This is a genomic window from Acidovorax sp. GW823-FHT05D11, from assembly GCF_058795695.1.
Genome location: NZ_CM179502.1, coordinates 4,557,790 through 4,668,982, shown reverse-complemented (window position 1 = coordinate 4,668,982; position 111,193 = coordinate 4,557,790). Strand labels below are relative to the sequence as shown.

Sequence of the window (111,193 nt, the reverse complement as noted above, 5' to 3'; positions counted from 1 at the left end):
CTGGCGCCTGGCCGACAAATACCGTGTGCCGCGCATCGCGTTCATCAACAAGCTCGACCGCGTGGGCGCCGACTTCCACCGCGTGGTGGCCATGATGGAAGAACGCCTGGGCGTGCGCGTGGTGCCGCTGCAGATCCCCATCGGTGCGGAAGGCGACTTCCGCGGCGTGGTGGACTTGCTGAGCCTGCGCGCCCGCATCTGGGACAAGGACGACGCGAGTGCGCCCTACCGCGAAGCCGACGTGCCCGCCGAGCTGCTCGAGCAAGCCGTGCGCGCACGCGCCCGCCTGGTAGAGGCCGCCGTGGAGCAGGACGAAGCCGCGCTGCAGGCCTACGTGAACGGCGAAGAGGTCGCTGTGGACGTGCTGCATGCCGCCCTCCGCAAGGGCGTGCTGGCAGGCACCTTCGTGCCCGCGCTGGCCGGCTCGGCCTTCAAGAACCGCGGCGTGGAGCCTTTGCTCGACGCCGTGGTGGACTACTTGCCCTCTCCGGACGACATCGTGCGCGAAGGCGGCGAGACCGCTGCGGACCCGTTCAAGGCCCTGGCGTTCAAGGTCGTCACCGACGACCACGGCGCCAAGGTGTTCGTGCGCGTGTACAGCGGCCGTCTGGGCCGGGGCGACGTGGTGCTCAACACCAGCACGGGCAAGACCGAGCGCGTGTCGCGCCTGTACGAAGTGCATGCCGACAAGCACATCGAGCGCGACGAGCTGGTGGCGGGCGACATCGCCGCCGTCGTGGGCCTCAAGGACACGCTGACGGGGCACACGCTGAGCGACCCGGCCCACCCCGTGGTGCTGGAGCAGATCAGCGTGCCCGAGCCGGTGATCCACGTGGCCATCGAGCCCAAGGCGAGCGCGGACCAGCAAGGCCTGTCCAAGGCCCTGCAGTCCCTGTTGCGCGAAGACCCGAGCCTGCGCCTGCAGCACGATGCCGAATCCGGCCAGACCATTCTGTCCGGCATGGGCGAGCTGCAGCTCGAGGTCTCGATCGAGAAGCTGCGCGCACGCCACGGCGTCAACGTGTCGGTCGGCCGTCCCCAGGTGGCCTACCGCGAAACCATTTCGAAGAGTGTGGAGGTACACCATGTGCACAAGAAGCAATCGGGCGGCCCCGGCCAGTTCGCCGAGGTGAGGTTGCTGCTCGAACCCCTGCCAAGGGGCGAAGGCATCCGCTTTGAAAGCCGCATCGTCGGCGGCGCCGTGCCGCGCGAGTTCATCCCTGGGGTGGAGGCCGGCATCCGCCGCGCCGCCCTCACGGGCGTGGTGGCGGGCTTCCCCGCCGTGGACTTCGCGGCCACGCTGGTGGACGGCAGCTTCCACGAGCGTGACTCGTCCACGCTGGCCTTCGAGCTGGCGGCCATGGCTGCCTTCCGCGAAGCCTTTGTCAAGGCCGGGCCCCAGGTGCTCGAACCCGTGATGGCCGTGGAGGTCATCACCCCGGCCGAGTACCTGGGCGACAGCATCGGCGATTTGAACCGTCGCCGTGGCGTGGTGCGCGGCCAGGGCCAGCGCGGCAACGCCGCCACGGTCGAGGCCGAGGTACCGCTGAAAGAGATGTTCGGCTACATCGGCAGCCTGCGCGCCTTGTCTTCGGGCCGCGCGCAGTACTCGATGCAGCTGGACCACTATGGGGTGGTGCCTGCGGGGGAGATGGCTGCGTTGGTGCCGTGAATTGAATCAGCGCGATAGGCCGGAATCGATGGCCTGGCAGCGCAAGACGGGAGGGGCGTGGACGGATGTCTGCGCCCCTTTTTTTGTCTGCGATGGGAGCCTGGATGGCGGCATCGGTTCAGGAGCGAGCTGGCGGACGGCCCCAGACTGTCGGCGGTCACGGCGACCCGCTGCCATCAGCGCGATCGCCGCCGAACAACTCGAACACCATGCCACGCAGCCACTGGTTCACTGGTTCGCGATGCACCTTGGCATGCCAGAACACACTGATCGGCGCCTCGGGCAACTTGACCGGGTGCGTGCGCAATGTCAGCCCGAAGGGCTCGACCAGCTTGAGTGCCAGGAGCTCGGGCACCGTCGCCACCAGCGCCGTGCCTTGCAGGATGTGGCCCACACTGACAAAGTGCGGCACGCTCAGCCGCACAAGGCGGTCGATGCCGGCCTTCTGGATCAACTCGTCGACTTTGCCATGCCCCGTGCCCGCGGCGACGATCACCAGGTGCTCCGCCGCCTTGTAGTCGGCGAGCAGCAGCTTCGGCCGGTCCAGCGTGTGGCCCTTGCGGAACAGGCACACGTAGCGCTGGCGAAACAGCCGCCGCTGGAAGAAGCCCGCCTTGAGCTGGGGCAGCAGGCCGATGGCCAGGTCCACCTTGCCAGACTCCATATCGTCGCGCAGATTGGTCGCGTTGTTGCGCACGGTATTCAGCGTCACACCGGGCGCTTCCCGCCCCAGGCGCTCCAGCAGCGCTGGAAGGAAGACGATCTCTCCAATGTCCGTCATGCCGATGGTGATGGTGCGCTTGAGCGTGGCCGGCGTGAACTGCATGCGCTGGTTCAGTCCACTGTGGATCATGCCCAGCGCGTATCCGACCGGTTCGCCGAGTTGTTCGGCAAAGGGCGTGGGCACCATGCCGCCCGACGTGCGCAGGAACAACTCGTCGCCGAAGATTCGGCGCAGCTTGGCCAGCGCATTGCTGACGGCAGGCTGGGTGAGGCCCATGTTGTCGGCCACCTTGGACACGCGCCGCTCGACCATGAGTTGCTGAAACAAGACCAGCAGGTTCAGATCGATGTCAGATAACTCCATCGCCACTCCATCAGTGCGGGTGATATGAAGCGGCAATGGTATTGCAGCCGATGATTCTTATGCACAATCGCATGAATGATCTCGCAGCCCGCCCGCCATGGACATTCTTGTTCAGCCGCTTAACCGCGTGATCCGTGCCGCACCGGGCGTGAATCTGCTCGACGCCCTGCGCGCGGCGCAGGTTCCGATGTCCTACTCCTGCCTCTCCGGCCGCTGCGGTATCTGCCGCTGCCGGGTGCTCGATGGCGAGGTGTTCGATGGGGGGCGTGAGCAGCAGCGCCCGCTGGACGGCATGGACGGTGCCGTGCTGGCCTGCCAGACCTATGTGACCGAGGCCTGCACGATCGAAGTGCCGGCGCCCGAGGAGGCCGTGGTGCACCGGGCGCGTGTGGCCAAGGCCACTGTCGCGGCCATCGAGCCGTTGGCGGTCGACATCCGGCGCCTGCTGCTCAAGGTCACCAAGCCGATCGCATTCTCACCGGGCCAGTACGCGCAGATCGCTTTCACGCCGGCCCACGTGCGTCCTTATTCCATGGCGAGCTTGCCGGGCGAAGAGCTGCTGGAGTTCCACGTGCAGCTGATGCCCAGGGGCCGGGTCAGCGGCTACATCGTGGATCAACTGAAGGCAGGGGATGCCGTCAAGGTCAGCGGGCCGTTGGGTGCAGCCTATCTGCGCCAGCAGCACACCGGGCCGATACTGTGCGTGGCGGGGGGCACGGGGCTGGCACCGGTGCTTTCGGTGGTGCGTGGCGCCGTGGCCGCCGACATGCGCAACCCCATTCACCTGTACTTCGGGGTGCGCTCGCCACGCGAGCTGTACGGCCTCACCTGGCTGGACCAGCTGCGCCACGCACACCCTGCGCTGCAGGTGCATGTGGTGGTGGCCTCGGGCGCGGACCCTGCGGCGCAGCGGCGCGGGCTGGTGACCCAGGCCATCGAACAGGACCACGCCAGCCTGCGCGGCTGGCATGCGTATCTGTGCGGCTCACCACCGATGGTGGAGACGACCACGCTGGTGGCGCTGGGCAAGGGCATGGAGCCGGCCCACATCCATGCCGAGGCCTTTTACATGCAGGGCGACTGAGGTTCAGCCCGCATCGGGCTGCGCACTGGGCGCGGCTTGCCGGAATGCGTCCAGTTGCCCGCAGGCCAGGTCCACCGCCTGCACCCGCGGCCAGCGCGCCAGGTCGACCTTGAAGCGGCGCGCGCTCTCCACTTGCGGCACCAGGTAGACATCGGCCAGCGTAGGGTGCTTGCCAAAGCAGAAGTCGCCACGCCGCCGGTCGCTCGCGAGCAGTGTTTCGATGGTGTCGAAGCCCGCGCCGATCCAGGTGCCGCACCAGTCGTTCACGGCTGCCTCGTCCGCGCCAAAACGGTGGCGCAAGGCTTCCAGGATGCGCCGGTTGTTGACCGGGTGGATATCGCAGCCCACGATGGCCGCGAGTGCGCGCACCTGGGCACGCTCTGCGGCATCGGTGGGGAGCAGCGGCGGACTCGGATGGCGCTCTTCGAGCCATTCGATGATGGCCGGCGACTGGATCATCAAGCGGTCTTCCGTGTCCAGCACGGGCACGAACTGCTGCGGATTGATCGCCTTGAAGGCCTGCGCCAGATGCTCCTCGCGCCGCAGATCGACCGCGACCTGCTCGTACGAAAGGCCTTTCAGGTTCAGGGCGATGCGCAGGCGGTGGGACGTTCCACTGCGGAAGAAGGTGTAGAGCTTCATGGTCAGTCCAGAGCGATCTTGGCGCGCTTGACGACATCACCGAACGTGCGCGAATCGCGTTCGATGGCGCGGAGCAGCTCGCTCGGCGGGCCAATGTAGGGCTCGAATCCGAACGTCGCCAGGCGTTCCCTGACCTCTGCGGTCGCGAGCACCTTGCCCACATCGGCATGGATCTTCTCGATCGACGCCTTCGGTGTGCCGACAGGAGCGAACAAACCCACCCAGGTCTTCACCTCGAACCCCGCCGGCCCGCCCGCCTCGCCGACGGTCGGGATATCGGTGAAGCCCGCCAGACGCTTGGGTGCGGCGAGCGCCAGGAACTTCACCTTCTTGGCCTGGTACATCGGTCCGGCCGTCGCCGCCGTGCCGAACGCCCACTTGATGTCACCGGTGGCGACGGAGGTGTAGACGTTCCCCATGTCCTTGTAGGGCACGTGCATCATCTTCGTATCGGTCGCGGCTTCGAGCATTGCCGCGCCGACATGGGCCACGCTGCCGATGCCCCATGATCCATAGGTGATCTCGCCGGGTGCCGCCTTGGCCGCCCGGATCAGGTCGCCCACGTCTTTCCAGGGCGAATTGGCCGCCACCACCACGAAGAAGTTGGTGAAGTACACCGGTGCCACCGGCTCGAAGTCCTTCAGCGGGTCGTACGGCAGCTGCTTGAACACATGCGGCTGCAGGGCCATGTGGGTGTTGTCCACCTGCAGCACGGTGTAGCCGTCAGGCGCTGCGCGTTTGGCGTCACCGATGGCGATGAAGCCGTTGGCGCCCGGCTTGTTGTCGATGACCAGTTGCTGGCCCCAGTGGCGCGACAGCCTTTCACTGAGGATGCGCATCACCGCGTCCGGGCCGCTGCCCGGGGAATACGGCGCGACGGACCGCACGGGCTTGGCGGGGTATGTCTGCGCCGCTGCGCCGGGCAAGCCCGCAGCGGTCAGCAGGGCCCAGGCGCAAAGCGCAGCGGCCGTGCGGGAAATGGAAGTACGGATGGCTGTGATCATGGCTATGTCTCCTTGTCATTGGGGCCGGAATCGGCCTGTTGTTTCGTGGCTGATCGGTGGGGTGGGCAAGCGCGGCATGCAGGCCGGAGGCCTCCGGCTCAACCGGTGGTCTGGGCGCGGTGGGCGTGCAGCGCCTCGAAAATCGGCGCGTCGCTGAAACGGAAAAGGTCGAGCGCACCCGAGGCGGATGCCTGGGCCGAGAACGGCTGCCACGACGGCACCACGAACAAGTCGCCACGCGCCACGTGCCAGGTGCGCTCTCCCACGGTCACGGAGCCACTGCCGTCGAACACCTGGAACACGGACGAGCCCACCTCGCGATGGACGCGCGTCGCGCCGCCCGCGCGCACGCGGTGCATCTCGGTGCGCATCGTCGGCAGCACATCGCCGCCGGTGGCAGGGTTGGTAAAGCGCACCGCCGCATGCCCCGGGCTCAGCGTGCCGGCCTGGCCTTCGGCCTCCAGGGCGAGCTGATCGGCCAGCGCGCCGTCGGTGTCCACCCAGCGGTAGGCCAGGAGCGGGGTGGCGGGCTGCGCTCCCGCCATCGAGACGGGGCGCAAGCCGGGGTGGCCCCAGAGCCTTTCGGAGTACGAACGCTCCGCCGTGGTGCGCTCGGCGGGCGAAATCCGCTCGCGCCCGACCTCGAAGAACTGGCTCTCGGTGTAGTACGAGAACGGAATGTCCAGGCCATCGATCCAGGCCATGGGCTCGGTGGCGGCGTTGTGGTGGGCGTGCCAGTTCCACCCTGCCTGCGGCAGGAAGTCGCCGCGCGACATGCGCACCGCATCGCCATTGACCACCGTCCAGACGCCCTCGCCCTCCACCACGAAGCGGAAGGCGTGCTGCGTGTGCCGGTGCTCGGGAGCATCTTCACCCGGCATCAGGTACTGGATGGCGGCCCACAGCGTGGGCGTGGCGAACGGACGGCCGCCCAGCGCCGGGTTGGCCAGCGCGATCGCGCGGCGCTCGCCACCGCGGCCCACGGGCACGATCTCGCCGGCCTGCGCGGCCAGTGCCTTCAGCCGGTCCCAGCGCCACAGGTGTGGCACGGCCTTGGATTGGGGTTGCCGGGGCATCAGGTCGCCGATCTCGGTCCAGAGCGGCACCAGCAGTTCCTGCTCGAAGCCTCGGTAGAGCTCCTCCAGCGCGGGCGTGGGGTCGGGCTGGCCCCGCCCCGCCACGGCATGCAGCCGCACGGGGGAAGGCGTCAGGTCGGTGGTCATGGTGGGTTTGTCTCCTTGATTCATCGTTGTGTCACTCCGCAGGGCCGACGTGGAGCACGATGCTGCCCACGCCGTCGATCTGGCCGTCGATGCGGTCACCTGGCTGCACCGGGCCCACGCCTTCGGGCGTGCCGGTGAAGATCAGGTCGCCGGGCAGCAGGTGGTAGAACCTGGACAGGTCGGCGATCAGCTCGGGGATGTTCCAGATCAGCTTGGACAGGTCGGACTTCTGGCGTACCTTCCCGTTGACCGACATCGCCAGCTCGCCCTGGCTCAGGACGGCCTGCTGCATCGGCACGATCTCCGAGACCACGGAGGACTGCTCCACGTCCTTGCCCAGGTCCCAGGGCCGGCCTTTCTCGCGCGCCACCAGCTGCAGGTCGCGGCGCGTCATGTCCAGGCCGCAGGCATAGCCGTAGATGAGGCGCGGAGCCTCGGCCTCGGGCACGCGAAAGCCGGGCGCGCCGATGGCCACCACCAGTTCCATTTCGTGGTGGTAGTCCTGGGTGCCCGGCGGGTAGGCCACGGTGGCACCGGACTCGACCAGTGTGGACGGTGCCTTGGTGAAGTAGAAAGGCACCTCGACCGACTTGTCGACCGGGCGCCCCATCTCGACCGCATGCGCGTGGTAGTTGCGGCCGACAAAAAACAGCCGCTGGATGGGCAGGCGCTCGCTTCGGCCACGCACCGGCAGCGCATAGACCGGCGGTGGATTCCAGAGATAGGTGGTGGAGGTCATCGGGGTTTCCCTTTTTTGAAAGTGGTGGTGGGGTGGGTTCAGGCCTTGGGCAGTAAGCAACGGGCGCCTGGTTCACAGCTTGGACATCGGCGTGCCCAGGTCCGCCAGGCGCTCAACATTGACCGGCCTGCGCTGCTCGATCAGCCGGCGCGCGAAGCGCAGGTCGCGCGCCGCATTGGGGCCGATGGCGGCCTGGACCACGTCGCCGGCCAGGTAGAACAGCACGAAGCCGCCGCTGGCCTGGTCGCCGCGCTGCACCACACGGTGCGCGGGCGTCGGTACGCCGTAGATCTGCAGATTCATGCCGTACTGGTCGGACCAGAACCAGGGCAGCGGCTGGTAGTCCACCGCGTGGCCCAGGGCCGAGCGCGCGGCAGCGATGCCCTGGTCCTGCGCGTTCTGCCACGACTCGAGTCGCAGCCTGCGCCCGGCCCAGGGGTTGAGAGCCACGGCCACGTCGCCAGCGGCCAGGATGTCGGGGTCGGACGTGCGGCACCGGGCATCGACCAGCACGCCGCCTTCGCAGGCCAGGCCCGCCTCGCGCGCCAGTTCGTCGTTGGGCACCAGGCCGATGCCCAGCACGATGGTGTCGGCCGCGAGCACGCTGCCATCAGCGAGCCGCACTTCCGAGCGGCCATCCGCCGCGCGCGCAAAGCCTAGGACTCCAGCGCCCAGCACAACGCGGGTTCCCTGAGAGTGATGCAGCGCCAGCAGGTACTCCGATATCGCGGCCGGTACGGTGCGTTCGCACAGGCGGCCCTGCGTCTCGACGACCACGACGTCAGCGCCCCGCTGGCGTGCCGTGGCCGCCACCTCCAGGCCGATCCAGCCGCCGCCCACCACCACCACGCGGCGGCCGGGCATAAGCGCGGGCGCCAGCGCCATCGCATCTTCGATGGTGCGCAGCGTGTGCAGCGGCACCTGGTCGGCCCCGGGCACAGCGAGTCGGCGGGCCCGCCCTCCGGTGCACAGGATGAGCTTGTCGTAGGGCACCGCTTCGCCATCGGACAGCAGCACCTGCCTGGCGGCGCGGTCAATGCGGCGCGCCTGCACCCCGGGCCGCCATTGCGCACCCAGGGCGTCGAAGGCCTCGGGCTTCATCAGGCGCGTCGTCTCGGGCTGTGCGGCGCAAGACAACACCGCCTTGGACAGCGGTGGCCGCTCGTGCGGCGGGTGGACCTCGTCACCGATCAGCACGATGCGGCCTGTGAAGCCTTCGCGGCGCAGCGTCTGCGCGGCCCAGCCACCGGCCTGGCCGGTGCCGACGATCACGATGGTGTGGATCGGGCGGGCGGCCGCGCCTTCATCCGGCAATGCGGCGGCCGCAACCTCTGGTCGCTTGGCAGTCATGGGCTTTCCTTGTGAGGGCGGTGGCGCTCAGTCGAAGGCCAGCCAGACGCGGCCGCCCTCGATCTTGACGGGGTAGCTGCGCAGGGGCTCGGTCACCGGCGCGCAGGTGGGCTGGCCGGAGCGCACGTCGAACTTGCCCTGGTGCAGCGGGCATTCGATCTCGTGCCCTTCCAGAAAGCCGTCGCACAGCCGTGCATGGCCGTGGGTGCAGACGTTGTCGGTGGCGAAGACCTCGCCGTCCACGCCATACAGCGCGATGTCCCGTCCTGCAACGGCCAGGCCCATCACGTCATCCTGCGGCACATCGTCCCGCGCGGCGGCGTCAATCCAGTTCGTGGTCATGGCAGTTCCTCAGATGGGGTAGATCAGCGAATTGGGGATCATCTCGCTGTCGTAGATGACCAGGCGCGAAGCGAACTTCAGGCCCTCGGGCGTGCGCACCACCTCATCGAGCGTGCGGCCCACGTTGAAAACGGTGGACTCTTTGGACAGGCGCGTGCGCAGTACCGCGTAGTTGGCCTCGCTGTGGATGCGGCCATCGGCACCGACCTGGTGGACGAGCGGCGCACCCACCACGTGGCGCTGGTAGTAGGGGTCGTGGAACAGCGTCTCGCGGATGCCATAGACGCGGTCCTTCAGCATGCCCTTGCTGTCGAAAGCCAGCGTGGCGAGTGGAAAACCGCGTTCGTGGTTCTCGCGCGGCTGCAGCTTGTAGCTGCAGTCGTCGATGAAGAACTCCGGCCAGGCATCCCAATCGGCGGCGTCGAGTGCACTTGCGTAGCGGGCATAGAGTTGCGTCAGTTCGTAGTAGGTCTGGAACTCCATGGTCACGCCTCCATCACCTTGCGCCAGTATTCGTACATGCCGCGGATCAGCGTCTCCGTGACCATGTGGTCCGTGTCGCCGACCTCCCGGCCACCGAGTTCGGCCAACGTGCGGTGCGCGGGCTTGGTCTCGAAGCCTTCCTGCGACCACTCGATGACTTCGCCATCGTCGGCCGACACAAAGCCCGCCGGGCCGAAGAGGTTGGCCTGGCGCAGGCGGCGCTGCGTCATCTCTTCGCTGTCGTCTTCGAAGCCGAAATGCGTCCAGACGAAATCGAAGGCGCCCTTGCCGTCCGGCTGGATGTGGCGTGTGGACACGCTGTTGACCTGCTGCTGGAAGATGACGCTCGGAAACACGGTCATCATGACGGCCGTCGGTGCACCCCACCAGTCTTCGTGCACGATGTCGAGAAAGCGCGGGTCGTTCAGTTCCATGCCCGCCTTGAAGCTGGACACCTGGGTCACGTCGGCCGCCTTGCCGGCCGCGCCGCGGGTGGACACCATGGCCGCATGGCGATGCTGCGCGTCCATCAGCAGCTGGGACTTGTTGTCGGCGCGCCAGAGACCGAAGGTGACGAACCAGGTGTGCAGCAGGCCTGGGTGGTAGGGGTCCTTGATGTTCTCCTGCATCAGCTTCCAGTTGCCCGGAATCCGCTGGCGGTTGTAGCCCAGGATCGTGAGCTTGCGGCCGTCGAACAGACGGTCGAAGTAGCCCAGGATCGCGGGCCCCAGGAAGTCCTCCAGCGGCTCCACGCCATGGTCGAATGACGCGAACACGACGCCACCGCGCGTGGCGACCTTGAGCTTGGTCAGGCCATGCTCGGCAGGATTGAAGTCCGCCAGCATGCCGCCATTGACCTTGCCATCCTGCTTGACGCCGCGCCGGAACGGCACGCCCTGCAGGTCGCCCGACAAGGTGTAGTTCCACTGGTGGTAGGGGCAGGTCAGGCTGTCGCGGTTGCCGTGCCGCTCGCGGCAGAACGCCATGCCGCGGTGCGCGCAGACGTTTTCCACCACATGGATCGAAGCATCCTTGTCACGCACCAGCAGCACGGAGCGTTCGCCGATGACGGTGCGCTTGAAATCGCCCGCGTTGGGGATCTCGGCTTCCAGGCCCACGTAGCACCAGTGGCCGTTGTAGAACAGCCGGTCGAGTTCTTTGCGGTACAGGTCTTCGTCGGTGTAGGCCTGGAACGGGATGCGGCTGGTACCGTCCGTCTCCCAGCGGATCTGCCGGGGAAAGACGGTGACGGGGCATTCATGCATGGGCTTCTCCTTTGTGGTGCTGGTCGGTGGTTCCGATGCGGGCTGCATTCCAGCGCCTGGGGACGGATCATTCGCCGCCAAGCTATATCAGTCAATGGAACATGGGTGATGTTTAACATCACTGATATGAATATTGCTTTCGGGCACGGCCTGGGGGCCTTGTTGTGGGTGGGAGGTGAGCAAGGGCGGCGCAGCATGACGGTGTCCGGGCCAGGCGCGGGTCGCATGGAGCTGCTCCCACCGCGTGTGTCGGCGCGCTGCTGCGCCGCGGCGGTCAATAATCACCCACACAACCCAGAAAGAGTGCAATGAACCACCAGTCGCCGCGTCTTGCCGTCACGGCTTTGTTTTTCAGTGCGCTCTTTGCAGCAACCGCATCGGCGCAAGTCGCACCGGTCATCGCCAAGAGCTTCAACCCGTCAGTGGTCGCGCCCAACGGCAATTCCATCGCGACGATCACGGTGACGAATCCAAACGTTGCCGTGGCGCTCAACAACGTTCAATTCAGTGACACCATGCCGGCGGGGATCGATCTCATCACCCAAACGGGCGGCACATGCAGCACGCTCGCGACGGGGGGAGGCATGTTCTCCATCAACCCCGGCGCGGAGACCTTTTCCAGCAGATCGAACGTGCTTGCCGGAGGCCAGTCCTGCACGATTACCGTGAGTGTTCGGGGGACAGTCATCGGCGCGCACGTCAACACGACGTCGCCAGTCACGTCCAGCAATGCCCCGCCTGGCGCCGCCGCATCGGGAACGCTCACCGTGATGGCGGCCAGTGTTCCCGCCCCTGTGCCAACCTTGTCCGAATGGATGGTGATGTTCCTTGCTGCCGCACTGGCCATGGCGGGCGCCCTCAGGCTGCGGGCGTACGCAGCCTGAGGTTCGGAGGCTGGGCCGCAGCCCCGATTCCAGAATCTTGCGTGCGGCGTGCGCCAGCGCACTGTCACCGGCCAAGGCGGGGCTGGCTTCGTGGACGGCGAGCCCTGGCCCCTTGCGCCACTCAGGCGCCCTTGCCCTCGCTGAGTGCGCCCGCTTCGCTGTCGGCCGTCAGGGGAGCTGCACCGTCACGGGTGCGGACAGTGGCCCCTCGTTGCCCGCGGCATCCAGCACGCTGACCTGGTAGTAGTGGCTGCCGAGCGGCGGCGCGACGTCGGTGTAGCCCGAGCCGGTCACCGTGGCAATCGCCACGCCGTCGCGGTAGACGCGGTAGCGCGTGGCGCTGTCCGCGATGAAGGCCTGCTTGACGGCCTGCATCTGCGGATTGCTGTTCGACTGCGGCAGGTAGCCATAGTTGATGGTCCACACCAGTGTTCCGCCCAGGCCCTGCTCGCGCACCCATTTGCCCTTCTCGGCGATGGAGCGCTCGTCTTCGAAGCTCAGGTAGGTGACCGGCGTGTTCGTGCCGCGGTTCCAGGGTGGCGAGTAGGTCATGTAGCCTTGCTTGGCCACGTCGTCCCAGTGGTACGTGGCGCCCGCGCGGTTGAAGGCGTTGTCGTTCACCAGGCGCTGGTAGTTGTTCTCCCAGTCGCCGTTGTTCATCCAGCCTTGCATGCCGTCCATGCTCTGGCGCGGACCGGTGACGGGATGGTTGTAGTACGCACCGTACAGGCCGATGCCGATGCCCAGCTTGGAGCGCGCGATGCCCATGTCCAGATAGGCCTGCACCGTCGATTCAATCGAGGTCGGGTACAGATCGCCCGCACCGGACAGCGGCGAGTGGTGCCACGACTGCCAGCCCCAGTCGCCGGCCATGCTGTAGGTCATCAGGTTGAAACGATCGACTGCGGCGGCCACCTCCGCGTGCCAGGGCGTGATGTCGGGGTCGTTCTTGTTGACCCAGAAGCCGGGCCAGCTCAGCTCCAGCGGCGCGTTCGGCGCCTGGTAGCGGGCACGCAGCGTCGAGGCGGCGCGCAGCTCGCGCAGCAGCGCCAGGGCCTGGGCGCGGGTAGCCGCCGTGTCGAGGTTCTCTTCCCAGTCGATGTCCACGCCGTCGTAGTTTTTCTGCACCGCCTTGTCGAGGATGTTCTTGATGAAGCGTGCGCGCACCGTGGGGTTCGCCGTGGCGGCGATGAACCCCGCGCCATCGCTGTCCCCGCCCACCATCATCACCGCCTTGACGCCCGCCGCATGGGCCTTGGCGATCAGCGCATCCTCCACATGGGCCAGGTGACCCGTTCCGGCGCCCTCCAGCAGATCGCCCGCCTGTCCGCCGGGCAGCGAGCCCAGCGCGGGGGCATAGCGGCCGAAGACGAAGTGCGTCATGGTGCCCATGTCCACGGCTTCGGGCGGGTAGGTTTCCCAGAACCAGCCCGCGTAGTAGCCGTTGACCCATTTGCCGCTCTGGGCGGCGGGGTTCCATCCCACGTTCACCCCGCGGCTGGTCCTGGCGGCCGTCACGCCGCCCACGGGTGGCAGCGGATTGGTGGCCTCCACCGCCACCTGGGTGGTGGCGGCCACGCTTTGGCCCGCGGTGTTGGTGCAGGTCAGCGTGTACGCAGCGTTCGCTGCGGGGCGCACCAGTTCGTTGCCCTCGGCCGCGCGCGGCCCGCTCCAGCCGCCCGAAGCCGTGCAGGTGGTCGCGTTGTGGGCCTGCCAGGCCAGCTGGGTGCTCTGGCCCGCCATGATGCGTGCGGGCGTGGCAGTGAAACTGCCGATGGTGGGGGGCTGCTGTGCCTTGCGCACGGTCACCGTGGCCGATGCGGCCGTGGTGGCGCCAGCCGCGTTGCGGCAGCTCAGTCCGTAGGTGGTGGTGACGGTGGGCCGCACGCTGGTGCCGCCGGTGCCTGCCTGTTCTCCGCTCCAGCCCCCCGTGGCGGTACAGGCCGTGGCGTTCTCCGTGCTCCACGAGAGGATGCTGCTGTTGCCCGCCTCGATCACGTCGGGCTGGGCCGTGAAAGCCTGGATGCGTGGAGGCTGGGGCGGTGGCGTGTTCGGCGCCGTGCCGTCGATGAAGAGCTGCGCGAGTCCTTCGCCGCCCGCCTCGAAGTACTCCATGCGCACGGTGTGGCGCCCCTCGGACAGGCGCACGGACGCCGTGTCCATCGTGATGCCGTGCACGGTCCAGTTGTTGATGATGCGCTTGCCATCCACGAACACGCGCACGCCGTCGTCGGTGTATGTCGTGAACCTGGCGGCGCCCGCGGCGAACGGCAGGCTTGCGGTCCAGCGCGCGGAGAAGCTGTCCACCGGCAGCCTGGGGGCCGGGCTGTCGGTCATCCAGTAGTAGTCGATGGGGCCGCTCTCGCAGCGCTCCAGCACGGCAGCGCCCGCCAGCTTGGTGTTGGGAAAGTACTCCGCCAGCCATTGGCCGGGGGCGCATTCCAGCGCGAAGGCCTGGGTGCCGGCCAGCAGCAGCGAGGCGGCCAGGGCGCGTGGGATCCAGGGGTGGGAGGTAAGGTTTTTCATGGTGTTCCTGGCCGCCAGCGCTTTTCTGGAAAGCGCTGGCAGCTCTCTTTTTGATAGTTAAACAACAACAAATCGGCGTGCGCGCAGGCCGGCCAGCAGCATCAGCGCGGCGAGCAGCAGCACGCCCCATTCGCTCAAGGTGGGAATGGCCTGCGCGCCGCCCGGATCGACCACCGGCCCGGGCGCGGGCGCCACGCCGCCCGTGGGCGGGGCCGATGCGCTGCCGCCCGTGTTGTTGGCCGTGACGGTGAAGGTGTAGGTGACGCCGTTGGTGAGGCCCGTCACGGTGCAGGTGGTGGCGGGGTGCTGCACGGTGCAACTGGCGCCGCCGGGCTGGGCGGTGACGGTGTACGACGTGGGCGCGGTGCCGCCCACGGGCGCCTGCCAGCGCACGGTGACCTGCGCGTTGCCGGGCGTGGCGGTGACGTCGGTGGGGGCGTTGGGCGCGCCTGCCGGCATCACTTCGATGGGCACCGAATCGGACGCCAGACCGTTGACGAACACCGTGGCGCGGTACAGGCCGGGCGCCATGCTCGCTGGCAGAAGGCCGGTGACGACGACGGTTTCGCTGCCGCCATTGGGGCGGATGCGTGCGATGGGCAGCCACACCACGGCGCCGCCGTCTTCGCCTTGCAGGCGCACCAGCGGCACTTGCGTGGCCGATTGGCCGGTGCCGCCGCTGCTGGCTTCGACGGCGCCTACCATGCGCAGACCCGACAACTCTGGCGTGTCACTGCGGGACATCCGGCCCGGGTAGGACGTGATGCGGGGGCGACGGGCATCCGCCACGGCGCTGGGGTTGCCGTAAAGCAAGGCGGTGGCGATGGGGCCGCCGGCGTTGATGCCACCGGTGATGAGCACTTCGCCGTTGGCCAGCAAGGTGGCGGTGTGGTCGGTGCGCGCCTGCGGCATGGCGTCCACGGCCTGCCAAGTGCCGGTGGCAGGGTCGTACAGCTCGGCGCTGGCGACGGGGCCGAAGGGGGCCGTGGTGCTCGAGCCGCCGGTGACGAGCACGCGGCCATTGGGCAGTGCAGCGGCGCGGTGATAGACACGGCCCGTCAGCAGGTTGCCCGTGGCCTGCCAGGTGTTGGTGGCGGGATCGAAGATTTCAGCGCTGGTGCCCGAGGCCGCGGTACTGCCACTGCCGCCAGCCACCAGCACACGCCCATCCGGCAGCAGCGTGGCGGCGTGCCCGGCGCGCATGTGAGTCATCGCGGAGGCGGGCGCCCAGGTGCCGGTGGCGGGCGTGTACAACTCGGCGCTGCTATGGATGCTACCTGCGTTGCGCCCCCCGGTCACCAGGACGCGGCCATCAGGCAGCCGCGTAGCGGTGTGATGCCGGTCGCGGGGCTGGATCATGTCTCCCGTGGCCTGCCATTGGAGAGTGGCAGCGCGATAGACCTCTGCGCTGCTGGCGGCGCCGTAGCCCGTGCCGCCCGCGATGAGCACGTCGCCACTGGGTAGTACGGTGGCGGCGTGGGCGGCGCGGGGGCGCAGCAGGGGCGAGGTGCGCGTCCAGCTCGCCGTGTTCGCGTCGTAAATTTCGGCGCTGTCCAGGGCGACGGAGCCGTTGTAGCCGCCCGCCACGAGCACAAAGCGGTCGTTGGGCAGCAGGGTTTGCGTGTGTTCGACACGGGCATCGTGCATGGCCGTGGTACTGCTCCACTGCGCGGTGCTGGGGCTGTAGCGCAGCGCGGTATTGCTGACCGTGCTGCTGTTGCCCACGGTGCCGCCTGCGATCAGCACCTCGCCATTGCTCGACACCCGTGAGGCGGTGTGGAGCTGGCGCGCCGCGGCCAGGCTTGCGGTGTGGCGCGCGGCCAGGGTGTTGAGCTGCAATAGTTCGACGTTCGCCAACGCGCCGCCCCCCGCGCCCTCGCCGCCCGCCACCAGAACCTCGCCCGTGTGCAGCAGCAGCGCGCTGTGCTGGCCGCGTGCCTGCGCCATGGGGGCATAGACGCTGCCCAGGCCCGCAGCGGGGCTGAAGATTTCCACCGCCGCCATGGGCGTGCCACCGGCGTCGTCCGCGCCGCCCGCCAGCAGCACGCGCCCGTCGGGCAGCAGCGCGGCGCTGTGCTGGGTGCGCGCAACCTGCAGGGCGCCGCTGGCCGTCCAGGTGTTGGCGGAGGGGTCGTACAGCAGGGTGTCGCCCAGCGCGCCGCCGCCGTCGTTGCCGCCGGCCACGAACACGCGCCCATCGGGCAGCAGGGTGGCCGTGTGGTTCACGCGGCGCGCCGGCAGCGGCGCGGCGGCGGTCCAGGTGCCGGTGGCGGGGCTCCAGAGTGCGGCGGTGTTGGTGACGCTGTTGCCGTTGTCGATGCCGCCCGCCACGAGCACGCGGCCGTCGGGGAGCAGCGTGGCCGTGTGCTGGCGCGCGCCCATGCCGGGCATGGAGCCGGTGCTGTCCCAGGTGCGGGTGGCGGGGTCGTAGATTTCGGCGGACTGCAGGCCGTCTTGCCCGGCGGTGCCCCGGCCACCGGCCACGAGCACGCGGCCGTCGGGCAGCAGCGTGGCGGTGTGCTGGCGACGGCGCAGCGCCATGGTGCCGGCGGTGGCGCTGACGGCGCCGGCCTGCGGGTCGAAGGTGGCGGCTTCGCGCACCGATGCGCCGGTGCCGCCCTCTCCGCCCGCGATCAGCACCGTGCCGTCCAGGAGCGGCGTGGCCGTGTGGCCTGCGCGCGGGCCGGGCAGGGCGGGGCCGCTGGTCCAGCGGCCCGTGGCGGTGTCGTAAAGCTGCGTGCTGGCCAGCACGCCGCCGCCGCGCCCCCCGGCGAGGAGCACGCGGCCATCGGCCAATTGTGTGGCGGTGTGCTGGTAGCGCGCGCCGGTGAAGCTGCCGGCAGCCTGCCAGCCCGCGGCATGCGCGGTGCTGGCAACGCCCAGGCACAGCGCGGTGGCGTGCAGAACGCGACGGGCCGTGTCGGCCCATGCGGGGGTGGTCATTGGGGGGTCTCCTGAGAGCAAGCAGAAGCCCGCGATTCTTGGAACGCCCGTGCTTTCTGCCTATCGGTCACCTGACCGATGCGCGTGCATTTGTTGGCAAATCGTCGCGCAAGTGGCGTGGGGTATCCCGAGGGGGAATGGCGCGCGCCGCGGCGGCCCCGCACAATCGGCGCCGCCGGGATAGGCGTGGCCCCACGCTTTCCCGCCGCGCGTGGGGCGCAGCCCCCAGTGAGCGGCTTTTGAGCCTGGGGCGGCCCGGCGATGAGAAAAAAGGAAACACGCTTGCATCACGCATTGACCGAACTGCTGGGCACCGTGGCCGACGAGGCGCGCTGGGGCGAGGCGCTGCACGGCTATGCCACCAGCCTGGGCGCGGACCAGATAGGCTGGTTCGTGCTGGCCGGCGGGCCGGAGCAACTGGCGCAATGGGGTCCGCGCTTTGCTGAACACCCGGACCCGGGCTACTGGCTGCACACCCCCTCGGCCGAGGGCGCGCCCGCGCTGGTGGGCCGGGGCGTGACGGCCGAGGCCACGCTGCGCTACGCCGCGCTGTACCGCGAGCAGGACCCGCTGTGGGATGCCGCCATGGCGGGCTACGCCCAGGCCGGTCCGGGCGGCATCTCGGTGGTGACGGATGCGCCCGCCCCTGCGGCACGGCGCTTTCGGCAGACGGCGTTCTACAACGACTTCCTGCGCCCGCACGACATCGGCACGCGCATGTTCGGCGGCGGGTGGAATGCGCGGCACCCGGGGGGCCACCTGTTCGCGTCGGTCTATCGCCTGCGCGACGACGAGGGCTTCACGGCCGAGCAGGCACGGCGCTTCCATGCGGAGTTCGGCGCCTTGCAACACGCCGCCTTCCTGCACCGCGAGATGTTGTCCCTGCGCACGCGCACGCAGGGGCTGGAGGCACTGATGGAGCGCCTGCCCATGGGCATGCTGTTCTTCGGCACGGGCGGGCGCCTGCTGCACGCCAACGCCCGCGCGCGGCACCTTGCCGCGAGCCCCGGGCACGGCAGCCTGCGCAAGCTGCTCACGGGCATTGCCAATGTGCGGCAGGCGGACGCTGCGCTGGGCGCGCTGTTCACGCAGTCACTGCATGGTGAAAGCGGCTGCGCCGAGTTGCCGGGCGGGCTGCTGCTGGTCTCGCTGGCCGTGGGCGATCTGGCGGCGCTGGGCCTGAACCACGCGGCCCCCGGCGTGGCCTGGGTGCTGATGGAGCGCACGCTGGACGCGGCGGCCGCCGCTGCCCTGGTGTGCCAGGCCTACCGGCTGAGCCCGGCCGAGGGCGCCCTGCTGCTGGCGCTGATGCGCGGCCAGACCCCGCAAGACTTTGCCGACGCGCGCGGCGTGCGCATCCGCACCGTGCGCACGCAGATGAGCACCCTTCTGCTCAAGACCCGCACCCAGCGCCAGCAGGACCTGGTGGCGCTGGGGGCGCGGCTCATGCTGCTGGCGCCGGGGCAGGCCGCCGATGGGGCGGTGGCAGCGGGGGCGCGGACCACAGCGCCCTGAATGGCGAAGCGGGACATGTGCCGCCCCGGGGGGCGTGGAGTCAGGTGCGCAGGGTGTGGCCCAGGTCGTCCCAGCCGCTGGTGCCGGTGGCTGCAAAAATGGTGCGCAAGTGCTTCTTCAGCGCGGCGCTGCCCACGCCCGTGCGCTCGGTGCAGTCCGTGCGTGCATGGCCCAGGCCGGCCAGCAGGGCAATTTCCCGCTGCAGCGGGCTCAGCGGCAGTTCGAACACGCGGCGCACCACGCCGATGCCGCGCGGGCGCAGCAGCTGCAGGGTGACCAAGAGTTGTTGTGCCCCGCCCGCCACGGGGTGCAGGGTATGGGCGTCGGCCGCCAGCCAGCCACCCGGCATGGGAATGCGCTCGGCGCCCTGCGGGGGCTTGCCCAGGCGCCGGGGGAGATCGTGCAGTACCGCCGTTGCCGCCGTGCCGTGCACGCCCAGCCCGAGAAGATTGGCTTGCCGCAGCAACTGGATGGCGGTGGTGTCGGCGAGCTGCGGCTGCTGGTTGGCCGCGTCGAACAGCACATGGCCCACCGGGCTGTTCAGGCCGGTGTCCCAGGGGCGGGCAGGGGGCGTGTGCGGGAAGGCCCGCGCGAGGCTGGCCGATGCGCGCTCCAGCAGCGCGGCCTCTGCGTCGCCGAAGCCCTTGCCTGGGGCGCGGAACAGCGCGGCAATGGCACGGGTGCGGCCTTGCGCTTCCACCCGCAGGTCCAGCGTGTGGTGGTGGCCGCTGGCGCGCACGAGGAGGTTGTAGGAGTTGGAGCGGAAATAGCGGGCATCCGGCGCCATCAGCCTGCCGACGCGCGGACCATCGGGCCGGGCGAGGGCGAGCACATTGGTTTCGTGGGGGCCCACGAACAGTTGCTGGAACTCGTTGAGGAACAGGTCTTGCGCCGATGCAGGGGAATCCTCGTGGTGGAAGCCTTCCGGCAGGCCCTGCCCGTCCATCCAGAACAGGGCCGCCGCATCGGCACCCACCAGCATGCGCAGCACGGCGCACACCTCGGGGGCCACGGGCGCGAGGCCGAGGCCCAGGCCGCAGAGCATGTCCAGCTCCTGCCACAACCGCTGCCGGGATGCGGCCGTGAGGGCTGGGGAGGATGGCCGCGAATTCATGGGGTGAGGGGGAATGCAAGTCGGGAAGGGGGCATTATGGGATCCCGCACTTTTTTTCTGCACATGGTCGATTTGCGACCGTCAGCTTCGTCGTCAGTGCATCACCACCCTCAAAGCACCTCCGTATGAAATACCTCGGCCTCGCCTACTTCACCCCCGAAAAATTCGCCGCGATGGCGCCGGACGACGTCCAGGCGCTGGTGCGCCAGTGCCCCCCGCTGGACGAGAAGATGCGCGCTACCGGCAAGGTCCTGGTGTCCGCGTCGCTTGGCGACCTGGACAACTGGGCAACGCTTCGCCCGCTCGGCGGCAAGACGCACGTCAGTGACGGGCCGTACACGGAGTCGAAGGAAGTGGTCGGCGGCCTCTTCATCATCGAGGCGGACAGCCGTGAGGAGGCGCTGCGCATCGCCTCCATGCACCCGGCGGCCACGCTGGGCGAAGAGGGCGGATGGGCCATCGAGCTCATCCCCATGGATTTCTACCTGGCCCGGTGAGGGCCCGGGCGCCTGTCGCCAGGGTGCTTCGGGGGCTCTCCCCACTAAGACCCGGCATGCGGTGCCTTCTGCCGCGCCTCATGCCCTGCGGCGGCGCAGCACTCCCAGGCCCGCCAGCAACGCGGACAGCAGCACCCACCCCGTGCTGCCCAGCGCGGGCACCGGCGTGGCGCTGGGCGCCAGAAGGGCCGGCGTACAGGGGCTGTTGAAGGGCTGTGGCGGGCTCCAGCGTGAAAGCTGCTGCGTCTGCACGCCCCCCGAAGCGTCGTGCACGCTGCGGTTCTGGGCGGCATCGGAGAACACGTTGTTGATGCCGTTGGCGAACCAGTGCGCCGGCACGGTGTGCGTGATGCCCGTGCTGCTGAACGATGCGCCCGCCGGGTCGCCATTGATCTCGGTGAACATGCCGGTCAGCACGCCGGCGCCATCGGTGGTGGCGCTGCCCAAGGCCAGCGTGGGCGCGGAGATGGCAAGGTCCTGCACGAAGCCCACGTTGCGCGCGTCGTTCATGCGCCAGAAGGTGCACCTCAGGTGCGCCCCGGTCCATGCCTGGTTGGAGGCGGAGTTGCCCCCGTTGTCGAACACGAAGGTGACGCTGTAGCTCTGGCCGCTGATGATCTCGGGGAAGTCGGTGGTCGAGATGGTCCCGGTGTAGGTCGTGGCGAAGGGCGCGGCCTGGGCGGCGCCCGGGAGGCCGATGGCGCAGGCCAGGAAGGCGGTGGCGAGCCTGCTGCGGTGGTTGCGGAGATGGCGCATGGAGGTTCCTCGGGCTGGATGGCGGGCGGGTGTGATGGCCCGCGGCGCCAGCGGTGATGCTTCAATTTTTATAGCTGCTTGCGCTTGTGTGGAAAGCGCTGGAGGCCAAAAAGCCTCAAACCTGCCTGCGCCGCAATGCCCGCAGGCCCAGCGTGGCGGCGGCCAGCGACAGCAGCGCCAGCGCCCATTGGCCCAGCGTGGGCACGGGGGTGGCCGGCCCCGGGGGCGCGCCGTTGCACTGCGCGTGCCAGGGTGTCTCTCCGGTGGCGGCGTCCCAGTCGGTGCTGGCCGACGGGGGGAGTGGATTGGGGCACAGGATGGACTGGCCCGTGAGCAGCGAGTTGGGCGCCGTGGGCAGGGGGCCGGTGAGCTGGTTCTGGTCCACCACCAGGACCTGCAGGCCGGGAGGCAGTGCGGGGATGGGCCCGGTGAGCTGGTTCTTCTGCACGGACAGGATTTGCAGCGCAGGCATGCCGGCGAGCGGCGGGATGGCGCCGGTGAGCTGGTTGTCGCGCACGAGGAACCATTCCAGGGCGGGCAGGCCGGTGAGCGGTGGCAGCGGGCCGGTGAAGGCATTCATCACGGTGATGTAGCGCGTGAGGTGCTGCAGGCCCGAGGGGTCGGGCAGCGGGCCCGTGAACTGGTTGTTTCCCACGTTGAAGAACGCCAGCTGGGTCAGCCCCGCGATGGGCGGCACGGGGCCGGTCAGGCCGCCGCCGGTGAGGCTGATGGACGTGAGGTCCGGCAGCGCCGCCCAGTCAGGCAGCGGCGTGCCGGGTGGGGTGCTGGACATGGCGTTGGAGACGAATGTCATGCCGGTGACCGTGGTCTCGCCCGCGTCGCAGGCGATGCCCGCCCAGTTGCACTCGGTGCCCGGCACACCGCCCCAGCCACTGTTGTTGAGCCAATTGGGGCCATTGGTGGCGAAGTAGAAGTCCATCAGGTACTGGCGCTGCGATGGAGGAATGGCGGCCTGCGCGCTGGTGGCGGCGAGCAGGGCGAGGGTGGCGAGGAGCCGGGCAGGTATGAAAGCGGTCATGCCGGCGATTCTTGGGAATGCGCCGCGCCGCGTCGTTGCCGGCAACGACAATCGCCTTGTTCAAAACGACATGTGCGCGCCCGTGGCGCACGCCGTGTCAGGCCGTTGCGCGCACGTCGGTGGGCGTCATGCCGAAGCGCCGCCGGAAGGCCCGGCTGAAGGCGGAGAAGTCGTCGAAGCCGTTGTCCAGCACGATCTGCAGCACGCGGCGGTGGCGCTGGCCGGGGTCGGCCAGCGCGGCGCGCACGCGCTCCAGCCGGGCGCCGCGCACGAAGTCCGAAAAGCAGGTGCCCTCGCGCGCGAACAGGCGCTGCACCTGGCGTGGCGTGAGGTGGTGCAGGCGGGCGATCTGCGCCAGGCTCAGTTCGGGCTGGGCGATGCGCGCCAGGATGTCGCGCTGGATGAGCGCCAGGCGCGGCACGTCCACCGCGTCGCTCCCGGGAGGCTGCGTGCCTTGCCCTGCAGGCGTGAGCATGCTGGCCATCAGCTCCTGCAAGTGCGAGCGGGCCGATTGCAGCAGCGGTTCGGAGAGCGCGGGGCTGCCGGCCAGCAGTTGCGCATAGCCCATGACCAGGGCTGGCTCGGGCATGTCGGAACGCAGCAGCCGCAGCGGTGCTTCTTCGAGCCGCGCCACCTGCTGCGCCAGGGCGGCCCGGGGCAGCTGGAGGCTGGCGGTCTGCCCGCCCCAGAGATGGATGAACTCGTGCGCGCGGGCCTTCGAGTGCAGGACGAAGCCACCCGCCGGTATCTCCAGGTCGCCGCCTGTGGTGCGGATGGCGCAGCCGTCCTGGGTGGTGGTGAGCAAGAGGTCGTCCGCCCCGGCCCCCAGGTGCGCGGGCTTGTGTTCGAAGTGCGCAGGCGTGTGCGCGCTGTGCGCATAGGCGGCCCCTGCCCCGAGGGGCATCAGGGTGACGGTGAAGTCCAGCGGGGCGGCACCTTCGCAGGGCCACAGGTCCACGCGCATCAGCGCGCGGCCAAACAGCTCGCGCAGCGCCTCGGCCTTGTCGCGCCCCGTGTAGTCGCGAGAGGAAATTCGCAGGCGCTGGGGAAGGTCGGGCGTTTGCTGCATGGGATTGACGGCAACGGATGGCGGCTGTGCGAGGCAGGCAGTTTAAGCCGGCGGTGGTGGCTTGCAAGGCCGCCGCCCCAGCGCTGGATCTCCAGGGTCTCCCCCATGCCGGGAAAAACGCGTGGCCTTCGTCATCTCGCGCTTTCTCCTGGTGCCAACAAAAAGGGCTCCCAAAGGGAGCCCGATCTGCCTGCCCGCCCCTGCGGTTCAGTTAACACTCCCCATGGCAGCAGCACCCGCAAATGCAAAGTGCCACCACCATGGGAAGTCCCGCAACTGCTTCAATCCAACTCAAGCAGTTGGTCTGCCCATTACATGGCGCTGAATTCGCCCGAAGGGATCTGGCCGGTGCGCACGGCTTCAGCGGCCTGGGCACGCACGGCGGCGCGGTCGGCGGTGGACTTGTAGGTCACCACACGCGAACCAGCGGGTTCGATGGAGCGGGTCTGTGCCACGGTGGCGGCTTCGGCTTGCACTTCGGCGCGCGTGCGGTTCGTCTCGAACTTGGTGGCGAACTGCGAAGCATCGGCTTCATCGGCCTGGGCACCGAAAGAAGCGAAAGCAGCCACAGCGGCGATGGAGAGGAAACGTGCGGTCGTGTTCATGATGAAAATCCTTGAAGTTAAAAAAGCGTCTCAAAAAAGCCGGGACAAAAACCATTTCTGAACCGGGTTCGGTGAGTCGCCTTGCGGGTTCGGCTCATCGATGGGTTGAACTGTACGCCTGGGGTATCCAAAGAAAAACCACCTGGTCGCGAACTAACTGTTCCAGTATTGAGAACAATCATTCCGCCTCCGGTAGAGCCCCTGCGCGCCGCGAACCCGGATGTCACAATGCCCCGACAGGAGGAGACAGAACGTGCATACAGAATTCCAGCAGACGCGCCGCGCGGCGCTCATTGCGGTCGCGGCCACGTTGGCGGCATGCGGTGGAGGCTCGGGCGACGGCGAGGCGCCGCCAGAGGTGGGGCAGGTGATCAACTCGACCATGAAGTCGGCCTTCAATGGCAGCACGTACCCCATCCAGGTCTTTTTGCCGCAGGCCTATGCCACGGGCACAACCACGCTGCCCGTCATCTATGCGACCGAGGGCGATGCGCAGTACGGAGGGCCCAATATCTCGCGCTTTGACACGTTCAAGGCGGTGATGCAGCGGCTGGGTACGCAGGCCATCCTGGTGGGCATTGGGGGCACTGCATGGCGGGGCATCGACTTCCTCATGCCCGGTGCGGCCAGGTACCTCGACTTCATCGTGAAGGAACTGGTGCCCGCCGTGGAGCGCCAGTACCGCGCCGACCCCAGGCGCAGGGCCCTCTCAGGCTTGTCCCATGGGGGCTACTTTGTGGTGGCGGCACTCATACTGGAGGCCCGCGCAGGCGTGGCGCCCAGCTTTTCACACTACCTTTCGACCGAATGCAGCGTGGGCGAGCACACCAGCCCCGCCGGCGTGCTGGCGTTTGAAAAGCAGATCGACGGCAAGCCCCTGCCCACAACGCTGTTCCTGGCGGGTGCGAGCGGCGGCAATCACCCGCTGGTCAGCATCCCCCTCTTCAATCAGATGGCCTCGCAGAGCCTGCCGGGCCTGGTGATGCACAAGGCCGAGTACAACACCACGCATGTGGGGGCGGACGTGCCCGCGTTTGAAGAGGCGCTCAAGCGGTTCGTGTCCTAGGCCCGCCCGCAGGCCGCGGCGAAAGCCCCATCCCTGCGCGGTGCTCGCAACCCTTGGCCCGCAGGACCCGGGGTGCCAAAAAAACTTGCGGCCAGGTGGAGATTTGACGATATTGAGGTGCCGTTCCCGCCGGCAAGCCACTGGCAAGCACCGTTGCGCGTAGCGGCGGGCGGCGTCTTTTTGGAGGATGTTGCATTGAAGTGTCCCCCCATTCTCGAGTCGGAAGCAGCCCGCCTTCAGGCGCTTTCCGACTACGGACTTGATGGTGATCGCCCTTTGCCAAGCCTTGACTCGGTCGTCCAGATCGCGGCCAGGATCTTCGGCATGCCCGTTGCGGCCGTGAACCTCATTGGCGACGACCATGTGTTCTTCGCGGCCAGCACAGGGTTCGAAGGCCAGCGCGTGGACATGCGGCGGGACGTATCGTTCTGTGCGCACGCCATCGCCAGGAATGAGGTCATGGTGGTGCCGGACGCGAGCCGGGATGCGCGTTTCTATGACAACCCGCTGGTCACCGGATTCGCCGGCGTGCGGTTCTATGCGGGAGTGCCGCTGTACTCCCCTGGCGGGCTGGCGCTGGGCGCGCTGTGCGTGATCGACAGTGTTCCCCATTTCGACTTCTCGGACGACGACCGTGCGCGGCTCGCGGATCTCGCGCAGATGGCCTGCGACCGTCTGGAATTGCGCAGGCTGGAACACTCCACCGAACGCGCCCGGCGGCCCTTCGAGGACGATGCGCGAACCTCGCCCACGGCGGTGGTCTGGTTCGATGAGAGCTTGCGTGTCATGGCATGGAACAAGGCCGCCGCGTCCATCTTCGGCCATGTTCCGGCGGACGGTCCGGGCCGCCTGGTCGTGGATTTCCTGGCGGAGCGCCACCGCGCCGCGGTGAGAGGCCTCATTGCGCAGGCCGCCGCCGCCGGCACGGCGGACGGGCTGGTGGTTCCCGACGGCCTGGCCGGGGTGCGCAAGGACGGCTCGGAATTCCCGCTGGGCGTGGCGCTTTTTTGCTGGCGCGACAAAGGCAAGCTGACCTTCCACGCCCATCTGCAGGACCTGTCGAGCCACCCAGGGCAGTCCGCGGAGCTCCGGCGGCTGTCCACGACCGACCTCCTCACGGGATTGGCCAATCGCGCGAGCTTGTACCGGCGCATGGAAGAAGCACTGGCGGGATCCGCCGGGGCATGCCTGCTGCTTGTCGACATCGACGGCTTCAAGGACGTGAACGACACCCTGGGACATGGCGTGGGCGACGGTGTCTTGCGCGAAGCGGCCCAGCGCCTGGTCGAGTGCGTGCCTTCGCTGGCCACCGTGGCGCGCACCGGCGGCGATGAATTCGCGGTTCTCATCCCCGGCTGCACCAGCCATCGGGAATCGATGGCGGCGGCCCGGAGCATCGTCGACAGCCTTGCCGAGCCCATCAGCGTGAACGTGCACGAAATCCGCATCACCGCGAGCTGCGGACTGGCCGCGGCGCCGGGCGATGCGCAGGAAGCACTGGAGCTTTTCAGCAACGCGGACCTCGCCCTGTTCAAGGCCAAGAGCTATGGGCGAGGGCAGGTCTTCGCGTATGCCGCGACTCTGCGCATGGAGGCGACGGCCCGGAGGCTGTACAGCATCGAGCTGCACCGCGCCGTCAGCGAGGGCGAGTTCGTGCTGTTCTATCAGCCCCAGATCAGGCTCAGCGATGGCTCCCTGCGCGGTGCGGAGGCCCTGATTCGCTGGCAGCACCCACAACGCGGGTTGCTCTCGCCCGCTGCATTCCTGCCCGCGCTGGAAAACGGGCCCCTGGCATCGGTGGTGGGCTTCTGGGTGCTCGACGAAGCCTGTGCGCAGGCAGCGCATTGGCGCCGCTGCGGCGCCACCGATTTCCGCATCGGCGTGAACCTGTTTGGCGCCCAGTTCCGGGTGAACGACATGGCGGCGGAGGTGGCCGCCACCTTGCAGAGGCATGGCTTGCCCCCGCATGCCCTGGAGCTGGAAGTGACCGAGAACATCGTTCTCGATGACGACGATCTGGTGCTGGGCGTGCTGGAGAAAATCAAGGGCATGGGCGTCGGTATCGCCTTTGACGACTTTGGCACCGGTTATGCGTCGCTCAGCCTCCTCAAGAAGTACCCGGTGACGCGTTTGAAAATCGACCGTTCCTTCGTCCAGAGCACGCCCGAGTCAGAGCGGGATACCGCGGTGGTCCGCGCCATTCTGGACATGGCCCGGAGCTTCGATCTTGAAACCGTGGCGGAAGGCGTGGAGACCGAAATGCAGCGCGACTACCTGAAGGATTGCGGCTGCCAGGAAGGGCAGGGCTACCTGTTCAGCCGCCCTGTGTCCTCCTACGAGTTTTCCGAGTCCTTCCGCCTGCGCACGGAAAACCGGATGGGCAAGCTTGCATGATGGCCGCCGCGCCAGGGCCGGTATGCCGCAAGCCGCAATGAACCGGAGTCCGACGCTACGCTTTCACCTGCGGCGCGCCGCGGCCGTCCCACCCGCCAGGACACAGGCGGCGGCAAGAACCTGGAGCAAGAGCACCATGGCAAAAAAAGGCCCGGTGTTGGCCCCCAGCAGCGGGGCACCTGCTGCCCCTTGGCTGAGCACCGCCGCAAAAACCATGGGGGCGAACGCGTAGAGGGCCTGGGCCACCGCCACGCAGCGCGCAACGACCCGTGGTACCTCCGGGGGGGCGAATTCTGATTGCGCGATGAGCGGTGGCATTGAGGTCGCATTCCCGATGCCCAGGCCGAACAGAATGATGCCCAGAACCAGGATGCCTGCATGGTGCGCGCCCGCAAGCAGCATCAGCGCAGTCCCCACGGCCTGCACGCCGTAGCTGCATGCCGCGGCAAGCCTGCGGTTGGCCCGTGTCCCCACCACGCGGGCCATCACCAGGCGCCCGCCCATTCCGCACCCTGTGGCCAACGCCATGATGGCGCCGGCCTGCTGCCTTCCCAACCCCGGCACCATGAGCGAGAAGAGCTGGGCAATCAGTCCGATCTGGGCAAACAATCCCAGCGACATGGCCGCCGCCAGGGTCAGGAAGCCCCGGTCCGACCATCGAAGAGTGCTGTCCCGTGCTGGAGGGCGCGCGCCTGCTTCCGTATCGCTGCCGTCGGCTCCATCCGCCAACGGCGATTGTGTGGAGGGTGACTTCGGCAGCACCGTGTGCGCGATGAGTGCGACCATCCCCACCAGCACGGTGCCCACGCAAAGCGCTGCCACGGGGAATCCGTAGCGTTCGATCATGGCCGCCCACAGGGGGGAGAACACCATGCCCCCCACGCTCGCGCCGTTGTATGCCTTGCCCAGCGCGAGAGGCCGCCGCGCCACGAACCAGGGCGAGATGATCGCGTTGATGCCTGCTGCCCCCAGGGGAACCCAGCCACCGCCGGTCAATGCCGCCGCGACAAAAAGCTGCCAGGGCTGTGCCGCGGCGGCCCATCCAGCGACTCCGAGCGCGAGCACGACGGCGCCCCCCTGTGTCGCCGCGGGAATGCCGAAACGGCGATGCCATCCTGGCAGGCAGATCACGACTCCTGCACCCACCAGGAAGTGAAAGGTGACCGCAGCAGACACCAGGGACAGGGACCAGCCGGTGCGCGCCATGACCGCGTGCAGGAAGACTGGCGGGCCGTAGAAGCCCGCGCCCCATCCCAGCAGTGCAATGACGAAGGCTGCGCGGACTACGGTGTCGCCATAGAAGACCGGGCGGCGGGTGGAAGACATGCGGACAAGAGTGGCGGGCGCGGTGAAGACCGCAGGACCACCGATGCTGCCCGCTGGCGCGAGAGCACGGTTCGCTCTGGAGCGAACTGTGGGTGTTCATCCACCGTGCATCGTCGGGGGCGGGGCGCGCCCCTTGCGTTCCCGCCGTCTCTGGTGACCGGCCACAGCATTCTTGCCTGGTGGAGACCCGCCTCTGGGCGGGCGTGTCAGGGGCTCTGGCGTCGAGGCGACGCGCCGGGTGCGTGCGGCCGCAGTGGGGCGCCCGCCCTGACGCGGCGCACGGGAAGGTCGGGCGCGAGCCGCTCCACGGCAGAGGTGCGGGACGCGGGTCGAAAGCCGTGTGGCACCACCAGCACGTCCACGCGGGCCTCCCGGAGCAGGCGTTGTGCAACGCTCTCGAACAGGAGGTCGGACACCATCGACGCCGGGTGTTTGCCGACGACGACAAGGTCCGCCGCGCTGTGTTGCTGCTGCACCAGAATCTGGCGAACGGGGTCTCCCCGCCCGATGGAGGACGACAGCCGATTGCGCCGTGCATCATGCGAATCCGTCAATGTGACCATCCTGTCCTGCGCGGAGCGCCGGCACTGTTCGCGGTAGAGTTGGATGGCGCGCTCCGACACTTCGGCATACCGCAGCTTTCCTTCGTCGGCGGTGCTGATGGCGTGAAAGAGCTCGACCCGTGCCGAGGGATGGAGCGCAAGGCCCAGGTCGACCAGGCCGTGAGACATCCGCGAGAAGTCCACGGCCACCATCAGACCCTGGTACGGCTGGTGGGCCGGATTGCGCACGACGATGACGGGGCGTGGGCAAGCGCGCAGCATCCTGAGGGCCGGATGGGTGGTGAACCAGGCGCGCAGGCCTCGCACGGGTGCCGTGCCCCACACGACCAGATCGGCGCCAGCCGCCCAGCGTGCGACCTGTTCGGCATCGCCTGCGGCCTGTGTTGCCGCCTGCACCGCGATGTCGTGGCGCTGCCCCAACTGCACGGCGTGATGTGCCAGCCGCACGTCCGTGTCCGAAGGCGGCTCCTCGCCGGGGTCGGCAAGGTAGGAGATTTTCAGCGTCGCACCGTGCTCGGCGCAGCACAGCGCAGCCCGGGCCAGTGCGTGGCCTCCCTGCTGGGAGAAATCGGTGACGGCAAGGATGGAGCGAGGGTTCATGGGGAAAACTGCTTTCTGAAAGAGCGGCGCCGGCTGGCGGCGCCAATGCGCGGCGAGACCGGGGCGGGCATGGAGATCGGCGAGGGACGTGCATCTGGCGCACCGCGGGCCGCGGTGGCTGCTTGCCGCGGGGCTACCTGGCGTAGTCGCCCCAGGCCTCGGGCGGGTGGCGGACGCTCGCGGCCGTGGCTGCGCGCGTTTCGCCATGTGTGGCGGCCACCTCGGCATGCAGGGCGCGGGAGCGGACGATCTCTGCGGTGTGGGGCAGGTCCGCAAGGAATGCGGGAAGCTGCGGGACTCTCAGCCGCGACCGGCGAGGGAAGTCAGGTTCGGTGAGCGTGCGCCCGCCGTGATCCGCTGTATGCATGAAAAGCACTCCATCGAGTCCGGCCGTTGCCCTGTGGGCAAAAGGCGGCCGCTACCGCGCAAGGCGGGTGCCCGGCGGTGGATGTCTGCGCTGAAAGGGGGAAAAAGTGCCGCCGGGCTCAGGAATGTGCTGGCGCTGGCTGACGGTGCGCCTTCCTTGCCGCCGCGCGAAGCGGTGCGGTCAGGGCGGCGGCGGTTCGAGGGAAGGTGGCGGGCATGGGCCCAGTGTACGCAAGGTGCACCCCTTTGGCGGCCAAAGGCCCCATGCTTCTTGCCAGATAGCGCGGATGTCCCGGGCTACCCGGGCCAGGTGCCGCCTGTGGCCCTGAACCTGGCCATCGTGCGCGCGGGCCTGGCGGCGGCCGCTAGAGCGCCACGGTTTCCGGCTCGTGCTCAGTCCGCACGCCCAGCGGCAGCACACACAGCCTGACGCCGTCCAGCGTGAGCACCAGGCCAAGCTGCCCGCCCATCTGCACCACGCCGCAGGAGGTCGCGGCCGGCGCGGAGACGGCTTCGGCGGCGGCCACGCATGCCCGCGCAGACGCACTGACTGGCGGCTGGCCGAGCATCGCCCACAGTATTTGCGGATCACGCAGCCGGAGCGATTGCAGGAACATGCGGAAAACCACCTCTTCGCTCGATTCGCGTTCGGGCGATGGCCGAAGCTCCAACCCGCTGCCCGCGCGCCGCAGCCGCAACAGTGCCCGCCGCAGCTGTTGCCGGCTGGCGGTTTCGGACCGGCCACTGGCCTGGGCGATCTCGGCATGGCCGAGCTCGAACACTTCGTGCAGCAGCACCACGGCCCCGTCCGCTGGCGCCAGGTGGGCGGCGAGCAGGCGCAGCGCGCGGGCGGCATCCTCCGCCAGCGCCGCATCCATCTCGGCCGAAGGCGACGCATGCACGGGGTGGCTGGCGACAGCTTGCGCCAGCCATTGCTGCATCCAGTGGCGCCGGCGCAGGCGGTCGACGGCCAGATTGCGCACCACGGTGAGCAGCCAGGCCTGGGCCGCGTTGAGTTCCAGCGCCTCGGCCTCCAGCGCGCGGACATAGGCGTCCTGCACGGCGTCCTCGGCATCCGAGGGGCCCAGCAGGCGGGAGGCCGCGCGCACCAGGCGGCGGCGGTCAGCGTCGATCAGGGCCGGCTGGCGTTCGTCATGCATCTGCAAATCTTGCCACAGCCGTGCCGGGGCCCGCGTGTCACGAAATCCGCGCTTCGTTCGTCAAGGCAGTTCCACCACCCCGAGGAATCCCGCCCATGAACACCCCAGACACCGCCACGACGCCCAGCGCCACCGAGCCGCGCACTTCCTATCTGGAGGAAAAGGCGTTCAAGTCGCGCACCCTGCTGATCTTCGGCACCGTCACCGACCTGGTGGCCGCCGACGTGGCGCGCCGGCTTATCGCATTGGACGCCGACAGCGCCGAACCCATCGACGTGCTGGTGAGCTCGCCCGGCGGACACCTGGAATCGGGCGACGCCATCCACGACATGGTGCGCTTCATCGCAGCACCGGTGAACATGATCGGCACTGGCTGGGTCGGCAGCGCGGCCACCCATCTGTACCTGGCGGCCCCACGCGAGCGGCGCTACTGCCTGCCCAACACACGCTTTCTGATCCACCAGCCCAGCGGCGGCTCCGGCGGGCCGGCCAGCGACATCGCCATCCAGGCCCGCGAGATCGTCAAGGCCCGGGAGCGCATCGCGCGCACGATCGCGCGGGAAACCGGCAAGCCGCTGGACGTGGTGCTGGCGGACATCGAGCGGGACCGGTGGCTGTCGGCCGAGGAAGCGGTCGAGTACGGACTGGTGTCGCGGATCATCGAGCGCAAGAGCGAGCTGCGGGCCGCTTGACCTGGTGGCGCACGCGGCGAAGGAGGGCCGTCGAAGGACGCCGAGGCTGGGTAGCCTTCACCGGTGCGGCCGGAAACCCGGCCTTGGATTTGGTTCCCGGAGATTGTTTCCGATACTGGAATGGTTAGTTCGCGACCAGATGGTTTTTCTGTGCACGCCACCGGCGTACAGTTCAACCCATCGATGAGCCGAACCCGCAAGGCGACTCACCGAACCCGGTTTGAAGCAGTCGTGAGCATGGCTCTTCGCGCTTTGTTCCGGCTTTTTTTGAGACGCTTTTCTTTAAGGATTTCTATCATGAACACCACCGCCCGTTTCCTCTCCATCGCCGCTGTTGCCGCTTTCGCCTCTTTTGGCGCCCACGCCGACGAAGCCGACTCCTCGCAGTTCGCCCTGCAGTTCGATACGAACCGCACCCGTGCCGAAGTGAAGGCGGAAGCCGTTGTCGAAGCTCGCACCCACAACATGGAGCCAGCAGGCTCCCGCGTGGTGACCTACCAATCCACGGCCGACCGCAGCGCCGTGCGCGCCCAGGCAGCCGAAGCCGTGCGCACCGGCCAGATCCCTCACGGCGAATTCAGCGCCATGTAATTGAATTGACGCAGTTGCGGGCCTTTCCATGGTGGCGGCACTTCGCGGGTGCCGCCACCATGGGAAGTGTTTTCACCGCAGCGCAAGGCAGTACAACGGGCCCCATCGGGGCCTTTTTTTGTGGGTGGTCTCCACGTGGCGGCAAGCACCGATAAACTGCTGCCGAGGCCGCATTGGCGCCATTGAGGGCGCGCGGGGGCCTCTTGCCTGCCACCCTCCCACACGGCCTTGTCCCAGAGCGGGGTTCTCCCAATGATCTGCGCCACTTTCCTGTGCATAGCCGCCATGTCGTCTCCGGCGCAGGCCGAGGACGTCTGGTTCACGTTGCATGGCGATCGCCAGGAGGGTGAAAAGAACCTGATCGAGGTGCGCCCCGAGCCCGTGGGCCTGGACCACCGCGTGGTACTCGATCTGCGCGTTTCAAGAGACAGGACCCGGACTTCCTTCAAGGGGCAGAAGTACCGCTCGTACTATGCCAGGGTGGTGGTCCATTGCCCTTCCCGAACGGCGTGGTATGTGTGGCTCACCTACTATGGGCTGCCGGCCTGGAAGGGCGACGCCGTGGGCCGCGAGGAGTACGCCGAAGGCAAGGCCCCCGTGCTGTTCAAGGATGTGCCGGGAGAGCCTTACAAGGGAATGATCTCTGCGGCATGCAAGGTGCGTGGGTAGCTCCCGCCGGTGCGGTTGCCTCACGCATTCTTCCCGGATTTCTGCAGGATGCTGATGTGCCCGTCTGCTTCAAGAAACGCAAATTGCATGTCTTTCGGGTCGCAGTCCGCTTCACGCAGCGCACGCTGCGCGTCGCACAGCGGTACATGGTGCTTGCGCAGCACATCCGTGAAGATTTCCCCGTTGCTGCCGATCAGGACCGGACGGCCTTCCACCCACTGCTGAACCCGTTCGCTGCGGGAGGTGATGACCGCGACGGCGACATTCAGCGCAATCAGCGTCGTTGCGGAAAGCAGTCCTGCCGTGACGGACTTCTCGTCACCGTTCAGACCTGCGGACACCGACTCGCTTAGCAGCATCACCACCAGAAGATCGAAGGGGGTGAACTGGCCCACCGTCCGCTTGCCTGAAATCCGTACCAGCAGGAGAAGCACAGCATAGATGATGGCGGCCCGCAATGGCATCTCCCACCACGCACCGCCCAGCTGAAAAACGTCCATAGGCTTACCCGTCTCGATCTGCACCCGTGAAACCGACCGGCATCGACATCCTTCCGGTGCGCGGTTGATCGCTAGACTATCCGAGCGGCCCGCGAAGCGGGCGTCAGAGGAATGCCGGCTTGCCGGCTGGGCGCGTCCTACAGGTGGTGTTCTGGTGGCCCTCGTGGCCGATCAGGGCGAGCACGGCCGCGAAGAACGTCATGCCTTGCGGATGGAGCATTTGAGAACCCGCGACATCTGGTGCAGCGCGGCCTGCTTGTGCGGTTCGTGCTCGGCCGCCGTGCAATTGGCGGGCACCCATACCTTGAACCCCCGCATGTAGGCATCCATCGCCGTCAGGTGCACGCACATGTCCGCCGCCAGGCCGACAACGATCAATTGCTGCGTTTGCATCTGCCTGAGCAGATGGTCCAGCGGCGTCGAGTGAAAAGCGGAATGCAGGGGTTTCAGGACCGTCAGGTCGCCATTGCCCGGCGCCAGAAGGGTGGCGATCTCGCCCCGCGCACCAGGCAAGGCCTGGCATGCCTTCACCAGATCCTTGAAGTCAGACCTCCAGATCCCATAGTTGTCGTTGGCATAGATGGCCACCGCCCCCTGGGCCGAGAGCCGGCGCTTGAGCCGCGCCGTGGCATGCGCCGCCTCCAGGGCGCCGCGCAGCAAGGCGTTCGCGCCGGGAAACCGCATCGGATTGATGAAATCGACAAGCACCAGCGCGGTGGCGCTCGGCTTCAACGCGGCCGCCTGGATTTCGGCCTTGCCGAGTGCAGGGGTGGCCGCCATCACGGTCCGCCTACAACCGGCGGGTTTCCCAGGGGGGCCAACCCGGTGGGAAGTGCCTTTGATGCCGGTCGGCGGCATTGCGGCGATCGGGGCCGTGGTGGTAGCAATGGGGTCACGCACTGTGCACGCATCCTGGTTGCGCAAGCGGGAGGAGCTGAAGAGTGTTCCTGCCGCCGCCGGAGTGAAAACACCCCCATCATCGAATCCTGCGGCAGCGGCCGGTGTAGGAGCCCGCCAAAGGACCGGGTCAGAGACCGGAAAGCGCCCGGCGGATTTCGGCATGCCGGGCCAGACGGCCTTGTGCATGCGGCGCTGATGCGCCCGGGCCACGCCGGCAGAATTCGGCGGGGCTGCCAGCCGCCAGCCAATGGGGAGGCGAGCAAATTGGCACGGCCGGGCGGAGAGTGGCGCGGCAGAAAACTCCAGGGTTTCAGGGGCTCTGCAGCGCGATGGCGCAGGCGGCCTTGATCAGTCGGTCCCTGGGGTTGGGCTCCATCTCCGCGAAGGCCAGGTTGCGGCCGTCGCTCTCGGCATACTCCACCAGGCGCATCTTTCCGTGCCACAGCGGCTTGCTGAACAGGGCGATGGAGCGGTGCCACGCCTTCAGCCCGGTACAGTCCACCACGGCCGTGGAGTAGTAGGAGTGGTAGGGCTGGTCATCAAAGCCCGTGCGTGGCCTGGCGCGGTTCACCCGGAGCTTGACGAGGCGCATGGATTCAAATGCGATGGCGCTGGTGGCATCCACCTCCAGCGTGTCCACGAAGGCATTGGCGGGGTCTCCCACCACGGTGAGCCATGAGGGCGCCTCGGCCGCGGCCGCCGAGGATGCCAACACAGCCACGATCAGGAGGGGGGTCATTTGCGGTCTCGTGCAAAGCGTCATTAAACCCGATTGTTCCGGGAAGGTGGGCTCCGTTCGTTCTTCTAGAACACACCCAGCGCCAGCCCCGCAGCCATCGCTTCGCCCAGGGTGCGGCAGCGCAGCAGATCTTCATCTCCGATGTGCTTGACGGCGAGGATGGCCTCGGGGGTCTGGGCATGGGTGCAAACGATGAGGGGATCCCCGATGGACCGCAGGCGCCAGCCGGTGGCGATGCGCTCTATTTGCCTTGCCGCGCTGTGTCCGTCGCTGCCCGCGCAGACCAGGCTGGCATAGGGCCGGCCGTTGACGTGGTCGAGCACGGCGTAATAGCTGCGGTCGAAGAAATCCTTGAGCTGACCGCTGATGGCTGCCAGGTTCTCGGGCGTGGCGAAAATCAGCCCGTCCGCGGCCAGCACGTCCGCGGGCCCCGCCTGCGCGGCGTGCAGCAGCCGCACCGCGACCGCCGCATCGGAGGCTGCGCCCTCGCGCGCCGCCTCGGCCATCTGGCGCGTGCCATCCGTCATGGAGTGATAGACGATCACCAAGGTCTTGCGCTTGTCCATGTCTCCAGCATAGCCCGACAACCGCCCGGTCCGTCGCTGGCGCCCGCGGGCGGATCCTCTTGACCCTTGTCCCATAAGCGCGTTCAATCCGCCGTACCGCAGTCCGGTTGCAAATTGTCGCCATTGCTGCAGTTGCTTTCAGTCATTTCAGTGCGCCGGTCAGGCCGGGGCCATTCAAAGAGATAAGACCATGAGCATCGCCAGACGCCTTCATGCCATTTCCTTCCTCCTGATCGCGGGGCTCGCGGGGATCGTGCTCCTGGCCTGGCTCTACCTGGGGGAGGTCACGCGCCAGACAGAACTCGTGGCCGGGAAAGAGGTGCCGCGCCAGCTCCAGGCCAGCGCGATGGAGCTGAACGTCACGCGGTCTTCGCTCCAGATGCGCCATGCGATGCTGGTGCGCACGCCGCAAGAGCTGGCGGCCACGCTGGCGGACATCGCCGACAAGAAGCGCTTGATCGACACGGACCTCGCCAGCTTCGTGCAGGCCGCGGACACCGCCGCCGAGAGGGCCCTGAACGCCGAGCTGTCCAAAGGGCTGCAGGCGTTCTGGAACGTGGCCGAGCAGAACCTTCAGTTGATCAAGGAGGGAAAGAAGGAGCCGGCGTTTGACTATCTGGTGGCCTCCACGATCCCCACGCGCAATGCGGTGCTTGCCGTCCTCGCCAAGGAAAAGGAGCACCAGGCCGGGCTGCTGAAAGCCAGCCTCGCCGAGATCGAACGGGACGTGAAGCTGACCCTTCGCGCGCTGGTCAGTGCCGTGGCGGCGGTGGCGATCGGGCTGCTGCTGTTCTCCTGGCACATCGGCGCCACCTTGCGGCGCAGGGTGGCCGCGTCGCAGGCCGTGGCCAATCGCGTGAGGGACGGCGACCTGACCACCCCGGTCACGGACGGCTCGCGTGATGAATTCAGTCCCCTGCTCGCGGCGCTGGCCGTGATGCAGGACTCGCTGACCCGGATCGTCAGCCAGGTCCGCAGCGGCTCGGAGACCGTGGCGGCGGCCAGTGCGCAGATATCCACGGGCAATGGCGACCTGTCCACCAGGACGGAGCACCAGGCGAGCGCCCTGGAGGAGACGGCGGCGGCCATGGAGGAACTCAATTCCACCGTGCAGACGAATGCGCAGAATGCGCTGCAGGCGAACGTGCTCGCGCAAAGCGCCTCCACGGTCGCGAAGCAGGGGGGCGACGTCGTGTCCAGGGTGGTGGACACCATGAGCGGCATCAACGAAAGCTCCAAGAAGATCTCCGAAATCATCGGCGTCATCGACGGCATCGCCTTCCAGACCAATATCCTCGCCCTCAATGCCGCCGTGGAGGCCGCCCGGGCTGGCGAGCAGGGGCGTGGATTCGCGGTCGTGGCCTCGGAAGTGCGCAGCCTGGCAGCACGCTCCGCGGCGGCGGCCAAGGAGATCAAGGCCCTCATCGCCACCAGCGTGGAGCGCGTGGAGGCCGGGACCGTGCTGGTGGGCGCCGCGGGGCAGACGATGAAGGAAGTGGTTTCGTCCATCGAGCGGGTGACCGAGACGGTGGCGCAGATCAGCGCGGCCGGAACCGAGCAGAGCCAGGGCGTGAGCCAGGTCAACGTGGCCGTCAATCAGATGGACCAGGCCACCCAGCAAAATGCGGCGCTCGTGGAGGAAATGTCCGCGGCCGCCTCCAGCCTGAGCATCCAGTCCCGAAGGCTGGTCGAAACGGTCGCGACGTTCAAGCTGTCCAGTTCCGCGCTGCAGCTGGAAGCCTCGGGCCAGCACGGCCCGGCCTTGATGCTGGCCTGAGCCCGGCCGCCGTGCCCGATTGATCCTGTGCGCGCCCCGTGCCGGCGCCGGGAGCGCGGGCAAACGTCAGCCGGGCCGGAATCCGAGCGCTTTCATCGCGGGTGTCAAACTCACCGCGGCCTCTTCGTAGGCCTGCCAGGGGCCATTGCCCACGCCAAGCCTCGCGTCGATGTTCCGGACGTTCCAGTGGGCGGCGCTGGTCAGCGCATCCAGTTCTTCCCAACCGACGGGCACGGAAACGCCCATTCCCGGCCGTGCGCGTGCCGACCATGCGCTCACGGTCGTCGCACCGCGGCCGTTGCGCAGGTAGTCCACAAAGATCCTGCCCACCCGGTTGCGCGGACCGCTCTTGGCCACGAAGCGCTGCGGGATCGTCTCGGCCAGGTGCAGCACGATGGCCCTGGAAAAATCCTTGACCGTGTCCCAGTCGCGCAGGCGCTTGAGCGGAACCACCACGTGAAGGCCCTTGCCCCCACTGGTTTTCAAAAAGGCGGGAAGCCCCAGTCCCTGCAGCAGCACGCGCAGCAGTCGCGTGCCTTCACGCACATCCGCCCATGCCACGCCTTCGCCCGGGTCCAGGTCGAAGGTCAGCCGGTCGGGGCGCTCCATCCTGTCTTTCAGCGCGTTCCAGGTGTGGTATTCAATGACGTTCATCTGCGACCCGCTGCGCAAGCCCTGTGGGGAGACCACTTCCAGCAAGGGCGCATGCCCCTCGTCCAGCGCCGGGTCCAGGCTCCGCATGCCGGGCAGCGCCTCGGCCTCCTGGTGCTTCTGAAAGAAGAGTTCTCCCGGCACGCCCCCGGGAGCCCTCACCAGGGCCACGGGCCGTGCTTTCAGGTGCTGCAGCATCAAGGGGCCGACCTTGGCGTAGTACCGCACCATGTCCATCTTGGTGAACCCCGTGGACGGATCGATCACGCGCTCACCGTGGGAGATGCGCGGTCCGGGCTGTGGCGATCTGGCGCGTTTCCTGGCGCGGGGCGATCGCGTCGCCGGGGCCTGTGGTGCGTGTGCCGCGTCCGCGCGCTTCATCAGGCCGCCTTCTTGCGCTGCGCGGAAGGCGCCTTGGCCGCGGCACGCTTGCGCGCGGTTTTGCGCGGCGCCGTGCCGCCCTCCTTGGCCGCCGGCCTGGCGGCAGGGCGGCGGTTTCCGGGCTTGAGGCTGCGCTGCAGCAGCTCCGTGAGGTCGATGATTTCCGCGCTGCCCGTGGCGGCCTGTGCGGGCTGCGTGACCGTGCGGGTATCGCCCTGCTGGACCTTGGCGGCCACCAGGTCCATGACCTGCTGGCGGAATTCGTCCTTGAAATCTTCCGGCTTCCAGTGGCCGGTCATTTCGGCGATGAGCTGCGTCGCCATCTTCATCTCGCTGGGCTTGATGGCGGTGGCGCCCAGGGCGGGGAGATCCAGTCCCTCGAAACCCTTGACCTCGTCGCCCCATCTGAGCAGGTTGAGGACGAGCGCGGGTCCCGAGGGCGCCAGCAGCGCCAGGTGCTGCTTGGTCTGGATCACGACCTTTGCCAGCGCGATCTTCCCGGTCCTGGCGAGGGCTTCGCGCAGCAGGGCATACACCTTGTGCCCCTTGTTGATGGGGCTCACGTAGTACGGGCGCTCCAGGTAGACGAACGGGATTTCCTGGGCGTTCACAAAGCGCTCGATCTCGATGGTCTGGGTGGTGCGCGGGAAGGCGCCTTCGATTTCCTCCGGGGAAAGAACAACGTACTGCCCGTTCTCGTACTCGACGCCCTTGACGATGTGGGCCTTGTCGATTTCCTTGCCGGTGCGCTTGTTGATCCGCTTGTAGCCCACGGGGTCCATCGACCGCTTGTCCAGCCAATCGAAATCAATGCCTTGCTCCGTGGTGGCGGTGTGCAGGCCCACGGGAATATGGACAAGGCCGAAGGAGATGGCGCCCTTCCAGAGCACCCGGTTGCTGGTAGCCATGTACGCACTTTCTAACGGGGCATCGCGCAGCGCGGGATGCGTCGCGGGGCCGTTGGATTCGATCGTTTCGCGGCGGCCCTGCGATGTCTGTAGGAAAGCGGCGCGCCGCGGCCTCCGAAGAAGGCGCAAGGGGCCATTGGCCTACACCGTTGGCGGACTCCGCTGCCGACAATCAAAGGTCCAACGTGGCGAACGGATGAGGAGGTTTCCATGCCCGGTGAACTCGAGGAAGAGAACGTTTTTGGCACGGCGGATGCAAGCTCCTACTCCGCGGTGCTCTGCAGGACGCCGCAGGGGCGCTACACGGTGCAGAGCCTTCTGATAGACGGACACAATGTGCCGGTCCGCGATGCCTCCTGGGCCACGCGCGAAGAGGCCATCGATGCGCTCAAGGAATACGCCAAGGGAGACCGGCAACCGTAAGGCCCGCGATCCCCGAGCGGATGTCGGCAGCGCCAGCGCCGTGGCGCGGCAGGGGCCTGGTCACCCGGGCGGGTGGGCGAGCCTCTCCCTGCGCGTTGCCAGCTTGCGGTAGAGCGTCTGGCGGCTGATGCCCAGGGTGCGTGCCGCGTGGCTCACGTTGCCGCGGCAGCTCTCCAGGGCCTGCTGAATGGCGGATTGAGACAGTTCGTCCAGGTTCTGCGGCGGGGGCGGGGCTTCCTTTGGCGCGCAGAACCGGTCGGCCCGCCGGAGTTCGTCCTGGAAGTCGTCCGGCAGGTGGTGCCATTCGAGCACCTCCTCGTGCGGCTCCAGCATCGCGCAGGTGGTCCGCAGCACGCTGGCGCATTGCCGCAGATTGCCGGGCCAGGGGTACTGTTCCAGCATCGCCATCAGCGACGGCGCCAGCCGCAGGGCGCGGGAGGGCTCGATGTCCTCCAGCATCCTCGCGCTCAGCGCTTCGAAATCGGTGCGTTCACGCAAGGGTGGAAGCTCGACCGCGAGGCCATTGATCCGGTAGTACAGGTCGGCGCGAAAGCGCCCCTGCTCCGCCTCCTCGCGCAGCTTGCGGTTGGAGGCGCAGATGAGGGCGAAGTCCACGGCCACCGGGTGGCCGCTGCCCAGGGGGACCACCTGCCGCTCCTGCAGCACCCGGAGCAACCGCGTCTGCAGGGCCGCCGGCATGTCGCCGATCTCGTCGAGGAACAGCGTGCCGCCCTGGGCCTCGCGCAGCAGGCCCAGGCGTCCTTCGCGGCGCCCGCCGGTGAACGTGCCGGGTGCGTAGCCGAACAGCTCCGACTCGATCAGCGCCTCCGGCATGGCCGCGCAGTTGATGGCGATGAAGGGGCCGTCGCGGCGCGGTCCGCTCTGGTGCGCGCCCCGCGCGAACCATTCCTTGCCCACGCCCGATTCGCCCTGCAGCAGCAGGGGAATGGGCTTGTCGAGGATGCGCCGTGTCTTGGCTGCCGCCATGCGCCAGCGCGCATCGCCGGTGTCCAGGCGCGCCAGGGCATCCGGGGGAGCGCTGGAGGGCGCGGCGGGGGCGAGGGGGCGCACGGTGCGCTTGTCGGGCACCAGTTGCCCGAAGAGCTGGGAGCCATCGTGCCTGCGCAGAGAAAGCGGCGCGTCGGGGCGGCGCTGGTGGCGGGACAACAGATCCTCTAGGCCTGGATGGAGGATCTGGTCCAGCGAGACGCAGCCCAGCTGCGCGATGGAAAGGCGCAGCAGCGCCAGCGCGCTGCGGTTGCCGCCGACCACCCAGCCGTCTTCCGACACCAGCGCGATGCCTTCGGCCACGGTGCCAATGCCCTCCGGGTGGGGGTGCAGGTGCAGGCGGATGTGGCGCTGGCTTGCGGACACGAGCAGCCGGTTTTCGATCATGTGGGCGGCGGTGCTCACCAGCCCCAGCGTGTGCGGGTTGCCCCGGCTGTGCTCGCTGGAGATGTCCAGAATGCCCAGCAGCTGCCCCGTGGCAGACAGGATGGGGGCCGCCGCGCAGGTCAGGAAACCGTTGCGCTCCAGGAAATGCTCCGCGCCATGCACTTCCACGGGCGCCATTTCGGCCAGCGCGGTGCCGATGGCGTTGGTGCCGCGCTGCTTTTCGTGCCACGAGGCGCCGCTCGTGAGCGCCACCCGTTCGGCCTTGCCCAGGAAGTAGGCGTCGCCACAGGTGTCCACCAGCGTTCCGCAGGGGCTCGCCAGCACCACCACGCTTTGGCTGTCGCGCACCTGCTCGAACAGGTACTCCATCACGGGGCGCGAATGCGCCAGCAACTCCTGGTGGTGGCCGCGCAACTGCCGCAAGGCCTGGTGTTCCAGGTTGTCGGGGTTGCCCAGCCGCCCGGTGGGTAGCAGGCCGCTGTCCATGCTGCGCTGCCACGACCGCGCCAGGCGCTCGTCCACAAGCCCGCTGGGGCATTGGCCTGATTCCAGCAGGTGCTGGCGGGCCTGCCGCAGTGCCACCGAGGTGGACGTGGATGTGGATCGCATGGTGTGTGTCTCCTGCCCGGGCGTCATCAACGCGCCCTGTGTACGAGCCAGTATGGCGGCCGCCGGGGGCCAGGGCAATAGCGATGGCCGGTGGGCGGCTTCAACTGTTCCATTTCGTGACAGGTGTCGCGTTCTGGAGCGGACACCTTGACGCCCGATGGGCCGCACCTTATTGCGGACGCGCAAACAAAGCCATAAAAATCAAGCACTTGGCAGATGGAGCAGGTTGGCACGGGTTTTGAGTCATGTCCTCTATCTGGCGGCGCGAGGTGCCGAGCAGATGTCCACAAATCCACCGGAGACAAGACAACATGACCGTTTACGCAGCCCCCGGCGCCGCTGGCGCCAAGATCGCCTACAAGCCCCAGTACAACAACTTCATCGGCGGCCGGTTCGTGGCCCCGGCCAAGGGCCAGTATTTCGACGTCATCTCGCCCGTGAACGGCAAGGTCTACACCCAGGCCGCCCGCTCCACCGCCGAAGACATCGAACTGGCGCTGGACGCCGCCCACGCCGCCGCCGACGCCTGGGGCAAGACCGACGCCGCCACGCGCGGCAACATCCTGCTCAAGATTGCCGACCGCATCGAGCAGAACCTGGAGCTGCTGGCCTATGCCGAAACCGTGGACAACGGCAAGGCCATCCGCGAAACGCTGAACGCCGACATCCCGCTCACCGTGGACCATTTCCGCTACTTCGCGGGCTGCGTGCGGGCGCAGGAAGGCGCGCTGTCCAACATCGACGAGAACACCGTGGCGTACCACATCCAGGAGCCGCTCGGTGTGGTGGGCCAGATCATTCCGTGGAACTTCCCGATCCTGATGGCCGCCTGGAAGCTGGCGCCTGCGATTGGTGCGGGCAACTGCGTGGTGCTCAAGCCCGCCGAGTCCACGCCTATCTCCATCCTGATCCTGGCCGAGTTGATCGCCGACCTGCTGCCGCCCGGCGTGCTCAACATCGTGAACGGCTATGGCCGCGAGGCGGGCATGCCGCTGGCCACGAGCAAGCGCATCGCAAAAATCGCCTTCACCGGCTCCACCAGCACGGGCCGCGTGATCGCGCAGGCCGCCGCCAACAACCTGATCCCCGCCACGCTGGAGCTGGGCGGCAAGAGCCCCAACATCTTCTTCGCGGACGTGATGGACAAGGACGATGCCTTCCTGGACAAGGCCATCGAGGGCCTGGTGCTGTTCGCGTTCAACCAGGGCGAGGTCTGCACCTGCCCGTCGCGTGCGCTGATCCAGGAATCCATCTACGACAAGTTCATGGAACGTGTCTTGAAGCGCGTAGCCGCCATCAAGCACCAGAACCCGCTCGACACCGACAGCATGATGGGCGCGCAGGCCAGCAAGGAGCAGCTCACCAAGATCCTGTCGTACCTGGACCTGGGCAAGCAGGAAGGCGCCGAAGTGCTGGCTGGTGGCGGCCAGGCGCACCTGGGCGGCGACCTGGAAGGCGGCTACTACGTGCAGCCCACGCTGTTCAAGGGCCACAACAAGATGCGCATCTTCCAGGAAGAAATCTTCGGCCCCGTGCTGGCCGTGACCACCTTCAAGGACGAGGCCGAGGCGCTGGCCATCGCCAACGACACGCTGTACGGCCTGGGCGCCGGCGTGTGGAGCCGCAACGGCAACGTGGCCTATCGCATGGGGCGCGCCATCAAGGCCGGCCGCGTATGGACCAACTGCTACCACGCCTATCCCGCGCACGCGGCGTTCGGCGGCTACAAGGAGTCGGGCATCGGGCGCGAGACGCACAAGATGATGCTCGACCACTACCAGCAGACCAAGAACCTGCTGGTGAGCTACTCAGAAAACAAACTCGGCTTCTTCTGATTTGGTGGGTTGTGGCCCACAGGGCGCCGCTGGCGTCGTTGCGCCGTCTTGCCCTGGCGCTGCCGCTGCCTGCGACGACGCGCCTGGCCATCGACGCTCTGTGAACCACCGTGACGCTGCTGCGAAATTACTTTCAGCACAGCAGCGTTTTTTGTCGGCACATCAGGAGATCACCATGGTCGAGAGAGTCATTGCCACCGAGGCAGCCCTGGCGCTGATCGCGCAGCTGCAGGCGCAGCATGGCAGCGTGCTGTTCCACCAGTCGGGTGGCTGCTGCGACAACAGTGCGGCCAACTGCTATCTGCCCACCGATCTCACGATTGGAGCCAGCGATGTGCTGCTGGGCGATGTGGGCGGCGCGCCGTTCTACATCGGCAAATCCCAGTACGAGTACTGGAAACACACGCAGCTCATCCTGGATGTGATCGACGGGCACGGCGGCACGTTTTCGCTGGAAGGCAGCACGGGCAAGGCGTTCCACACCCGCTCGCGCCTGTTCACCGACGGGGAGTGGGCCGAGATCGAACCACGGGTCAGCCAGGATCTGGCGTGATGCCGCACGCCGCTTTCTTCACGCGCCGTCTCCCGCGTTGCCCGTGATGGGCAGCACGGTGCCGGTGATGTAGCTGGAGCAGCAGGGGGCCGCCAGGAACACATAGGCGGGAGAAATCTCCTCGGGCTGTGCAGGGCGGCCCATGTGCGTCTTTTCGCCAAACCTGGCAATGTCCCCGAGCGCCTTGTCCGCGGGGTTGAGGGGCGTCCACACGGGCCCCGGGGCCACCGCGTTCACGCGGATGCCCCGCTCGGCCAGGTTGTGGGCCAGGGCCTTGGTGAAGGCATGGATGGCGCCTTTGGTGGCGGAATAGTCCAGCAGTTCCTTGCTGCCGCGCAGGCCGGTGACCGAGCCGGTGTTGATGATCGAATCGCCCCGGTGCAAGTGGGGCAGGGCTGCCTTGGCCATGTGGAAGTAGCCATAGATGTTGGTCTGGAACGTCTCGTCGAAACGCTCCGCCGTCAGCGCTTCAAGGGAGTCCGCGTGCTCCTGGAACGCGGCGTTGTTGACCAGCACGTTGAGTTTGCCAAACGCCTTGACCACCTGCCGCACGGCGCCGGCGCAGAATGCCGCGTCCTTGACGTCGCCGGGTATCAGGATGCACCGGCCGCCCTCGGCCTCCACCAGCTCGCGCGTCCGCTGGGCATCCTCGTGTTCGGCCAGGTAGGCGATGGCGACATCCGCGCCCTCGCGGGCAAACAGCACCGCCACCGCACGGCCTATCCCGGAGTCGCCCCCGGTAATGAGGGTGGAGAACCCCGTGAGCTTGCCGCTGCCCCGGTAGTGGGGTGCCTCGAACCTCGGCTTGAGCTGCATCTCGGCCTCGCTGCCGGGTTTGGCAAGGTGCTGGGCCGGCAGCGGGGGGGCGGGTTCCGAGCGCCCGGGGCCGGGCGCGGGGGCCTTGCCCCGGGCCGAAGCGGGCGCTGCCTTGGCCGGGCGGGCGCGCTCGTCGCGGCGGTCCTGCGCTGCCTGGATCTTCTTTTGCTTCGCGGCCGTGGCCGTGGCCCGTGCGGCCGGGGTGGACGGGGCTGTCTTGGATGATGGCTTCATGGCAAGGCTTCTTCACATGCGGTGGATGGGAAACGGGCGGCGTCGGGCCGGCGCGTGGTGTGCAATCGCGGTCAGCCCAGCGGCTTCCATAGCGGGGGCTCGGGCTCGGGAAACCGCAGCGGCACCTGGCGGGGCCGGGCCATGGCTTCCCACTGGCGCATGCGCTTGAGTTCGCGGGGCTTGAGGTGGGGATCGGAACCGGAGCGGTGTGTCTTGGACATGGTGTTCTCCAGGGCGGCAGGGAAGAAGCTCCATTAGCCCTCCGCGCGCGCGGCGGCCGTGTCGGACAGTTTTGACTGTGCCCATCGGATGGATACGGCGAAGGCCCGGCGGGTGGCGTGGCGCCTCCGGCGCCCGCCGGCCTACGTCACTTCTTGCCGGAGGGCTGTCCGTTCTTGGCCAGCCCCAGCATTTCCGACATCCAGGTCACCAGCATCGCGGTGTAGGCCTCGCTCCATTCGGGTTTGGACAGGCTGTGGTCTGCCTGCTTGATCACCCGGTAGGTCATGGAGTGGGTGCGCAGGAACGCGGCGCGGTAGTTCTCGATGACCGGGTGCGGGACGATGTGGTCGAGTTCGGATTCGACCAGCAGCACATCCCCTTCGAAGACCGCGCTGGCCGCCAGGGCGCGGTTGCTGTCGGAGGCGAGTTTCATGGCGCGGTAGCGGGATATCTCCTGGCGGTCGAGGTTCTGCTTGGACACCAGCCAGTCCTCGTCCTTGTAGAGCGCGGGAGCGCGCAGCGCCATCCACCGCAGGGGCCGCATCGCGCTGAGCACGGTGGCCAGGTAGCCGCCGTAGCTGCTGCCCACCACCGCCACGGAGTTGGCGTCCACCGCGGGGTGGCCCGTGAGAAGGTCGTAGGCGGCGAGCATGTCGTTGAGGTTGTCTTCCCGGGTGACCGTGTCGCGGTGGGCCTTGTCGCTGGCATGGCCCCGCAGGTCGAAGGTCAGGCAGATGCACCCCAGGGCGGCGATGGCATGGGCGCGCGCAAGGTACTGCTCCTGGCTGCCGTCCCAGCCGTGCACCAGCATGACGCCCGGCACCACGGTGTCGGGCGCGACCAGCGTGCCCGCGATCGTGCGGTCCCCCGAGGGAATCTGGATCGCCCTATGCCGCGTGGCCATCGCGATGCACCAGGGCGTATTTGGTCAGCAGGCCCACTTCGGGATCCTCTCCCCGGAAGTATTCCGTCGCCGCTGCCGGAAGGGGCTCGAAGCGGCCATACGTCTCCACGCAGCTGGCCTGCACCGAGCGCAGGGAGCGGTCGGCGTGAAAGGCTTCGAGCGCGGCCACTTCGGCGCCGGTGGCGCCGCCGATCCTCCAGGATTGCTCCAGCACCCCCGAGCACCACCGGCCGTCGGCCGCGATGCCCTGCGCGACGTCGTAGTTGATGCGCGAGGCGAAAAACCCCGGAAAGCATTCCCGCACCGCGGCGTCGTACGCCAGGGCCTGATCGACCGCCTTGCGGACGGGGCCGGGCGGGAGCGTGGACAGGAGCGCGTGGAAATCGCCCCGCACCACGGTCAGGTCGGAGCCGCCGTAGGCCATCGCGCCGGTGTTGTTCTGCGTGAGGCGCTGCCTGCCGTGGTACGAGGCCAGGATGCCCGCCACGCGCACCTGGCCCACGCTCAGCGTGTCCACCTGGGAGAGGTTGTGCTCCAGCACGATGCCCTGCTCGACCAGGGCCGCCTTGCCCAATGCCGCCAGGCAGGCGGAGAGCGCGCGGGCGTCGGGCACCACCGTCTGGCCACGCCCTCCGGTCTCGCCCACGGGCTTGACCCGCACGGGACCCAGCGCCAGCAGTTGTTCACCGGCCTCCTGCGCATCCCGGCTGGAGAACGCGGTGTAGCCCGGCAGCACGGCGGCACCGACCCGGCGGGAAAACGCCTCGCTCCAGCCTTGCGGGGCCGCGGCCGTGGCCGACACCAGGGGATGGGTGATGGCCTTCGTGGCGACGAAGGCATGGGGCACCACGCCGCCGAACAGGTCGTCTTCTCCCAACAGGCCCAGGCGCTGCGCCGTGGACGCCACGAGGGTGTCGCTGGGCACGAGGTAGGTGCGGCGGGTCCACAAGGGCTGGGGTACCTCTTCCATGAAGGGGCAGCCCTTGAGCGCGGCGACATGGCGGGCGATCTGCTCGCGCGTCACGTGTTCGTGCACGCTCGAGTGCCCCTTGATGCCCTGCGTGAACGGCATGACGATTTCTGTCTGGGCGGATGATCTGGAGGGCGAGGGGCGGAGAGCGTCACCGTATGCGGACAAGGCGGTCATGCGGATTCCTTTGCTCTCGGAAACGGCGAGAGGGGCCGGCGGCGCCATCGCCAGGGGGATGCCGCCATCGTATTTTTGGACCGCCGGGCCTTTTGTAGGACGAATGAGCAACTGCGGCGCGGAGCGCGCCAGCCGGGAACGCCAGGGGAAGCCCGACCCGTTCCACGCGGGCAGGAATAAGCCGCCCACTCCCGCGCGGGGGAGGGGCGGCCAGGGAGGCAGGGGCGCCGCGCCACGGGCCGGGTCACCGGCGAACGTGCGCCCGCCGGCCTTCCTCAAGGAGCGGCGCCGCCGTCAGCCTGCGTCCTTGGATTTGCCGGATGTGGCGCCGGGATTGCTGGTGCTGCTGCTGCCCGTGGCACCGGCCTGGCTCTTGGAGGGGGACTGCTGGTTGCGCGAAGTGCGCCAGGTATTGAAGTCGTCGGAAAACTTCTCGTAGCGCTCCTTGCGCCACGACTGGTAGTCCTCGTCCAGCAGGCGCAGCTGTTCCTGCCGCCATTGCTGGTAGTCGGGGTCGTGGTGACCCTGGCGGCCCTGGGAGGGCCCGCGCAGCTCATCGTCGCTGCCCCAGTGCCCACCCCCTCGGGCATAGCCCGCGCGGTCCTGGTCCTGGTAGTCCCGGTAGTCGCTGTCGAAGCGGCTGTTCGGCGGGTGGTACATCTCCCGGCCATCGTTGCGGTAGCCGCCGCCTCCCTGGAACCGGTCCGGCGAGGAAAAACGGTCACGGCCCTCGCGCGGCGGCAGGCCCAGGCCAGCGTTGCCACGGTAGTCGTTGCGCACCATGCCGTACTGGCCGTACCGGTCATCCAGCTCGGGGGCGTAGCCCGGGCGCTGGTCATCGCGGTCCATGCTGCCGCGGTGGGCGCGTTCGGCATACCGCCCTTCGTCGTGGTCCCGACCCATGCCATGGCGGGAAAAGCCGCTGTCATCACTGTCTCGATAACCCATTTTCAATTCTCCTGGTGTGTTGGTCCGTTCATGGTTGCTGGCTGGTCAGCCAGGGTTGCGAGGAAATGCCTGCCGGTGCCAGAAGGCCGGCTCAGCGCTGGTTCTGGGAAGAGCGGCGGGAAGAGTCGCCTTGCTGCTCGCGGCTTCCCTGGTTGCCGCCGGAGCCCGGGCGCTCGTTCTGCCCCTGCTGGCGGCTGCCGGAAGCGCCGGTGCTCTGCTCCGCCTGGCGGTTGCCCGAACTCTTGCGCTGGGAGTCGCTGTCGTCGGTGTATTGGTTGTGGCCTTGGGGGTTGTTGTTGGGCATGGAATATCTCCTGATGATCAAAAAAATGCACACGAAGGCCGTGTGTGAATTCATTTTGAAAATCTGCGGCAGCGATTTCTGTAGGTTCCGTCCTATAGGCGGGTCGGTTTTTTTCCATGCGGCGGCGTCAGGCCACGCGCATGTGGCAGCGCGCAGGCGAGCGGGTGGCGGGGACGCGGCTGGCGCGGGGCCGAGCGGCCGCTGCACGGCCGCAGGGGGCGAGTGCGGCCAGCGGGCCTAGGGGCGTGCGGAGCGCCGGCAATAGATGAATTGCTATTAAATATATAGCTTATGGCGCTTGTGTATCAAGCGCTGAAGCCTGTTTTCAATGAAAACTCGGCGGCGGCCCTCGCTCCGCAGGGGACCGCGCCAGGCCTGCCGTCAGTAGGTTTCCAGGTGCAGCCGTCCTTCGCGCTGGAGCACTGCGCCCACCTGTTCCCACTCCAGGCCGCTGTCGCGGGCGATGTCGCGCAGCGCCATCACCACGCCTTCTTCCATGCTCTTGAGGCCGCAGACATAGAAGTGGGTGTTCCCGTCGCGCAGCAGCGCGGCCAGGTCGGCGGCGCGCTCGCGCATCAGGTCCTGTACGTAGCGCCGGGGCTGCCCGGCCGTGCGCGAGAACGCGAGGTTGATGTCGATGAAGTCCTTGGGCAGGCTTTGCAGCGGGCCGAAGTAGGGCAGCTCCTGCTGGGTGCGCGCGCCGAAGAACAGCAGCAGCTTGCCGCCCTCGAACTTGCCGCTGCTGCGCAGGCGGCGGCGCCATTCGGTCATCGCGCGCATGGGCGCGCTGCCCGTGCCGGTGCAGATCATCACGATGTGCGAACGGGGGTGGTTGGGCATCAGGAACGAGCTGCCGAACGGCCCCACCACCTGCACCTTGTCGCCCACCTTCAGGTCGCACACGTAGTTGGAGGCCACGCCGCGCACGGCGTTGCCGTCGTGGTCGGTGGTCACGCGCTTCACGGTGAGCGCCAGGTTGTTGTAGCCGGGCCGCTCGCCGTTGCGCGGGCTGGCGATGGAGTATTGGCGCGCATGGTGCGCCTTGCCCAGCACGTCGGTGCCCGGCGGGACGATGCCGATGGACTGCCCCTCCAGCACCGGGAACGGCATGCTGCCGAAGTCGAGCACGACGTGGTGCGTCTCGCTTTCAAAGCCTGCTTCGGTGCAGTTGAAGTTGCCCACCACCGTTGCCGTGGTGGGGCTCTTGGGCGGGAACAGGTTGGTGTAGGGATGCGCGGCCGACCAGGGCGGCACGGCGGCGCCGTACTGGGCGGAACGGAAGGCCTGCGTGCCCGGCTCCACGGGTGCGGCCGGTGCGGACGACGCCAGTGCGGTGTCCATGGCCGAGGGCGCTGCGCCTTCGGCGGCCAGCACATCGGGCGCCAGTTCTGGCGGCAGCGCCTCCCAGGTGAGCTGTTCTTCGATCGTGTACGCGCGCGCCACCGGCATGGTGCGCCAGTTGTCGATGGAACCCGTGGGGCAGGGCGAGATGCAGGCCATGCAGCCGTTGCACACGTCGGCCCGCACGACGTAATTGTTGTCGTCGTGCGTGATGGCGCCCACCGGGCAGGTCGCCTCGCAGGTGTTGCAGCGGATGCAGATCTCGGGGTCGATCAGGTGCTGCTTCAAGATGCCGTTGTCGATCAGCGTGGTGGTGTCCATATTTTTCTTCCAGCAAGTCTCCCGGCAGCGGCTCAGGGACTCAATTGAACCGGACGTACTCGAAATCGATAGGCTGGCGGTTGATGCCCATCACCGGGGGCGCGATCCAGCCGGCGAACTTGCCCGGCTCGACCACGCGGCCCATCAACGATGCCACGAAAGCGAAGTCTTCGGCGCTCGGCAGCCATTCATCGCGCTTTGCGGCCCATTCGACCTCGTTCACCACGCGGCCGTCGGGCGACATCTTGATGCCCGCCAGCGCACCGATCTGGCGGTTGAACGCCTTGTGCGGCACCGACAGGCGCGTGGGAATCCCGGCCTTTTCCAGCACCTTGTTCCAGCGGCCCACGCCCGCCATCGAGTCCTTGATGAAGTCGTCGCGCAGCACCTCGTTCAAGGCGTTGAGCATGGGCACGTCCTTCTCCAGCAGCTGGCCGTCCTTGACCTCCAGCACCTTGTAGGTCTGGCCCTTGAGGATGTGGTCGTCCGTGCGCTTGCCTTCTTCGTAGCGGCCCTTGAGGCCCGAGCTGTAGAAGATGGCCGCGTTGCTCGACTGGTCGGCGCCGAACAGGTCGATGGTCACGCTGTAGTGGAAGTTCAGGTAGCGCTGCACCGTGCCCAGGTCGATGGCACCGGCGGCGCGCACCTTGGCCGGGTCGTCGGTTTTCAGCTCGTTCATCACCTGCGCGGTGCGCGCCAGCACGCGCGAGACGCCGGATTCGCCCACGAACATGTGGTGGGCCTCTTCGGTCAGCATGAACTTGGTGGTGCGTGCCAGCGGGTCGAAGGCGCTTTCGGCCAGGGCCGAGAGCTGGAACTTGCCGTCGCGGTCGGTGAAGTAGGTGAACATGAAGAACGCCAGCCAGTCGGGCGTCTTCTCGTTGAAGGCGCCCAGGATGCGCGGGTTGTCCACGTCGCCCGAGGTGCGCTGCAGCAGTGCCTCGGCCTCCTCGCGGCCGTCGCGGCCGAAGTGCTTGTGCAGCAGGTAGACCATGGCCCAGAGGTGGCGGCCCTCTTCCACATTGATCTGGAACAGGTTGCGCAGGTCGTACATCGAAGGCGCCGTCAGGCCCAGGTGGCGCTGCTGCTCCACGCTCGCTGGCTCGGTGTCGCCCTGCGTGACGATGATGCGGCGCAGGTTGGCGCGGTGCTCGCCGGGCACGTCCTGCCAGGCCTTCTCGCCCTTGTGGTCGCCGAAGTGGATCTCGCGGTTGGCGTCGCCCGGGTTCAGGAAGATGCCCCAGCGGTAGTCGCGCATCTTCACGTGGCCGAACTGGGCCCAGCCCTGCGGGTCCACGCTCACGGCGGTGCGCAGGTAGACCTCGTGGTTGGTCGAGCCTTCGGGGCCCACGTCGTCCCACCAGTTGATGAAGTTGGGCTGCCAGCCTTCGAGCGCGCGCTGCAGCGTGCGGTCTTCGCCGAGGTTGACGTTGTTGGGGATCTTCTCGCTGTAGTTGATCGTGCTCATCGTTGTTCCTTGGGTTGTGCGGAGGGCTGCGGATTCAAACGCGGTTCAAGTCGAAGCCGGCCTTTTCGCCGGTGCCGTAGACCTTCAGCGCGCCCTTTTCGCCGACGGCGTTGGGGCGGTTGAAGATCCAGTTCTGCCAGGCCGTGAGCCGGCCGAAGATGCGCGTGGCCATGTTCTCCTTGCTGGCAAAGCGCAGGTTGGCCTCCAGCCCGGTCAGGGCGTCGGGCGACATGGCGGCGCGCTCCTCGATGGCCATGCGCAGTTCGTCGTCCCAGTCGATGTCGTCGGGCGCGGCGGTGACCAGGCCCAGGGCCAGGGCCTCGTCGGCGTCGAGCGGCTTGCCAGCCGCGGCGCGCGCGGCGTCGAGCGGCGCGGCCTCTTCATAGAAGCGGCGCTGCAGGCGGCTCTGGTCGTTCACCATGGGGAAGAAGCCGAAGTTGAATTCGTTGAGCACGAGCTTCGGCGCGCGCCCGGCGTCGTCGGGCAGGGCCAGCATGTAGGTGCGGTCGGCCGCGAAGGCCAGCTCGGCCAGCGTGCCGGCGAAGCACGAGCCCTCCTGCACCACCGCGAACAGGGTGCGCGAGGACACGTCCAGCCGTGCCAGCGCGCGGCGCAGCGCGCCGATGGTCTCGCGCACCAGCCAGTGGTCCTTGTGGGCCAGCATCACCGCGTCGGAGGCGAGCACGGCCTGCGCGTCGCCCTCGGTCTTGAGCAGCCAGGTGCCGATGTCGAGCTCGTTGGTGCGCAGGTTGAGGATGGCGTCGTCGAGCTCGCGCGCCAGGGCCAGCGGCCACCAGGCGGCCCCAGTGGCCTCGATGGCCGCGATGTCGGCGGGCTGTGCGCCGGTGGGCGCCTTCAGCGTGAGGGTGGCCGTGCGCCTGGCGCGGTCGATCTGCACCTCGACATGCGAATAGCGCAGGCTGTCCGCGCCGTCCTCGCGCTCCAGGCGGGTCAGGGCCACGCCCTGGGCGCCGACCGGGCGGTCGCTGCCGGCGGCCAGCTCGGTGGCGCGCGCCTGCACGGCGGCGGCGAACTGGGCAGGTTTGGCCACCGCATCCACCAGGCGCCAGTCCACCGCGCGCTGGCCGCGCACGCCTTCGACGCTGGTGCAGAAGATGTCTGCCAGGTCGTGGCGCACATGGCGCTTGTCGGTCACGCGGGTCAGGCCCCCGGTGCCGGGCAGGACGCCCAGCAACGGCACTTCGGGCAGCGACACCGAGGAAGAGCGGTCGTCCACCAGCAGGATCTCGTCGCACGCCAGGGCCAGTTCGTAGCCGCCGCCCGCGCAGGCACCGTTGACCGCGGCGAGGAACTTCAGGCCGGAGTGCTTCGACGAATCCTCGATGCCGTTGCGCGTCTCGTTGGTGAACTTGCAGAAGTTCACCTTCCAGGCGTGGCTGGAGACGCCCAGCATGAAGATGTTGGCGCCGGAGCAGAAGATGCGGTCCTTGCCGCTGGTGACGATGACGGTGCGCACGCCCGGGTGCTCGAAGCGCACGCGGTTGAGCGCGTCGTTGAGCTCGATGTCCACGCCCAGGTCGTAGCTGTTGAGCTTGAGCTTGTAGCCGGGGCGGATGCCGCCGTCTTCGGCGATGTCGAGCGACAGGCGGGCCAACGGACCCTCGACCGCCAGTTTCCAGTGGCGGTACTGCGTGGGATCGGTGCGGTAGTCAACGCGGGAGGGTGCGGTGGTCTGGGCGGTCATGGGGCGTCTCCGTCAAAAACTGCGAACAGGAATAATAATGCATAAATCAATCGACTGATGTGCATCATGATGCATGTTTGCGAGCGAGTCAATGCATGCCGCGGTTTTTTGCTGGATTTATGGCGCGCGGGGGCGCCGGGGTGTCAGTGCGGCGGGTGGGTCATCAGCTTGCGCACCCCGGCGCGCAGCTGCCGCAGGCTTTCCTCGAGGTTCTGCCCCGAGGTGTCGATGGTGAGATCGGCCTTGGAATAGAAGGCGGCCCGGCCTTCCAGGATGCGGCGCAGGTCGTCCATGGCTTCCTTGCTCGTGGCCATGGGGCGCATGTCGCCCTGGGCCAGCACGCGGCCCATGTGCTCCTCGGGGGCGGCGCGCAGCCACACGGTGGTGCAGTGCGCGAGCAGTTCGTTGAAGGTGGCGGGGTCCGAGACGATGCCGCCGGGGGTGGCGATCACCACCTCGCTGTGGATCTGCACGATCTCTTCGAGCGCGCGGCGCTCGTAGCGGCGGTAGGCGGTGGTGCCGTACAGGTCGTGGATCTCGCGCACGCTGCAGCCCGCCAGGGTTTCGATCTCGCGGCTCAGCTCGATGAACGGCACGTCCAGGTCGCGTGCCAGCAAAGGCCCCAGCGTGGACTTGCCCGCGCCCCGCAGCCCCACGAGCGCGATGCGCCGGTGGCGCGCCGTGTCGCTCGCGCCGCTGCTCAGCAGCTCATGCAGCGCCAGCCGCGCGCGGCGCAGTTCGGGTTCGCTGCGGTGCTCCAGCAGTTCGCGGATCAGCAGCCATTCGGGCGAACGGGTGGTGAAGTCGCCCACCAGCTCGGCCAGCGAGCAATGCAGCGCGCCCGCCACCTGCTGCAGCACCAGGATGGACGCGTTGCCCGTGCCGTACTCCAGGTTGGCAAGGTGCCGCTCCGACACATCGGCCGCCATGGCCACCGCCTTGCGCGTGAGCCCGCGCTGCGCCCGCAGGTTGCGAACGCGTTCGCCGAGGGCGGCGAGCAGGGGGTTGCGGGCCTCTTCGGTGGGCGCAGCCGTGCCGCCGCCAGCGAAAGGTGGCAGGGTGACTGTGTCTTCTTGTTCGTTCATGTCCATCCTCGTTCACGTCGGCTGCGGCGTGGCATTTTGCGGTGCGTGCCCCGGGCTTCAAACGCTTTTGAAGGCGTTCGGCCGCCGCTAGGGGAAAACACCATGCATGCACTATAGTGCTTGACACTGCATCAAGCATTAACTATTGTTCGTGTGCAGGCAAGATACTGCACATTGCTCCATCCCACAAGAACACATATCAAGCCTTGTGCACGCTGCACTCCATTGTCCCAGCCACCCACGAGTCGCCATGTCCGATAAAGCAGCATTTCATGAAGCCCTGTCCGCATTGACGGGCCAGATCGCGGGCCGTGCCCTGGACGGCGACCTGCAGGCCTGGCTCAACCAGACCCACGGGCCCGCCAGCGCGGCCTACCAGCAGCTCAAGGCGGGGTGCCTGGCCGGCGTGGCGCAGGGCTGGCTCTGCGAGCGCGAGGGCGGCGGCATCCGCTACGGCCGCGTCTTCAAGGCAGACGACGCGCTGCACCGCTTCTCGGTGGATGTGGTGGACATGCAGGACATCGCCGGCCCGCACCATACCCATCCGCTGGGCGAGATCGACCTGATCATGCCGCTGGAGGGCGACGCCACCTTCGACGGGCATCCCGCCGGCTGGTGCGTGTACCCGCCCGGCAGTGCCCACCGCCCCACCGTGGCGCAGGGCCGCTCGCTGGTGCTCTACCTGCTGCCCGAAGGGCAAATCCAGTTCAGCAAGTGAAACACCCCCCTGAGTCGCTTCGCGCCTTCCCCCTCTCTCATATTGCTCCGCAATCTGGGAGGGGGACGCCCCCGGTGCACGCAAGCGGAATGCAGCCTGCGCGGCATGGCGGCCCTCGCACGGCGACGCTGGCCGGGACCATGCCCATTTCGTGCGCCGCGCGCTGATGACCGATAACCCGCTTTTTTTCTGCCTATCTCTCTATCTGTATGACCGAACTGCTCCCCAACTACGCCGCCGGACGCTGGCAGACCGGCCACGGCCCGGGCGCCGTGCTCAAGGACCCGGTGCTGGGCCATGACCTGGTGCGCGTGGATGCCACCGGGCTCGACCTGCCCGAGGCCTTCCGGTTCGCCCGCGAGCAGGGCGGCTCGGCCTTGCGTGCGTTGACCTACCGGCAGCGCGCCGCGCTGCTGGGCGCCGTGGTCAAGGTACTGCAAACCCACCGCGACGCCTACTACGAGATCGCCACGGCCAACGCCGGCACGGTGAAGAACGACTCCGCCGTGGACATCGACGGCGGCATCTTCACGCTGGGCCAGTACGCCAAATGGGGCGACGCGCTGGGCGATGTGCGCGTGCTGCGCGATGGCGATGCCGCCAGGCTCGGCAAGGAGCCCGTGTTCCTGTCGCAGCACCTGCAGGTGCCCACGCGCGGCGTGGCGTTGTTCATCAATGCCTTCAACTTCCCGGCCTGGGGGCTGTGGGAAAAGGCGGCGCCCGCGCTGCTCTCCGGCGTGCCGGTGATCGTCAAGCCCGCCACGTCCACGGCCTGGCTCACGCAGCGCATGGTGCGCGATGTGGTCGATGCGGGCGTGCTGCCGGCGGGCGCGCTGTCGGTCATCGCAGGCAGCTCGGCCGGGCTCATGGACCAGCTCGGGCCGTTCGATGTGGTCTCGTTCACCGGCTCGGCGGACACGGCCGGCATCATCCGCGCGCACCCTGCGGTGGCCCAGCGCTCGGTGCGCGCCAACATCGAGGCCGACAGCCTCAACAGCGCCTTGCTGCTGCCCGATGCGGCGCCCGGCAGCGACGCCTTCAACCTGCTGGTGCGCGAAGTGGTGCGCGAGATGACGGTCAAGTCGGGCCAGAAATGCACCGCCATCCGCCGCATCCTGGTGCCGGCAGACGTGTACGGCGCTGCGGCCGAGGCCATCGGCGCCAAGCTCGCGGGCGTGACGGTGGGCAACCCCCGCAACGACGGCGTGCGCATGGGCTCGCTCGTCAGCACCGCCCAGCTGCACGCCGTGCGCGAAGGGCTTGCGCAGCTGTGCGCCCACGCCGACATCCTGCACGACGGCCGCCACCAGCCGCTGGTGGATGCCGACCCCGCCGTGGCCGCCTGCATCGGCCCGGTGCTGCTGGGTGTGCACGACGCCGATGCGGCGGCCGTGGTGCACGAGGTCGAGGTGTTCGGCCCCGTGGCCACGCTGGTGCCCTACCGCGATGTGGACCACGCTGTAGCGCTCGCACAGCGCGGCCAGGGGTCGCTGGTGGCATCGCTGTACGGGGCCGACGAGGCCGCGCTGGGGCATGCCGCCGTGCAGCTCGCAGCCAGCCATGGCCGCGTGCACGTGGTGACGCCCGACGTCGCCCAGGCCCACACCGGCCACGGCAACGTGATGCCCATGTCGCTGCACGGCGGCCCGGGGCGTGCGGGCGGCGGGGCGGAGCTGGGAGGCCTGCGGGCGCTGGGCTTCTACCACCAGCGCAGCGCCGTGCAGGCCAGCCCCGGTGTGCTGGCCGCGCTCGGCCTCTGACCGCCCAGGCGCAGACCACGGCAGCCGCCAGCCAGCACGCACCACCAGAAAAACGCCAGCGAACCACGGAGACATCGCCATGACCACCCTGCCAGAGCGTTTCAACTTTGCACAGCACCTGTTCGACCTGAACCGCGACCACGCGCAGCGCACGGCCTACATCGACGACCGCGGCACGCTGAGCTACGGCGACCTGCAGGACCGCGCCCGGCGCCTGGCCGGTGTGCTGGTGGATGCCAGCCTGCGGCGCGAAGAGCGGGTGCTGATGCTCATGCACGACACCAGTGACTGGCCCGTGTGCTTTCTGGGCTGCCTGTACGCCGGCGTGGTGCCCGTGGCGGTGAACACGCTGCTCACGGCGGACGACTACGCCTACATGCTGGGCCACAGCCGCGCGCAGGCCGTGCTGGTCTCGGGCGCGCTGTTGCCCGTCCTGCAAGACGCGATGGCGCGCGGTGGCCATGAGGTGTCGGCGCTGTGGGTGTCGCAGCCCACGCAGGCACTCCCAGCCGGCGCCGTGGGCCTGGACGAGGCCATTGCCAGCGCCCAGCGCCTGCCAGCGCCCGCAGCCACCGGGCCCGACGACCCGGGCTTCTGGCTGTACTCGTCGGGCTCCACCGGCAAGCCCAAGGGCACGGTGCATACCCATGGCAATCTCTGGTGGACGGCCGAGCTGTACGGCAAGCCCGTGCTGGGCCTCACGCGCGACGATGTGTGTTTCTCGGCCGCCAAGCTCTACTTCGCCTACGGGCTGGGCAATGCGCTGACCTTCCCGCTGTCGGTGGGCGCCACCGTGGTGCTGATGGCCGAGCGGCCCACGCCCGATGCCACCTTTCAGCGCTGGGTGGACCACCGGCCCACCGTGTTCTTCGGTGCGCCCACCGGCTTTGCGGGCATGCTCGCATCGCCCCGGCTGCCGGCGCGCGCCCAGGTGGCGCTGCGCATGTGCTCGTCCGCCGGCGAGGCGCTGCCCGCCGAGATCGCCCAGCGCTTCAAGGCGCATTTCGGCTGCGACATCATTGACGGCATCGGCTCCACCGAGATGCTGCACATCTTCTTGTCCAACCGCCCGGGCGACATCCGCTACGGCACCACGGGCAAGCCCGTGCCGGGCTACGAGGTCGAGCTGCGCGGCGAGGACGGCAGCCCCGTGGCGGACGGCGAGGTGGGCGACCTCTACATCCAGGGCCCCAGCGCCGCGCTGATGTACTGGAACAACCGCGACAAGACGCGCGACACCTTCCAGGGCGGCTGGACCAAGAGCGGCGACAAGTACGTGCGCGATGCGGACGGCTACTACACCTACGCCGGGCGCAGCGACGACATGCTCAAGGTCAGCGGCATCTACGTGTCGCCCTTCGAGGTCGAGGCCACGCTGATGCAGCACGCCGCCGTGCTGGAGGTGGCCGTGATCGGCAAGCAGGATGGCGACGGCCTGACCAAGACCAAGGCCTTCGTCGTGCTCAAGGACGGCCAGGGCGCGACGGAAGAGGAGCTCAAGGCTTTCGTCAAGGACCGCCTGGCGCCCTACAAGTACCCGCGCTTCATCGAGTTCGTGCCCGAGCTGCCCAAGACAGCCACCGGCAAGATCCAGCGCTTTCGCCTGCGCGAGCAGGAGGCCCGGGCATGAGCGCCACGGCCAGCTCCGGCGGCCCGGCGTCTTTGGCCAGCATCTCCTGGCGGGGGCAGGCCGTGCAGGTCGAGTACCAGTGGATAGCGCCCGAGCGCACGCAGGCGCCGCTGGTGGTCTTTCTGCACGAAGGGCTGGGCTCGCTGGCGATGTGGAAGGACTTCCCGCAGCGGCTGTGCGCGGACGGCGGCTTTCGGGGCCTGGTGTTCTCCCGCCCCGGCTACGGCCGTTCCACGCCGCGCGCGGCCGATGAACGCTGGGGCGTGGACTTCATGCACCGGCAGGCCGAGGAGGTGTTGCCCGCGCTGCTGCAGGCGCTGGGCGTGAGCGAAGCGCCCTGGCTGTTCGGCCACAGCGACGGCGCCTCCATCGCGCTGCTGTACGCCGCCCGCTTTCCGGATCGCGTGGCGGGCCTGGTGCTGCTGGCGCCGCACATCTTCGTCGAGGACGTGACCATCGCCAACATCGAACAGGCGCGTGCCGCCTACGAGACCACCGACCTGCCGGGCAAGCTGGCCCGCTACCACGACGACCCCGATTCGGCCTTCTGGGGCTGGAACCGCATCTGGCTCGACCCCGCCTTTCGCGGCTGGAGCATCGTGGCCGACATCGCCGCCGTGCGCGCGCCCGTGCTGGCCGTGCAGGGTCTTGACGACGAATACGGAACGCTGGCGCAGATCCGCGGCATTGCCGAGCGCGTGCCGGGCACCCGCCTGCTGGAGCTGCCCGCCTGCGCGCATTCCCCCCACCGTGACCGGCCCGGCGACGTGATCGCCGAGACGGTGGCGTTCATCACGACAACATCCAGGAGACAACCATGACATCTCGCTACGCACGCACGGCATTCGCAGCGCTGGCACTGGTCTGCGGCGCCACCGCAGGCACGGCCCAGACCACCGACAAGCTCAAGGTGGGTCTCATGCTGCCATTCAGCGGCACCTTCAGCGCGCTGGGCGTTGCCATCGAGAACGGCTTTCGGCTGCACGTGGCCGAGCAGGGCGGCAAGCTCGCGGGCCGCGAGATCGAGTTCTTCAAGGTCGATGACGAGTCCGACCCGGCCAAGGCCACCGACAACGTCAACAAGCTCATCAAGCGCGACGGCGTGGATGTGATCGTCGGCACCGTGCATTCGGGTGTCGCCACGGCGATGGCGCGCGCCGCCAAGCAAAGTGGCACCCTGCTCATCGTGCCCAACGCGGGTGCGGACGCGGTCACGGGTGCGCTGTGCGCGCAGAACATCTTCCGCTCGTCGTTCTCCAACTGGCAGTCGTCCTACGGCATGGGCACCGTGGCCGCGAAGCAGGAGAAGAAAAAGACCGCCGTCACCATCACCTGGAAGTACGCCGCCGGCGACGAGATGACCGAGGCCTTCAAGGAAGGCTTTGAAAAGGAAGGCGGCAAGGTCGTCAAGCAGCTCACCGTGCCGTTCCCGAACGTGGAGTTCCAGGCGCTGCTCACCGAGATCGCGGCCACCAAGCCCGACGTGGTGTTCGCATTCTTCGCGGGCGGCGGCGCGGTCAAGTTCGTCAAGGACTACGCGGCCGCCGGGCTGAACAAGGTCACGCCGCTGTACGGCTCGGGCTTTCTGACCGACGGCACGCTGGAGGCGCAGGGCGATGCCGCGCAGGGCCTGCTCACCACGCTGCACTACGCCGACGGCCTGAACACCCCGCGCGACAACGCGTTCCGCACCGCCTACGCCAAGTCCTTCAAACTGCAGCCCGACGTGTACGCGGTGCAGGGCTACGACGCCGCCCAGATCCTGGCCACGGGCCTGAAGGCCGTGAAGGGCGACATCGCGAAGAAGGCCGAGTTCGCCGCCGCGGTGCAGAAAGCCACCATCGACAGCCCGCGCGGCCCCTTCACCATGAGCCGCGCCCACAACCCCGTGCAGGACATCTACCTGCGCAAGGTGGACGGCAAGGAGAACAAGGTCGTCGGCGTGGCCGCCAAGGCGCTGGCCGACCCCGCGCGCGGCTGCAAGCTGTAAACGGCTGGCTGACCGTCTCCGTCAACACAGGACACACCTTCCATGGACATCGGTACCTTCCTGGTCCAGTGCCTGAACTCGGTCCAGTACGGGCTGCTGCTGTTTCTGGTGGCATCCGGGCTGACGCTGATCTTCGGCATCATGGGCGTGATCAACCTCGCGCACGGCAGCTTCTACATGATCGGCGCCTACATGGCGTTCGCGCTGTCGCCGCTGTTCGGCGACCAGTTCCTCGTCATGCTGCTCGCGGGCATCGCGCTCGCGGCGGTGCTGGGCTACCTGCTGGAGTGGGCGTTCTTCAGCTACCTGTACCAGCGCGACCACCTGCAGCAGGTGCTGATGACCTACGGGCTCATCCTCGTGTTCGAGGAACTGCGCTCGCTGCTGGTGGGCAACGACGTGCACGGCGTCAAGGCGCCTGCGTGGCTCGATGGCAGCTTCGCGCTGGGCGAACTCATGAGCTACCCGTGGTACCGCCTCTTCGCGTCGGCGGCCTGCATCGTGCTGGCCGTGGGGCTGTACTGGGTGGTCAACCGCACCCGCCTGGGCATGATGGTGCGCGCCGGCGCCAGCAACCGCGACATGGTGCGCGGCCTGGGCATCGACATCCGGCGGCTGTACCGCATCGTCTTCGCGGCGGGCGTGGCCCTGGCCGCGCTGGCCGGGATGATCGCCGCGCCCATGTCCTCGGTGTACCCCAACATGGGCGCCAGCGTGCTCATCATCTGCTTCGTGGTGGTGGTCATCGGGGGCATCGGCTCCATCACCGGGGCGCTGGTGGCGTCGCTGCTGGTGGGGTTTGTCGATACCTTCGGCAAGGTGTTCTTCGCGGAAATCAGCGGCATCGGCGTGTACCTGCTGATGGCCGGCATCCTGATCTGGCGGCCGGAAGGCCTGATGGGGCGCAAGGCATGAGCGCCGTGCACCCCACCACCGCCGCCGCGCCTGCGGACACCGCCACTGCGCCGCGCGGCGGCTGGCGCATGCGCGCACTGCTGCCCGCCGCCGTGGCCATGGCCGCCGCCATCGCCGGGCCGCTGCTGGGCCCCTACTGGGCCGACCTGCTGGTCAAGGTCATGATCCTGTCGATCTTCGCGCTCAGCCTGGAACTGCTGGTGGGCATGACGGGGCTGGTGAGCCTGGGGCATGCTGCCTTCTACGGCATCGGCGCCTATGCCACCGTGCTGGGCTCGGGGGCGGAGGGCGGCAACCTCATCGTGCTGATGCTGGGCGCCATGGGGGCGGCTGCGCTGTACGCGCTGTGCGTGGGCGCCCTGAGCCTGCGCACCCGCGGGGTGTACTTCATCATGGTCACCCTGGCCTTTGCGCAGATGGCGTTCTTCGTGTTCCACGACACCAAGGTGGGCGGCGGCAGCGACGGCATCTACCTGGACGTGCGGCCCACGCTTGGCGGCCTCAGCCTGGAGTCGCGCCACGCTCTTTTCTACCTGGTGCTGGCGGCATTGGCGGGCACCTACGGCCTGCTGGCGCTGGTGCGCAGATCGCGCTTTGGCGCGGCGCTGGCGGGCATCCGGGTGAACGAGCAGCGCATGCGCGCCGCGGGGTTCGCCACCTATGGCTACAAGCTGGCGGCCTTCGTGATGGCAGGGGCGCTGGCGGGGCTCGCGGGCTCCCTGCTGGCCGTGCGCGATGGCGTGGTGAACCCGGAGCTGCTGTCCTGGCACACCTCGGGCGACGTGCTGCTCATGGTCATCCTCGGGGGCATGGGGCATCTGCGCGGCGCGGTGATCGGGGCGGTGGTGTTCACGCTGCTCAAGGAGCTGCTGTCCACCCACGCCCTCATGGGGCCGTTGGCAGACCACTGGCAGCTCACCCTGGGCCTGACCATCATCGTGTTCGTCGCGGTGCTGCCGCAGGGGCTTATGGGCCTGGCGCAGCGTTTGGGACAACCCATCGGAAAGGGCGGAAAGGCATGAGCGCTCAACCCCTGCTGTCCGTGCAAGGGCTCACGCGCCGGTTCGGTGGCCTGGTGGCGGTGAATGCCGTCACGCTCGACCTGCGCCAAGGCGAGGTCCACGCGGTCATCGGCACCAACGGCGCGGGCAAGTCCACCCTGATCAACATGCTGTCGGGCGAGATCGAAGCGTCCGAGGGGCGCATCACCCTGGGCGGGCAGGACATCACCCGCCAGTCGCAGGCGCGCCGCGCGCTGGCGGGCGTCGGGCGCAGCTACCAGCGCACCACGATCTTCCCGGAGTTCACCGTGCACGAGAACTGCCGCCTGGCCGCGCAGGCCGCCACGCCCCGGCCCTGGGCCTTGTGGCAGGCGGCGCGCCACTGCGCCGACAGCAATGCCACCGCCGCGGCGGCGCTGCAGGCGGCCGGGCTTGCGGCAGACGCACGGCGCACCGCCGGTGCGCTGAGCCACGGCGCCAAGCGCCAGCTCGAGGTGGCCATGTGCATCGCCACCCGGCCGCGCGTGCTGCTGCTGGACGAGCCGCTTGCCGGCATGGGCGCGGAGGAGACCGAGCGCATGCTGGCGCTGCTGGCCGACCTGAAACCGCACCACGCCATCCTGTTGGTCGAGCACGACATGGACGCCGTGTTCCGCATCGCCGACCGCATCACCGTCATGGTCAACGGCACGGTCATCGCCAGCGGCGGCCCGGCAGAGATCCGCAACAACCCCGAGGTGCGCACCGCCTACCTCGGAGAAGGGCATTGATGTGATGACCACCCCCCTGACAAGGAACGCACCATGCTGAATGTGGTCGGGCTGCACGCCCGCTATGGCGACAGCCATGTGCTGCGCGGCGTGGATGCGCAGGTGCCCGCCGCCACGTCGGTGGGCCTGCTGGGGCGCAACGGCATGGGCAAGACCACGCTCATCCGCTCCCTGATGGGCTACCTGCGCCCGCCCGAAGGCCAGGTGCAGATGGACGGCCGCACCGTCACCGGCTGGCCCCCCGAAAAGATGGCGCGCCTGGGCATTGGCTACGTGCCCGAGGGGCGCGGCATCTTCCCCAACCTGTCGGTGCGCGAGAACCTGGTCATGAGCCAGCGGGCTGGCCTGGACGGCAGCCGCGCCTGGACCTTCGACCGCGTGATGGCCACCTTCCCTCGGTTGTCGGAGCGGCTCTCGCACGGCGGGCAGCAACTGTCCGGCGGCGAGCAGCAGATGCTGTCCATCGGCCGCGCGCTGATGACCAACCCGCGCCTGTTGATCCTGGACGAAGCCACCGAGGGCCTGGCCCCGCTCATCGTGACCGAGATCTGGCGCGTGATCTCCGAGATCCGGGCCACCGGCATCGCCACGCTGATCGTGGACCGCGACTGGCGGCGGGTGCTCTCGCACACCGACCAGGCCCTGGTGATGGAGAAGGGCCGCATCGTGCTGGCCGCGCCGTCGGCCGACCTGCGGGCAGCGCCCGCGGCGCTGGAGCAGCTGCTGGGCGTGTGATGCGCGCGGACGGCTAGTCGAGCCGCCGGCGCAGGCTGCCGAGGTCCACCACGGTGATGCCGCCGTATTCGATCTGCAGCACGCCCTCGGCCTCCAGGCGCTTCAGGGCGGCGTTGCAGCGCTGGCGCGACACGCCCGACAGGTTGGCGATCTCCTCCTGCGAGACCTGCAGGTGCGGGTCGCTGCCGGGGTGCAGAAAAGGGTGGAACAGCCCGGCCAGCGCGCGTGCCACCTGGCTGTCGGTGTCCATGAGGTGGTGGGCCGTGAAGTTGCCCAGAAACCAGTGCATGCGCTCGTTGATCTGGCGCAGCAGGAAGTGGTCGAAGCTGCGCTGTGTGGCGTGCAGCCATTCGAAGGTCTCCACCGGCAGCAGCGCCACCCGGCTGGGGCGCAGCGCAATGATGTCTGCCGTGCGCGCCACGCCGCGCAGCAGCGTACCCTCGCCAAACCAGCTGCCCGCCGACAGCCCGCCCAGCGTGACGGAGCGGCCGTTGTCGGACGTGACCGTCCACTTGAGCAGACCTTCGATCGCGCCGTACCAGTGCCGGGGCACGTCGCCGCGCCGGCACAGCGCGCTGCCTTGCGGCACATCCACTTCGCGCAGTTCATCGAGCACGCGCTGCTGGGCCGGGGCGTCCAGCACCGGGAACCAGGCCGAGTCGGCGAGGAGGTCGGCCACCGTGGGCGGCGCCTTTTTGACCAGCATGGTGAAGCGTTCTCCAACGGGCAGGGCCGCACGGTTCCTCGTATACCCTGAGTCCAAATGTCATCGCAATGACTGAGTATGCAAGCGCCCAAAAAAATAATGCGTGCACTAGCATTTTCCACCAGTCCACGCCATGACAAAGCGCAAAGTCATCGTCACCATCGCCCCCACGGGGGGCATGGCGCACAAGTCTCAGAACCCGCACCTGCCCACCCAGCCGGCCGAGATCGCCGACGACGTGCAGCGCTGCTGGAACGCCGGGGCCAGCGTGGTGGCCATCCACGCGCGCAGGCCCGATGACGGCGCCACCTGCAACGCCGACATCTACCGCGACATCAACACCCGCATCCGCGCCAAGGGCTGCGACATCGTCATCAACAACTCCACCGGCGGCGGCGTGCACGGCGACATGGTCAAGCCGCTGCCCGGCAACCGCTGGGAGATCGCCTGGGAAGAGCGCATCAAGGGCATGGACGCAGGCGCCGAGATGTGCACGCTGGATGCCACCACGCTCAACCTGAGCTTCGACGGCCGCGAGATCCTGATGGACACACCGCTCAGCCGCGGCCGCGAGCTGGCCGCCGGCATGAAGGCGCGCGGCATCAAGCCCGAGTGGGAGGTCTTCAGCCCCACCCACATCCTGCAGGACACCACCACCCTCATCGAAGAGGGGCACGACGACGGCCCGCATTTCATCAACCTGGTGATGAACGTGCACCGCGCCTTCCAGAACGCCATGCCGTACTCGCCGCGCCACCTGCAGATGATGGTGGACACGCTGCCCAAAAACAGCCTGTTCTGCGTGAGCGGCATCGGCCCCTCGCAGCTCGAAGCCAATGTCGCGGCGCTGCTGCTGGGCGGCCATGCGCGCGTGGGGCTGGAGGACAACCTGTACTTTCGCCACGGCGAGCTGGCCACCAACGTGCAGCTCACCGAGCGCATCGTGCGCGTGATCCGCGAGCTGGACATGGAGCCCGCCACGCCCGCCGAGGCCCGCGCGCTGATGGGCCTGCCGCGCGTGGGCGGCCCCCGCCCCGAGTTCGCGCCGCACTGAGCCACTGCATACGTTCCGCCACAGCCCTGTTCATGCAACCAGAAAGAAAAAGGAGACAAGAAATGATGATGCCAACACGCCGCCAATTCATGCACCATGTGGGCGCAGCCACCGCGCTCGGGGCCCTGGCGCCCTGGAGCGCCCTGGCGCAGACGATCGAGCAGGTGAAGATTTTCTACGGCTTTCCGGCCGGCAGCGCGGGCGACAGCGTCGCGCGGCGCGTGGGCGAGAAGCTGGCGGGCTCGGCCTACACACGCAATCCGGCCGTGGTGGAGAACAAGCCCGGCGCGGGGGGCCGCATCGCGCTGGAGTCGCTCAAGGGCGCGCCCGCGGATGGCAGCGTGCTCACGCTGTCGCCGTTTTCGTGCACGTCGATCTATCCGCACATCTACAGCAAGCTCAGCTACGACCCCGTCAAGGATTTCGTGCCGGTGTCCATCGGCGCCGTGATGCACCACGGACTGGCCGTGGGGCCGATGGTGCCCGCGTCCGTGAAGAACGTGAAGGACTTCCTGGCCTGGGCCAAGGCCAACCCGGGCCAGGCCAACTATGGCTCGCCGGCGGCGGGCTCCACGCCGCACTTCATCGGCGCGCTGCTGGGCCTGAACCACGGGGTGGACCTGAAACACGTGCCGTACCGTGGGTCCATCCCCGGCGTGACCGATGTGGTGGGTGGGCAGATCGCCTCCATGGTCACCCCCAGCGGCGACTTCATTCCCAACCACAAGGCGGGCAAGCTGCGGCTCATCGCCACGTCCGGCCAGGCGCGCTCGCCGTTCTCGCCCGAAGTGGCGACCTTTGCGGAGCAGGGCTTCCCGGAGCTCACGACCGAGGAATGGTTCGGCTTCTACGCCCCCGCCCGCACGCCCGCCAGCGTGGTGGCCGCGGCCAATGCGGCCATCAACCAGGCCATCAAGGAAAAGGCCGTGATCGACAGCCTGGCCGTCGTGGGCCTGATCGCCAAGGCCTCCACCCCGGCTGAGATGGCGGCATCGCAGCAGGCGGAATTCGAGCGCTGGGGCCCGCTGGTCAAGAAGATCGGGTTCACCGCGGAGTCTTGAACGGGTCTTGACTTTCCCATGAGCCGCTGCGCGTCTTCCCCTGCCCACAGCGCACGCGAGCGAAGCGCTGCCTGTTCAGCTTGACGGCCCTTGCGCGGGGGCGCTGGCCCTGCGGCGCGCCGGTATCGGCAGCCGCGTGCGGTGCATGATTTTTGCAATAACCACAAGGAAATTCTTCGATGGATTCGACTGTGAAGCGTGTGGCGGTGGTGGCGACCGGCGTCATTGGCGCGAGCTGGGCGGCCTACTTCCTGGCGCGGGGGCTGGATGTGGATGCCACCGACCCCGCGGAGGGCGCCGAGCAGCGGCTGCGCGATGCGGTGGCCCGGCACTGGCCCGCTTTGGAGCAGCAGGGTCTGGCACCCGGTGCCAGCCTGGAGCGGCTGCGCTTTCACCCGCGGCTGGAAGATGCGCTGGCGCAGGCGGACTTCGTGCAGGAGAACGGGCCGGAGCGGGTGGACTCCAAGGCCGACCTGATGCGCCGCATCGACGCTGCCGCGCCGGCGCACGCCATCGTGGCCTCCAGCTCGTCGGGCCTGTCGGTGTCGGCCATGCAGGCCCGGTGCGCCCGGCCGGAACGCATCGTGCTCGGGCACCCGTTCAACCCGCCGCACATGATCCCGCTGGTCGAGGTGGGCGGGGGCGAGAAGACGTCACCCGACGCCATCGCCGCCGCGATGGCCTTCTACACCGCCATCGGCAAGCGCCCCATCCATGTGCGCCGCGAGATCCAGGGCCACATCGCCAACCGCCTGCAGGCCGCACTGTGGCGCGAGGCGTTCCACCTGGTGAATGAAGGCGTGGCCAGCGTGGCCGACATCGACACCGCCATCGCCCAGGGCCCCGGCCTGCGGTGGGCGCTGATGGGGCCTTTCATGAACCTGCACCTGTCCGGCGGCGACGGCGGCATGGCCCATCTGCTGGCCCACCTGGGCGGCCCCATCGAAGGCTGGTGGGACGACCTGGGCGCGCCGCGCATGACGCCCGAACTGCAGCGCCGCGTGGTCGAGGGCGTGGACCAGGCGCTCGGCGGGCGCACCCAGGCAGAGCTGGCGCAGGCGCGCGATGCCCTGCTCATCGGCCTGCTGCGTGCCAAGAGCGCATCCCCCGGGCTGGACACGCCGACCTGATGGGCCCGGCGCTCCCACCACCTGCCTCACCCAGACACCGCAAGAGAGACACCACGCCATGCACCCCGGATTCCTTGACGACGACACCCAGATCGCGCTGGCATTGACCACCCAGACCCGTGCGGACGACGGTTCGATCACGCTGCAGTCCCCCGTGCCGCTGGGCGCGTATGCGCGCTGCATCGGCGAGTGGCTGGAGCACTGGGCGCGCGAGACGCCCGACGCGCCGGCCCTGGCCGAGCGCGATGACACGGGTGAGCACTGGCGCCGCCTGACTTACGGCGAGTTGCGCCGTGCCGTGGGCGCCTTGGCGCAGTCGCTGCTGGACCTGAAGCTGCCGGCCGACCGCCCCGTGGCGATCCTGTCGGACAACGCGGTGGACCATGCGGTGCTCATGCTCGCGGCCATGCATGTGGGCCTGGCCTCGTGCTCGCTGTCCAGCGCCTACGCGCGCTCCAGGGACCCGGCGCGGCTGCACAGCATGCTCGCGGCCCTCGGGCCGTCGCTGGTCTACGCGTCCGACGCCCGGGCGTACGCGCCGGCCCTGGCGGGGTACGCATCGGACGCGCTGCAGGTGTTCAGCCGCCACGCCGACGAGGTGCCGGGCGCACTGCCCTTTGCGCGGCTGCTGCAGGGGGTGGAGACCCCGGCCGTGCGCCAGGCGTTCGACGCCATCGCGCCCGACAGCCATGCCAAGTACCTGCTGACCTCGGGCTCCACCGGGCGGCCCAAGGTGGTCATCAACACCCACCGCATGCTCTGCGCCAACCAGCAGATGATGGCCCAGACCTGGCCCTTCCTGACCCGCGAAAAACCCGTGCTGGTGGACTGGCTGCCGTGGAGCCACACTTTCGGCGGCAACCACAACCTGAACATGGTGCTGTGCCACGGCGGCACGCTCTACATCGACGAAGGGCGGCCCGTGCCCGGGCTCATCGAGAAAACGGTGCGCAACCTGCGCGACGTGAAGCCCACGATGCTGTTCAACGTGCCGCGCGGCTTCGACATGCTGCTGCCCTTCCTCGAGGCGGATGAGCAGATGGCCGCCGAGGTCCTGTCGCGCATGCGGCTGGCGTTCTATGCGGCGGCGGCGCTCGCGCCTTCCACCTGGCAGCGGCTCGAAGCGCTGGCCCTGCGCGTGCGGCCCGCGCAGCCGCTGTGGCTGACGACATCGTGGGGCTCCACCGAGACGTCGCCCGCCGTCACCAGCGCGCACTGGCGGCTGGACAAGGCCGGCTGCATCGGCGCGCCGCTGCCCGGGCTCGCGCTCAAGCTCGTGCCCAATGGCAGCAAGCTGGAGATGCGGGTCAAGGGCGTGTCGGTGTTTCCGGGCTACCGCAACGCACCGGCGGAGACGGCGGCCGCGTTCGACAGCGAGGGCTTCTACCGCATCGGTGACGCCGGCCACCTGGTGGACCCGGAGCGGCCCGAGCGGGGCGTGGTCTTCAACGGGCGCGTGGCCGAAGACTTCAAGCTCTCCAGCGGCAGCTGGGTGTCGGTGGGCACGCTGCGCGTGGAGCTGATCTCGCAGCTCGCGCCGCTGGTGCAGGACATCGTGCTCACCGGCCACAACCACGACGAAGTGGGCATGCTGGTGTTCCCGTCGGCAGCGGGCGCGGCCGACCCCGCGAAGCTCACCGCCGCCCTGCAGGGCGTGATACGGGCCCGGCGCGACGCTGGCGCGGGCTCATCGCAGTGCCCCACACGCGCCCTGGTGCTGGCGCAGCCGCCCGATGCGGACAGCGGCGAGATCACCGACAAGGGCTACATCAACCAGGGCGCGGTGCTGACGCGCCGGGCCGCCGATGTGGCGCGGCTGCAGGCCAGCCCCATGGACGAGCAGGTCATCACCGCCTAGGGCTTTACGAACCAGGGCAGGTTCAAGTCCTTACAATATGAGAATCATTCTTATTAGCCACGGGCCTGTCCCCACTGCGCCCTCAGCCATCCCGGTCCCGAACCTGCCGCGTTCGGGCCGTCTTTTGTCAGGCTGCGTGCGCCGTGGTTGCCCACTATTACCAAGAACTGCTGAACTACTTTGCCCGCATGGTGCGCAGCCGCGACTCGGCGGCAGACCTGGTGCACGAGGCCTACGCGCGCGTGCTGGCGCTGCAGCGCAGCGGCGACGCCGTCGCTCAGCCCCGCGCGCTGCTGTACCGCACCGCGCGCAACCTGCTCATTGACCAGCACCGCCGCCATGTGGTGCGGGGCACGGTGCCTTCGGAGGCCGACGACAGCCTGCCCGATGTGTCCGAATTGCCCGCGCCCGCCGTGTGCGAACCCGAGGCTGCTTTCATCTCCGCGCAAGGTGTGGCTTCGATGATCGCCACCATCGAATCGCTGCCGCTGCGTTGCCGCGAGGCGTTCATCCTGCACAAATTCGACGGGCTGTCGCAGGCCGAGGTGGCCGCGCAGATGGGCATCTCGCGCAAGATGGTGGAGCAGCACATCCAGCGCGCCATGGTGGCCTGCCGCGCGTGCCGCGCCACCGCGCAGGGGGAGGACCAGCCATGAGCGCGCAGCCCCCCATGCCAATGCCGGACGAAGCCAACGACCACATCGACGGTGACGCATTGAACTGGCTCGTGCGCAGCCAGGGCGCACCGGATGCCGCCACGCTGCAGGCCCTGCAGGCGTGGCGCGACGCCGACCCGCGGCATGCGGCGGCGCTGGCGCGCTGGCAGCAGGAGTGGCGTGCGCTCGATGCATTGCCCGCAACGGCAGTCCGGCACCTGCGCGCGGGCTTGACGCAGGACAAGACCCCTGCCGGCGCACCGGCCCGACCACGCGCACGGAGCTGGAGCTGGGGTTGGGGTTGGGGTTGGGGGCAGGGCGCCGCCACGGCCGCATCGGTCTGCCTGCTGGCTGCTGCCACGGTCATGGGCTACCACCACTGGCAGCAACAGCCCGTGTATGAGCAGGCCCTGGCGACCGGCCTGGGCCAGCAGTCCGAGGTGCACCTGCCCGACGGCAGCGCCGTGCGCCTGGACACGAACACCCGCCTGGAGGTCACCTTTCGCCGCCAGCGCCGCGAGGTGGTACTGCCCGAAGGCCAGGCCGTGTTCAAGGTGCAGGGCGATGCCGCGCGGCCGTTCGACGTGCTGGCGGGGCCCCTGCGCATCACGGTGGTGGGCACCCGGTTTTCGGTGCGCTACACGCCCGGCGTGCCGGGCGACGCCGGTGTGCGCGTGGCGGTGGAAGAGGGCCGCGTGCGCGTGGCCCGCGCTGCCGACGCCGGGCCCGAGGTGGTGGAGCTGACCGCAGGCCAGCAGGTGCGCAGCGCTGCGGATGGCCGCCTGACCGCCATCGCCGCCGTGCCCGCTGCGGGCATTGCACCCTGGCGCGATGGGCGGGTGAGCTTCGACGACACGCCTTTGTCGCAGGCGCTGGCCGAGTTCGCCCGGTACGGCTCCACGCAGCTGGTGGTGCGCGACCCCGGCGTGGGCGCGCTGCGCCTGACCGGCACGTTCGACCCGCGGCGGCTCGATAACTTCACCCGGTCCCTGCCCAGCGTGCTGCCTGTGCAACTGCGCGCGCACGGCGCGGTCACCGAGATCGTGGCCGCTCCCCACCCTCAGCCTCAGTAGCCACCCCCGGTAGCGGCCGGCAGCAGGCCGTTGCTGGCCGTCCGCCGCCGGCGGATGGGTCTGCGCGCCTGTGGGCCCCGCGCGCCCCGCCTGCCCTGCACAGGGCCCCGCATCTTTTTTTCAAAAAACTTGGCCCACCGACCTAGGGGGATGGCTTCGGCCTGCGTCTACATGAGAAGGCGTCTTATTCAAAAATCCATTCCAACATCCGTTTCCAGGGAGATCTCTCACATGCCCCGCACCCGATTCCGGCCCGCCCCGCTGGCCCTGGCCGTCGCACTCAGCCTGGCGGCCATGGGCGCCAGCGCCCAGGTGGCGCCCGCCGCCGGGCAGCCCGCCGTGGCGCTCAGCATTGCCGCGCAGCCACTGGCCCAGGCGCTCAACGATCTGGCGCGCCAGTCACGCATGGAGCTCATGGTCCAGCCCGCGCTGGTGGCGGGGCGCTCGGCCCAGGCCGTGAACGGGTCGCTCACGGTGCGCGAGGCGCTGGACCGGCTGCTCGCGGGCTCGGGCCTGGTGGGCGTGATCGAAGGCACCAGCATCCTGGTGCGCAGGCCGCCCGCGGCGGCGTCATCTGGTGCTGCGGGTGCAGCGGGCGAGACCAGCCTGGCCGAAGTGCGGGTGCAGGCCCAGGCCGAGCCCAGCGCGCTCACCGAGCACAGCGGCTCCTACACCACGCGCCAGGCGGGCACGTCCACGCCGCTGGGCCTGTCGCTGCGCGAGACGCCCCAGTCGGTCAGCGTCATCACGCGCCAGCGCATGGAAGACCAGGGCCTGACGCAGCTGTCCGACGTGGTCGCGCAGACGCCCGGGCTGGTCTTCAGCCAGAGCGGCAACCAGGGCTCGGACACCTCGCCCATCTACTCGCGCGGTTTCTCGGTCAATACCTACATGATCGACGGCGTCCGCCAGACGGACTCCAACTACTCGAGCATCTTCCAGACCAACGACATGGCGATGTTCGACCGCGTGGAAGTGGTGCGCGGCGCCTCGGGCCTGATGAACGGCATCGGCACGCCGGGCGCGGCGATCAACATGATCCGCAAGCGGCCCACCGCCGACTTCCAGGCCTCGGTGCGGGCCGAGGCGGGCTCATGGAACCATGTGCGGACCGAGGCGGACATCGCCGGGCCCATCAACGCGTCGGGCAGCGTGCGGGGCCGCCTGGTGGCCGCCGCGCAGGACAACGACTCCTACATCGACCGCCTGAAGGAGCGCAAGAAGCTGCTCTACGGCGCGGTCGAGGCCGACCTCACGGCGCAGACGCAGCTGTTCGCCGGCGCGTCGGTGCAGCACCACGACGCCACGGGCCATGCGCGCGGCGGCCTGCCGGCCTATTACTCCGACGGCACGCGCACGCAGTGGAGCCGCTCGGCCTCGGCCGCGCCGCCCTGGGCGTATTCCAAGCGCCACTACACCTCCGTGTTCGCGGCGCTGGAGCACCGCTTCAGCGACGACTGGAAGGTCAGGGCCACGGCCACCCGCACCAACAACTTCTACGACGAGCTGATCGGCTACGCCAGCGGCGGCGCGCCGGTGCGCGCGACGGGTGCGGGTGTCACGCTGTGGGCCGGCCGCTGGAGCGCCACGCCGCGCCAGGACAGCCTGGACGTGCAGACCACGGGCCGCTTCGACCTGCTGGGGCGCAAGCACGACGTGGCCTTCGGTGCGCAGATGTCGCGCACCAGCTACGACGCGCCGTCGTACACCAACTGGACGCACGCGGGCTGGAGCAGCGCCATCGGCAACATCTTCACCTGGGACGGCACCTCGCCCTCCGCGCCGGCCAACCCCAGCATCGGCCGCAACACCTCGGACGAACGCCTGAACAGCGCCTACGCCACCGTGCGCTTCAAGCCCACCGACGCGCTGGCCGTGCTGGCCGGCGCGCGCGTGGTGGACTGGAGCCGCGCGCAGACCAGCACCCGCTTTTCCACCGGCGCCACCACCGCCAGCAACCGCTACGAAAGCGGCGAGGTGACCCCGTACCTGGGCCTGGTCTACGACATCGACCGCAACTGGTCGGCCTACACCAGCTTCACCACCATCTTCACGCCGCAGAGCCTGCGCCTGGCCAACGGCGACTACATGGACCCGCAGACGGGCGACAGCTTCGAGCTGGGCGTGAAGGGCGCGTTCCTGAACGACCGCCTCAACGTCTCGGGCGCCATCTACAAGGCGCGGCAGGACAACCTGGGCGTGGCCATTCCCAACGTGTTCGCGCCGGACGGCAGCCAGGCGTACGAGGCCGTCTCGGGCACCAGCACGCGCGGCTTCGAGGTCGAGGCCACGGGCGAGGTGCGCCCGGGCTGGCAGGTCGCGGCGGGCTTCTCGCGCAACCTCACACAGGACCGCCTGCGCACACGCCTGCTCACCGACGTGCCGCAGAACACGGCCAAGCTGTTCACCAGCTACCGCATCGCGGGCATCGGCAAGGGACTGACCGTGGGCGGCGGCCTGCGCTGGCAGAACCAGATCTACCGCGACAACCAGGGCGCCGCGCGCGTGCGGTTCACGCAGCCCGCGTATGCGGTGGTCGACCTCATGGTGCGCTACGCCATTACCGACACGGTGGCCGTCACGGCCAACCTGCGCAATGCCCTCGACAAGGTGTACTACACCTCGGTCGGCAACTCGTACTACGGCGCGCCGCGCAGCCTGCAGGTGGCGCTGGACGTGCGGTTCTGATGCACCCCCTGAGTCGCTTTGCGCCTTCCCCCTGCAAGGGGGAAGCTCCCAGCGCGGCGGGGCGGCCCTTGCGCGGGAGCCCTGGCCTGTGTTGCGCCAGTTTTTCCGGCAGGGAGTGAGGCATGCCATCGCATCTCTGCAAGCGGAGTGATCTGCCATGAAAGAAGGCTTTCGCCAGTGCATGGCCTGGCTGCACACCTGGGTCGGGCTGGTGGTGGGCTGGGTGCTGTTCTTCGTGTTCGTGACGGGCACGGCCGGCTACTTCGCGCACGAGATCGACCGGTGGATGCGCCCCGAGCTGCCCTTGGACACCGCTGCCGCGGCGGTGGAACCGCACCGGGCGGTCGCGCTGGCGCAGGCCTACCTGCAGGCCAACGCGCCGCCACAGTCGCAGGACTGGTCGGTGCAGCTGCCCGGCCAGCGCGGCAGCAGCGCACTGAGCGTGAGCTGGCGCGAGCCGCCCGCAGACGGCAAGCCCGGCGCGCGCGGCCGCTTCGTGCGCCGAACGCTCGACCCCGCCACGGGCCAGGCAGCCGCCGAGCCCGTGGTGCGCAAGACCGGCGGCGGCCACCTGCTGTACCGCATGCACTACATGCTGCACTACGTGCCGTACGACGTGGCGATCCGCCTGGTGGGCGTGTGCACCATGCTGATGCTCATGGCCGTGGTGACCGGGGTCATCACGCACAAGAAGATCTTCGTGGACTTCTTCACCTTCCGGCCGGGCAAGGGGCAGCGCTCGTGGCTGGACGCGCACAACATCATCAGCGTGACGGCGCTGCCGTTCTTTCTGATGATCACGTACAGCGGGCTGGTGTTCTTCCTGTTCCAGTACATGCCGGCGGGCCTGGCGGCCAGCCACTATGCGGGGAACGCGCAGGTGTTCTACGACGACCTGCTGCAGCGACCGGCCGCTGTGGATGCCACTGTTTCCGCGCAGCCGCTCACCGCTTTGGCGCCGCTGGTGGCCCGGGCCGAGGCGCAGTGGGGCGCGGGCCAGGTGGCGCGCGTGGGTGTGCAGCAGCCCGGGCGCGCCGATGCCGACGTGCAGCTGGTGCGCGTGGCGGGCGGGCAGATTGCCGGCAGCGACCGGCTGCGCTTTCATGCCCGCACGGGCGAGGCCCTGCCGCCCAAGGCCGAGGACGGCGCGGCCCGCGAGACGCAGGACGTCCTGCTGGCCCTGCACGAAGGCCGCTTTGCAGGGCCCGTGCTGCGCTGGCTGTACTTTGCGAGTGGCCTCTTGGGCTGCGCGATGATCGCCACCGGCCTCGTGCTCTGGACCGCCAAGCGCCGCACCCAACAGGACAAACGGGCCCGTACGGGCAGCAAGCCCGAGTTCGGCTTTCGGCTGGTGGAGTGCCTGAACATCGGCACCGTGGCCGGCCTGCCCGTGGCCGTGGCCGCGTACTTCTGGGCCAACCGCCTGATCCCGGCGGACTTCGCCACCCGCCGCGAGTGGGAGGCGCACGTGCTCTTCATCACCTGGGGCGTGCTGCTGCTGTACCCGGCCTTGCGCACGCCGCTGCGCGCGTGGCTCGAATCGCTGTGGCTGGCCGCCGCCGCCTTCGCGCTGCTGCCCCTGCTCAATGCGCTGACCACCGACCGCCACCTGGGCGTCACTCTGCCTGCGGGCGACTGGGTGCTGGCGGGGTTCGACCTGACGATGCTGGCGCTGGGCGCCTGCTTTGCGGTCGCTGCACGCCGGGTGCGCCGCAGGCAACGGGCCGCTGCGGTGACGCCCACTCGCGCACGCGGTGCCGTGGTCGCCAGTGCCGCCAGCTAGCGCGCCGCAGCCCTTCTTCCACGCTTTCTCTTTCTTCTTTTTCTTCTCGATTTTCAAAGGAGTCTCCATGTTCAAGAAAACCCTGCTCGCCGTCGCCCTGTCCGGCATCGCCCTGTCTGCCACCGCCCACCAGCTGTGGCTGGAGCGTGACGCCACCGGCCCCGTGCGCGTGTACGTGGGCGATGCCGACAGCGAGCACGACAAGGGCGCCGAGGTGGCCAAGCTGGCTGCCACCACCCAGGTATTCACCACCGACCGCAAGCAAACCGCCAAGCTCACCGCCAAGGAAGAATTCCTGGAGGCCGACGTAACCGCTGCCGGCGACGTGCGCCTGTCCAACGACCAGGTCTGGAAGCCCTGGAAGGCCAAGGACGGCAGCTTCCAGGCCGCCGTGTTCAACGCACGCGCCGGCCGCAGCGAGACGCAGGCCGTGCTCGACTACGAGCTGGTGCCGGTGGCCGCCGGTGGCAACACCTTCACGCTGGTGTTCAAGGGCCAGCCCGTGGCGAACAAGACCGTCACGGTGATCACGCCCGACAAGTGGACCAAGGGCTTCAAGACCGATGCGGCCGGCCGCGTCGACGTGCCGGTGAACGGCAAGGGCCGCTACGTGCTCGTCAGCACCCACGAGGCACCTGCCGTGGGCGATGTGGTCATTGCCGGCCAGAAGGTGGCCAAGCTGGGCTACACCACCACGCTGACCTTCGTCGTGCAGTAAGCCGCCATGGCCACCGCACACGCAGGCTCTGCCGCGCGCTACCGCTGCATGGTGGCCAGCCGCGCCCTGGCGGCGGCCCTGGGCGGCTATGCGCTGGCGTCGCTGTTCACCGCGGTGCTGGCCGTGGGGCTGCCCCGCGTGTCGGACACCAGCCGCGCCAGCGCGCTGCTCACGGCCACCCTGCTCAGCTTTGCGGTGTATGCGGCGGCGGTGATCTGGGCCTTCAGCGCACGCAGTGCACTGCGCGCCTGGGCCGGGATCGCCGTGCCGTCGGCCGTGCTGGCCGCTGCGCTCTGGGCGCTGAAGGTGGGTGCATGACGGCGGCGATCTGGGCGGCACCGCTGGCCGCGCTCACGCTGTCGTTCAGCGGCATGGCGGGCCTGGCGCTGGCCATGGACCGCCACCACGAACAGGTCACCGGCCGCAGCGAGGTGCCGCGCACACGGCGCCGGGTGCTGCGCTGGGCGGGCAGCCTGCTGCTGGCGCTGTCCCTGGCCGCCTGCATCGGGGCCTGGGGCGCCACCGTGGGGATGACCGCCTGGTGCGGCCTCCTCACGGCGGGCGGCCTGCTGGTGGGTGTGCTGCTGACCTACGCGCCGCACCTGGCGGTGCGGGTGTCGGCGGCCACGGTGCTGGTGGCGGGCGTGTGCCTTGTGGGGTCCGCGGCCGGGCGGTAGGCACCAGCGGCGCCGCTTTGGGGGGCGTTGGCAAAAAAAGTCCCGAACAGCGTGCCCTTTTTTCCGTCTCGTTGGTCATAGGCAGTAGGTGCAGTGCGCGGGCCCTGCAGCCTGCGCCGTTGGCGGCCTGCGTTTTTTTCATCTTCGTTTTTCGACCCAGCCATGTCTTCACTCTTTGCCTCACCTTCCGCCGCCGCCGGTGCCTTGCTTGCGCTGGCCGCCTGCGCCTGGGCGGGCCACGCCCATGCCGACTATGTGTGGCTGCAGCGCGACGGGGCCCAGGCCCGCGCCTACGCCGGCGAGCTGCCCCGCCGCAGCGCGGCGCTGCCCCCCCTCCAGGCGCCGCGCGCCTACCTGGCCGACGGCAAGGACCTGCCCGTGGCGCCGCAGGCCGGCCACATCGACATCACCGTGCCGGGCGGGGACGACCTGCGCCTGAGCACCTTGCACATCACCGGCCACGGCGCGGTCACCTACTACCAGGCCCGCAGCGGCCGCACCGAGACCCGCGCCGCCAACGACCTGGAGCTGGTGCCCACCACGCCGGGCGGCAACACCTTCAAGCTGGTGTGGAAGGGGCAGACCGTGGCGGCATCACAAGTGAACGTGGACACCAGCGCCGGCTGGCGCCGCACGCTGGCCCCGGCGGCCGACGGCACGGTGCAGCTGGACACGCCGTTCCCCGGCCTCTACGTGCTGGAGGTCAGCGCCAAGGTCAACGGCTCGGTCACCGTGGACGGCAAGAAATTCGACGACGTGCGCCACACCGCCACGCTCAGCTTCGAGGTGCCCCGCTGATGGCCCCGACCCCACCCAATACACGCACCGCACGCACGACCCTGAGCGTGGGCGCCCTGGTGGTGCTGGCGGTTGCCATCGCCGCCGGCGCCTGGTGGTGGACGCGGCAGCCCGCCATGGTCTACGACACCGTGCCCGTGGTCCGCGGCGACATCGAGGCCACGGTCAGCGCCATCGGCACGCTGCAGCCGCGCCGCTATGTGGACGTGGGCGCGCAGGTGTCGGGGCAGATAACGCGCCTGCACGTGCAGCCCGGCACCGAGGTCAAGAAGGGCCAGTTGCTGGTGGAGATAGACCCCAGCGTGCAGCAGGCCACGGTGGACGGCGCGCGCGCCGCACTCGCCGGCCTGCGGGCGCAACTGGCCGAGCAGCAGGCCCAGCACCGCCTGGCCCAGCAGCAGCAGGCCCGCCAGCAGCAGATGGAGCGTGAAGGCGCCACGCGGCTGGAAGATTTGCAGACGGCAGAGGCCGCGCTCGCATCGGCCGCGGCGCGCATCGACCACCTCAAGGCGCAGATCGACCAGACCCAGGCGAGCCTGAAGGCCGACGAGGCGCGCCTGGGCTACACCCGCATTTATGCGCCCATGGCCGGCACCGTGGTGGCGCTGGAAGCGCGCGAGGGGCAGACCCTGAACGCCACCTACCAGACGCCCAACATCCTGCGCGTGGCCGACCTGTCGACCATGACGGTGTGGACCGAAGTCTCCGAGGCCGACATCCGCCGCGTGCGGGCCGGCCTGCCGGTGTACTTCACCACGCTGGGCGGGCAGGCCGACGCCGCCGCGCGCCGCTGGCGCAGCACCGTGCGCCAGGTGCTGCCCGCGCCGCCCACGCCCGAGGCCAAGGCCGCGGGCGGCGCCAACGCGCAGGCCGCCGCGAGCAAGGCCGTGTCGTACACCGTACTGTTCGACGTGGACAACGCCGACGGCGAGCTGATGCCGCAGATGACCGCGCAGACCAGCTTCGTCACCGCGCAGGCGCAGGGCGTGATCGCCGTGCCGCTGTCGGCACTGGCAAGCCCTGCCAGCGCGGCCGACGGCAAGGCGGCTGGCGCCGAGGGCGACGGTGACAACGCTGGTGCCGGCGCTGGCGAGAAGGCCGCCGCAGCCACCCACCGCGCCCGCGTGCTGCGTGCCGATGGCGTGGTGGAGCAGCGCGCTGTCGTCGTGGCCGTGAAAAGCCGCCACCTGGCCGAGGTGCGCTCGGGCCTGCAGGAGGGCGAGCAGCTAGTGACCGGCGAGCGCCCCGCGCGCAGCGGCCCGCAAAGGTTCAAGCTGTGACCGCAGGCGCCGGCATCCAACACGACACCCTGCACGGCGTCTTGCACGCCGCCCCTGGTGTGCCGCTGATCGAGCTGCGCGGCGTGCGCCGCCGCTACGGCGGTGGCGAGCAGCCCGAGGTGGAGGTGCTGCGTGGCATCTCGCTGTCCATCCACGCGGGCGAGTTCGTCGCCATCGTGGGCGCGTCGGGCTCGGGCAAGTCCACGCTCATGAACCTGCTCGGTTGCCTGGACAAGCCCAGCAGCGGCAGCTACCGCTTCCAGGGCGAAGACGTGGCGGGCTTCGACGCCGACCAGCTGGCCTGGCTGCGGCGCGAGGCCTTCGGCTTCGTCTTTCAGGGCTACCACCTGATCCGCGCCGAGTCGGCGTGCGAGAACGTCGAGGTGCCCGCCATCTACGCTGGCACCCCGCGCGAGGAGCGTACCCGCCGCGCGGCGGCGCTGCTGACGCGCCTGGGCCTGGCCGACAAGCTGCACCACCGGCCCACCCAGCTGTCGGGCGGGCAGCAGCAGCGCGTGTCCATTGCCCGGGCGCTGATGAACGGCGGCCGCATCATCCTGGCCGACGAGCCCACCGGCGCGCTGGACACCCACAGCGGCGCCGAGGTGATGGCGCTGCTGCACGAGCTGGCGGACGCGGGCCACACCATCGTGCTCATCACCCACGACCGCGAAGTGGCCGCCCAGGCGCGCCGCGTGATCGAGATCCGCGACGGCGAGATCGTGGCGGACAGCGGTGCTGCTGTGGCAAGGACGTTTGAAGAAAAAAATGCCTCTACCGCGCAACCAGCAAGCGCAAGCAGCTATAAAAATAGTAGCAAAAATTCCGGACGCGCCTTCTGGGCCGAACTGGCCGAGGCCGCCCGCTCGGCCTGGCGCGGCATGCGCATCAACCGCGCGCGCACCGGGCTCACGCTGCTGGGCATCGTCATCGGCGTGGCGTCGGTCATCGTGATGATGGGCGTGGGCGAGGGCGCCAAGCAGCGCGTGGTGGAGCAGATGGGCTCCATGGGCACCACCATCATGTACCTGGGCGCCAGCCACCCGCGCGAGGGCGGGCCGCAGGGCGAGATCACCGCAGAGGACCTGGAGGCCATCGCCCGCCTGCCCGAGATCGGCCACGTGATGCCCGTCATCGGCGACCCCATCCCCGTGCGCCATGGCAACGTCGAGCGGCAGATCTACGTGTTCGCCGCCAGCGAGGACATGCCCCGCGTGCACCACTGGAAAGTGGCCCAGGGCCGCTACTACAGCGCGGCCGAAGACCGCGACCTGGCGCCGCTGGTGGTGCTGGGGCACAAGGCCAGCGCGCAGTTCTTTCCGGACCACCCGAACCCGCTGGGCCGCCACCTGCTGATCGGCAACGCACCGTTCGAGGTGATCGGCGTGATGGCCGAGCGCGGCGCCGACTCGGGCGCGCAGAACTACGACGACATGGTGTTCATTCCCTACCAGTCGGGCCGCGCCCGCGTGTACCGCGTGCAGACCCAGCCCGACTACACCGTGGTCGCTGCCGCGTCGGTGGAGCAGGTGCAGGCGGCCGAGAAGGCCATGCACGCCCTGCTGCTGTCGCGCCACGGGCGCGAGGACTTTCGCATCGGCAACGCGGCGGCCAAGCTGCAGGCTGAGGCGCAGACACGCAACGCCATGACCATGATGCTGGGCCTGATCGCGGCCGTGTCGCTGGTGGTGGGCGGCATCGGCGTGATGAACGTGATGCTGATGACGGTGCGCGAGCGCACGCGTGAGATCGGCATCCGCATGGCCACCGGCGCGCGGCAGGGCGACATCCTGCGCCAGTTCCTCACCGAGGCCGTGCTCGTCACGCTGGTGGGCGGCGCGGCGGGCCTGGCCATCGGCCTGGCCGTGGGCGCGGTGCTCATCGTGTCGGGCGTGCCCGTGATCTTCTCGCTCACCGCCATGGGCGGTGCCTTTGCCTGCGCCGTGGCCACGGGGCTGGTGTTCGGCTACATGCCCGCGCGCCGCGCCGCCAGGCTCGACCCCGTGGTGGCCCTGGCCTCTGAATGATTGTGATGGTTGGTATGCGCACTTGTATTGCCTCTGTGTCCTGTCTTGCCGCTGGTGTGCTGCTGCTCAGTGGCTGCGCCGCGGTGCAGCCGCTGCCTGAAGATGCCGCTGCCGCTGCCGCACCCGCCTTGCCCGTGCACTGGACCAGCCCGGTGCCGCCCGCTCAGGGGGTGGCGACGGATGTCTCTGCGCTCGGCGTCGCAGAGCTCGACGCGCTCATCCGCGCCGCCCACGCGCAGAGCCCGGACCTCGCCGCCGCCATCGCGCGGGTGCAGCAGGCCGATGCCGTGGCGCGGGCCGCCGGCGCCAGCCTGCTGCCCGCCGTGACCGGCACGCTCGACGCCCGCCGCCAGGCCCGTGCCGGCGGGCAGGCCGAGGTGGCCGGCAACCAGATCGGCGCCGCACTCGTCGCCAGCTACGAGCTCGATGCCTGGGGCCGCCTGGGTGCCGAGCGCGCCAGTGCCCAGGCCCTGCGCACGGCCAGCGTGCACGACCGGGGCGCGGTGCAGATCACGCTGACGGCGGCGGTGGCGCATGCCTGGCTGCAGCTGGTGGGCGGGCGCGAGCGCCTGGCGATTGCCGAACTGAACCTGCACAGCGCCGAGCGCGTGCTGGCCGTGGTCGAGTCGCGCGCGCGCGCCGGGGCCGCCACGCAGCTCGAGCAGGCGCAGCAGCGCGGCCTGGTGGCCACGCAGCGGCAGGTGCTGGAGGCACGGCGCCAGCAGGTGTCGGGTGCGCACACGGCGCTGGCCGCTCTGCTGGGCCAGGCGCAGTGGCCGGTGGTGCAGGCCAGCGCGTTGCCCGCCACGCAGACGCTGGCGCCCGCTGCCGGGTCGCCCGCCGGCCTGCTGGTGCGGCGGCCCGACATCGCGCGGGCCGAGGCGCGGCTTCAGGCCGCCCACGCCGACGTGGCCGCAGCCCGCGCGGCGCTGCTGCCGCGCATCAGCCTGAGCGCCAGCCTGGGCACCGGGGGTAGCAACCTGCCGCGCGTGTTCGACAACCCGCTCTACAGCCTGGCCGCCGCGTTGGCGGCGCCCATCTTCAACGGCGGGCGCCTGGCCGCCGACCGCGATGCGGCCCAGGCACGGCAGGCCGAACTGCTGGCGCAGTACCGCTCCAGCATCGTGGCGGCCGTGAGCGATGTGGAGCAAGCCCTGCAGGCGGTGGCGGGCACGCAGGCGCAGCGCACCGCGCAGGCGCAGGTGGTGCAGCAGGCGCAGCGGGCGGCCACGCTGGCGCAGTCGCGCTACCGCGCCGGGGCCGAGACGCTGCTCACGCTGCTGGATGCGCAGCGCACCCTGTATGCCGCGCAGGACATGGCGGCCCAGCTGCACCAGGCCGAGTGGCAGGCGCAGGTGGCGCTGTACCGCGCGCTGGGCGGGGGCTGGCAGCCCGGTGCAGACGCCGGCCCGGACCGCGTGGCCGCCACCGTTCGGCCATGAGCGCGGCCATGAACGGAGGGGCGAGCGGAGGAACTGCCGCCCCAATGACGGGGCCCGTGAGCCTGCTGCAGCGGCTGCGCACTGCGGGGCTTCGCCCCACGACGGCGCGCATCGGCGTGCTGCAGGTGATTCAGACGGCGGGCAGCGCGGGCATCGGCGCGGACGACGCCTTTCACCAGATGCTGCTGCGCGGCACGCACGTGAGCACCAGCACGGTGTACCGCATCATCCACGAGCTGCAGACCCTGGGCGTGCTGCTGCACGACCGCAGCGACCGGCGCCACACCGTGTACCGCCTGCGGCCCTTTGCGCCGCCGCCGTCGGCCGACGTGCGCATGGCCTGCCGCCGGTGCGAGCGCTCGGCCACGCTGCCCGGCGCACAGCTGCGCAACGAACTGGAGCTGCGCGCGGCCGAGGTGGGCCTGCGGCCGCTGGTGGCGGGCCTGGTGCTGCAGGTGGACTGCCTGGGCTGCGACGGCGCCACGGGGCACTGCCAGCCCAACTGAGTCCACCGGAGCGCAATTGAGCCGCCCAAAGAAAAAGGACCAGACGCCCGGAGGCATCTGGTCCTTGTCGCTGGGGAGCGCGGGCTGATTTATCAGGCCGTTGCGTCCTTGAGCTTCTTCAGCGCGCGGGTCTTGATCTTCACCGCGGCGGGCTTGGCGGGGAACCAGCGCTCTTCACCGGTGAAAGGGTCCTTGCCGAAGCGCTTCTTCTTGGCGGGAATCTGCTGCAGGCCGATCTTCATGAGGCCGGGCAGCGTGAATTCGCCGGAACCCTTCTTGTGCACGGAGCCCAGGATGGTCGCTTCCAGCGCGGCCAGCACGGCCTTGGTGGCCTTGGGTTCCACGCCAGCCTGCTCGGCCAGGTGGGCGATCAGCGTGGTCTTGTTGAAGGCCGTCTTGATCGGCTTGATGCCCACGGCGACCGGCTTGGCCACGGGGGCGGCGGCCTTCTTCGCTGCTGGAGCGGCGGCTTTCTTCGCGGGTGCCGCTGCCTTCTTGGCGGCGGGTGCTGCCTTCTTCGCAGCAGCTGGAGCTGCCGCCTTGACGGTCTTCTTTGCGGGCGCTGGGGTTTTCTTTGCAGTTGCCATGATGATGATTCTTCTTTGCTTCAGAGTTGCAGTGTGCCTCCCCCCATTGAAGGGAAGGTGCGCAATTTTAGGTGCGACTGCGGCACACCCCGCAAATGTGAAGACCCGCCTGCGCCAGAGGCTTCTGAAACAGCGGGTGAAAGGCATGCCCGAAGCGGTGCCGGTGGGGCCGGCCGCATGCCCGCCGCCGCCGCGTGCGGGCGCTGCCGCGGGCCGCCGTCAGCGGTGTGCCGGCGTCTGGTGGCGCTGGCGCCACTGGTGGTAGCGCTGGCGCTGGAGCGCCAGCAGCTCCACCAGGCCCCAGGCCAGCGCGCAGCCGAGGGTGCCGCACAGCACGGCCAGGCGGCGCACTTCAGTCCTGCGCCGTGGCTGCTGCGTCTTCATGCGCCCATCCATCGGTGCGGGGCAGGTCGAAGCTCGGCCAGCCGGGGGCATCGAAGAGTTCATCCAGCAGCCGCTGCAGTCCGAGCCATCTCCAGAGCATGATCGTGTGCCTCTTTGAACAGGTTGTCTGCGGGCAAGTTAACGTGCTTGTGTGACAGTTCCGCGTCGTTTCGCTGAATTCATACAGGGCGCGCGATGGCGTTGCCGGTGCCTGCGGGCCGGGCATATGCTCGCTCTTCGTTGCACTGTCGCCCTGTCGCCCGGTTTCGCGCCACCCTTGCCACCCACCATGAACACGCTGCCCGAGTTGCTGGCGCTCGAAAAGATCATCGAACTCGGTGCGTCCCACTTGCAGGTGCGGGTGGTGCGGCAGGTGCAGACGGCCTCGGGCCACTGCTTTCCGATCCATGCCATTGGCCTGGGCAATCCGGCGCCGGACGTTCCGGCGGTCGGGTTCTTCGGTGGCGTGCATGGCCTGGAGCGCATCGGCGCCGAGGTGGTCCTGGCCTACCTGCAGAACGTGGTGATGCGGCTGCAGTGGGACACCACGCTGCACCGCCAGCTCGAGCACATGCGCATGGTCTTCATGCCCATCGTCAATCCGGGCGGCATGTGGGCCGCCACGCGCGCCAATCCGCGCGGCGTGGACCTGATGCGCAACGCGCCGGTGGACGCCACCGACCGGGTACCGCCGTGGATCGGCGGGCAGCGGGTGAGCGCGGGGCTTCCCTGGTACCGAGGGCGCGCGGGCGATGCCATGGAGCCGGAAAGCCAGGCCCTGTGCGAGGTGGCGTCCGAGGAGCTGCTGGCGCGGCCTTTCAGCATCGCCATCGACTGCCATTCGGGATTTGGCGCCCGGGACCGCCTGTGGTTCCCGTTTGCCCACACGCGCAAGCCCATCGCGCACCTGGCCGAGCTGCACGCGCTGCAGGAGATCTTCCTGCAGGCCCACAGCCACCACCCGTACGTCATCGAGCCGCAGAGCGCGCAGTACCTGGCGCACGGCGACCTGTGGGACCACCTGTACCTGCAGGCCTGCCGCGACGTGCCCGCGCACACGTTCCTGCCGCTGACGCTGGAGATGGGCTCCTGGCTGTGGATCAAGAAGAACCCGCGCCAGCTGTTCTCGCGCAATGGCATCTTCAACCCGCTCATCGACCACCGGCAGCAGCGCGTGCTGCGGCGCCATCTGTCGCTGCTCGATTTCCTGGCCCGCGCGGCCTGCAGCCACGGGCGCTGGGTGCCCGCACCGGGGCAGCGCGCGCAGCGCAGGGCGGATGCCCTGGCCGCGTGGTACTGAAGGCCTGCGCCCATGCGCCAGTGGATCTTGCTCAGGGGCCTGGCGCGGGAGTCCGCCCACTGGGGGGACTTCCTGGCGGATTTCGAGCGTGCCTTGCCCCGGGACCGGGTGCTGCCGCTCGACCTGCCCGGCAACGGCCAGCTCCACCGCCAGCCTTCGCCGCTGTCGGTGCCCGCCATGGTGCGGGCGTGCCGCGAGGCGCTGGCCGGGCGTGGCATCGCGCCGCCCTACCACCTGCTGGCCGTGTCGCTGGGAGCCATGGTGGCGACCGAGTGGGCGCGGGTGGCCCCCGCGGAGGTGGCGGGCTGCGTGCTGATCAACACGAGCTTTCGCCCTTTCAGCCCCTTCTATCACCGCCTGCGGCCGCGCAACTACGCGGCGCTGCTGCGCCTGGCGCTGTGGGGCGGCGCGCCGCAACAGATCGAGCAGGTGGTCTTGCGCCTGACCAGCAACAGCGCGCCTGAGCGCCAGCAGGTGGTGCGGGACTGGGCCGCCGTGCGCGCGCGCCGCCCGGTGCGGGCCGCCAATGCGCTGCGCCAGCTGGTGGCGGCGGCCCGCTACCGTGCGCCCCGGGTGGGGCCCGTGGCGCGCATTCTGCTGCTGGCGAGCCACGGGGACGGCCTGGTGCGCAGCCAGTGCTCGCAGGCCGTGGCCAGCGCGTGGCGGGTGCCCGTGGTGCTGCACCCCCGCGCAGGGCACGATCTGCCGCTGGACGACCCGCGCTGGGTCATCCGGCAGGTCCAGGACTGGCTGGCGGAAATCGACGGGGCGCGCTGACGCGGGCCGCCCCGGCGGGCGCGGCCTGCATCCGGTGCGCGCGGCGCCCGCGCGTGCCGTCAGGGCGCGGGCAGTCCGCCCTGGGCCGCCAGCGCGCGGTACCACTCCTGGTACCCCGCGCTGCTGGGGTGCAGTCCGTCGGCGGCATTCAAGGTGTCCCGCCGGGACACGAAGGGGTCCTGGTCCCGGGGCCTGAGCAGGCGCACGTAGTGCGCGCCGTGGTCCGCGGCGGCCTCCTGCGCCAGGGCGTGCAGGCGCTTCGAACGGCGCGACATGACCCAGGACAGCGGCGGCGCGAAGAACGGTGCATGGCCCACGTCGCCGCAGGGCATGAGCACCACGCGGCGCCCTTTCTGCAGGGCCAGCGACATGGTCCTTTGCAGCTCGGCGCGCAGCGTGTCCGCGGGCGTGAAGCGGATCACGTCGTTCCCGCCCGCGAGCACGAGCACCATGTCGTAGCCACCGTCCGCGCGCTCCAGCTGCGCGGCCACGTCGGCAAACCGTGCGCCATTGGCCGCCAGGTTGTCGATGCGCCACCGCGGGTGCTGCTGGCCGATCAGGCCCGGCAGGCTTTGCGCGGGCGTGCTGGCCCCGGTGCCGACGGCGGTGCTGTCGCCCACGACCAGCAGGCGTTTGTCCGGCTGGGCGGGGTGTGCGGTGAAGGGCCGCGCGCCACGGGCCAGCTCCGCCACCGTCCAGATGCGCCATGGCGCACAGGCGGTGGCCAGCAACGCGCCCGCGGCCATGGCCGCGATGGTGGCCAGGCGGCGCGTGGAGAGATGCAGGGCAGGGCGGGGCGTGCGGTTCATGGCGGTGGCGGTGTGGTGCATGCAGCCTACCGGCGCGCCTGGGGTGCGGGCGTCGGCGCCAGCGCGCCCGGGGCGTAGGACGGCGCGCCCGGCGCCGGGGTGGGCCGCTGCGCGCGGGCCCGCGCCTATTTATTTGTCTATTGCCTGAAGACCACGGCTTCCAGCGCCATCGCCCGGATCGACCCGGCCGCCGCGTCGGCCTGCGTGCGGCTTTCGTAGGGCCCCACGCGGACACGGATGCGGCGGCCCTTGGCGCTGTTCAGCTCCTGGCGGAAGGCCGGAAGCCCTTCGTTGAGCAGCCGGGCCTGGGCCTTGCGGGCGTTGGCTTCGTCGGCAAAGAGCCCCACGTTGATGTAGTAGCCCGCCGCGGTGCCCACGGTGGGCAGGGTGGTGGAGGCCGCTGGGGCAGCGGCTGGGGCGGGTGGTGCCTTGGCCGCCTTGGAAGGCTTCGCGGTGGAGGCCGCGCGGCTTGCTGGCTCGGCGGCGGGCGCCGGTGTGCTGGCCGCGCCGGGTGCTGCCTTGGCCGGGGATTTGGAGGTGGCCTTGGTGGCCGGCGAGGAGACTGGCGCGCTGGCGGCCGGCGGCGCCGTGGGGGCCGTGGGTACGGAAGGGCTCGCGGTGGCGGGCGCTGCCTGGGTGGCCGGTGGCGGGGTTTTGCCTGCCGGCGCGGCCGCTGGTGCCCCGGGCGGTGCCGCCGCCGTGGACGCGGCACCGGTGGTGGGGGCGCCGCCGTCGCCGCGGCGGCGGAGGTGCTCGGCATGGGGGCCGAGGCAGCGGGCGTGGATGCAGGTACCGGTGCCGGTGCGGGGGCGGGCGCTGGTGCTGGTGCTGGTGCAGAAGACGCCGCCGCGCCGGGCCTGGACGCGGCTGTCGCGGTGGCCTGGGCGACGGTCACCGCCGGTTCCAGTGCCAGGGGCCTGGTGGCCGAAGGGGCCCAGGCCAGGTAGGCCAGCGCCGCCGCGGCCGCCAGCACCAGGTTGGCCAGCACCAGCGCCTGCAGCCGCTTGCGCGAGCTGGCCTGCTTCTCCAGCAGCGCGCTGGCCTCGGGCAGGGTGCGGGAGGCGGCCAGGGCGCGCGCCACCCGCTTGCGGATGTCGGCATACAGGATGGCGTTGCCATACAGGCCGGGCACCGCGAAGGCCAGGACGGCGAAGGCGCCCAGCACCCCCAGTTCCACGCCCGGCGGCCACTGCAGGAAGGAGCGGCCGACGCCGAACACGATCAGCGCCAGCCCCTCGGCGGCCGCCACGTAGACCAGCGCGGCGCTCCACAACTGGCGAAACAGCATCCAGTTGAGCGTGGCCAGACACGCGGCCCAGTTCCAGGTGGTGGTGGTGCGGCCGGTGTTGTCAAAGCGCTCGAAGACGGCCAGGTAGTACGCGGTGTTCACGGGCCCCAGCGCCAGCCGGGAGAGCGCCGTCATGGCGTTGTCGGACGGTGAATCGAGCGACATGGCCGGGATGATGGAGGCGACAGGATCCGTGTGGTCGAGCATGGGCCGATTCTGTCATGGGCCGGTGTTGGCGCCACAGGGCCTGCGCGCGCGCGTGGCGCGGCTGCAGCGCCGCCGGGCCCGCGCCGCGCGCCGGCGCCCCTGGGCGCATGCCGCAGGCCCCGGGATCGGGCCTTGAATGAGCCGCTGGCGCTTGTCTGTCAAGCGCTGGACGCTATTAAAAATATAGCAATCTTGCCAGGCCCCGTGGGTCAGGTGCCGCGCACCATGGCCATGATCTTGCCCGCATCCAGCGTGGCGGCCTTCTGCTGGATCTGCGGCAGGTACTGCGACTGCATCTGCTTGGCCGGGCCCAGCAGGTTCTGAAAGCTGTCGCGCAGCATGGCGGTGCTCATCACCCGGCCGCCCGCGTAGTAGCGCTTGGCCACCTGGCCCAGCGCATACGTGGTGGCAAACGAAAACGCCATGCCGGTGGCCGCGCTGCCTACGCCTCCAATGGTGCGGCCCGCCACCTTGCCCAGCAGGCCGCCGAGCAGCTTGCGGCCAAACTGCTCCAGGTACTGCGACGTCATGCCCACGCCCGCCGCGGCGATGAACTCCTTGATGTGGCCCTGGTCCAGCTCCACGCCGTGCGCCTTGCCGATGCCGTAGACCATCTTCACCTGCATCGGGATGATGGCCATCGACGCCCACGACTGCGGCAGCAGCTCCAGAGCGCCGTTGAGCATCGCGTAGTTCAGGATGGACTTGTCCAGCTCGGCATCGCCCGGGCCTGCGGGTGCGGGCACCGGCACGGATGCAGACGACGAAGAAGAAGGCGCCGACGCGGCGGCTGCTGCATAGGCCGCAGCACCGGTGGCAGCACCCGCCACCCACCAGGGCACGGCCGAGGGGGCCGTCTTCTCGGCCACGTCCACCAGCGCATCGGCCTCGTGCTCGAAGGCGGCGGTTTGCTGCGCGCCCAGCTGCAGCGCGGACTTGAGCGTGGCCAGGAACTGCGCCTCCGCCGGCGTCTGGCGGCCGTCCACGTCGCACACGCACACCGCCATCTCGTAGGCCAGCTGGCGGTGGCCGGGGTCGGTCAGCGCGGCGGCGGCGGCCTGCACCGTGGTGCGCTTGAGCAGCACGTCCTGGTAGATGCGCGGCAGGTCGGCCATGCCGCTGTCGCCCGCCAGCGACTGGGCGATGCGGCGGATCTCTTCACGCTCGGCGTCGCCCTTGGTGCCGTCCGCAAACGCGGCCAGCAAGGCGATGGTGAGAATGGATTTTTGCTGTTCTGGAGTCATGCGGTGCGGGCCTGCAAGGCCGTGAAATGGAGGGGGCTGTCACGCTGCCCGTGCCAGAAGGCGGTGGGGCGGCGTGCGGAGTCAGGTGCAGTCTAGGGTGCGCGCTTTCAACGCCACGGCTTGTGGGGAATTGCGGGCATCTGGTAACCAGGTGCATCGCGGCGCCGGCTGCCAGCCCTGCGGCCCACCCGGGTTTCCCCTTGCGTAGTGGAGCGACTGTGCGCCCAGGCCTCTCTTGCGTACAGTGGCTGTCTCATGGCAAGGAGGCAAGGCATGCGGCAAGCGGCGACGACCAGCAGGGCAAGCAATACAAGCAGTACGGGCAGTACGGGCAGTACCAGCAGGGCAGGCACCACCATCCCCGGCGCGCGGGGCGTCCGATGAACATCGCCCACCTGCTGCGCCGCAGCGCGCAACTGCATGCCCACCAGCCCGCCGTGCTGCACGGCGACCGTGTGCTCTTCGACTACCAAACGCTGGGCGCACGCACCGCCGCGCTGGCCGCCAGCCTGCGTACACGCTACGGCGTGTTGCCCGGCGACCGCGTGGCCATCTACGCCGCCAACGCGCCCGAGTACCTGGAGGCGCTGCACGCCATCGTGTGGGCCGGCGCCGTGTCCGTGCCCGTCAACTACAAGCTGCACGCCAAGGAGCTGGCCTACGTGCTGGCCGACTCCGGTGCGCGCGTGGTGCTGGTGTCCGAGGCCTTGCACCCCGCCGCGCGCGAGGCGAGCGCAGACCCCGCAGCCACCCTGGTGCTGGGCTCTGCCGACTACCAGCAGGCCATGCAGCAGCACGGTGCTCCCATGCCCATGCCCATGCCCATGCCCATGCCCATGCCCATGCCCGTGCACGACCGCGCCCCGGACGACATCGCATCGCTGTTCTACACATCCGGCACCACCGGCCGGCCCAAGGGCGTGATGCAGACGCACCGCAACCTGCTGGCCATGACGGCCTGCTACTTCACCGACGTGGACGACGTGCTGCCCGGCGACGCCATGGTCTACGCCGCGCCCATGTCGCACGGCGCGGGCCTGTACAACTACGCCCAGGTGCTGCGCGGCGGGCGGCACGTGGTGCCGGTGTCCGGCGGCTTCGACCCCGCCGAGCTGGTGCAGCTGGCCGCATCGGTGGGCCAGCTCACCCTGTTTGCCGCGCCCACCATGGTGCACCGCCTGGTGGACCACGTGCGCGCCGCGGGTGCCGACGTATCGGGCTTCAAAACGATTGTCTACGGCGGCGGCCCCATGTATGCCGACGACCTGCGCGCCGCCATGGCCGTGATGGGCGACGATCGCTTCGTGCAGATCTACGGCCAGGGGGAAAGCCCCATGACCATCACCGCGCTGTCACGCGCGCACCTGGCCGACATCACCCACCCCCGCTGGGCCGACCGCATGGCCTCGGTCGGCGTCGCGCAGTCGCTGGTGGAGGTGCGCGTGGCCGACGCCCAAGGCCAGCCCCTGCCCACGGGCGAGACCGGCGAGGTGCTGGTGCGCGGCGACACCGTCATGCCCGGCTACTGGAACAACCCCGACGCCACCGCGCGCACGCTGCAGGGCGGCTGGCTGCACACGGGTGACTTGGGCGTGCTGGATGCGGAGGGCTTCCTGACGCTGAAGGACCGGTCGAAGGACGTGATCATCTCCGGCGGCAGCAACATCTACCCGCGCGAGGTGGAAGAGGTCCTGCTGCTGCACCCCCAGGTCCGCGAGGTGGCCGTGGTGGGCCAGCGCGATGCCGAGTGGGGCGAGGTGGTGGTGGCGTATCTTGTGGCGGGCGAGGGCGGGCCGGTGGGGGATGCGGTGCTGGATGCGCTGTGCGGAGAGCACATTGCGCGGTTCAAGCGGCCGAAGGTGTATCGGTGGGTGGAGGGGTTGCCCAAGAATAGTTATGGGAAGGTGTTGAAGACGGAGTTGAGGGCGCGCGCCTAGAGATCGCTCGGCTTTGGCGGGCCGCAGCTTCAGGCGGGTTGCGGGCATGCGCCCCACTTTCGCGAATGGGTACCATCGGCCAGTTCCTGCCGTTCGATGCACCGAAATGGACGACACGACAGTGCCCAGGGCTGAAGTCAACCCGCAGCCAACAGAAGCGTCCAAGGCTGGTGGAGCCCGAAGCCCTTCGCAATCAAGACCCACCCCCGCTTGTTCGAGATGCCGACCCATCATCATGGATAAATTCTTGCTGCGGCAGCAGGTGCTGGAACGGCTCGCCGAAGACCTGCTGCAAGCCGAACAGGCAGTGCGTGCGGCCCATGAAACGGCGACCCACGAAGAAAACATCGCCGAAAACAAATACGACACATTGGGACTCGAAGCCGCCTACCTGGCCACCGGCCAAGCCCGGCGCGCCGAAGCCATCCGCCAGGCGATGGCCAATTGGCGCCAATTCCGCCCGCGACCCTACGACGCCAGCAAAGGTATACAGCTCGGCGCACTGGTTTGCCTGGTCGATTCCGACGACAAGCGGCAGCAGCTCTTTCTCGGTCCGGATGGGGGCAGCATGAAGCTGGTCAACGGCGCCCAGCCCGTTCAGGTCATCAGCAGCGAAGCCCCACTGGGCAGGGCCATGCTGGGCAAATGCGAGGGGGGTGAGGTGTCGATACAGGTCGCTCCAATCCGACAGCAGTTTGAGGTGCTGCGGGTTCAATAGGCCGCATGCAGGTTCACGCCGGATTGGCCCGGGTCAGCGGACGTTCAGGCGTGGTGAACCTACCGGTTGGCTGGCAGGGCCTGCAGCCCTTTGCAACCGGCCGCTGGGTCCGAGAAGTCACTGGCGCATGCATGACCGCCGCGTGACCTGGACCGTGAGCTCAGGGGGCCGACATCACTGGCCGCTTCGCAGTCGGCGGCGCCGACCTGCTCAGTAAACCCCCTCCCACCACGGTTATCCCACCCCGCCTACCATCCCGTCCTTCTTCCCTTCCCAAGGCCCTCCCATGCCCAACCCCACCACCCTCAAGATCGATTTCGTCTCCGATGTCTCCTGCCCCTGGTGCATCATCGGCCTGCGGTCGCTGGAGCAGGCGGCGGACCGCCTCAAGGACGAGGTGGCGCTGGACCTGCACTTTCAGCCATTCGAGCTGAACCCGCAGATGGGCCCCGAGGGGCAGGACATCGGCGAGCACCTGCAAGAAAAGTACGGCGCGACGCCTGCGCAGAGCCAGAAGAACCGCGAGGCCATCGCGGCGCGCGGGGCGGAGCTGGGTTTTACCTTCAGCATGGACAAACGCAGCCGCATCTACAACACCTTCGATGCGCACCGGCTGCTGCACTGGGCCGAAGAGCAGGGCGTGCAGCCCGCGCTGAAGAAGGCACTGTTCAAGGCCTATTTCACCGATGGGCAGGACCCGAGCAACCACGAGGTGCTGGCGCGGGTGGCGGGCGAGGTGGGGCTGGACGTGGCCGAGGCGCGTGCGCTGCTCGCATCTGATCGCTTCACGGACGAGGTGCGCGAGCGGGAGCAGTTGTATCTGCAAAGCGGCATCCATTCGGTGCCGGCGATCATCATCAACGAGCGGCACCTGATCCAGGGCGGCCAGCCGGTGGAGGTGTTCGAGCAGGCGCTGCGGCAGATTGCGGCGCAGCAGGCTGGATGAGGTGATGCTATTGGATTAATAGCTGTTCGCGCTTGCCAGTCAAGCGGTAGAGGCTGGTTTTATCAAAAGAAAAGGGGCTCAAGGCCCCTTTTCTGTTGGTGGTGACGTACGTCCCGCTACGGCGACGGACGGTGACTGCGTGTCACTTGCGCAGCGGGATGGCCGTGGCGCGGTCCACGGGCACGGCGGTCACGCTGTTCTGGGGCGATCCGTCCACCAGCTTTTCTGAATACGTCAGGTACACCAGCGTGTTGCGCGGGGCGTCCACCATGCGCACGATGCGCAGGCGCTTGAACAGGATGGACATGCGTTCGCTGAAGACTTCTTCCTGCTTCTTGAGCGGCTCGGTGAAGCTGATGGGCCCGACCTGGCGGCAGGCGATGGAGGCCTCGGCCCGGTCCTCGGCCAGGCCCAGCGATCCCTTGATGCCGCCGGTGCGCGCGCGCGAGACGTAGCAGGTCACGCCCTGCACGCCGGGGTCGTCGTAGGCCTCCACGATGATGTCGTGGTCGCGGCCCAGCCACTGGAAGGCGGTGTCCACCGTGCCGATCTTCTCGCCCGTGGCCGCCAGCGCCGGCAGCACCACGGTCAGTGCGCACGCCGCCGCCATGGCCCAGCGGCGGGCACGGCGCAGGCCGGTGGCGGTGGCGGTGGATGATTTCGTCACGCCGTGGCCCCGGCGTCGGCGCAGCGCTGTGCCAGATGGGCCAGCGCTTCTTCCACCTGGTCCACCAGCACCAGGCACAGGTCGCCGGGCTGCAGGCGCGCCAGGGCGGCGTCGATGGCGATGAATTCGCCGCGGATCTCTTCCACGTGCGTGGTGCGCGATGCGCCCACCAGGCCTTCGCGCAGCAGGGCCATCACTTCGCCGTCGGCACGGCCGCGCTGCGCGGCGTCCTGGTACAGGATCACGTCGTCGAACGCGGCACCCAGGATCACGGTCTGGTCGCGGATGTCCTCGTCGCGGCGGTCGCCCGCGCCGCTGATGACCACGCTGCGGCGCTTGGCGGGCAGCGCGTCCACGGCACCCACCAGGGCGCGCATGGCGTCGGGGTTGTGGCCGTAGTCGGCGATCACGGTGGCGCCCCGGTAGTCCATGATGTTGAAGCGGCCGGGCGCGTTGTCACTGTCGTTCACAAAGCCCGACAGGCCGCGGCGGATGGTCTGCCAGGGCATGCCCACGCCCCAGGCGGCGGCCACGGAGGCCATGACGTTCTCGACCTGGAAGCCGATCTTGCCGTTGCGCGTGATGGGCACGTCGCGCAGGTGGATGGTCTCGCGCCACGAGCCTTCCGAGGCCACGATGGAGTCGCCGTCCACGTACACGGTGCGGTGGCCCTGCGCGCGGTGCGTGGCCATCACGGGGTGGTGGCGGTCGCTCGCAAAGAAGATGATCTTGCCGGGGCAGGCGGGCGCCATGGCCGCCACGATGGGGTCGGCGGCGTTGAGCACGCCATAGCCCGTGGTGGCCACGTTCTGCACGATCACGCGCTTGAGCACGGCCAGGTCTTCCACCGTGGTGATGTAGTTCAGGCCCAGGTGGTCGCCCGCGCCGATGTTGGTCACCACGGCCACCTGGCAGCGGTCGAAGCCCAGGCCTTCGCGCAGGATGCCGCCGCGCGCCGTCTCGAACACAGCCGCGTCCACCTCGGGGTGCAGCAGCACGTTGCGCGCGCTCTTGGGGCCGCTGCAGTCGCCGCTGTCGATCTGGCGGCCGTTCACGTACACGCCGTCGGTGTTGGTCATGCCCACGCGCAGGCCCTGGGCCGTGAACAGGTGGGCGATCAGGCGCGCCGTGGTGGTCTTGCCATTGGTGCCCGTGACCGCCACGACCGGAATGCGGCCGTCGTCGCCATGGGCGTACAGCTTGTCCACCATGGCCTGGCCCACGTTGCGCGGCTTGCCGTAGCTGGGTGCCAGGTGCATGCGCAGGCCGGGGGCGGCATTCACCTCGACGAAACCGCCGCCCTGTTCTTCGAGCGGGCGCAGCACGGTTTCGGCCACCATGTCGACGCCGCAGATGTGCAGGCCCACCATCTGCGCCGCGGCCACGGCGCGCGCGGCGACCTCGGGGTGCACGTCGTCGGTCACGTCGGTGGCGGTGCCGCCGGTGGACAGGTTGGCGTTGTTGCGCAGGATGACGCGCTGGCCCTTGGGCGGCACCGAGTCGGGCGTCAGGCCCTGCATGGCCAGGCGGGCCACGGCGATGTCATCCAGGCGGATCTTGGTGAGCGAGGTCGCGTGGCCTTCGCCGCGGCGCGGGTCCAGGTTGACCTGGTGGACCAGTTCGCGCACCGTGTGCTGGCCGTCACCCAGCACCTGGGGCGGCTCGCGGCGTGCGGCGGCCACGAGCTGGTCGCCCACCACGAGCAGGCGGAAATCGTGGCCTGGCAGGAAGCGCTCGACCATCACCGTGCCGTATTCGGCTGCGGTGCGGAAGGCTTCCTCGAGCTGCGCGCGGTCGGTGATGTTCACCGTCACGCCCTTGCCCTGGTTGCCGTCCTGCGGCTTCACGACCACGGGCAGGCCCACCTTCTGGGCCACTTCCCAGGCCTCGTCGAGCGTCTCGACCGGCTTGCCCAGCGGCACCGGCACGCCGGCCGCATGCAGCAGGCGCTTGGTCAGGTCCTTGTCCTGGCCGATGGATTCGGCCACGGCGCTGGTCGAGTCGACCTCGGCGGCCTGGATGCGGCGCTGCTTGGAGCCCCAGCCGAACTGCACCAGGCTGCCGCGCGTGAGGCGCCGGTAGGGGATGCCGCGCGCCACGGCCGCATCCACGATGGAGCCGGTGCTCGGGCCCAGGCGCTCGTCTTCGTCGAGCTCGCGCAGCTTGGCGATCACCGCGTCGGCATCGAAGCCGCCGTGGCCGAGCGCGGCCTGGATGAGCTGCTGGGCGTCTTCGAACGCCTGGCGGCCCACGGCCTCTTCGCTGTACTCGACCACGACCTGGTACACGCCCGCGTCGGTGGTGGCGGTGGTGCGCGCGAAGGTCACGGGGCAGCCGGCCTGGGCCTGCAGGTTCAGCGCGGCCGTCTGCAGCACGTGCGCCAGGGAAATGTCGGTGCTCCCTTCGGCATGAAGGACGCCGATGGCGGGGAACAGGGCCCGCAGCCGCGCTTCGAATCCGGGCATCTGGCCAACGGCGCGTTCGGCTTCGGTGCAGGCAACCACGGCCTCGATGGCCATGTGGCGGCTCCAGAGGTTGGGGCCGCGCAGGGCCCGGGTGCGGGATACATCCATGGGGTCTCTTTCAGTAATCGTTCGGGGCTCGCGGGCCCCGTTCAAGTCGCGGGCGTTCGGTTCTCTACGGGCGGATCAGGAAGGCAGGCCCACCGGCGCCGGCAGGTCGGGCTCGAAGGTCTTGATGCCCGCGCCGATCAGGTCGGGGGCGATGTTGAGCGCCCACGCCGCGCCGATGGCGGCCAGCAGGGCATCGGTGTCCGGCACCACGGCGTTGCGCCCGAAGGTGAGGTCCGACAGCGAGCCCAGCACGTGCTCTGCGCTGCCGGTGGCCAGCACCACGCGGCCGTTCTTCACGACCACGGCGCGGCCGTGGTCCGTGGCGCGGTGCTCCACGATCACGGGCAGCGTGGCGTCCTGGGCGTACAGCACCACGGCGCCATCCGACAGCGGGGCGAGGTCTGCCACCTGGGGGATGGCCGCGTTCAGCACGGCGGCGCCCTCGGCCAGCACCACGTCGACCTGGGTGCGCATCACCTTGGTCATCTGGTCCTGCTCGTGCACGTCGAATTCGGCCAGCGTTTCCACGCCGTCCATGTCGGTGACCACGCCCACCTGGCAGCGGTCATAGGCGAGGCCGTCGCGCAGGATGGTGCGCGCGTCGCTTTCGATCACGGCGGCCTGCACCATCTGGTTCATGAGCAGGCGGTGGGCGGCTTCCCAGTGGGCGCAGTCCGTGGTCTCGACGCAGCGGCGGTCCAGGAACAGGCCTTCGCGGCAGGCCAGGCCCGTGTGGTGCCCACCCAGGTGCAGCAGCCACGCCACCACGCGTGCGATGGTCGAGGTGCTGCGCGTGCCGGCCACGCCCACCACCGGAATGCGGCCGGCCTGGCCATCGCCGTCTTCGGACGGGAACAGGTGTTCCGCGATCGCCTGCCCCACCGGGCGCGGCGCGCCCACGGCGGGCTTGAGGTGCATCAGCAGGCCCGGGCCCGCATTGACCTCGACAATGGCGCCGCCCTGGGCGTGCAGGGGCTTGGAAATGTCCCTGGCCACCATGTCGATGCCGGCGATGTCGAGGCCCACCACCTTGGCGGCCAGCTGGGCGATGTAGGCCACCTCGGGGTGCACGTCGTCGGTGCAGTCCACGGCCACGTTGCCGTTGCGCTGCACCACCACCTGGCGGCCGGCGGCGGGCACGGAGCTGGCGTCGAGGTCCTGGCGCTTGAGCTCGAGCTGCACCTTGGTGTCGGTCGCCAGGTCGATGATTTCGAGCGGGTACTCTTCCTCATAGCCCCGGCGCGGGTCGGAGTTGAGCTGGGTGTCGATCAGTTCCTTGACGGTGGAGCGCCCGTTGCCGGTGATGCTGACCACCTCGCCGCGCGCCGCGGCCACCACCTTGCCGCCCACCACCAGCAGGCGGTGCTCGTCGCCGGGGATGAAGCTCTCGACCATCACGTCGCTGCCCTCGGGGTAGGCCACGTGGTAGGCCGCCTCGATGTCTTCCTTCTTGCGCAGGTCCAGCGTCACGCCCCGGCCGTGGTTGCCGTCGGAGGGCTTGACCACCACGGGCAGGCCGATGTCCTCGGCCGCTTCCCAGGCTTCCTCGGGGCTGTTGACCACGCGGCCTTCGGGAATGGGCACGCCGCAGGACTTGAGCAGGCTCTTGGTCAGGTCCTTGTCGCTCGCGATGCCCTCGGCGATGGCGCTGGTGAATTCGGTCTCGGCCGTCCAGATGCGGCGCTGGCTGGCGCCATAGCCCAGCTGCACGAGGTTGCCGTCGTTCAGGCGGATGTGCGGGATGCCCCGGTCGGTGGCGGCCGTCACGATGCAGGCGGTGCTGGGGCCCAGGTACTGGTCATCGACCTCGGTGCGCACGCGGGCCACGGCGGCCTGCACGTCAAAGGGCTCGTCGTTGATCGCCGCCATGATCAGGCCATGGCCCTGGGCCAGGGCCATGCGCGCCACCTGCTCGTCGCGGGCGCGGAACACCATGCGGTACACGCCGCGCTGCGAGGTGCTGCGGGTCTGGCCGAAGCCGGTGGGCATGCCCGCCAGGTTCAGCAGCTCGATCACGATGTGCTCCAGCACGTGGCCGCACCAGGTGCCTTCCTGCAGGCGCTGCAGGAACCCGCCGCGCTCGCCCACGCCGCAGTGGTGCTCGATCAGCGCGGGCAGCCAGGCGGTGAGGCGCTCGTTGAAGCCGGGGAGGAGGTTGGAGGGATGGTCCTCCAGTTCCCCCAGGTCCAGCCAGACCTCCAGCACGGGCCGGTAGGTCCAGATATTGGGGCCGCGCAGGTAGTTGATGCGAAGCAGTTGGATATCGTTGAGTTTCGCCATGGATTGCAGCGGGTGTGTTTCCGGCCTTTTGCGGGCCTTGCTGGGAAAAGGTGACTTTGTGGACGATGATTGTGCGCCAGACTGGAGCCGGGATGCGGTGTCAGCCAGATGACTGCCGCACACGTTACAGCGGGACGCCGCCGCGCCGTGGGGCGCAGTATGGGGGAGAATTCGCGCTTTCGCGAGATCGGTCACCGCAGGCTGCCGGGGGCGGAAATACCAACCAAAAATGCAACATCACCATTCTGTGGACGCCTCGGGTGTCTTTTCCGGCCCCGTGGGGGCCGATTTGCGGGCCATGCTCGCTCCCAAAGAGAACGTACTGGCAGCGCTCCAGGTTGACCTGAGCACGGCCCTGCGTTTCGCGGCGGGCTGGGTGGTGGTGACGTCCGAGCGCCTGCTGGCCTGCGATCCGGGTACCACCGCCTGGCGCGGCTGGCCCCTGGGTGAGGGCCTGGCCCTGCGCCTGCAGGACCACGGGGGCGTGGGTTCGCTGGAACTGCACGATGCGCGGGCGCGCCTGGCCCTGTGGCGCTTCACCCTGTCACAGCATGCCCAGGCGCTGCGCCTGGTGCAGCGTTTCGAGCAGCAAAGCGCGCGGGGCGAGGCGGACGCCGCCGAGGAGGCCGACGAGCCCACCTGTCCCACCTGCCACACGCCGCTGCCCCCCGATACGGAGGAGTGCCCGGCCTGTGCCCGCGCCCAGCCGCCCCAGACCTCCACCTGGGTGCTGCTGCGCCTGTGGCGCTTTGCCCGGCCCTACCGCAAGCAGCTGGCGGCCGGCTTCGGGCTGACGCTGGCCTCCACCGCCGCCACCCTGGTGCCGCCGTACCTCACCATCCCGCTGATGGATGACATCCTCATCCCGTTCCAGAACGGCAAGCAGATCGAACCGGGCCTGGTGCTGCTGTACCTGAGCGGCCTGCTGCTGTCCGCCCTGGCGGCCTGGGGCCTGTCCTGGGCGCGCACCTACATCCTGGCGCTGGTGTCCGAGCGCATCGGCGCCGACCTGCGCACCACCACCTACGAGCACCTGCTGCGCCTGTCGCTCGACTATTTCGGGGGCAAGCGCACCGGTGACCTGATGGCGCGCATCGGCTCGGAGACAGACCGCATCAACGTTTTCCTTTCCTTGCATGCCCTGGATTTCGTGACCGATGTGCTCATGATCATGATGACGGCGGCCATCCTGTTCTCCATCAACCCCTGGCTGGCGCTGGTCACCCTGGTGCCGCTGCCCTTCATCGCCTGGATGATCCATACCGTGCGCGACCGCCTGCGCACCGGTTTCGAGAAGATCGACCGGGTCTGGTCCGAGGTGACCAACGTGCTGGCCGACACCATCCCCGGCATCCGCGTGGTCAAGGCCTTTGCCCAGGAAAAGCGCGAGGCCCAGCGCTTTCGCGACGCCAACCAGCACAACCTGGAGGTCAACGACAAGCTCAACAAGACCTGGTCGCTGTTCACCCCCACGGTGTCGCTGCTCACCGAAATCGGCCTGCTCGTGGTCTGGGCCTTCGGCATCTGGCTGGTGTCGCGCAACCAGATCACGGTGGGCGTGCTCACGGCCTTCATCGCCTACATCGGGCGCTTCTACAGCCGGCTCGACTCCATGAGCCGCATCGTCTCGGTCACGCAGAAGGCGGCGGCCGGTGCCAAGCGCATCTTCGACATCCTGGACCACGTGAGCAACGTGCCCGACCCGGCCCAGCCGGTGAAGGTGGACAAGGTGCAGGGCGCCATCGCCATGCGCAACGTGGGTTTCCGCTACGGCAGCCGCGCGGTGATCAAGGGGCTGGACCTGGACATCCGCCCTGGCGAGATGATCGGCCTGGTGGGACACAGCGGTTCGGGCAAGAGCACCCTGGTGAACCTGATCAGCCGCTTCTACGACGTGAGCGACGGCTCCATCCAGGTCGATGGCGTGGACATCCGCCGCTTCGCCGTGGCCGACTACCGGCGCCACATCGGCCTGGTGTTGCAGGAGCCCTTCCTGTTCTTCGGCACCATCGCCGAGAACATCGCCTACGGCAAGCCCGCGGCCACGCGCGAGGAGATCGTGGCGGCCGCCCGCGCGGCCCACGCGCACGAGTTCATCCTGCGCCTGCCGCACGGCTACGACTCGCTGGTGGGCGAGCGCGGCCAGGGCCTGTCGGGCGGTGAGCGCCAGCGCATCAGCATCGCGCGTGCGCTGCTGATCGACCCGCGCATCCTGATCCTCGACGAGGCCACCTCGGCCGTGGACACCGAGACCGAGAAGGAAATCCAGAAGGCACTGGACAACCTGGTGCAGGGCCGCACCACCATCGCCATCGCCCACCGCCTGTCCACCCTGCGCAAGGCCGACCGCCTGGTGGTGATGGACCGCGGCGAGGTGGTGGAAGTGGGCCCCCACGACGAACTCATGGAGAAACAGGGCGCCTACTGGCGGCTGTACGAAGCCCAGGCCCGCCGCGCCGAGGAAGACGCGCAGGCCGCCGGCGTCATCATCGACAGCAGCCTGCTGCACCCGGCCCACCCGGCCGGCAATTCGTGACCGCCACCGTGGGAACCGCCATGAATACAACCACCTTCACCCTGGTGTCGCAGCCTGAATTCACCCTGGCCCGCAATCCGCACGGCCGGCTGGTCCTTACCCTGCCCGATGGCACCGTCCACGAAGGTATCACCCCCGTGCGGGCCTTCCCCATTGCCGCGCCGGCGCACGGGCTCTCCTTGATCGGTTCGGATGGCCACGAGCTGCTGTGGATCGACCGGCTCGACCAGCTGGAGGCCACCGCGCGCCAGCTCATCGAAGAAGAGCTGGAAGTGCGCGAGTTTGTGCCCACTATTGAAAAAATCGTTGCCGTGTCGAGCTTTTCGACCCCCAGCACCTGGGATGTGGAGACGGATCGCGGACCCGCCAAGCTGGTGCTCAAGGCCGAGGAAGACATCCGCAGGCTGGGGGGGCGCACCCGGCTGCTGATCGCGGGCGGGGACGGGGTCCAGTTCCGGGTCCAGGACACCACCGCGCTGGACCGGCATTCGCGCCGGCTGCTCGAACGCTTCCTCTGACGCGCCAGCCCCGCCATGCCGGGGCCCTTCCCGCACAGGATCGCCGGTAGCCCGTGGTGGGCGTTTCGGGCCCGCCGCTGGTGCCTGTCGGCGGCATTCCACCCCAAAAAGCAACACGCAACCCGCGTGGTTGCCACCGCCTGCGTGTTCAATCCGCGCGCCCGGCCATTCATCAGGCCCTTTGGCGGCCTGAAAATCGCGAAAAGGTAGGTGAAAACCCTTAATTTTGGGCAATCGGTGAAAAAGACCTAAATTTCCCCTTCTTTTTGCCGTAATGAATGTACGAAGAGGCCAAAAGACCCTCTGTCATTCATCTCAACTACGGGCCATTGCCATGCAAATGCCACCTGTCGATCGATCGCCGAGTTGGCGTCCTCAGGGCGCTGATTTGTATTCCACTGGCGCCTCTGGCGCGCCACCGGTGCGTCCCATCAACGCATCCAACCCCGTCGAGTCCATGGACCGGATGGGCGAGGGCGCGATCGTGCGCGAGCCCGACAAGCCGTCGGCGCCCGACGTGGCGAACCGGGACTGGACCGAGGTGAAAAAAAAGGACACCGTGGAAGAACCGCCAGAGCCGCCCAAGGAGCCAATCTACAAGCAGCTGCTGGAGCTCATCCAGTCGATGTGGCGGGCCAGCGGCAGTGCGGTGGAAGTGGCGCAGGACATCAACCGGATGACCTTGCAGGAGCGCCTGGCCCAGCAGGTCAAGAACGAGCCGCTGACGTACTCGGACCCCAAGATCAAGCGCACGGGCGGCCTCTAGCCCGCCGCCTGCGCTGCGTGCTGGGCCGGTGGCACCGGTACCGCGCTGCCCGCAGTGGCTGTTCCTTGCTTCTCTTGCATTTTTTTGGCCGGTGGCGCGCAATGCTGCCGCCCGCAGCCCGTCCCTTGTGCGGATCGGCTTCCCACCCCCAGCGGCGCCTGCGGGGTGATGCTCCTGAAAATATAGCAGGTGCTTATCCAATAAGCCTAAAACACCTTTTTTAACCCGGATCTGGCTGCCCGCGCGGCGCGCTTGCCTGCGGGAGGGGATGGGCAGCCGTCCACCCGGGCGGGCTCAGGGCTGGCTGCCGGAGGCGGGCTGGCGGGCGGCCTGGGCTGCCTTGTTGCGGTCCCGCTCCGCGCGGTATTTGGCGGCGAAGACGCGAACCTCTTCGTACGACACATAGCCGTCGCCGTCCGTGTCCGCCTCGTCAAACGCGGCCGCCAGGCGGGGAAAGAGCTTGACCTCGGTGCGGCTGAGCTTGCCGTCGCCGTTGAAGTCCAGCATCTTGAAATCGCGCATGGCCTTGATCTCGCCCTTGGTCTGCCCCGTGCCGGGCTCGGCGGGCGCGCTCGCCGCAGGCTCTGGCGGCGGTGCGGCAGGGGCCTGGGCCAGCGCGGCGGAGCCCATGGTGGCCAGCACGGCGCCCACCAGGCAGGCGGCCAGGGAAATTCTCTTGCGCAACACATCTTCCTTCAGTGGGGTTCGGGGGACGATGTTGGCACAGTTGGTGGGCCGCCGGCGGATTGCAACCGGGGCTTTGCAGGCTTTCACCCGGCGTTGCAGGACTTTGCAGAACTTTTCGCGGCAAGAGCCCGGACCATCGCCACCCCCTGCCTCAGCCGCCCCCGGCACGCAGGGGGTTGGAGATGCCGCTGTTCACATGTCCCGCGGGCACATGGCGCGCTGCCGACGTCACATGGCCCGTCTGGTCGTCGAAGAAGAAGTCCGGCTCGAACTCGCGCAGGAACTCGCCCTTGGGCAGGCCGCCCAGGAACATGGCTTCGTCCACGTCGATGTTCCAGTCCATCAGCGTGCGGATCGCGCGTTCGTGTGCGGGTGCGCTGCGCGCCGTGACCAGGGCCGTGCGGATGCGCATGCCGGTGGTGCCGCCGGATTCTCCGGCGGATTGCAGCCGGTGCAGCGCCGCGAGCAGGGGCTTGAAGGGGCCGTCGGGCAGGGGCAGGGCCGCCTTGTCGGTCTCGTGCTGCTGGAACGCGGCCAGGCCCTCGGCCTGGTATACCCGCTCGGCCTCGTCGGAGAACAGCACGGCGTCGCCGTCAAAGGCAATGCGCACTTCCTGCGGGTTCGCGTCGCCGGCCCGCACCGATTCGGTGACCACCCGCGCGGCGGGGTAGCCCAGGTGCAGGGCCTCGCGCACATCGGCCTCATTCGCCGACAGGAACAGGTGCGCGCCCAGCGGCCGCAGGTAGCGGAACGGGTCGCGCCCCTGGGTGAACACGCCGCGCTGGATGGTCGGCAGGCCATGGGCATTGCATGAGCGGAACACGCGCATGCCACTGACCGGGTCATTGCGCGAGAGCAGCACCACCTCCACCCGCTGGTGCTCGGAGGTGTTGAACGCGAGCAGCTTGCGCACCAGGGAAAACGCCACGCCGGGCGCGGCGGGCACGTCCAGGCGCTGGCGCTGCAGCTCCACGTAGGCGCGGTCATCGCTCTCGTGTTCGAAGACGCGGTTTTCTTCCTCGAAGTTGAACAGCGCGCGCGAGGAGATCGCCACCACCAGCTTGTCGTCCAGGGTCACGGCCATAAAGTCACTTCACAAACTGATTCAGCTGGATGATGGGCAGCAACACGGCCAGCACGATCAGCATCACGATCATGCCCATGCCGACGATGAGCAAAGGCTCCAGGATGGTGGCCAGCGCCATCGCGCGGCGCTGCACCTCGGTGGAAAGCTGCCGTGCGGCGCGCTGCAGCATCACCGGCAACTGCCCGGTCTGCTCGCCCAGGCGCGCGAACATCGACAGCAGGCCGGGAAAACGCTTTTTCTGCGCCAGCGCCGAGGCCAGGGGCGCGCCTTCGCGCACCAGCACCAGCGCGTCCAGCGCGTCGGCGCGCAGCGCGCGGTTGTTCAGGGTTTCGGCGGCGGCCTGCAGGGCTTTCAGGATGGGCACGCCCGCGCCCGCCAGCATGGCCAGCGTGCCGGCAAAACGCGCCGCGTTGTAGCCGCGCGCCAGCTTGCCCACGAGGGGCAGGTTGAGCCAGGCGGCATCGAATTTTTCACGGATATGCCCAATGGTCAGTGCCCAGCGTGCGCCAAAAACCATCAAGACAAAAGCAATCAGCACCATCAAGCCATAGCTGCGCACAAAAGCGCTGATACCCAGCATGGCCACCGTGAGGAACGGCAGCGCCCGCTTGGTGCCCGCGAACACGCTGGCCACCTGGGGCACCACGTAGCCGACGAGGAAGAGCACGATCACGATGGCCACGATGGTCACGATGGCCGGGTACAGCGCAGCGCCCACCAGCTTGGCCTTGATCGCCTGGCGCTCTTCCAGGTCGTCGGCCAGGCGCTCCAGCACCAGGCCCAGGTTGCCGCTGTGTTCGCCCGCGCCGATCACGGCGCAGTAGATGTCCGAGAACTCGCGCGGGTGCTGCGACAGCGCGCGGGCGAACGTGGCGCCGGCATTCACCTCGGCGCGCAGCGCGGCCACCAGGTGGCGCTGGCGCTCGTCGTCGGCCTCTTCCGACAAGGCGGTGAGGGCGCGTTCGAGCGGCAGCCCGGACGACACCAGCCCGGCGATCTGGCGCGTCCAGATGGCCAGCGCGGTGGCACCGAACACCGGCCGGGTGAACAGCCGCTGGCCGAGGCTGGCGGCGCTCCCGTCCAGCGACTGTCCGGTCTGCACCAGTTCCACGGCCAGCGGCACCAGGGCCTGGGTCCGCAGCAGGCTGCGCGCCGCCTTGGCGGTGTCGGCCTCCATGAGGCCCTTGCGGGTCTGGCCCTGGGCGTCCAGGGCTTCAAAGGAAAAAGCGGGCATGCGGGCGTGGGTGGTAAGGCGTGGGCGTCAGGAAATCACACAACGGTGGGTGGAGGCAGAAATGCCCTGCAGTCCGAGATGGTAGCCGCTACCCGAGGCCACTTGCCGCGCCGTGGGTCCCGCTGTCGGAGGCGTGATCCAGGTCAAGGCGCCGGCACCCCGGGCGCGCAGAATGAAAAAAACGGACCTGTGGCATCGGGTTGCAGGTGTTCTGAATGAACCAGGAGTCTTTCATGCTGAAGAACAAGGTGGCGTTGGTCACGGGGGCATCGTCGGGCATCGGGCGTGCCATTGCGCTCGTGTGGGCGCGCGAAGGCGCCAAGGTCGTGGTGTCGGATGTGAACGTGCCAGCGGGCGAGGAAACGGCTGCGCTGGTGCGTGCGGCGGGCGGCGACGCCATTTTTGTGGCCGCCGACGTAGGCAAGCCCGCAGACTGCGAAACTCTGGTCAACCGCACGGTTGCCCACTATGGCCGTCTGGACGTTGCCTGCAACAACGCTGGCATCGGCGGCCCGCAGGCACCCACGGCCGACTATCCGCTGGAGGGCTGGGCGCAGGTCATCAACATCAACCTGTCGGGCGTGTTCTACGGCATGAAGTACCAGATCGCGGCCATGCTCAAGAATGGCGGTGGCGCCATCATCAACATGGCGTCCATCCTGGGCTCCGTGGGGTTTGCCACGGCGCCGGCCTATACGGCCGCCAAACACGGTGTGGTGGGGTTGACCAAGGCGGCAGCCATTGAGTACGGTGCCCATGGCGTGCGCATCAATGCCGTGGGGCCCGCCTTTATCCACACGCCGATGATCAGCGGTCTGGAGCAGGACGCAGGCGTCAATGCCATGCTGGTGGGCGCGCACCCCATCGGCCGCCTGGGGCAGCCCGAAGAGGTGGCCGAGCTGGTGGCTTGGCTGGCATCCGCCAAGGCGTCATTTGTGACCGGGGCGTATTACCCGGTGGATGGCGGATATCTGGCGCGGTGAAGCCTGGGCGACAGGGGGGTGTGTGGTGATTCAGGCTGGCAGAGGCAGGCCTGTGGCCCGAAGAGTGCCGTGGGCCTGCGCCGCGATGTCCAGCGAGCGCAGCCGCAGCGCCGGGTCGTACACGTCGCTCACCAGCATGAGCTCATCGGCGCCCGTGGCCTCGCTCAGTTGCTCCAGGCCTGCTCGCACGGTGTCCGGCCCGCCGATGACGGCGGCGGCCAGAAAGTCTCCGATGGCCGCACGTTCCTGCGGCTGCAGGCGCGCGGCGTAGTTTTCGATGGGTGGCAGCAGGCGGCGGCGGTCGCCCGTCAGGATGCCCAGCACCCGCTGGTAGGTGCTGCTGGCCAGGAACTCCGCTTCCTCGTCCGTGGGCGCTGCAATCAGGGGCACCCCGATCGCCACATAGGGCTTGGGCCAGGCGGCGGACGGGCGGTACAGGTTGCGGTACAGGTCGATGGCCTGGTGCAGCAGGCGCGGCGCGAAGTGCGAGGCAAAGGCATAGGGCAGGCCGCGCTCCGCCGCCAGTTGCGCCGAGAACAGGCTGGAGCCCAGCAGCCAGATGGGCACATTGGTGCCTGCGCCGGGCATCGCGATCAGGCGCTGGTTGGGTTCTGCCGGTGCCAGCAGGCGCTGCAGCTCGGCCACGTCCTGCGGAAAGTCGTCGGCCGTCTCCACCCGGCTGCGGCGCAATGCGCGCATGGTGGTGGGGTCGGTGCCCGGCGCGCGGCCCAGGCCCAGGTCGATGCGGCCGGGGTACAGCTCGGCCAGGGTGCCGAAGGCCTCGGCCACCACCAGCGGCGCGTGGTTGGGCAGCATGACGCCGCCCGAGCCCACGCGGATGCGCGAGGTGCCCCCCGCGATGTGCCCCACCAGCACGGCGGTGGCCGAGCTGGCGATGCCCGCCATGTTGTGGTGCTCCGCCAGCCAGTAGCGGGCAAAGCCCAGTTTTTCGGCGTGCTGCGCGGTGCGCAGGGCAATCTGCAGCGCGTCGGCGACGGTGCCGCCTTCGCGGACGGCGACCAGGTCGAGCATGGACAGGGCGGGGCGGGTGGCGGTGGAAGTCATGGGTGCATTGTCCGGCGGCCACCACATTCGTGCAGGCCGGGTGCCAGAGCTGGCAGCGGCTGAAGGGTTGCCCTGGGCCGCGTGCGCGGAGAGGCGATTTTTTGGTAGCCAAAAATGCGCCGCACCCACAAAATGTTTCAAGGCATTTCTGCCGGGACGATTTCCGGTTTCGCGCACGAGGCCTTTACTGGGACCAAGCATGGGTTTTTTCAGCCGCCTGTTCAAGATCCGGGAGCAAGACCCTGCCAGCCCCGACACCACCTGGGCCATGGAAGACAACGGCAGCGAGCTGGTGCTGGACGCCGAATACGCCTCCATGCTGATGACCGAGATCGACATCGACGCGGCCATCGCCAGCCACGAGCGCTGGCGCCTGCAGCTGCAGGACATGATCAATGGCCGCTCGCAGGAGGTCATGCGGCCCGACCGCATCTGCCAGGACGACCGCTGCGACCTGGGCCGCTGGCTCTACGGCACGGGGCGCGTGCGGTTGGGGCACTTTCCGGCGTTCGACATGCTGGTGGCGCGGCACAAATACTTCCACCAGCAGGCGGCCGATGTCGTGACCCTGTTCCAGGCGGGGGAGCAGCAAAAGGCCGTGCAGCTGCTCAACGGAAGCTGCCGCCACGCATCCAACCAGGTGCTGCTGCTGCTCAAGGAGCTCAAGCGGGGCCTGGGGCGCTGAATCCCGGGGGCAGCCGCATGACTGGGCGCGGCACAGCGGCTGACCAATACCGTCGAATGCTATGTTTTGTGCAGCGTGATGTGATTGACCAGTAAGCGCCTGGAGCGTTTTTTTCACATTCCCGGCTGTTCTGGCACGGCAATGGCTGCGGCCATCAGCGCCGCCGCGCCCGCCGCCAGCATCGGCACACAGTTCTTACATCTGCAGACATCGCCAGGGGCCGGAAACGGCACTGGCGTGGCTATCCTTCGGCGCGCGCCCACCACTGCTTGCGGTTGGTTGCGCAAAAAAACAATCAGACCAAGATCAATCAACTGACTGACGTCAGAGAGGGAACCCCGATGGACCGCCGTAAATTGTTGACGCTTGTGACCCTGGCTTCCGGCGTGAGCGCCGTATCGCCCGTGTGGGCGCAGTTCGACCTGGGCAAGATGCTGGACGCGGGCAAGGACCTGGCCAAGTCCGAAAGCCTGTCGGACGAGGAACTCAAGAGCACGTTCGACCAGATGTCCGCCGAGATGGACCGCCAGAACAAGGTGGCCCCGGCAGGCAACCCCTACGCGACCCGCCTCACCAAACTCACCTCGGGCCTGGGCACGCACGACGGCCTCAAGATGAATTTCAAGGTCTACCTCACGCCCGAGATCAACGCCTTTGCCATGGCCAACGGCACGATCCGCGTGTATTCGGGCCTCATGGACAAGTTCACCGACGACGAGGTGCGCTACGTGATCGGCCACGAGATCGGCCACGTCAAGGCCGGCCACACCAAGGCCCGCATCCAGACCGCCCTGCGCACCAGCGCGCTGCGCAACGCCGTGGCGTCGAGCAACGGCAAGGCCGGTGCCATCGCCAGCTCGCAGCTGGGTGACCTGTTCGAGAAGGTGGTACGCGCCCAGCACTCGCAAGGCAACGAGCGCGAGGCCGATGACTACGCCATGGGCTTCATGAAGGCCAAGCGCTACCAGCCCGCGGCCTGCGTGACGGCCCTGGAAAAGCTCGCCGCCATGTCGGGCGGGGATTCCACCAGCTTCCTGTCCACGCACCCCTCGCCCAAGGAGCGTGCCGACCGGCTCAAGACGCAGGTGGCCTGACCCTGTCATTGCCGCAGAAACCCTGGTGGGGCTATACCGCGCCTTCGGGCGCGGTATTTTTTTGCCTGTGGCACGCCGGCATTCCGGCGGGTGGCCGGGCGAAGCCGCAGCGGGGCGCCGTCTTGCGGGCGCCCGGGGGTCAGTAGCTGCGCCCGCCCTTGTACATCGCATGCTGGCGCCGGTTGAGCGTGGCCGCTTCCCCCAGCCGCCCCATGGCCGCACCGGCATGCGCGTGGGTGATGGCCATGCCCAGGCCGTCGGCCGCATCGGTGCCCGGCAGGCCGGGCAGGCACAGCAGGCGGCGCACCATCTCCTGCACCTGGCTCTTGGCCGCGCGGCCATGGCCGACCACGGCCTTCTTCATCTGCAGCGCGGTGTATTCGGCCACGGGCAGGTTGCTGGCCACCAGGGCCGTGATGCAGGCGCCGCGCGCCTGGCCCAGCAGCAGGGTGGACTGCGGATTGACGTTGACGAACACGATCTCGACCGAGGCCACATCGGGCTCGTAGCGCGCGGCCACTTCGGTGATGCCGTCGAACAGGATCTTCAGGCGCCCGGGCAGGTCACCCAGCGCCAGCGTGGTGGTGCGGATGGTGCCGCTGGCCACGTAGCTGAGCTGGTGGCCGTCCATGTCCACCACGCCGAAGCCGGTGGTCTGCAGGCCGGGGTCGATGCCGAGAATGCGCATTTGCTATTTATTTGATAGCTACCAGCGCTTGTTGGTAAAGTGCTGGCGGCCGATTTTATTGTCAGAGGCCGAAGTACCAGCGCACCGAATGGAAGAACACCGGCGCCGCGAAGCACAGGGCGTCCACCCGGTCGAGCAGGCCGCCCGCGCCGGTGACGG

General features: G+C 68.9%; 104 protein-coding genes (2 of these 104 running past the window's edge). 51 read left to right on the top strand and 53 right to left on the bottom strand.

The genetic code is table 11. The annotated features are described in order from the left end of the window. Positions 1-1,672, top strand: the 3' portion of a protein-coding gene (fusA, locus tag AC3RCE_RS21470; protein WP_492253901.1) for an elongation factor G. 362 nt of this gene lie to the left of the window's left edge; only the last 1,672 of its 2,034 coding nucleotides appear in the window; its start codon lies off the left edge, out of view; the stop codon is at positions 1,670-1,672. 157 nt (positions 1,673-1,829) lie between these two features. On the opposite strand, the gene AC3RCE_RS21465 is transcribed toward fusA, so the two are convergent. Beyond that, positions 1,830-2,759: a LysR family transcriptional regulator gene (locus AC3RCE_RS21465; protein ID WP_218296179.1), complete on the bottom strand. Its 930-nt coding sequence runs from the start codon at positions 2,757-2,759 to the stop codon at positions 1,830-1,832. 97 nt (positions 2,760-2,856) lie between these two features. Here AC3RCE_RS21465 and AC3RCE_RS21460 point away from each other — a divergent pair, with 97 nt between their 5' ends. Continuing rightward, positions 2,857-3,843: a 2Fe-2S iron-sulfur cluster-binding protein gene (locus AC3RCE_RS21460; protein ID WP_492253900.1), complete on the top strand. Its 987-nt coding sequence runs from the start codon at positions 2,857-2,859 to the stop codon at positions 3,841-3,843. Between the two features lie 3 nt (positions 3,844-3,846). On the opposite strand, the gene maiA is transcribed toward AC3RCE_RS21460, so the two are convergent. From maiA to AC3RCE_RS21420, 8 genes are all read right to left on the bottom strand, one after another. After that, positions 3,847-4,485 (bottom strand): maleylacetoacetate isomerase, encoded by a 639-nt coding sequence (maiA, locus tag AC3RCE_RS21455; protein WP_492253899.1) that lies wholly within the window; start codon positions 4,483-4,485, stop codon positions 3,847-3,849. 2 nt (positions 4,486-4,487) lie between these two features. Further along, entirely contained in the window at positions 4,488-5,489 is a 1,002-nt protein-coding gene (locus AC3RCE_RS21450) for a Bug family tripartite tricarboxylate transporter substrate binding protein (protein ID WP_492253898.1), read from the bottom strand. A 98-nt stretch (positions 5,490-5,587) separates the two neighbouring features. Next, positions 5,588-6,712, bottom strand: coding sequence for a cupin domain-containing protein (locus AC3RCE_RS21445; protein ID WP_369643402.1), 1,125 nt, complete (start codon positions 6,710-6,712; stop codon positions 5,588-5,590). Positions 6,713-6,743: 31 nt separating this feature from the next. Further along, entirely contained in the window at positions 6,744-7,451 is a 708-nt protein-coding gene (locus AC3RCE_RS21440; RefSeq protein ID WP_369643401.1) for a fumarylacetoacetate hydrolase family protein, read from the bottom strand. A gap of 72 nt (positions 7,452-7,523) precedes the next feature. After that, complete coding sequence (locus AC3RCE_RS21435; protein ID WP_492253897.1) at positions 7,524-8,801, bottom strand: NAD(P)/FAD-dependent oxidoreductase; 1,278 nt, start codon at positions 8,799-8,801, stop codon at positions 7,524-7,526. 27 nt (positions 8,802-8,828) lie between these two features. Further along, positions 8,829-9,143, bottom strand: a complete 315-nt coding sequence (locus tag AC3RCE_RS21430; RefSeq protein WP_492253896.1) for a non-heme iron oxygenase ferredoxin subunit — start codon at positions 9,141-9,143, stop codon at positions 8,829-8,831. Between the two features lie 9 nt (positions 9,144-9,152). Continuing rightward, the gene (locus AC3RCE_RS21425; protein WP_056417184.1) at positions 9,153-9,626 is read right to left on the bottom strand and encodes an aromatic-ring-hydroxylating dioxygenase subunit beta; all 474 of its coding nucleotides are present in this window, start codon (positions 9,624-9,626) and stop codon (positions 9,153-9,155) included. A gap of 2 nt (positions 9,627-9,628) precedes the next feature. Continuing rightward, entirely contained in the window at positions 9,629-10,891 is a 1,263-nt protein-coding gene (locus AC3RCE_RS21420; RefSeq protein WP_492253895.1) for an aromatic ring-hydroxylating dioxygenase subunit alpha, read from the bottom strand. Between the two features lie 308 nt (positions 10,892-11,199). Between AC3RCE_RS21420 and AC3RCE_RS21415 the strand changes: the two genes are divergently transcribed. Next, entirely contained in the window at positions 11,200-11,775 is a 576-nt protein-coding gene (locus AC3RCE_RS21415) for an IPTL-CTERM sorting domain-containing protein (RefSeq protein ID WP_492253894.1), read from the top strand. Positions 11,776-11,943: 168 nt separating this feature from the next. On the opposite strand, the gene AC3RCE_RS21410 is transcribed toward AC3RCE_RS21415, so the two are convergent. Both AC3RCE_RS21410 and AC3RCE_RS21405 read right to left on the bottom strand, forming a co-directional pair. Continuing rightward, positions 11,944-14,301 (bottom strand): glycosyl hydrolase family 18 protein, encoded by a 2,358-nt coding sequence (locus tag AC3RCE_RS21410; RefSeq protein ID WP_492253893.1) that lies wholly within the window; start codon positions 14,299-14,301, stop codon positions 11,944-11,946. Between the two features lie 57 nt (positions 14,302-14,358). Then, positions 14,359-17,244 (bottom strand): IPTL-CTERM sorting domain-containing protein, encoded by a 2,886-nt coding sequence (locus AC3RCE_RS21405; protein ID WP_492253892.1) that lies wholly within the window; start codon positions 17,242-17,244, stop codon positions 14,359-14,361. A gap of 282 nt (positions 17,245-17,526) precedes the next feature. Between AC3RCE_RS21405 and AC3RCE_RS21400 the strand changes: the two genes are divergently transcribed. Further along, entirely contained in the window at positions 17,527-18,759 is a 1,233-nt protein-coding gene (locus tag AC3RCE_RS21400) for a helix-turn-helix transcriptional regulator (RefSeq protein ID WP_492253891.1), read from the top strand. Between the two features lie 40 nt (positions 18,760-18,799). Here AC3RCE_RS21400 and AC3RCE_RS21395 read toward each other — a convergent pair whose 3' ends face one another. Further along, entirely contained in the window at positions 18,800-19,873 is a 1,074-nt protein-coding gene (locus tag AC3RCE_RS21395; RefSeq protein WP_218339769.1) for a hypothetical protein, read from the bottom strand. A 125-nt stretch (positions 19,874-19,998) separates the two neighbouring features. On the opposite strand from AC3RCE_RS21395, the gene AC3RCE_RS21390 reads away from it, so the two are divergent. After that, the gene (locus tag AC3RCE_RS21390; RefSeq protein WP_218296165.1) at positions 19,999-20,370 is read left to right on the top strand and encodes a YciI family protein; all 372 of its coding nucleotides are present in this window, start codon (positions 19,999-20,001) and stop codon (positions 20,368-20,370) included. A 78-nt stretch (positions 20,371-20,448) separates the two neighbouring features. Here the strand turns inward: AC3RCE_RS21390 and AC3RCE_RS21385 are convergent, their stop codons facing one another. From AC3RCE_RS21385 to AC3RCE_RS21370, 4 genes are all read right to left on the bottom strand, one after another. After that, positions 20,449-21,126, bottom strand: coding sequence for a hypothetical protein (locus AC3RCE_RS21385; protein WP_218296164.1), 678 nt, complete (start codon positions 21,124-21,126; stop codon positions 20,449-20,451). Between the two features lie 115 nt (positions 21,127-21,241). Next, positions 21,242-22,165 (bottom strand): leucine-rich repeat domain-containing protein, encoded by a 924-nt coding sequence (locus AC3RCE_RS21380; RefSeq protein ID WP_492244618.1) that lies wholly within the window; start codon positions 22,163-22,165, stop codon positions 21,242-21,244. A gap of 97 nt (positions 22,166-22,262) precedes the next feature. Further along, the gene (locus AC3RCE_RS21375) at positions 22,263-23,234 is read right to left on the bottom strand and encodes an AraC family transcriptional regulator (protein ID WP_492244617.1); all 972 of its coding nucleotides are present in this window, start codon (positions 23,232-23,234) and stop codon (positions 22,263-22,265) included. Between the two features lie 311 nt (positions 23,235-23,545). After that, positions 23,546-23,839, bottom strand: a complete 294-nt coding sequence (locus tag AC3RCE_RS21370; protein WP_369641186.1) for a DUF4148 domain-containing protein — start codon at positions 23,837-23,839, stop codon at positions 23,546-23,548. 253 nt (positions 23,840-24,092) lie between these two features. Between AC3RCE_RS21370 and AC3RCE_RS21365 the strand changes: the two genes are divergently transcribed. Next, entirely contained in the window at positions 24,093-24,905 is an 813-nt protein-coding gene (locus AC3RCE_RS21365; RefSeq protein ID WP_218339765.1) for an alpha/beta hydrolase, read from the top strand. Between the two features lie 276 nt (positions 24,906-25,181). Beyond that, positions 25,182-27,299, top strand: coding sequence for a putative bifunctional diguanylate cyclase/phosphodiesterase (locus tag AC3RCE_RS21360; protein WP_492253890.1), 2,118 nt, complete (start codon positions 25,182-25,184; stop codon positions 27,297-27,299). A gap of 63 nt (positions 27,300-27,362) precedes the next feature. Here the strand turns inward: AC3RCE_RS21360 and AC3RCE_RS21355 are convergent, their stop codons facing one another. The 4 genes from AC3RCE_RS21355 to AC3RCE_RS21340 all read right to left on the bottom strand — a co-directional run bounded on the left by AC3RCE_RS21355 (position 27,363) and on the right by AC3RCE_RS21340 (position 31,314). After that, on the bottom strand, positions 27,363-28,625 hold the full coding sequence (locus AC3RCE_RS21355) for an MFS transporter (protein ID WP_492253889.1): 1,263 nt from the start codon (positions 28,623-28,625) through the stop codon (positions 27,363-27,365). A gap of 206 nt (positions 28,626-28,831) precedes the next feature. Further along, a complete protein-coding gene (locus AC3RCE_RS21350) occupies positions 28,832-29,788 on the bottom strand; it encodes a universal stress protein (protein WP_492253888.1) in 957 nt (318 codons plus the stop codon). A gap of 133 nt (positions 29,789-29,921) precedes the next feature. Beyond that, entirely contained in the window at positions 29,922-30,155 is a 234-nt protein-coding gene (locus AC3RCE_RS21345; protein WP_369643385.1) for a hypothetical protein, read from the bottom strand. A gap of 364 nt (positions 30,156-30,519) precedes the next feature. Continuing rightward, entirely contained in the window at positions 30,520-31,314 is a 795-nt protein-coding gene (locus AC3RCE_RS21340) for a sigma-70 family RNA polymerase sigma factor (protein ID WP_492253887.1), read from the bottom strand. Between the two features lie 95 nt (positions 31,315-31,409). Here AC3RCE_RS21340 and AC3RCE_RS21335 point away from each other — a divergent pair, with 95 nt between their 5' ends. From AC3RCE_RS21335 to AC3RCE_RS21325, 3 genes are all read left to right on the top strand, one after another. Further along, a complete protein-coding gene (locus tag AC3RCE_RS21335; protein WP_218339759.1) occupies positions 31,410-32,006 on the top strand; it encodes an ATP-dependent Clp protease proteolytic subunit in 597 nt (198 codons plus the stop codon). A gap of 297 nt (positions 32,007-32,303) precedes the next feature. Further along, positions 32,304-32,597 (top strand): DUF4148 domain-containing protein, encoded by a 294-nt coding sequence (locus AC3RCE_RS21330; protein ID WP_218296153.1) that lies wholly within the window; start codon positions 32,304-32,306, stop codon positions 32,595-32,597. 285 nt (positions 32,598-32,882) lie between these two features. Then, complete coding sequence (locus AC3RCE_RS21325) at positions 32,883-33,266, top strand: surface-adhesin E family protein (protein ID WP_255591045.1); 384 nt, start codon at positions 32,883-32,885, stop codon at positions 33,264-33,266. Between the two features lie 20 nt (positions 33,267-33,286). Here AC3RCE_RS21325 and AC3RCE_RS21320 read toward each other — a convergent pair whose 3' ends face one another. From AC3RCE_RS21320 to AC3RCE_RS21305, 4 genes are all read right to left on the bottom strand, one after another. Further along, positions 33,287-33,766 carry a DUF421 domain-containing protein gene (locus AC3RCE_RS21320; RefSeq protein ID WP_218339758.1) on the bottom strand — a complete coding sequence of 160 codons (480 nt, stop codon included), beginning with the start codon at positions 33,764-33,766 and terminating at the stop codon, positions 33,287-33,289. A gap of 198 nt (positions 33,767-33,964) precedes the next feature. Continuing rightward, a complete protein-coding gene (locus AC3RCE_RS21315) occupies positions 33,965-34,546 on the bottom strand; it encodes a cysteine hydrolase family protein (protein ID WP_492253886.1) in 582 nt (193 codons plus the stop codon). A gap of 430 nt (positions 34,547-34,976) precedes the next feature. Continuing rightward, positions 34,977-35,405, bottom strand: coding sequence for a surface-adhesin E family protein (locus AC3RCE_RS21310; RefSeq protein ID WP_218296150.1), 429 nt, complete (start codon positions 35,403-35,405; stop codon positions 34,977-34,979). A 65-nt stretch (positions 35,406-35,470) separates the two neighbouring features. After that, a complete protein-coding gene (locus AC3RCE_RS21305; protein WP_492253885.1) occupies positions 35,471-35,971 on the bottom strand; it encodes a flavodoxin family protein in 501 nt (166 codons plus the stop codon). A gap of 190 nt (positions 35,972-36,161) precedes the next feature. Here AC3RCE_RS21305 and AC3RCE_RS21300 point away from each other — a divergent pair, with 190 nt between their 5' ends. Then, entirely contained in the window at positions 36,162-37,748 is a 1,587-nt protein-coding gene (locus AC3RCE_RS21300; protein WP_492253884.1) for a methyl-accepting chemotaxis protein, read from the top strand. A 66-nt stretch (positions 37,749-37,814) separates the two neighbouring features. On the opposite strand, the gene ligD is transcribed toward AC3RCE_RS21300, so the two are convergent. Both ligD and ku read right to left on the bottom strand, forming a co-directional pair. Further along, a complete protein-coding gene (gene ligD, locus AC3RCE_RS21295; protein ID WP_370628506.1) occupies positions 37,815-38,666 on the bottom strand; it encodes a non-homologous end-joining DNA ligase in 852 nt (283 codons plus the stop codon). Positions 38,667-38,779: 113 nt separating this feature from the next. Further along, positions 38,780-39,688: a non-homologous end joining protein Ku gene (ku, locus tag AC3RCE_RS21290; RefSeq protein ID WP_255594770.1), complete on the bottom strand. Its 909-nt coding sequence runs from the start codon at positions 39,686-39,688 to the stop codon at positions 38,780-38,782. 210 nt (positions 39,689-39,898) lie between these two features. Here ku and AC3RCE_RS21285 point away from each other — a divergent pair, with 210 nt between their 5' ends. Further along, positions 39,899-40,111 (top strand): hypothetical protein, encoded by a 213-nt coding sequence (locus tag AC3RCE_RS21285; protein ID WP_369643377.1) that lies wholly within the window; start codon positions 39,899-39,901, stop codon positions 40,109-40,111. A 60-nt stretch (positions 40,112-40,171) separates the two neighbouring features. On the opposite strand, the gene AC3RCE_RS21280 is transcribed toward AC3RCE_RS21285, so the two are convergent. Continuing rightward, positions 40,172-42,115: a sigma-54-dependent Fis family transcriptional regulator gene (locus AC3RCE_RS21280; protein ID WP_492253883.1), complete on the bottom strand. Its 1,944-nt coding sequence runs from the start codon at positions 42,113-42,115 to the stop codon at positions 40,172-40,174. A 311-nt stretch (positions 42,116-42,426) separates the two neighbouring features. Between AC3RCE_RS21280 and exaC the strand changes: the two genes are divergently transcribed. Together exaC and AC3RCE_RS21270 are read left to right on the top strand one after the other, a co-directional pair. Then, positions 42,427-43,950 carry an acetaldehyde dehydrogenase ExaC gene (gene exaC, locus AC3RCE_RS21275; RefSeq protein WP_492253882.1) on the top strand — a complete coding sequence of 508 codons (1,524 nt, stop codon included), beginning with the start codon at positions 42,427-42,429 and terminating at the stop codon, positions 43,948-43,950. Between the two features lie 175 nt (positions 43,951-44,125). Then, positions 44,126-44,503, top strand: coding sequence for a DUF779 domain-containing protein (locus AC3RCE_RS21270; RefSeq protein ID WP_218296143.1), 378 nt, complete (start codon positions 44,126-44,128; stop codon positions 44,501-44,503). 18 nt (positions 44,504-44,521) lie between these two features. On the opposite strand, the gene AC3RCE_RS21265 is transcribed toward AC3RCE_RS21270, so the two are convergent. The 10 genes from AC3RCE_RS21265 to AC3RCE_RS21220 all read right to left on the bottom strand — a co-directional run bounded on the left by AC3RCE_RS21265 (position 44,522) and on the right by AC3RCE_RS21220 (position 54,998). Then, a complete protein-coding gene (locus AC3RCE_RS21265; RefSeq protein ID WP_492253881.1) occupies positions 44,522-45,553 on the bottom strand; it encodes an SDR family oxidoreductase in 1,032 nt (343 codons plus the stop codon). 71 nt (positions 45,554-45,624) lie between these two features. Next, entirely contained in the window at positions 45,625-45,774 is a 150-nt protein-coding gene (locus AC3RCE_RS21260; RefSeq protein WP_218296141.1) for a hypothetical protein, read from the bottom strand. Between the two features lie 146 nt (positions 45,775-45,920). Next, entirely contained in the window at positions 45,921-46,679 is a 759-nt protein-coding gene (locus AC3RCE_RS21255) for an alpha/beta hydrolase family protein (RefSeq protein ID WP_218339748.1), read from the bottom strand. Then, positions 46,663-47,751 carry a DUF3182 family protein gene (locus AC3RCE_RS21250; protein WP_255591042.1) on the bottom strand — a complete coding sequence of 363 codons (1,089 nt, stop codon included), beginning with the start codon at positions 47,749-47,751 and terminating at the stop codon, positions 46,663-46,665. The genes AC3RCE_RS21255 and AC3RCE_RS21250 overlap by 17 nt, the downstream gene beginning before the upstream one ends. A 369-nt stretch (positions 47,752-48,120) precedes the next feature. After that, positions 48,121-48,774, bottom strand: a complete 654-nt coding sequence (locus tag AC3RCE_RS21245; RefSeq protein WP_218339747.1) for a hypothetical protein — start codon at positions 48,772-48,774, stop codon at positions 48,121-48,123. A gap of 91 nt (positions 48,775-48,865) precedes the next feature. After that, a complete protein-coding gene (locus AC3RCE_RS21240) occupies positions 48,866-49,078 on the bottom strand; it encodes a hypothetical protein (RefSeq protein ID WP_218296137.1) in 213 nt (70 codons plus the stop codon). Between the two features lie 381 nt (positions 49,079-49,459). Further along, positions 49,460-50,740, bottom strand: a complete 1,281-nt coding sequence (gene boxA / locus AC3RCE_RS21235) for a benzoyl-CoA 2,3-epoxidase subunit BoxA (protein WP_218339746.1) — start codon at positions 50,738-50,740, stop codon at positions 49,460-49,462. A 40-nt stretch (positions 50,741-50,780) separates the two neighbouring features. Continuing rightward, positions 50,781-52,208 (bottom strand): benzoyl-CoA 2,3-epoxidase subunit BoxB, encoded by a 1,428-nt coding sequence (boxB, locus tag AC3RCE_RS21230; RefSeq protein ID WP_492244599.1) that lies wholly within the window; start codon positions 52,206-52,208, stop codon positions 50,781-50,783. A 34-nt stretch (positions 52,209-52,242) separates the two neighbouring features. Then, on the bottom strand, positions 52,243-53,913 hold the full coding sequence (gene boxC / locus AC3RCE_RS21225; protein ID WP_218339744.1) for a 2,3-epoxybenzoyl-CoA dihydrolase: 1,671 nt from the start codon (positions 53,911-53,913) through the stop codon (positions 52,243-52,245). A gap of 143 nt (positions 53,914-54,056) precedes the next feature. Next, on the bottom strand, positions 54,057-54,998 hold the full coding sequence (locus AC3RCE_RS21220) for a helix-turn-helix transcriptional regulator (RefSeq protein WP_218339743.1): 942 nt from the start codon (positions 54,996-54,998) through the stop codon (positions 54,057-54,059). Between the two features lie 250 nt (positions 54,999-55,248). Here AC3RCE_RS21220 and AC3RCE_RS21215 point away from each other — a divergent pair, with 250 nt between their 5' ends. The 9 genes from AC3RCE_RS21215 (at position 55,249) to AC3RCE_RS21175 (ending at position 64,517) form a co-directional block, all read left to right on the top strand. Continuing rightward, on the top strand, positions 55,249-55,716 hold the full coding sequence (locus AC3RCE_RS21215; protein ID WP_218296132.1) for a 4-hydroxylaminobenzoate lyase: 468 nt from the start codon (positions 55,249-55,251) through the stop codon (positions 55,714-55,716). A 209-nt stretch (positions 55,717-55,925) separates the two neighbouring features. Then, positions 55,926-57,476 (top strand): 3,4-dehydroadipyl-CoA semialdehyde dehydrogenase, encoded by a 1,551-nt coding sequence (locus AC3RCE_RS21210; protein WP_492253880.1) that lies wholly within the window; start codon positions 55,926-55,928, stop codon positions 57,474-57,476. Between the two features lie 79 nt (positions 57,477-57,555). Beyond that, positions 57,556-59,106, top strand: coding sequence for a benzoate-CoA ligase family protein (locus AC3RCE_RS21205; RefSeq protein ID WP_492253879.1), 1,551 nt, complete (start codon positions 57,556-57,558; stop codon positions 59,104-59,106). Next, entirely contained in the window at positions 59,103-59,927 is an 825-nt protein-coding gene (locus AC3RCE_RS21200; RefSeq protein WP_218339739.1) for an alpha/beta fold hydrolase, read from the top strand. Before AC3RCE_RS21205 ends, AC3RCE_RS21200 begins: the two co-directional genes overlap by 4 nt. After that, positions 59,924-61,096, top strand: a complete 1,173-nt coding sequence (locus AC3RCE_RS21195) for an ABC transporter substrate-binding protein (protein WP_492253878.1) — start codon at positions 59,924-59,926, stop codon at positions 61,094-61,096. The genes AC3RCE_RS21200 and AC3RCE_RS21195 overlap by 4 nt, the downstream gene beginning before the upstream one ends. A 42-nt stretch (positions 61,097-61,138) precedes the next feature. After that, positions 61,139-62,011 (top strand): branched-chain amino acid ABC transporter permease, encoded by an 873-nt coding sequence (locus AC3RCE_RS21190; RefSeq protein ID WP_218296127.1) that lies wholly within the window; start codon positions 61,139-61,141, stop codon positions 62,009-62,011. Positions 62,012-62,079: 68 nt separating this feature from the next. Further along, positions 62,080-63,033: a branched-chain amino acid ABC transporter permease gene (locus AC3RCE_RS21185; protein ID WP_218339937.1), complete on the top strand. Its 954-nt coding sequence runs from the start codon at positions 62,080-62,082 to the stop codon at positions 63,031-63,033. Further along, on the top strand, positions 63,030-63,782 hold the full coding sequence (locus AC3RCE_RS21180; protein WP_492253877.1) for an ABC transporter ATP-binding protein: 753 nt from the start codon (positions 63,030-63,032) through the stop codon (positions 63,780-63,782). Before AC3RCE_RS21185 ends, AC3RCE_RS21180 begins: the two co-directional genes overlap by 4 nt. 33 nt (positions 63,783-63,815) lie before the next feature. Beyond that, entirely contained in the window at positions 63,816-64,517 is a 702-nt protein-coding gene (locus AC3RCE_RS21175) for an ABC transporter ATP-binding protein (protein WP_369643363.1), read from the top strand. A gap of 13 nt (positions 64,518-64,530) precedes the next feature. Here AC3RCE_RS21175 and AC3RCE_RS21170 read toward each other — a convergent pair whose 3' ends face one another. Then, entirely contained in the window at positions 64,531-65,223 is a 693-nt protein-coding gene (locus tag AC3RCE_RS21170) for a Crp/Fnr family transcriptional regulator (RefSeq protein ID WP_218296124.1), read from the bottom strand. Between the two features lie 133 nt (positions 65,224-65,356). Between AC3RCE_RS21170 and AC3RCE_RS21165 the strand changes: the two genes are divergently transcribed. The 16 genes from AC3RCE_RS21165 (at position 65,357) to AC3RCE_RS21090 (ending at position 83,974) form a co-directional block, all read left to right on the top strand. After that, complete coding sequence (locus AC3RCE_RS21165) at positions 65,357-66,277, top strand: beta-keto acid cleavage family enzyme (protein ID WP_369643362.1); 921 nt, start codon at positions 65,357-65,359, stop codon at positions 66,275-66,277. A gap of 68 nt (positions 66,278-66,345) precedes the next feature. Continuing rightward, the gene (locus AC3RCE_RS21160) at positions 66,346-67,338 is read left to right on the top strand and encodes a Bug family tripartite tricarboxylate transporter substrate binding protein (protein WP_492255421.1); all 993 of its coding nucleotides are present in this window, start codon (positions 66,346-66,348) and stop codon (positions 67,336-67,338) included. A 179-nt stretch (positions 67,339-67,517) separates the two neighbouring features. Then, positions 67,518-68,468, top strand: coding sequence for a 3-hydroxyacyl-CoA dehydrogenase NAD-binding domain-containing protein (locus AC3RCE_RS21155; protein ID WP_492253876.1), 951 nt, complete (start codon positions 67,518-67,520; stop codon positions 68,466-68,468). 58 nt (positions 68,469-68,526) lie between these two features. Then, positions 68,527-70,326 (top strand): feruloyl-CoA synthase, encoded by a 1,800-nt coding sequence (locus AC3RCE_RS21150; RefSeq protein ID WP_492253875.1) that lies wholly within the window; start codon positions 68,527-68,529, stop codon positions 70,324-70,326. Positions 70,327-70,469: 143 nt separating this feature from the next. Then, the gene (locus AC3RCE_RS21145) at positions 70,470-70,982 is read left to right on the top strand and encodes a sigma-70 family RNA polymerase sigma factor (RefSeq protein ID WP_218296120.1); all 513 of its coding nucleotides are present in this window, start codon (positions 70,470-70,472) and stop codon (positions 70,980-70,982) included. Then, complete coding sequence (locus AC3RCE_RS21140; RefSeq protein ID WP_492253874.1) at positions 70,979-72,055, top strand: FecR family protein; 1,077 nt, start codon at positions 70,979-70,981, stop codon at positions 72,053-72,055. Before AC3RCE_RS21145 ends, AC3RCE_RS21140 begins: the two co-directional genes overlap by 4 nt. 231 nt (positions 72,056-72,286) lie before the next feature. After that, positions 72,287-74,743: a TonB-dependent siderophore receptor gene (locus AC3RCE_RS21135; protein WP_492253873.1), complete on the top strand. Its 2,457-nt coding sequence runs from the start codon at positions 72,287-72,289 to the stop codon at positions 74,741-74,743. Positions 74,744-74,900: 157 nt separating this feature from the next. Continuing rightward, positions 74,901-76,526, top strand: coding sequence for a PepSY-associated TM helix domain-containing protein (locus AC3RCE_RS21130; protein ID WP_492253872.1), 1,626 nt, complete (start codon positions 74,901-74,903; stop codon positions 76,524-76,526). A gap of 67 nt (positions 76,527-76,593) precedes the next feature. Next, the gene (locus AC3RCE_RS21125) at positions 76,594-77,244 is read left to right on the top strand and encodes a nickel uptake transporter family protein (protein ID WP_492253871.1); all 651 of its coding nucleotides are present in this window, start codon (positions 76,594-76,596) and stop codon (positions 77,242-77,244) included. A 6-nt stretch (positions 77,245-77,250) separates the two neighbouring features. Then, positions 77,251-77,562, top strand: a complete 312-nt coding sequence (locus AC3RCE_RS21120; protein ID WP_492253870.1) for a DUF3649 domain-containing protein — start codon at positions 77,251-77,253, stop codon at positions 77,560-77,562. Beyond that, positions 77,559-77,921 carry a DUF3325 domain-containing protein gene (locus AC3RCE_RS21115; protein WP_492253869.1) on the top strand — a complete coding sequence of 121 codons (363 nt, stop codon included), beginning with the start codon at positions 77,559-77,561 and terminating at the stop codon, positions 77,919-77,921. The genes AC3RCE_RS21120 and AC3RCE_RS21115 overlap by 4 nt, the downstream gene beginning before the upstream one ends. Positions 77,922-78,083: 162 nt before the next feature. Next, positions 78,084-78,719 (top strand): hypothetical protein, encoded by a 636-nt coding sequence (locus AC3RCE_RS21110; protein WP_492253868.1) that lies wholly within the window; start codon positions 78,084-78,086, stop codon positions 78,717-78,719. Then, positions 78,719-79,999, top strand: coding sequence for an efflux RND transporter periplasmic adaptor subunit (locus AC3RCE_RS21105; RefSeq protein WP_492253867.1), 1,281 nt, complete (start codon positions 78,719-78,721; stop codon positions 79,997-79,999). Before AC3RCE_RS21110 ends, AC3RCE_RS21105 begins: the two co-directional genes overlap by 1 nt. Positions 80,000-80,040: 41 nt before the next feature. Continuing rightward, on the top strand, positions 80,041-82,026 hold the full coding sequence (locus AC3RCE_RS21100) for a MacB family efflux pump subunit (protein ID WP_492255420.1): 1,986 nt from the start codon (positions 80,041-80,043) through the stop codon (positions 82,024-82,026). Between the two features lie 35 nt (positions 82,027-82,061). Next, entirely contained in the window at positions 82,062-83,468 is a 1,407-nt protein-coding gene (locus tag AC3RCE_RS21095; RefSeq protein ID WP_492253866.1) for an efflux transporter outer membrane subunit, read from the top strand. 44 nt (positions 83,469-83,512) lie between these two features. Continuing rightward, positions 83,513-83,974 (top strand): transcriptional repressor, encoded by a 462-nt coding sequence (locus tag AC3RCE_RS21090; protein WP_492253865.1) that lies wholly within the window; start codon positions 83,513-83,515, stop codon positions 83,972-83,974. A gap of 92 nt (positions 83,975-84,066) precedes the next feature. On the opposite strand, the gene AC3RCE_RS21085 is transcribed toward AC3RCE_RS21090, so the two are convergent. The 3 genes from AC3RCE_RS21085 to AC3RCE_RS21075 form a co-directional block, all read right to left on the bottom strand. Further along, positions 84,067-84,561, bottom strand: coding sequence for an HU family DNA-binding protein (locus AC3RCE_RS21085; RefSeq protein ID WP_218296110.1), 495 nt, complete (start codon positions 84,559-84,561; stop codon positions 84,067-84,069). Between the two features lie 219 nt (positions 84,562-84,780). After that, complete coding sequence (locus AC3RCE_RS21080; protein WP_218296109.1) at positions 84,781-84,945, bottom strand: hypothetical protein; 165 nt, start codon at positions 84,943-84,945, stop codon at positions 84,781-84,783. Then, positions 84,914-85,045 (bottom strand): hypothetical protein, encoded by a 132-nt coding sequence (locus AC3RCE_RS21075; RefSeq protein WP_255591040.1) that lies wholly within the window; start codon positions 85,043-85,045, stop codon positions 84,914-84,916. Before AC3RCE_RS21075 ends, AC3RCE_RS21080 begins: the two co-directional genes overlap by 32 nt. Positions 85,046-85,234: 189 nt before the next feature. On the opposite strand from AC3RCE_RS21075, the gene AC3RCE_RS21070 reads away from it, so the two are divergent. Both AC3RCE_RS21070 and AC3RCE_RS21065 read left to right on the top strand, forming a co-directional pair. Beyond that, positions 85,235-86,245, top strand: a complete 1,011-nt coding sequence (locus tag AC3RCE_RS21070) for a M14 family zinc carboxypeptidase (RefSeq protein WP_218339722.1) — start codon at positions 85,235-85,237, stop codon at positions 86,243-86,245. A gap of 12 nt (positions 86,246-86,257) precedes the next feature. Beyond that, entirely contained in the window at positions 86,258-87,022 is a 765-nt protein-coding gene (locus AC3RCE_RS21065; RefSeq protein ID WP_218339721.1) for an alpha/beta fold hydrolase, read from the top strand. A gap of 59 nt (positions 87,023-87,081) precedes the next feature. Here the strand turns inward: AC3RCE_RS21065 and AC3RCE_RS21060 are convergent, their stop codons facing one another. Both AC3RCE_RS21060 and AC3RCE_RS21055 read right to left on the bottom strand, forming a co-directional pair. Beyond that, positions 87,082-87,831 (bottom strand): SGNH/GDSL hydrolase family protein, encoded by a 750-nt coding sequence (locus AC3RCE_RS21060; RefSeq protein ID WP_492253864.1) that lies wholly within the window; start codon positions 87,829-87,831, stop codon positions 87,082-87,084. Positions 87,832-87,968: 137 nt separating this feature from the next. Next, complete coding sequence (locus AC3RCE_RS21055; protein ID WP_492253863.1) at positions 87,969-88,208, bottom strand: SPOR domain-containing protein; 240 nt, start codon at positions 88,206-88,208, stop codon at positions 87,969-87,971. 381 nt (positions 88,209-88,589) lie between these two features. Here AC3RCE_RS21055 and AC3RCE_RS21050 point away from each other — a divergent pair, with 381 nt between their 5' ends. Then, complete coding sequence (locus tag AC3RCE_RS21050) at positions 88,590-88,778, top strand: hypothetical protein (protein WP_492253862.1); 189 nt, start codon at positions 88,590-88,592, stop codon at positions 88,776-88,778. 757 nt (positions 88,779-89,535) lie between these two features. Here AC3RCE_RS21050 and AC3RCE_RS21045 read toward each other — a convergent pair. Next, positions 89,536-90,570, bottom strand: coding sequence for a YcjF family protein (locus tag AC3RCE_RS21045; RefSeq protein WP_492253861.1), 1,035 nt, complete (start codon positions 90,568-90,570; stop codon positions 89,536-89,538). Between the two features lie 380 nt (positions 90,571-90,950). Here AC3RCE_RS21045 and AC3RCE_RS21040 point away from each other — a divergent pair, with 380 nt between their 5' ends. The 3 genes from AC3RCE_RS21040 to AC3RCE_RS21030 all read left to right on the top strand — a co-directional run bounded on the left by AC3RCE_RS21040 (position 90,951) and on the right by AC3RCE_RS21030 (position 94,171). Then, positions 90,951-92,507: an AMP-binding protein gene (locus AC3RCE_RS21040; RefSeq protein WP_492253860.1), complete on the top strand. Its 1,557-nt coding sequence runs from the start codon at positions 90,951-90,953 to the stop codon at positions 92,505-92,507. 235 nt (positions 92,508-92,742) lie between these two features. Beyond that, on the top strand, positions 92,743-93,225 hold the full coding sequence (locus AC3RCE_RS21035; RefSeq protein WP_492253859.1) for a GreA/GreB family elongation factor: 483 nt from the start codon (positions 92,743-92,745) through the stop codon (positions 93,223-93,225). A 286-nt stretch (positions 93,226-93,511) separates the two neighbouring features. After that, a complete protein-coding gene (locus AC3RCE_RS21030; protein WP_492253858.1) occupies positions 93,512-94,171 on the top strand; it encodes a DsbA family oxidoreductase in 660 nt (219 codons plus the stop codon). A 142-nt stretch (positions 94,172-94,313) separates the two neighbouring features. Here the strand turns inward: AC3RCE_RS21030 and AC3RCE_RS21025 are convergent, their stop codons facing one another. The 3 genes from AC3RCE_RS21025 to AC3RCE_RS21015 all read right to left on the bottom strand — a co-directional run bounded on the left by AC3RCE_RS21025 (position 94,314) and on the right by AC3RCE_RS21015 (position 99,691). Continuing rightward, positions 94,314-94,781: a CreA family protein gene (locus AC3RCE_RS21025; RefSeq protein WP_492255419.1), complete on the bottom strand. Its 468-nt coding sequence runs from the start codon at positions 94,779-94,781 to the stop codon at positions 94,314-94,316. A 53-nt stretch (positions 94,782-94,834) separates the two neighbouring features. Further along, a complete protein-coding gene (gene cphA / locus AC3RCE_RS21020; protein ID WP_218296100.1) occupies positions 94,835-97,411 on the bottom strand; it encodes a cyanophycin synthetase in 2,577 nt (858 codons plus the stop codon). A gap of 75 nt (positions 97,412-97,486) precedes the next feature. Beyond that, positions 97,487-99,691: a cyanophycin synthetase gene (locus tag AC3RCE_RS21015; protein ID WP_492253857.1), complete on the bottom strand. Its 2,205-nt coding sequence runs from the start codon at positions 99,689-99,691 to the stop codon at positions 97,487-97,489. Positions 99,692-99,920: 229 nt separating this feature from the next. On the opposite strand from AC3RCE_RS21015, the gene AC3RCE_RS21010 reads away from it, so the two are divergent. The 3 genes from AC3RCE_RS21010 (at position 99,921) to AC3RCE_RS21000 (ending at position 103,511) form a co-directional block, all read left to right on the top strand. Beyond that, on the top strand, positions 99,921-102,227 hold the full coding sequence (locus AC3RCE_RS21010; protein ID WP_492253856.1) for a cyanophycin metabolism-associated ABC transporter: 2,307 nt from the start codon (positions 99,921-99,923) through the stop codon (positions 102,225-102,227). Positions 102,228-102,247: 20 nt separating this feature from the next. Next, positions 102,248-102,745 (top strand): cyanophycin metabolism-associated DUF1854 family protein, encoded by a 498-nt coding sequence (locus AC3RCE_RS21005; RefSeq protein WP_218296097.1) that lies wholly within the window; start codon positions 102,248-102,250, stop codon positions 102,743-102,745. A gap of 334 nt (positions 102,746-103,079) precedes the next feature. After that, positions 103,080-103,511, top strand: a complete 432-nt coding sequence (locus AC3RCE_RS21000) for a hypothetical protein (protein WP_218296096.1) — start codon at positions 103,080-103,082, stop codon at positions 103,509-103,511. 294 nt (positions 103,512-103,805) lie between these two features. Here the strand turns inward: AC3RCE_RS21000 and AC3RCE_RS20995 are convergent, their stop codons facing one another. From AC3RCE_RS20995 to gspF, 3 genes are all read right to left on the bottom strand, one after another. Continuing rightward, entirely contained in the window at positions 103,806-104,198 is a 393-nt protein-coding gene (locus tag AC3RCE_RS20995; RefSeq protein WP_492253855.1) for an EF-hand domain-containing protein, read from the bottom strand. Positions 104,199-104,349: 151 nt separating this feature from the next. Continuing rightward, positions 104,350-105,282, bottom strand: coding sequence for a 5'-nucleotidase (locus AC3RCE_RS20990; RefSeq protein WP_492253854.1), 933 nt, complete (start codon positions 105,280-105,282; stop codon positions 104,350-104,352). Between the two features lie 4 nt (positions 105,283-105,286). Beyond that, on the bottom strand, positions 105,287-106,519 hold the full coding sequence (gene gspF, locus AC3RCE_RS20985; protein WP_492253853.1) for a type II secretion system inner membrane protein GspF: 1,233 nt from the start codon (positions 106,517-106,519) through the stop codon (positions 105,287-105,289). 233 nt (positions 106,520-106,752) lie between these two features. Between gspF and AC3RCE_RS20980 the strand changes: the two genes are divergently transcribed. Continuing rightward, positions 106,753-107,502 (top strand): SDR family NAD(P)-dependent oxidoreductase, encoded by a 750-nt coding sequence (locus AC3RCE_RS20980; protein WP_218339708.1) that lies wholly within the window; start codon positions 106,753-106,755, stop codon positions 107,500-107,502. Between the two features lie 30 nt (positions 107,503-107,532). On the opposite strand, the gene AC3RCE_RS20975 is transcribed toward AC3RCE_RS20980, so the two are convergent. Further along, the gene (locus tag AC3RCE_RS20975) at positions 107,533-108,567 is read right to left on the bottom strand and encodes an LLM class flavin-dependent oxidoreductase (RefSeq protein WP_218296092.1); all 1,035 of its coding nucleotides are present in this window, start codon (positions 108,565-108,567) and stop codon (positions 107,533-107,535) included. 199 nt (positions 108,568-108,766) lie between these two features. Here AC3RCE_RS20975 and AC3RCE_RS20970 point away from each other — a divergent pair, with 199 nt between their 5' ends. Both AC3RCE_RS20970 and AC3RCE_RS20965 read left to right on the top strand, forming a co-directional pair. Beyond that, a complete protein-coding gene (locus tag AC3RCE_RS20970) occupies positions 108,767-109,252 on the top strand; it encodes a CZB domain-containing protein (protein WP_218339706.1) in 486 nt (161 codons plus the stop codon). 341 nt (positions 109,253-109,593) lie between these two features. After that, on the top strand, positions 109,594-110,346 hold the full coding sequence (locus tag AC3RCE_RS20965; RefSeq protein ID WP_218296090.1) for a M48 family metallopeptidase: 753 nt from the start codon (positions 109,594-109,596) through the stop codon (positions 110,344-110,346). 139 nt (positions 110,347-110,485) lie between these two features. On the opposite strand, the gene ruvC is transcribed toward AC3RCE_RS20965, so the two are convergent. Together ruvC and AC3RCE_RS20955 are read right to left on the bottom strand one after the other, a co-directional pair. Further along, positions 110,486-111,034, bottom strand: a complete 549-nt coding sequence (ruvC, locus tag AC3RCE_RS20960; RefSeq protein WP_218339705.1) for a crossover junction endodeoxyribonuclease RuvC — start codon at positions 111,032-111,034, stop codon at positions 110,486-110,488. Positions 111,035-111,095: 61 nt separating this feature from the next. Continuing rightward, positions 111,096-111,193: the 3' end of a phosphatidate cytidylyltransferase gene (locus AC3RCE_RS20955; protein ID WP_218296088.1), read on the bottom strand. The gene runs 895 nt beyond the window's last position; 98 of the gene's 993 nt are visible here — the last part of the coding sequence; its start codon lies off the right edge, out of view; its stop codon occupies positions 111,096-111,098.

Bases quoted from the DNA above. Each gene is read 5' to 3' on its own strand.
- AC3RCE_RS21205 (WP_492253879.1), top strand. From the start codon at position 57,556: ATGACCACCCTGCCAGAGCGTTTCAACTTTGCACAGCACCTGTTCGAC.
- AC3RCE_RS21105 (WP_492253867.1), top strand. From the start codon at position 78,719: ATGGCCCCGACCCCACCCAATACACGCACCGCACGCACGACCCTGAGC.
- AC3RCE_RS21305 (WP_492253885.1), bottom strand. From the start codon at position 35,971: ATGGACAAGCGCAAGACCTTGGTGATCGTCTATCACTCCATGACGGAT.
- AC3RCE_RS21035 (WP_492253859.1), top strand. From the start codon at position 92,743: ATGGATAAATTCTTGCTGCGGCAGCAGGTGCTGGAACGGCTCGCCGAA.
- AC3RCE_RS21390 (WP_218296165.1), top strand. From the start codon at position 19,999: ATGAAATACCTCGGCCTCGCCTACTTCACCCCCGAAAAATTCGCCGCG.
- AC3RCE_RS21280 (WP_492253883.1), bottom strand. From the start codon at position 42,115: ATGCGATCCACATCCACGTCCACCTCGGTGGCACTGCGGCAGGCCCGC.
- AC3RCE_RS21030 (WP_492253858.1), top strand. From the start codon at position 93,512: ATGCCCAACCCCACCACCCTCAAGATCGATTTCGTCTCCGATGTCTCC.
- cphA (WP_218296100.1), bottom strand. From the start codon at position 97,411: ATGGATGTATCCCGCACCCGGGCCCTGCGCGGCCCCAACCTCTGGAGC.
- AC3RCE_RS21195 (WP_492253878.1), top strand. From the start codon at position 59,924: ATGACATCTCGCTACGCACGCACGGCATTCGCAGCGCTGGCACTGGTC.
- AC3RCE_RS21110 (WP_492253868.1), top strand. From the start codon at position 78,084: ATGTCTTCACTCTTTGCCTCACCTTCCGCCGCCGCCGGTGCCTTGCTT.
- AC3RCE_RS21250 (WP_255591042.1), bottom strand. From the start codon at position 47,751: ATGCCGTTCACGCAGGGCATCAAGGGGCACTCGAGCGTGCACGAACAC.
- maiA (WP_492253899.1), bottom strand. From the start codon at position 4,485: ATGAAGCTCTACACCTTCTTCCGCAGTGGAACGTCCCACCGCCTGCGC.
- AC3RCE_RS21170 (WP_218296124.1), bottom strand. From the start codon at position 65,223: ATGCTGGTCAAAAAGGCGCCGCCCACGGTGGCCGACCTCCTCGCCGAC.
- AC3RCE_RS21315 (WP_492253886.1), bottom strand. From the start codon at position 34,546: ATGGCGGCCACCCCTGCACTCGGCAAGGCCGAAATCCAGGCGGCCGCG.
- AC3RCE_RS21090 (WP_492253865.1), top strand. From the start codon at position 83,513: ATGACGGGGCCCGTGAGCCTGCTGCAGCGGCTGCGCACTGCGGGGCTT.
- AC3RCE_RS21190 (WP_218296127.1), top strand. From the start codon at position 61,139: ATGGACATCGGTACCTTCCTGGTCCAGTGCCTGAACTCGGTCCAGTAC.
- AC3RCE_RS21375 (WP_492244617.1), bottom strand. From the start codon at position 23,234: ATGCAGCAAACGCCCGACCTTCCCCAGCGCCTGCGAATTTCCTCTCGC.
- AC3RCE_RS20975 (WP_218296092.1), bottom strand. From the start codon at position 108,567: ATGACTTCCACCGCCACCCGCCCCGCCCTGTCCATGCTCGACCTGGTC.
- AC3RCE_RS20990 (WP_492253854.1), bottom strand. From the start codon at position 105,282: ATGGCCGTGACCCTGGACGACAAGCTGGTGGTGGCGATCTCCTCGCGC.
- boxC (WP_218339744.1), bottom strand. From the start codon at position 53,913: ATGACCGCCCAGACCACCGCACCCTCCCGCGTTGACTACCGCACCGAT.
- AC3RCE_RS21415 (WP_492253894.1), top strand. From the start codon at position 11,200: ATGAACCACCAGTCGCCGCGTCTTGCCGTCACGGCTTTGTTTTTCAGT.
- AC3RCE_RS21440 (WP_369643401.1), bottom strand. From the start codon at position 7,451: ATGACCTCCACCACCTATCTCTGGAATCCACCGCCGGTCTATGCGCTG.
- AC3RCE_RS21450 (WP_492253898.1), bottom strand. From the start codon at position 5,489: ATGATCACAGCCATCCGTACTTCCATTTCCCGCACGGCCGCTGCGCTT.
- AC3RCE_RS21405 (WP_492253892.1), bottom strand. From the start codon at position 17,244: ATGACCACCCCCGCATGGGCCGACACGGCCCGTCGCGTTCTGCACGCC.
- AC3RCE_RS21140 (WP_492253874.1), top strand. From the start codon at position 70,979: ATGAGCGCGCAGCCCCCCATGCCAATGCCGGACGAAGCCAACGACCAC.
- AC3RCE_RS21300 (WP_492253884.1), top strand. From the start codon at position 36,162: ATGAGCATCGCCAGACGCCTTCATGCCATTTCCTTCCTCCTGATCGCG.
- boxB (WP_492244599.1), bottom strand. From the start codon at position 52,208: ATGAGCACGATCAACTACAGCGAGAAGATCCCCAACAACGTCAACCTC.
- AC3RCE_RS21370 (WP_369641186.1), bottom strand. From the start codon at position 23,839: ATGAACACGACCGCACGTTTCCTCTCCATCGCCGCTGTGGCTGCTTTC.
- AC3RCE_RS21420 (WP_492253895.1), bottom strand. From the start codon at position 10,891: ATGCATGAATGCCCCGTCACCGTCTTTCCCCGGCAGATCCGCTGGGAG.
- AC3RCE_RS21350 (WP_492253888.1), bottom strand. From the start codon at position 29,788: ATGAACCCTCGCTCCATCCTTGCCGTCACCGATTTCTCCCAGCAGGGA.
- AC3RCE_RS21185 (WP_218339937.1), top strand. From the start codon at position 62,080: ATGCGCGCACTGCTGCCCGCCGCCGTGGCCATGGCCGCCGCCATCGCC.
- AC3RCE_RS21160 (WP_492255421.1), top strand. From the start codon at position 66,346: ATGCCAACACGCCGCCAATTCATGCACCATGTGGGCGCAGCCACCGCG.
- AC3RCE_RS21180 (WP_492253877.1), top strand. From the start codon at position 63,030: ATGAGCGCTCAACCCCTGCTGTCCGTGCAAGGGCTCACGCGCCGGTTC.
- AC3RCE_RS21210 (WP_492253880.1), top strand. From the start codon at position 55,926: ATGACCGAACTGCTCCCCAACTACGCCGCCGGACGCTGGCAGACCGGC.
- AC3RCE_RS21330 (WP_218296153.1), top strand. From the start codon at position 32,304: ATGAACACCACCGCCCGTTTCCTCTCCATCGCCGCTGTTGCCGCTTTC.
- AC3RCE_RS21465 (WP_218296179.1), bottom strand. From the start codon at position 2,759: ATGGAGTTATCTGACATCGATCTGAACCTGCTGGTCTTGTTTCAGCAA.
- AC3RCE_RS21000 (WP_218296096.1), top strand. From the start codon at position 103,080: ATGCAAATGCCACCTGTCGATCGATCGCCGAGTTGGCGTCCTCAGGGC.
- AC3RCE_RS21270 (WP_218296143.1), top strand. From the start codon at position 44,126: ATGGTCGAGAGAGTCATTGCCACCGAGGCAGCCCTGGCGCTGATCGCG.
- AC3RCE_RS21335 (WP_218339759.1), top strand. From the start codon at position 31,410: ATGAACACCCCAGACACCGCCACGACGCCCAGCGCCACCGAGCCGCGC.
- AC3RCE_RS21425 (WP_056417184.1), bottom strand. From the start codon at position 9,626: ATGGAGTTCCAGACCTACTACGAACTGACGCAACTCTATGCCCGCTAC.
- ku (WP_255594770.1), bottom strand. From the start codon at position 39,688: ATGGCTACCAGCAACCGGGTGCTCTGGAAGGGCGCCATCTCCTTCGGC.
- AC3RCE_RS21025 (WP_492255419.1), bottom strand. From the start codon at position 94,781: ATGGCGGCGGCGTGCGCACTGACCGTGGTGCTGCCGGCGCTGGCGGCC.
- AC3RCE_RS21355 (WP_492253889.1), bottom strand. From the start codon at position 28,625: ATGTCTTCCACCCGCCGCCCGGTCTTCTATGGCGACACCGTAGTCCGC.
- AC3RCE_RS21385 (WP_218296164.1), bottom strand. From the start codon at position 21,126: ATGCGCCATCTCCGCAACCACCGCAGCAGGCTCGCCACCGCCTTCCTG.
- AC3RCE_RS21005 (WP_218296097.1), top strand. From the start codon at position 102,248: ATGAATACAACCACCTTCACCCTGGTGTCGCAGCCTGAATTCACCCTG.
- AC3RCE_RS21410 (WP_492253893.1), bottom strand. From the start codon at position 14,301: ATGAAAAACCTTACCTCCCACCCCTGGATCCCACGCGCCCTGGCCGCC.
- AC3RCE_RS21325 (WP_255591045.1), top strand. From the start codon at position 32,883: ATGTCGTCTCCGGCGCAGGCCGAGGACGTCTGGTTCACGTTGCATGGC.
- AC3RCE_RS21010 (WP_492253856.1), top strand. From the start codon at position 99,921: ATGCAACATCACCATTCTGTGGACGCCTCGGGTGTCTTTTCCGGCCCC.
- AC3RCE_RS21265 (WP_492253881.1), bottom strand. From the start codon at position 45,553: ATGAAGCCATCATCCAAGACAGCCCCGTCCACCCCGGCCGCACGGGCC.
- AC3RCE_RS21310 (WP_218296150.1), bottom strand. From the start codon at position 35,405: ATGACCCCCCTCCTGATCGTGGCTGTGTTGGCATCCTCGGCGGCCGCG.
- AC3RCE_RS21435 (WP_492253897.1), bottom strand. From the start codon at position 8,801: ATGACTGCCAAGCGACCAGAGGTTGCGGCCGCCGCATTGCCGGATGAA.
- AC3RCE_RS21130 (WP_492253872.1), top strand. From the start codon at position 74,901: ATGAAAGAAGGCTTTCGCCAGTGCATGGCCTGGCTGCACACCTGGGTC.
- AC3RCE_RS21215 (WP_218296132.1), top strand. From the start codon at position 55,249: ATGTCCGATAAAGCAGCATTTCATGAAGCCCTGTCCGCATTGACGGGC.
- AC3RCE_RS21150 (WP_492253875.1), top strand. From the start codon at position 68,527: ATGCACCCCGGATTCCTTGACGACGACACCCAGATCGCGCTGGCATTG.
- AC3RCE_RS20970 (WP_218339706.1), top strand. From the start codon at position 108,767: ATGGGTTTTTTCAGCCGCCTGTTCAAGATCCGGGAGCAAGACCCTGCC.
- AC3RCE_RS21430 (WP_492253896.1), bottom strand. From the start codon at position 9,143: ATGACCACGAACTGGATTGACGCCGCCGCGCGGGACGATGTGCCGCAG.
- AC3RCE_RS21065 (WP_218339721.1), top strand. From the start codon at position 86,258: ATGCGCCAGTGGATCTTGCTCAGGGGCCTGGCGCGGGAGTCCGCCCAC.
- AC3RCE_RS21260 (WP_218296141.1), bottom strand. From the start codon at position 45,774: ATGTCCAAGACACACCGCTCCGGTTCCGATCCCCACCTCAAGCCCCGC.
- AC3RCE_RS21085 (WP_218296110.1), bottom strand. From the start codon at position 84,561: ATGGCAACTGCAAAGAAAACCCCAGCGCCCGCAAAGAAGACCGTCAAG.
- AC3RCE_RS21245 (WP_218339747.1), bottom strand. From the start codon at position 48,774: ATGGGTTATCGAGACAGTGATGACAGCGGCTTTTCCCGCCATGGCATG.
- AC3RCE_RS20980 (WP_218339708.1), top strand. From the start codon at position 106,753: ATGCTGAAGAACAAGGTGGCGTTGGTCACGGGGGCATCGTCGGGCATC.
- AC3RCE_RS21445 (WP_369643402.1), bottom strand. From the start codon at position 6,712: ATGACCACCGACCTGACGCCTTCCCCCGTGCGGCTGCATGCCGTGGCG.
- AC3RCE_RS21380 (WP_492244618.1), bottom strand. From the start codon at position 22,165: ATGACCGCTTTCATACCTGCCCGGCTCCTCGCCACCCTCGCCCTGCTC.
- AC3RCE_RS21395 (WP_218339769.1), bottom strand. From the start codon at position 19,873: ATGAATTCGCGGCCATCCTCCCCAGCCCTCACGGCCGCATCCCGGCAG.
- AC3RCE_RS21115 (WP_492253869.1), top strand. From the start codon at position 77,559: ATGACGGCGGCGATCTGGGCGGCACCGCTGGCCGCGCTCACGCTGTCG.
- AC3RCE_RS21340 (WP_492253887.1), bottom strand. From the start codon at position 31,314: ATGCATGACGAACGCCAGCCGGCCCTGATCGACGCTGACCGCCGCCGC.
- AC3RCE_RS21165 (WP_369643362.1), top strand. From the start codon at position 65,357: ATGACAAAGCGCAAAGTCATCGTCACCATCGCCCCCACGGGGGGCATG.
- exaC (WP_492253882.1), top strand. From the start codon at position 42,427: ATGACCGTTTACGCAGCCCCCGGCGCCGCTGGCGCCAAGATCGCCTAC.
- gspF (WP_492253853.1), bottom strand. From the start codon at position 106,519: ATGCCCGCTTTTTCCTTTGAAGCCCTGGACGCCCAGGGCCAGACCCGC.
- AC3RCE_RS21120 (WP_492253870.1), top strand. From the start codon at position 77,251: ATGGCCACCGCACACGCAGGCTCTGCCGCGCGCTACCGCTGCATGGTG.
- AC3RCE_RS21135 (WP_492253873.1), top strand. From the start codon at position 72,287: ATGCCCCGCACCCGATTCCGGCCCGCCCCGCTGGCCCTGGCCGTCGCA.
- AC3RCE_RS21200 (WP_218339739.1), top strand. From the start codon at position 59,103: ATGAGCGCCACGGCCAGCTCCGGCGGCCCGGCGTCTTTGGCCAGCATC.
- ruvC (WP_218339705.1), bottom strand. From the start codon at position 111,034: ATGCGCATTCTCGGCATCGACCCCGGCCTGCAGACCACCGGCTTCGGC.
- AC3RCE_RS21040 (WP_492253860.1), top strand. From the start codon at position 90,951: ATGAACATCGCCCACCTGCTGCGCCGCAGCGCGCAACTGCATGCCCAC.
- AC3RCE_RS20965 (WP_218296090.1), top strand. From the start codon at position 109,594: ATGGACCGCCGTAAATTGTTGACGCTTGTGACCCTGGCTTCCGGCGTG.
- AC3RCE_RS21125 (WP_492253871.1), top strand. From the start codon at position 76,594: ATGTTCAAGAAAACCCTGCTCGCCGTCGCCCTGTCCGGCATCGCCCTG.
- AC3RCE_RS21070 (WP_218339722.1), top strand. From the start codon at position 85,235: ATGAACACGCTGCCCGAGTTGCTGGCGCTCGAAAAGATCATCGAACTC.
- AC3RCE_RS21320 (WP_218339758.1), bottom strand. From the start codon at position 33,766: ATGGACGTTTTTCAGCTGGGCGGTGCGTGGTGGGAGATGCCATTGCGG.
- AC3RCE_RS21015 (WP_492253857.1), bottom strand. From the start codon at position 99,691: ATGGCGAAACTCAACGATATCCAACTGCTTCGCATCAACTACCTGCGC.
- AC3RCE_RS21050 (WP_492253862.1), top strand. From the start codon at position 88,590: ATGGGGGCCGAGGCAGCGGGCGTGGATGCAGGTACCGGTGCCGGTGCG.
- AC3RCE_RS21075 (WP_255591040.1), bottom strand. From the start codon at position 85,045: ATGCTCTGGAGATGGCTCGGACTGCAGCGGCTGCTGGATGAACTCTTC.
- AC3RCE_RS21220 (WP_218339743.1), bottom strand. From the start codon at position 54,998: ATGAACGAACAAGAAGACACAGTCACCCTGCCACCTTTCGCTGGCGGC.
- AC3RCE_RS21175 (WP_369643363.1), top strand. From the start codon at position 63,816: ATGCTGAATGTGGTCGGGCTGCACGCCCGCTATGGCGACAGCCATGTG.
- AC3RCE_RS21240 (WP_218296137.1), bottom strand. From the start codon at position 49,078: ATGCCCAACAACAACCCCCAAGGCCACAACCAATACACCGACGACAGC.
- AC3RCE_RS21060 (WP_492253864.1), bottom strand. From the start codon at position 87,831: ATGAACCGCACGCCCCGCCCTGCCCTGCATCTCTCCACGCGCCGCCTG.
- AC3RCE_RS21155 (WP_492253876.1), top strand. From the start codon at position 67,518: ATGGATTCGACTGTGAAGCGTGTGGCGGTGGTGGCGACCGGCGTCATT.
- AC3RCE_RS21045 (WP_492253861.1), bottom strand. From the start codon at position 90,570: ATGACTCCAGAACAGCAAAAATCCATTCTCACCATCGCCTTGCTGGCC.
- AC3RCE_RS21080 (WP_218296109.1), bottom strand. From the start codon at position 84,945: ATGAAGACGCAGCAGCCACGGCGCAGGACTGAAGTGCGCCGCCTGGCC.
- AC3RCE_RS21345 (WP_369643385.1), bottom strand. From the start codon at position 30,155: ATGCATACAGCGGATCACGGCGGGCGCACGCTCACCGAACCTGACTTC.
- AC3RCE_RS21285 (WP_369643377.1), top strand. From the start codon at position 39,899: ATGCCCGGTGAACTCGAGGAAGAGAACGTTTTTGGCACGGCGGATGCA.
- AC3RCE_RS21255 (WP_218339748.1), bottom strand. From the start codon at position 46,679: ATGGCCACGCGGCATAGGGCGATCCAGATTCCCTCGGGGGACCGCACG.
- boxA (WP_218339746.1), bottom strand. From the start codon at position 50,740: ATGGACACCACCACGCTGATCGACAACGGCATCTTGAAGCAGCACCTG.
- AC3RCE_RS21460 (WP_492253900.1), top strand. From the start codon at position 2,857: ATGGACATTCTTGTTCAGCCGCTTAACCGCGTGATCCGTGCCGCACCG.